Below are 111,873 nucleotides of genomic sequence, written 5' to 3'. Positions count from 1 at the left end.
ATGCCGACCTGCTTCATCAGCACGATGTCGCGGGCGAATTCGGCCATGGCCTGGTCGTCGCCCATGGCATTGCCGCCGAACTTCACGACGACAACCGCGCCAGAGTAGCGTTGAAGATAGGGCAGGGCCTCGGACAGGGTTCTGGCGGTGGCGGTCCAGTCGCGGTTCATGTTCTGCGTTCTCATCCTTGAAGGCCCCTTTTCGACGGGCGGACCCTAGGACGCATCGCCGGATCAGTCCAGACGGGTTCAGTCCAGATGCGTTTAGTCCAGCCCGGCGATGATCGCGCGCAGGGTCGCGATGCCCTGGCCCTTTTCGGACGAGGTGACGACGATCTGCGGGAAGGCGGCCGGGTGCTTCTGCAATTCCGTCTCGACCTGTTCCAGGACAGGCTTGATCGCGTTCGGGCCCAGCTTGTCGGCCTTGGTCAGCACGACCTGGAAGGGGACGGCGGACTTGTCCAGCAGGGTCATGATCTCGTGATCGACGGGCTTCACGCCGTGGCGCGAATCGATCAGGCAGAAGGCGCGGCGCAGCGTCGGACGCCCGGCGAGATAGTTCTTGAGCAGCGCCTGCCACTTGGCGACCACGGTGACGGGCGCCTTGGCAAAGCCATAGCCCGGAAGGTCGACCAGATAGCTGTGTTCGCCCAAGGTGAAGTAGTTGATTTCCTGCGTCCGCCCCGGCGTGTTCGAGGCGCGGGCCAGGCCCTTGCGGCCGGTCAGGGCGTTGATCAGGCTGGACTTGCCCGCATTGCTGCGGCCGGCGAAGCAGACCTCGGGTCGGTCGGCGGGGGGCAACCCGTCCATTGCGACCACGCCCTTGAGGAAGTCAACGGGACCGGCGAACAGCAGGCGCGCGGCCTCGGCCACATCCGCTTCGGGTTCCGGGGCGACGGGGAAGGCGACCTTCATGCCGTCACCTCATCGCCCAGACTGATGTCGCCGCCGGTCACGACCTCGGCAAAGACGCCGAAGTCGGTATGGCCGTAAAGGCGTTCGAGGCTGTCCAGCATGTCGATGTCGTTTTCCCCGGTGTCGGTATTGGCGCTTGTCGCCGCGCAGCGGCCGACATGCTGGGTGACGCGCAGTTCCACGCTGCCGATGCTGATGACCTGGCCGATCAGCGCGCGTTCGGCCCAAGGCTGCCAGCCGTCGATCCACAGATTGCCGCGCCAGCGGTGCAGGCCCAGGGCCTGGCCGGTGCGGGCTTCAAGATCGGCAAGGCTTGCCAGCGACAGGATCGAGATCCAGGGCCATTTCTGGTCGGTCCAGATCGCCGCGCCACGCACAAGGCGTGTGGGCGCCGAAGCATTGGCGGGCCAAAGCGGGCGCAGCCATTCGACAAGGCGGTCGCCGTCGTTGTCCGGGTCGATGACCAGATCGCCCTGGGTCGGTTGGCGCAGCACCAGACGGCCGTCGGACCAGCCGCCGCTGATGGCCTGGACCTGCGGCGACTGGACGCCGCGCACGAAGCAGGACTTGGGCAGCCACCGGTCGGGCTGCCCCGCCGTCTGGCTGGCCTGGGCGTTGCGCTCGCCCGCCTCGGTCAGGACCGCCCATTCGCGGTCACCGGGCAGGCGGCGGGCGGCGGTCAGGGTTATGCGGTCCAGCCCCTCTCCGCCGATCGACTTGATCGGATGGCGGCGGATATGGGCCAGACGCGCCGTCACTTGCTGTCCTTCTTGGGACGCGCGGGGATCGAGGACTTGATGTTGCCGAACAGGTCGGGCCGGTGGCCGTGCATCGACATGATCGTGTACTGCTGCGCGATCGTGATCAGGTTGTTGGTGATCCAGTAGAGCACCAGGCCCGAGGCGAAGCCGCCCAGCATGAACATGAAGATCCAGGGCATCCAGGCGAAGATCATCTTCTGCGCCGGATCGGCCGGGGTCGGGTTCAGGCGCTGTTGCAGCCACATGCTGATGCCCAGGACGATGGCCAGCGCCGGCAGCGACAGCGAATGCAGCAGCGTCCCTTGCGCGGGCGGCGCGAAGGGCAGCAGCCCGAACAGGTTCAGCAGCGACGAGGGATCGGGCGCGGCAAGGTCGTGGATCCAGCCGATCCAGGGCGCGTGGCGCAGTTCGATGGTGACGAAGATCACCTTGTAGAGCGCGAAGAAGATCGGGATCTGCAGCAGCACCGGAAGGCAGCCCGCAGCGGGGTTCACCTTCTCGCGCTTGTAAAGTTCCATCATCTCCTTCTGGAACTTCATGCGGTCGTCGCCCGTGCGCTCCTTCAGCGCCTCCATCTGGGGCTGCAGTTCCTTCATCTTCGCCATCGAGATGTAGGACTTGCGCGCCAGCGGGAAGACCAACGTCTTCAGGATGAAGGTCAGGGCGATGATCGACCAGCCCATGTTGCCGATCAGGCCGTGCAGCCAGTGCAGCAGGCGGAAGATCGGCTTGGTCAGGAAGTAGAACCAGCCCCAGTCGATGGAGTCGACAAAGCCCTGGATGCCGGGATTTTCCTGATAGGCATTGATGGTCTCCCAGACCTTCGCCCCCGCAAACAGATAGCTGTCGGCGCTGACCTGGGTGCCCGGCTCGACGGTCTGCATCGGATAGCGGGCTTCGGTCTGGTAGATGTCCGCGCCCTCGGCATATTTCACGACCGAGGTGAAGGCCTGGCCCGGCGCCGGGGCCAGCGTGGTCATCCAGTATTTGTCGGTGAAGCCGATCCAGCCGTTGTTCGTGACCTGCGTCACTTCGGCGCGGCCCTCGCGTTCGACCGGGTCCAGTTCGGCGATGTTGTCGTATTTCAGTTCCGTCAGCGTGCCGTCGGACATCCCCACCGCGCCTTCGTGCAGCACGAAGAAGTTCTGCGTGTCGGGGCGGCCGTGGCGGGCGATGATGCCATAGGGCGCGGCGGTGAAGGCGGCGTCGCCATTGTTCTGCAGCGCGTGGCTGACGGTGAACAGGTAGTTTTCATCCACCGAGAAGGTGCGGCGGAAGATCTGGCCCGCGCCGTTGTCCCAGGCCAGCGTGACCGGCTGGCCGGGGGCCAGGGTGTCACCCGACTCGACCGTCCAGACGGTCGAGGGTCCGGGAACAAGCGCCGGATCGACGCCCGGGCCGGGGGTCCAGCCATAGACCGCGTAATAGGGCTTGGACGCGCCGGTCTGGATGGCATCCGTGGCCGTCGCGGAGGACGGCGACAGCAGGCGGACATTGGGCGAGTCTTCGTCCAGCGTCTCACGGTATTTCGTCAGCAGAAGGTCGTCGATGCGGCCACCGGCCAAAGAGATCGAGCCCGACAGCGACGGCGTCTGGATCTCGACCCGTCCGGCCTGCGGGGCGGCAGGTGCCGCAGCGCCCAGGTCGGCGGGCAGGGTGCTGCTTTCCGGATTGGCCAGCGGCACGTCCTGGGCCTGGGTTTCCACCGCGACCGGCTGTTCCGTGGGCACGGGCGGTTCGGGCGCAAAGACCGTGTACCAAACCAGGATCACCAGGAACGACAGGACCGTCGCCAGGATCAGATTGCGGTTGTTGTCTTCCATCGCTTACCAGCCTTCTCGCGTCCGTCGCGCCGCTTCAACAGAAGGGGCGCTTAAAGGTCAAGCGGATTTGGCCCAAGGGACCAGCCACCGCAGCGTTCGTCACGCCTCTCGCAGGCGCGGGATGTCGTCGGGCGATGCCGCCGCGCCGCCTGGAAACAGCGCGGCAAAGTCGAACAGCTTCGGGTCAAGAAGATGCGACGGGCGCACGTTCATCAGCGCCCGGAACATCACCTGGCGGCGGCCCGGCGTGCGGGTTTCCCATTCGTCCAGCAGGCGTTTCACCTGCACGCGCTGCAGCCCTTCCTGGCTGCCGCAGAGGTCGCAGGGAATGATCGGATAGTTCATCGCGCGCGAAAACCGTTCGCAATCGGCCTCGGCCACATAGGCCAGGGGGCGCAGCACGGTCAGGTCGCCGTCCTCGTTCAACAGCTTGGGCGGCATGGTGGCCAGCCTGCCGCCGTGGAACAGGTTCATGAAGAAGGTTTCCAGGATGTCGTCGCGGTGATGGCCCAGCACGACGGCGGAACAGCCCTCCTCTCGCGCGATGCGATACAGGTTGCCGCGGCGCAGGCGCGAGCACAGCGAACACATCGTGCCGCCGGGCGCGATCTTGTCGGTGACGATGGAATAGGTGTCCTGGTATTCGATCCGATGCGCAACGCCCCGTTCGGTCAGGAACCGGGGCAGAACGGTCGCCGGGAAGTTCGGCTGGCCCTGGTCCAGGTTGCAGGCCAGCAGGTCCACCGGCAGCAGCCCGCGCCATTTCAACTCGTGCAGCACGGCCAGCAGGGTATAGCTGTCCTTTCCGCCCGAGAGACACACCAGCCAGCGGTCGCCGGGCCGGATCATGCCGTAATCCTCGATCGCGGCGCGGGTTTCGCGCACCAGCCGCTTGCGCAGCTTGCGGAACTCGGTCGAGGAGGGGGCGCCCGCGAACAGCGGATGAATCTCGGTCAGGTCGTCAGTGTCGTCCAGCATCGGATCGCCTTTCGTGATCGGGATCGGCCCCCGGCACCGGATCATAGCCCGCGCCGCCCCAGGGATGGCAGCGTCCGATCCGCCGCGCCGCCAGCCAGCCGCCGCGCAGGCCGCCGTGCCGCGACAGCGCATCAAGCGCATAGGCCGAACAGGTCGGCTGGAAGCGGCAGGCATGGCCAACCCAGGGCGAGGCCACCAGCCGATAGGCCCGGACGGGCAGGGCCAGCAGATGGGCCAGCGGGCTCATCCGTGGATCTTGCGCAGGGCAGCGCCCAGGTCACGGCACAGGTCGGCGAAGCCGCGGCTTGTTGTCGCATCGGGACGGCCCACCAGCACATAGTCCCAGCCGGGCCGCGCGCCTTGGGGCAGATGCAGCCGCGCCACCTCGCGCAGCCGGCGTTTGGCGCGGTTGCGCATTACCGCGTTGCCGATCTTCTTGGAACAGGTGAAGCCCACGCGGAACGGCAGGCCGTCGCCCCGGTCGCGCGCCTGCAGCAGAAAGCCGGGCGTTCCCTGCCGCAGCGCGCGGGACGCCGCAAGGAAATCCGCCCGCTTGGCAATGACCGGGGGCATGGACATGCGAAATGCCGCCATGCCGTCATCCACGGGTCGCGCTTCGGCAACGGGATGGGGCAGGGGCGGCATGTGCTGGAACCCTTGGTCTGGCGGGGCAAGCCCGCCGCAAAGGATCAGGCCGACAGGCGCTTGCGGCCCTTGGCGCGGCGCGCGTTCAGGACGCGACGGCCGCCGCTGGTGGCCATGCGCGCGCGAAAGCCGTGACGGCGCGCACGAACGAGGTTCGAGGGTTGATAAGTGCGCTTCATGGTCGTTCTCCGGGATCTTGTCTTGCGGATGGCGGGCGGCAGGGGCAAGGAAGCAATGCTTCACCCCACACGCGAACGCGCCGGTTGTTCGAAGCCCGCTGGATAGAGGAAGGCCGCTGGTCCGTCAACCACAAAGGCGGACAATCGCGCATCCTGTTTTGTTCCAGTGGCGGAACCGCTAGGATATCACATTCGTTTGATGTGCAAAGCGGGGCCGGTCGGGCTGAAACACGCGCATCTGCTGCGCTGATGATCAAGATTACATGAAACTGAACACGATCTCTGGCCGATTCGCCGCATTGACGATCATCTTCGTCATGCTGGCCGAACTGCTGATCCTGCTTCCTGCCTTGGCCAGCTTCCGGCTTGATTACCTCGAGTCGCGGCTGGAGCGCGCGCAGATCGCCAGCCTTGCGCTGCTGGCGACCGACGAATCGCTGGCCGACGATCTGGAAAGCGAGCTTCTGCAGAACGCCGGCGTGTTCAACGTGGTCCTGCGCCGCGACGATATCCGCCAGCTTGTGCTGCAATCCCCGCTGCCCGGCCCGGTTGTGATGACCTATGACCTGCGCGAGGAAGGCGTCCTCCAGACCATCGACGATGCCTTGGGCGCGCTGATCAACCGCGAGAACGAGGTGATCCGGGTCATCGGCGCCCCGGTGAACCAGGCGGGCCAACTGATCGAGATCACGATGGAGACGGCGCCCCTGCGCGCGGGAATGCTGGAATACGGCTTCCGGCTGCTGCTGCTTTCGGCGGCCTTCTCGATCCTGACGGCGATCCTTCTGAACCTGGCGGTGCAAAGGTTGATGCTGGTTCCGATCCGCCGGGTGATCAGCCACATGGTATCCTATGCCGAGGCGCCCGAGGATCCGCGCCACATCATCACCCCCGACGCCCGCCTTGCCGAGTTGCGCGATGCTGAAACCGCGCTGGAGGCGATGCAGAAGACCGTTACCTCGTCCCTGAAGCAGAAGGAACGGATGGCGCAACTGGGACAGGCGGTCGCCAAGATCAGCCACGACCTGCGCAACATCCTGACCACGGCGCAGATCTTCGCGGACCGGCTGGAAGACAGCGGCGACCCCAAGGTCAAGCGCGCCGCGCCCAAGCTGGTGAACTCGATCAGCCGCGCCGTGAACCTGTGCGAGACGACGCTGGCCTTCGGCAAGGCCGAGGAACCCGCCCCCACGCTGTCCCGCTTCAATCTTGCGCAACTGACGGCCGAGGTCGTCGAGGCGGAGACCCTGGCAAGCCACGGCGGGCTCAGGGTCGAGTTCCTGTGCGACATTCCCCCCAGCCTGACGATTCGCGCCGACCGCGACCAGCTTTACCGCGTGCTGGCCAACCTTGCCCGAAATGCCCGCCAGGCGATCGAAGGCACCGGCCAGCCCGGCACGGTCGAGATCGGCGCCGGCGAAACCGACGGCGACTGGTGGATCCGCGTGGGCGATACCGGCCCCGGCCTGCCGGAAAAGGCGCGCGAATACCTGTTCAAGCCCTTCGCCGGCAGCGCGCGCAAGGGCGGCACCGGCCTTGGCCTGACCATCGCCGCCGACCTGGTGCGCGGGCATGGCGGCCGGCTGGAACTGGTTCGCAGCGATGCCGAGGGCAGCGAGTTCATGATCCATATCCCGCGCGACATGGCGATCCTGCCCACCCGCCAGATGGCAGCCGGTTGATAAAATTCGGGCCCGGGCGTTTTTTCCCTTTCGCCCCCTTGCATCCCCCCGAACACCCGTCTACATGACCGCCCTACGACGGACCCGTAGCTCAGCTGGATAGAGCACCAGACTACGAATCTGGGGGTCGGGCGTTCGAATCGCTCCGGGTCCGCCACTTTCCCATCCAGGGATTTTCCACACCGTCCGGCAGGCTTGCCGAGGCGGTGTTTTGCTATCTCGGGCACCAGCTTTTCCTGGCGGTCGCGGGATCAGGGCCGCGTCCTCTTGGGCTGCTCCGCCGGCCCGGCGCGCCTTCTTCCCCTTTTGTTATCCCCAGCATTTTTGGTCTGACCCGGCCACCGGCGTTGACGGCGGCGTTCCGAAGGAACTAGAACAAAACAGAAACATTATTGTTGATGTCATGTATGTCCGTTCATGTCCTGCGGCCTCTGGCGCCTATACGGCAGGTGCCGGACCTGCGCGCCGCCACCCTGGCCGAGATCAGTTGCGCCTCGTCCCTGGACGGGGCGGGCACGGGGTTTCTGATGGCGGCCCTGCCCGAAGGGCCGGTGCTTTGGGCCCAGGACAGGCTGACGCGGCGCGAGGCGGGGGTGCCCTTCCTGCCAGGGCTTGGGCGCTGGCTGCTGCGCGCCGACCTGTCGCGCCCCGCCGACGTGCTGACGGCGATGGAGGATGCGCTGGCCTGTCCCGCCATCTCGGCCGTGGTGGGCGAAATCTGGGGCGACCCGGCGGCACTGGATTTTACCGCGACGCGCCGCCTTGCCATGCGGGCCGAGGCCGCGGGCAGGCCGTGCTGGCTGCTGCGCAGGGCAGGTTCGGCCAATGCCTCGGCGGCGCGGATGCGGTGGCGGGTGACTGCCTTTCCGTCGGATGCAGGCCAGGACGATCCCGCGGCGCCGGGCGATCCGCTTTGGCGGGTCGAGTTGTTCCGGTCGCGCCTGTCGCCCCCTGGCGAATGGCTGGTGCGCCATGAATGCGGGGAAGACGGGACGGCGCATCGCCTTTGTTTTTCTGCCCTCGCTGCCGATCGAGCGGTGGCGGAACCGGCGGCGGCGGATGGAGGGGACAGTTCCGGATGACGTTCCGGTGGTGCTGTCCGCCGAAGGCCATCATGGCCCGGTGGTGCATGACCTGAACGAGGCTGCCCGGTCGGCGGGCGTGCGCCGTGGCGCGCGGGTGGTAGACATGCGCGCCCTGTGCCCCGCGCTTCAGGCGGTCCCGGCCAGTCCGCGCGGCGATGCGGCGGCCCTGACGCGGCTGATGTTCTGGGCACGCCGCTGGGGGCCCCATTCTGCTACGGATGGTGCGGACGGGCTGGTCGTCGACACCACGGGCACCGCGCATCTGTTCGGCGGAGAAGCCGCACTGCTGTCCGACATCGAGGCGCGTTTCGCCGGGGCAGGGGTAACGGCGCGGGTGGCGCTTGCCCCCACATGGGGTGCGGCCTGGGGCTTGGCACGCTTTGGTCCGGCGCGTGCCGTCAGCCATGATCCGGCCGATCTTTACCCGCTGCCCATCGCGGCCCTTCGGCTGTCGGAGGAAACGCTGCTGCTGCTGCGCCGCCTGGGGCTGCGGCGGGTCGGGGATCTGGCAGCGATCCCGCGACTGCCGCTGATGCGCCGCTTTGGCCGGGCGCCCGCTTGGGACAATCCGCTGACCCGGCTGGACCAGGCGATGGGCCGCCTGGCCGAACCAATCGGCGCCCCCGAGCCGCCTCCGGATTTCGTGGCGCAGGCACGGTTGGCCGAGCCGGTGATGGATCCTACCAACTGGCTGCCGGGTCTTGTGCAGGATCTGGTCGCGCAGATGGCCCGCCAGGACCGGGGCTGCCGGCGGCTTTGCTTGTCGGTCTTTCGCGTCGATGGCCGCAGGCGCGACGTCCGCGTCGCCACCGCCGCCCCCAGCCGCGAGGCCGACCATCTGCTGCGGTTGTTCCAGGGGCGGCTGGACGGGCTGGATCCAGGCTTTGGCTTCGACCTGATCCGCCTGGCGGCCGAGGCGACCGAGCCTCTGGCCACCGCCCAGGTCGGGCTGGACGGCAATGCCGACACTGCGCTGCACCTGTCGCGGCTGATCGACCGGCTGGTGTCGCGCTTTGGCGCCGACGCGGTTTCCCGCCCGCTGCCCTTCGAAAGCCACCTTCCCGAACGGTCGCAGACGCGGGCCGATGCCTTGCGCGACGATCCGCCCCCCGCGCCGCGTCCCGACCGGCCCCTCCGCCTGTTCGACCCGCCCGAGGAGGTGCGCGTTCTTTACGCCGTTCCGGAAGGCCCGCCCGCATTGTTCGTCTGGCGGCGCCAGCGGATCGCGGTGACCCGCCATGCCGGTCCCGAGCGCATTGCCCCCGAATGGTGGCGGGACAGTCCCGGCACACGGCTACGCGACTATTTCCGGATCGAGGACGCCACCGGCCGCCGTCTGTGGCTGTATCGGGAAGGCCTGGCGGGCGACGGCCGGGGCGGGATGCCCCGCTGGTTCGTGCACGGGGTCTTTGCCTGATGCCGCAGAACGACCACCAGGCGCCCCGCCGCAGGCTGAAGGGCGACTTTGCCCCCAACCCGCGCGCGCCTTTCGTGGAACTGGGGGTGACTTCGGCCTTTTCCTTCCTGCGGGGCGCGTCGGACGCGACCGAACTTGTGCAGACGGCGCATGCTCTGGGTTATGACGCCATCGGCATCGCCGACCTGAACAGCCTGGCGGGCGTCGTGCGCCTTCATGCCGAGGCGCGACGCGCGGCCCTGCGCCCGATCATCGGCGCGCGGATCGTGCTGACCTGCGGGACGGGCTTTCTGGCCTATCCGCGCGACCGCGCGGCCTATGGCCGGCTGTCCACGCTGATCTCCAAGGGGCGGATGCGGGATCTGGACGGGGCCTGGCAGGCCAAGGGCATCTGCGACCTGACGCTGGACGATCTGGCCGATCACGCACAGGGGCTGGCCCTGATCTGGTTGCCCGGCAGGGATCTGTCGGTGCTGCCCGGTCTGGCCGCGCGACTGCCGGGACTGGGCCATGTGGCGGCAGCCTATCTTTATCGCGGGAACGACGTGGCGCGGATCAACCGGCTGGACCGGGCGGCGAAGGATTGCGGGCTGTCGATCCTGGCCACGAACGACGTGCACTACCACGCCCCCGACCGCCGCCCGTTGCAGGACGTGATGACCTGCATCCGCCACGGCATCACCATCGACCGGGCGGGCTTCCTGCTGCATGCCAATGCCGAGCGTCACCTGAAATCCCCGGCCGAGATGGTCCGCCTGTTCGCCCGCTGGCCCCATGCCATCCGCGCCGCGCGCGACCTGGCGGACCGGCTGACCTTTTCCCTGCGGGAACTGGCCTATGAATATCCGCGGGAAACCGCGCCCGCCGGTCGCGATCCGCAGGACTATCTGGCGGAACTGACCTGGGCGGGTGCCGCCGCGCGCTATCCGGATGGTGTGCCGGACAAGGTCCAGGCGGCGCTGCGACGCGAACTGGCGCTGATCGCCAAGAAGAACATCGCCCCCTATTTCCTGACCATCCACGAGGTCGTCGACTTCGCCCGATCGCAAGGCATCCTCTGCCAGGGGCGGGGCTCGGCCGCGAATTCGGCGGTCTGCTTTGTCCTGGGCATCACGCCCGTCGATCCCGCGCATTTCGACCTGCTGTTCGAACGTTTCATCAGCGAGGACCGCGACGAGCCTCCTGATATCGACGTCGATTTTGAACATGAACGCCGCGAGGAGGTGATCCAGCACATCTACGAAAAATACGGCCGCGACCGCGCCGCGCTGTGCGCCACCGTGATCCATTACCGCCCGCGATCCGCCATCCGGGAAGTCGGCCGCGCCATGGGCCTGTCCGAAGATATCACCGGCGCCCTGGCCGCGACCGTCTGGGGCGCCTGGGGCACCAGCATGGGCGAGGCCGAGGCGGGCGAGGCGGGCGTGGACATGACGGACCTGCGCCTGCGCCGCACCTTGACGCTGGCCCAGCAGATGATCGGAATGCCCCGCCACCTGTCCCAGCATGTCGGCGGCTTCATCCTGACCGAAGGCCTGCTGACCGAGACCGTGCCCATCGGCAACGGCGCCATGCCGGACCGCAGCTTCATCGAATGGGACAAGGACGACATCGACGAACTGGGCATCCTCAAGATGGATGTGCTGGCGCTGGGGATGCTGACCTGCATCCGGAAGTGCTTCGACCTGGTCGCCGCGCATCACGGGCGGCGGCTGACGCTGGCGGATCTGAACCCCGACGCGCCGGACGCCGCCCCCGTCTTCGACATGCTGTGCCGGGGCGACAGCATCGGCGTCTTCCAGGTCGAAAGCCGGGCGCAGATGAACATGCTTCCGCGCCTCAAGCCGCGCCGCTTCTATGACCTGGTGATCGAGGTGGCGATCGTCCGCCCCGGTCCCATCCAGGGCGACATGGTCCACCCTTATCTGCGCCGCCGCAACGGGCAGGAGCCAACCGAATATCCGCGCCCAGGCCCCGCCCATCCCCAGACCGAGCTTGAGGAGATCCTGGGCCGCACCCTGGGCGTGCCGATCTTCCAGGAACAGGCCATGAAGATCGCCATGGTCGCGGCCGAGTTCGATTCGAAGAAGGCCAACGAATTGCGCAAGGCGATGGCCACCTTCCGGTCGCGCGGCACCATCGAGGCGCTGCAATCCGACATGGTCGAGGGCATGACCCGGCGCGGCTATGATCCCGCCTTCGCCCGCCGCTGCTTCGACCAGATCAAGGGCTTCGGCGAATACGGCTTTCCCGAAAGCCATGCGGCGGCCTTCGCGCATCTGGTCTATGTCTCGGCCTGGCTGAAGCACTATTACCCGGCGGCCTTTGCGGCGGCGCTGCTGAACAGCCAGCCGATGGGCTTCTATGCCCCCGCGCAGATCGTCCGCGACGCCCGCGAACACGGGGTCGAGCTGCGGGCGGTGGATGTCAACTTCTCGGACTGGGACAATACGCTGGAGCCTGCGGGCAACGGTCCCGCCCTGCGGCTGGGCCTGCGCCAGGTCGAGGGGATGGGGCAGGCGGCCGCGGCACGGCTGATCGCCGTCCGCGACGCGCCCTTCACCGGGCTGGCGGACCTGCAGGGCCGGGCCCGGCTGGATGCCGGGGCGATCCGGCGGCTGGCTGCTGCGGATGCGTTCCGCTCGGCCGGGCTGGACCGACGCGGTGCGCTGTGGGACGCCAAGGCCCTGCGCGATGCGCCCGACCTGCCCTTGTTCCGCCAGGCCGAGGACGAGGGGCAGGAACCCGCCATAGCCTTGCCCCCGATGCCCGTCTGCGAACAGGTCGCCGCCGATTACCAGACGCTGCGCCTGTCGCTGAAGGCGCATCCGCTGCGCTTCATGCGCCGGTCAATGACCGCGCAGGGCTATGTCCCGGCGGCGGCGCTTGCCCGCACAAGGCAGGGACAGCAGGTCCGGCTGGCAGGGCTGGTGCTGATCCGGCAGCGTCCCGGCAGCGCGAGGGGCGTCTGCTTCATCACGCTGGAAGACGAGACGGGAACCGCGAACCTGGTGATATGGCCGAAGGTGTTCGACGCCTTCCGCAAGGTGATCATGACGGCGCGGGTCATCGACGTGCACGGGCACATCCAGCGGGGCGAAGGCGTCATCCATGTCGTTGCCGCCACCCTGACCGACCGCAGCGATGTCCTGTGGCGCCTGATGGGCGAAAGGGTGATCCCGCCCATGTCCCGCGCGGACGAGGTGAATCGCCCGATCCCCGCCAGCCGCCAGTCCCACCCCCGCGACGCCGAGGTGATCCCGAAGTCGCGCGATTTCCACTGACCGGCCGCTGCGTGCCCGACGTTGCTTCAGCCGCGCCCTTTCCTGCGGCGGCGGCCAAGGCCCGCCATCACCAACGCCCCGCTGCCCAGCAGCAAGGCTGCAGGGGGGACGGGCACCGGCGCGGGCGAATTGACCTGGGCCGTCGAAATGCCATAGCCGTCATATCCCGCCCCGACCTTGGTCGAGAACAGGAACACCGCCTCGTTCACCGCCTTACCGAAATCGACCGACAGCCAATACAGATTGCCGTTGTTCTTGCGCGTGGCAATGTTCCAGATCGGCGTCCAGGTTCCGTTGTCCATATAGGACATCGTGAAGAAACTGTTTGGCTGGTCATGGGCATCCGTCAGGGCAAAGCTGAGCGATGTGAAAGCCTGCGGCGCCCTTACTGTCCATTTCAGTTCATTGATGTCCTGGCTGTCGATCCAATAATGTCCCAAGGGATCAAAGCGGCCAAAGGCATGGGCGGCCTTGGGATTTGCCTTGGCGACGACCGCGCAACCGTCCCCCACGACGGACCCGCCCCCGCCGCAATTTCCGATGCGTTCGAAATCAGCCACCGCAAGATCGATCGCCGTTCCCGAGGGCTGATTGGAGTCAAGAACCGTCACCGTTGCCGCGGCCGCAGGAAAAGCGACAAAGGAACCCGCGGCAAGAATTGCAGGCGCAAAAACAGAGGCCATGGAATACATGGGGCAAATCCTTCCACCAGGAAAACACATTCAGCAATCTGCTGAATAAAATTTAATCTTCCCGTGGGTTTGCGTCGACTTGTCTAATTTGACAGGTTTATGCCCAATTTAGCCATTTACTTGAAAACAAAATGTATTCTACTACAGGTTGACGTACGCGATATTATTCAATCGACTATTTATCCTCCTAACTAAATGGTAAGATTTGCAAAAATGGGCTCATCAAAATGTTCCCGCCATTGCAGGTGAAAATGGCAGAAGGGCCAATCCTGCTGCCCCTTTGCCATTTCAACCGGATTCAAAATACTCCGATAACATACAGAATCACGATGACGACGACGGGAACACCCAACCACCAGGCGACTAATCCTTTCATCCGAACCTCCTGAAATTGTGTTGTTGAAAAACCAACGTCATCTTTTTCGGATGGTTCCTCGCACCCCCTCCTGCCCGACCACAGCATCTTGACGAGGGACGTACGGTCTTGGCATGGCTTGGACCTTCATGATCTATCGCGCCGCTGCCGCCATTCTTGAACAAGGGCTTCGTCTCCGCGCCAGCGTCGGGCGGCCGGAAACGCTGCGCGAACGGCTGACGCTGATGGACGTGCCGCGCGCCGATATCTGGATCCACGGGGCCTCGGTGGGCGAGCTGACATCGGCGCGCCCGGTGATCGAGGCTCTGGCGCAGTCGCATCGCGTGCTGGTGACGGCAAACAGCCTGACCGGGCGGGACATGGCGGCAGGCTGGGGAACGGCGGCGCGCCTGGCCCCCATGGACATGCCTGGGGTGCTGAGGCGGTTTCTGGCGCAAGCGCAACCCAGATTGCAGGTCACCGTCGAATCCGAGTTCTGGCCGCTGCGGTCGCAGGCTCTGGCCGGTCGCGGCATTCCCCAGGCCATGATCGGCGCGCGTTTGTCGCAGCGGTCGGCTGCCCGCTGGGCGCGGCTGCCGGGGATCATCGCGCCGATGCTCGGCCGGCTTGCGGGCCTTTCGGCGCAAGACCCGGACAGCGAGGCGCGGCTGCTGGCGCTTGGCCTGCCGCCTGCTGCCATCCTGCCCCGGCTTGACCTGAAGCTGCTGACCCCCGCCCGCATCCGGCCGCCCCGGCCCGACCCCCATCGCGACCGCACGCTGCTTGCGGCCTCGACCCACGAGGGAGAGGAGGCGCTGATCCTCGACGCCTGGACGGCGGCGCGTCGGCACCATCCCGACCTGCGGCTGATCCTGGCCATCCGCCATCCGCAGCGTGGGGACCAGGTGTCCGCCCTTCTGGCACAGCGCGGGATCGCACATCAACGGCGCTCGGCCGGCGACAGCGGTGGCGACGTGCTGCTGGCCGATACCCTGGGCGAGATGGACCGCTGGTATGCCTCGGCCGGCCTCTGCTTTGTCGGCGGCTCTTTGACGGACAGGGGCGGCCATACGCCCTGGGAACCTGCGGCCCATGCCTGCGCGATCCTGCATGGTCCGCATCTGTCGAACTTCCGCGACGCCTATGGGGCACTGGACGGCGCGGGGGCTGCCCAGCCCGTCGATGCAGGCAGCCTTGTCCAGCAGGTTATCGCGCTTGCAGGCCATCCCGACCGGGCGCGGCAGATGGGCTGGGCGGCGCGCGCCGTGCTGGACGATCGCGCGGGCGATCCGGCAGCCCTGATCGCGCATCTGCGGGAACTTGCAGGCAAGCCCCGCTGACCCGATATAGGCAGGGAAGGAAACAGGATTGAACTGATGATCCGCTATGCTTTGCGCTGCGAGAAAGGCCATGACTTCGACGGCTGGTTCCGTTCCTCGGACGCGTTCGAGACGACGCGGGCGGCTGGTCACGTCGCCTGCACGCAATGCGGATCCTCGCAGGTCGAGAAATCCCTGATGGCCCCGGCCGTTCCTGCCGCGAAAAAGGCGGAACCCGCCATGAACCCTGTCGAGGCCGCCCTGCACGCCCTGCGCCAGCAGGTCGAGGCGAACAGCGACTATGTCGGCCTGAAATTCGCGGACGAGGCCCGCGCCATGCACGAGGGCCGCGTCCCCGGTCGCGCGATCCACGGCGAGGCCAAGCCCGAGGAGGCCCGCAAGCTGATCGAGGATGGCGTCCCGGTGGCGCCCTTGCCCTTTATCCCGCGCCAGAAGACGAACTGACGCCGGCTGCGGGGCGCGCTTTTTCACATCAGCAAGCGCGGCCATCCCCTTTCCGCCCTTGCGGTTTCGCCCCCCCGCCCATAAAAGCCGCGGCCAGCAGAAACCCCTGGCTGGAGGCCCGCGATGCCGCTTCTGGTGATGAAATTCGGCGGCACTTCCGTTGCGGACCTGGACCGCATCAAGAACGCCGCCGCGAAGGTGCAGCGCGAGGTCGAGCGCGGCTATGACGTGATCGTCATCGTCAGCGCCATGTCGGGCAAGACAAACGAACTGGTGGGCTGGGTCGAACAGACCTCGCCCTTGTTCGACGCGCGCGAATATGACGCGGTCGTCAGCTCGGGCGAGAACGTGACGGCCGGCCTGATGGCGCTGACCCTGCAGGAAATGGGCGTGCCCGCGCGGTCCTGGCAGGGCTGGCAGGTGCCGATCAACACCACCGCCGCCCATTCGGCTGCGCGCTTCGTGGACATTCCGCGCGCCAATATCGACCAGAAATTCGCCGAAGGCTTCAAGGTCGCCGTGGTCGCAGGCTTCCAGGGGCTTGGGCCCGACGGGCGCATCACCACGCTGGGCCGGGGCGGGTCGGACACGACCGCCGTGGCATTTGCGGCAGCCTTCGCGGCCGAACGCTGCGACATCTATACCGATGTGGACGGCGTCTACACGACCGACCCGCGCATCACGTCCAAGGCCCGCAAGCTGGACAAGATCGCCTTCGAGGAGATGCTGGAACTGGCATCCCTGGGCGCCAAGGTCCTGCAGACCCGGTCCGTCGAATTGGCCATGCGCTACAAGGTGCGGCTGCGCGTGCTATCCTCGTTCGAGGACACGGACGAGAATTCGGGCACCCTGATCTGCGATGAGGAAGAAATCATGGAATCGAAAGTCGTCAACGGCGTCGCCTCCTCGCGGGACGAGGCCAAGATCACCCTGGTCACGGTCGAGGACCGGCCCGGCATTTCCGCCGCCATCTTCGCGCCCCTGGCCGAAGCCGGCGTGAACGTGGACATGATCGTCCAGAACATCTCGGAAAAGGACTACGAGGATCATCCGGGTTCGGTGACCGACATGACCTTTTCGGTCCCCATCAACCAGGTCGAGCGGGCCAAGCGCGCGATGGAGGAGGCCAAGGCCTCGGGCCATATCGCCTATGACGAACTGGTCGTGGACACCGAGGTCGCGAAGGTCTCGGTCGTGGGCATCGGGATGCGCAGCCATACGGGCGTCGCCGCCAAGATGTTCAAGGCGCTTGCCGATGAAAACGTCAACATCAAGGTGATCTCAACCAGCGAGATCAAGATTTCGGTGCTGATCGACCGCAAATATATGGAACTGGCCGTGCAGGCGCTGCATGATGCCTTTGGCCTTGAAGCGGCCTGATACCCGGTTGACAGCGTGCCTGACGGCATCTGCGGGCAAGAAGCAAGGCAGGGCAAGAAGGCAATGCAAGACCGCAAGGACAGCGATTCACGCAAGCTGTTGCAACGGTTGAAGGACATCCTGGCTGCCCCCGGCGGCGGCCAGGACCGGCTTGACCAGATCACCCATCACATCGCCGATTCGATGGGAACGCAGGTCTGCTCGATCTACCTGTTCCGCGATCCCAACACGCTGGAACTGTGCGCGACCGAAGGGCTGCGGCCAGAATCCGTCCACCGCACCCGGTTGCGGCTGGGCGAAGGCTTGGTTGGCCGCGTGGCCCGCACGGGCCGGCATGTGAACACGGCCGACGCACCGTCGGAACCCGGCTTCCGCTTCATGCCGGAAACGGGCGAGGAAGTGTTCCCCAGCTTCCTGGGCGTTCCGATCCAGCGGGTGGGCGAACGCCTGGGCGTGCTGGTCGTCCAGTGCCGCGAAGCGCGGCTGTTTTCCGAAGACGAGATCTATGGCCTGGAAGTCGTGGCCATGGTCCTGGCCGAGATGACGGAATTGGGCGCCTTCCAGGGCAGCCAGTCGGATTCGATGCCGCCCAAGCACCGCTTCCCGCTGATGATCCGCGGATCCACCGGCCAGGAAGGCGCCGCCGAAGGCCGGGTCTGGCTGCACGAGGCGCGCGTCGTCGTAACGAACCCCGTGGGCGACGATCCCGACCGCGAAAGCGCGCGGCTGCACGAAGGCGTGGCGATGCTGCGCAGCACCGTGGACAAGATGGTCGCCGCCGCCGACATGGGCGGCGAGGGCGAACACGCCGCCGTTCTGGAAACCTATCGCATGTTCGCCCATTCGCGCAGCTGGCTGAAGCGGATGGAGGAGGATATCCAGCTTGGCCTGTCCGCCGAGGCCGCGGTGGAAAAGGAACAGTCCGCTGCCCGCGCCCGGCTGGAAATGGCTGCCGATCCCTATCTGCGCGAACGGCTGCACGATCTGGACGACCTGTCGAACCGGCTTTTGCGCATCCTGACGGGGCAGGGGGCCGATACCGGGGCCGAAATGCCCGACAACCCGATCCTGGTCGCCCGCAACATCGGCCCGGCGGAACTGCTGGAATACGGCCGCCGCCTGAAGGGCGTCGTGCTGGAGGACGGGTCCGTGGGCAGCCATGCGGCCATCGTGGCGCGCGCCCTGGCGATCCCGCTGGTGATCCACGCGCCCCGCATCACGACCGAGGCGCTGAACGGCGACACGATCCTGGTCGACGGCGACCAGGGCATCGTTCACCTGCGCCCCGAGGAAAGCGTCCACAAGGCCTTCCTGGACAAGATCGCCATGCAGGCCGAGGCGCAGAACCGCTATGCCAGCCTGCGCGGGTTGCCCGCGACCGGCACCTGCGGGACGACGGTCCAGCTTTACATGAATGCCGGCCTGATGGCCGACCTGCCGTCGCTGGCGGGATCAGGGGCCGAGGGCGTGGGCCTGTTCCGCACCGAGTTGCAGTTCCTGATCCGCAACCACGTCCCCCGCAGGGGCGAACTGGCCGAGCTTTACCGCCGCGTCATGGACAATGCCCAGGGCAAGCCGGTGATGTTCCGCACGCTGGACATCGGATCCGACAAGGTCCTGCCCTACATGAAGCCGCAGGACGAACCGAACCCGGCGATGGGCTGGCGTGCGATCCGAGTGGGCCTGGACAAGCGCGGCGTCTTGCGGATGCAGTTGCAGGCGCTGATCCGCGCATCCGTGGGCCGGCCGCTGCACGTCATGTTCCCCTTCATCGCCGACATCGGCGAATACGAGGCCGCCTACAAGATCCTGATGCAGGAACTGTCGCGCGAACAGCGTCTGGGCCATCCGATGCCCACCGACATCCGCGTGGGCGCGATGCTGGAAACGCCGTCGCTGGCCTTCGCGCCCCGCAAGTTCTTCGAGATGTGCGACTTCATCTCGATCGGGGGCAACGACCTCAAGCAGTTCTTCTTTGCCGCCGACCGGGAAAATGAACGGGTGCGGCGGCGCTATGACACGCTCAGTTCGTCCTTCCTGCTGATGCTGCGCCAGATCATCGCGCGCTGCGAGGAAGCGCGCGTGCCCTTGTCCTTCTGCGGAGAGGATGCGGGACGCCCGGTCGAGGCGCTGACCTTTGCGGCCCTTGGCATCGGACGCCTGTCGATGCGCCCGGCCTCGATCGGGCCGGTCAAGCACCTGATCCGGCGGGTCTCGATCACCGAATTGCGCAAGATCATCGACGAAGGGCTGGATTCGGGAAGACCGAACCTGCGCCGCCCCATCACCGAATGGCTGGCGCAACAATAGGCGGAAAGCCGCGAGACGGGGCAGCGGCGGGCCCGGCTTACCAGTCCCGGCTGGCCGCCCCCCTTTCGGCTTGCGCCTTGCTGCGGCAATGCAGCACCCTTATAATGACACGGTTTTTGGCAACCATCACCTGATATGAAACGCCGTCATTTTCTCAACGCAGCGACCGCCTTGGCCGCAGGAGGGTCGTTCATGGCCATGCCTGCGCAGGCGCAGACAGCAACGGACGAGGCGGCATCAGCCGGCGAGGGGGAAAACACCCCGCCGCCCGCGCCGCCCACCACCTTCGGTTTCGAGGAAGTGGCATCCCTGGCGTCGGAACGCGCCACGCGGGTTTATGAACAGCCGGTTGCCGAGCAGGTGGGCAGCTTTGCCAACCTGACCTATGACCAGTATCGCGCCATCCGCTTTCGCCGCGACCGCGATCCCTTCGCGGGCAACCCGCGCTTTGGCATGGACCTTCTGCCGCCCGGCGCGATCTTCTATGAGCCGGTGAATATCAGCATCGTGCGCGACGGCGTTCCGCACCGGCTGGAATTCGACCCGTCGCTTCTGGAATTCGACCCGTCGCAATTCCCCGATGGGGCGGACCTGCAGAACAAGGGGCAGATGGGATGGTCGGGCTTTCGCCTGCGCACGATCCTGAACCGGCCCGGCGTGATGGACGAGTTCCTGGTCTTCCAGGGCGCGACCTATTTCCGCGCCGTGGCGCGCGGCACGATCTATGGCCTGTCGGCGCGCGGGCTTGCGATCAAGACCGGCAGCCCGGACGGTGAGGAATTCCCGCTGTTCACCGACTTCTGGATCCAGGAGCCGTCCGAGACATCCGAATGGGTGCGCATCTATGCGCTTCTGGACAGCAAGTCGGTGGCCGGGGCCTATCAGTTCGACGTCAATCCCGGTGCTTCGACGATCGTGCGCACGCGCGTGGCGCTGTTCCCGCGGGTCGAGTTGCAGAATACCGGGCTTGCGCCCCTGACCTCGATGTTCTGGTTCGGCCCGGCCAGCCGGCGCGAGGTGGACGATTACCGCCCCGCCGTCCATGACAGCGACGGGCTGGAAATGCATACGGGTGCGGGCCAGGCCCTGTGGCGCACGCTGGGCGCGCACAAGACCCTGCAGATCGCGTCCTTCGTAGACAACAACCCGCGCGGCTTCGGCCTTGTGCAGCGCAGCCGCGATTTCGACCATTACCAGGATCCCGAGGCGCTGTATCACCTGCGCCCCTCGGCCTGGATCGAGCCCGAGCAGAACTGGGGCGAGGGCGAGGTCCGCCTGGTCGAGATACCGGTCGAGAACGAGTTCAACGACAACATCGTCAGCTGCTGGGTTCCGAAGGAACCCTTGGCCCGCGACAAGCGCCACGAGTTCCGGTATCGGCTGATCTTCGCGGCGCTGCCGGCCAATGACCTTCCCCTGGCCAAGGTGCGCCAGGTTCGCAGCGGCCGCTCGATCAATTCGCAGGCTGCGCGCAGCGTGATCGTGGATTTCGACCTGTCGCTGTTTACCGACACGCTGCCGGAATCGCAGGTCACCACCTCGGCCGGGACGATTGTCCATGCCTATCTGAAGCCGCTGCCCGACCAGGGCGTGCTGCGCCTGGCCTTCGAGTTCGAGCCGGGCAATGCTGCGCTGGCCGACCTGCAGGCGGTGCTGACCACGCCCGACGGCGTGGCGCAGAGCGAAACATGGCTGGCTCGCTGGACCGCATGAGCGTCGAGCGCGTTTTCCCGGTCCCGGACCGGATGCCCGCAACCCCGCCCGAATCGCCACTGGCCATGCCGGTGCAGGATTTCGGCGCGCGCCCGCGCCTGGCCTTCCCGCGCGTCCACAACGGCTGGCGCGTCTGGATGGCGCGCCTTGTCAGCTTTGGCGGCACCGCGGCCATCGCCGTGATCGGCTTCATGCAGATGCTGCGGACCTTCGGCGACAATCCGACGCCGATGCAATGGGCGCTGCTGGCGCTGTTCGCCCCCACCTTCGCCTGGGTTGGGTTTTCCTTCTGCAACGTTCTGGCGGGGCTTTTCGCGTCCCGCCTGACGACGCCGCAGGGGCCGAACGACGCCCGCGTCGCCGTCGTCATGCCCATCTATCACGAGGATGCGCAGAAAAGCATCGGCCTGCTGACCGCCCTTGCCCGGGAACTGGAACGCGAAGGCATGGCCGACCGGGCCGAAATATTCGTGCTGTCCGACAGCCGCGACCCGGTTATCGCCGTGAACGAGACGATGGTGATCGATGCGGCGCGCAGGATGTCGCCCCTGCCGATCTGGTATCGCCGCCGCATCACCAACGAGGATCGCAAGACGGGCAACATCGGCGACTTCGTTCGCCGGTGGGGCGGGCGCTATGACCAGATGGTGGTGCTGGATGCCGACAGCATCATGACCGGCGCCACGATCCGCGAGTTGTCCGCGCGGATGAACGCCGATCCCCGTCTGGCGCTGATCCAGACCATGCCGATCCTGGTGGGCGGCGAGACGATCTTTGCCCGCCTGACCCAGTTCGCGGGCCGCGTCTATGGGCCGATGATCGCGCGCGGCGTCTCGGCCTGGTCGGGCGACACGGGCAATTTCTGGGGCCACAACGCCATCATCCGCATGACGGCCTTTGCATCTGCCTGTGGGCTGCCGCGCCTGCCCGGCAGGCCGCCCTTTGGCGGGACCATCCTGTCGCATGACTTCGTCGAGGCGGCGGCTTTGTGCCGCGCGGGCTGGAAGGTGCGTCTGGACCACGACCTGCGCGGCAGCTTCGAAGGCTGCCCGCCGACGCTTCTGGACATGGCCGTGCGCGAACGCCGCTGGGCGCAGGGCAACCTGCAGCATTCCCGCCTGTTCGGGATGCGCGGCGCGCGGGCCGTGACGCTTGCGCATTTCACCATCGGCATCCTGGGCTTCCTGATGAGCCCACTGTGGCTGGCCCTGATCCTGGTGGGTCTGGTCCTGTCGGCCACGGTGCTGCTGTCCACGCCCGAATATTTCCCGAACGCCTATCAGTTGTTCCCCGACTGGCCGGTCTTCGATGCCCGCCGGATGCTATGGCTGTTCGTGGTGTCGATGGCTCTTCTGCTGTTGCCCAAGCTGATCGCCACCTTCCGCGCCTGGCTGCGGCCCCTGGCGCGCAATTCGGGCGGCCCGGTGCGGATCTTCGCCAGTTCCCTGTTCGAGATCCTGCTGTCGGCCCTGATCGCCCCGGTCCAGATGCTGATCCAGACTCGCCAGATCTATGAAATCCTGCGCGGTCGCGACAGCGGCTGGAACGCCCAGGTCCGTGCCGGGTCGATGCCCGACTGGAACGTGGTGATCGCGCGGCATTGGGTTCATGTGGGGCTTGGGATCGGCACCCTGATCGTGCTGGCGCAGTTTTCGCCCGCGCAGTTGATCTGGCTGTCGCCGATCCTGGCCGGGCTGATCCTGTCGCCTGTGACCTCGCGCTATTCGGCAAGCCCCGTCTTTGGCCGTTGGGCGCGGATGCGCGGGCTGCTGGTCACGCCCGAGGAACGCGACCCGCCGGCGGTGCTGTCAGATGCCAGTGCGGTCGTCCGCGCGATGCCCCGCCCCCTGAAGGGCGCGGCGGGCCTGCTGGCCTTTGGCGGGAACCAGGCGCAGATCGACCGCCATGTCGCGCTCTTGCCCGAAAACCCGGTCCTGCCGGAAGACAAGCGCCTGGCCCGCATCACCGCCGGCGCCAAGATCGCCCATGCCGGGACCAAGACGCAGGCCCTGGACTACCTGACCCGCGACGAAACCGACGCCTTGGTGTCGGATCCCGCCCTGTTGCGCCAGTGGAGCGTCCTTCCCCTATGAAGCGGCTGATCGCCCTGGATATGCTGCGCGGCTACGCGCTTGTCTGCATCATGCTGGACCATATGCCGATCTCGGCCATGCGGTGGTTCACGCTGGCCAACTTCTCGATCTTCGATGCGGCGGAACTGTTCGTGCTGCTGTCGGGCTTCCTGGTCGGCATGGTCTGGCTTTCGGTCGAGACCAAACAGGGCCGGCGTGCCGCGCAATGGCGCTTTGGCCGCCGCGCCTTCGAGGTCTGGCGCGCCCTCGTCTTCGGCGGGATGCTGATGGCGCTTGTCTCGGCCGGGCTGCTGGCCCTGGAAATGGACCACACGGCGATCTGGCACCAATATGCGATCTGGGTGCTGGAAAACCCGATCGGCTTCTTCGGGGTGCTGGCCAGCATGTGGCTGCAGCCGAACCTGCTGGACGTGCTGGCGGTCTACGTGATCCTGCTGGCATCGGTCCCGTTCCTGGTGCCGCTGATGCTGCGCTATCCGGTCGGCTTTGCCGCCGGGTCGTTCGTGCTGTGGTGCTTTGCGCCGGTGCTGAACGCCTTTGTCCCGAACCACCGCCTTGGCGGGCTGCTGTTTAACCCCTTCGGCTGGCAGATGCTGTTCTTTTCCGGCATCGCCATGGGCCTGTTCCGCAAGCAGGTCATGCCGGTCCTGATGCAATACCGCAGGCTGCTGACGGTCCTGTCCACGGGCATGTTCCTGTTCGGCACCGCCATCATCATCGGCGCCAAGATCGGCGAGCCCGCGCTTGCCTTCCGCGACGCACTGCGCCTGATCTATGGCGGCGAGATCGGCAAATGGGACCTGGACGGCACCCGCTACATGGCGATCATGGGCGCAAGCTGGCTGGTCGCCGTTCCCCTGGCGGGGATCATGGAGCGCATGGCTGCAAGCCGCCTGGGCGTGGCGCTGCAGCAGATCGGACGGGGCGGGCTGTTTTCCTTTCTCGCCTGCGTGCTTCTGTCGGTGCTGGGCGACGCCTTCCAGATGAACCCGCTGGACCAGGGCATCCTGCGCCGCATGGCGGTCGATGTCTGGGCAATGGTTGCGCTGTGGTGGGTCTCGGCTTTGTGGCTGACCTATGGCGCGCCATGGCAGATGTCCGTCAGGTTCCGGCGCGAAACCAAGGCCTGACGGGCCGGTATCCTTTGGATGGGGGAAACCCTTGGAGGCGGGTACCGGAATCGAACCGGTCTTCACGGATTTGCAATCCGCTGCGTAACCTCTCCGCCAACCCGCCGCCGAAAGGTAGGCATGGAATAGAGGAAGGCCGCGCGGCTTGCAAGACGGGAACGTGCAGCGTTGCGGGACCCCCGGAATCGTGGCAATAAGCCCTAAAGCAGCTCGCAGAGGTTCCCGGAGATGAGCGATTTCGCCATGCGTCGCACCATGATGGTGGACACGCAGGTTCGCCCCAATGATGTCACAAAGTTCCCCGTGATCGAGGCCATGCTGGCGGTCCCGATGGAGGATTTCGTTCCCGCATCCCGCCGCGCGGTGGCCTATACGGGCGAGAACCTGGATCTCGGCGGCGGTCGGGTGCTGCTGGAACCGCGGACCCTGGGCAAGATGATCGACATGCTGGATCTGCAGCCGGACGACCTGGTTCTGGATCTGGGCTGCGGCTATGGATATTCGGCCGCCGTCCTGGCCCGCCTGGTCCAGACCGTCGTCGCGATCGAGGAAAACGCCGAAATGGCCGCCGAATCCGAACGGCGCCTGTCCGAGGCGGGCGTCTTCAACGTCGCGGTGCTGAACGCGCCGCTGGCGCAGGGCGCGCCGCGGCAGGCCCCCTATGACGCAATCCTGATCAATGGCGGCGTCGAGGAGGTTCCGCCCGCGATCCTCGCCCAGTTGAAGGAAGGCGGCCGCATCGCCGCGCTGTTCCTGGAAGGCGCGCTTGGCGTCGTGCGCATCGGTCACTGCTTCGGCGGGCGGGTCGTCTGGCGCTATGGCTTCAACGCAGGCGCGCCCCTGCTGCCCGGCTTCCAACGCGCGCGGAGTTTCTCGCTGTGAGGGGGCTGCGCATCCTTGGCGGATTTGCCCTTGGCGCGGTCATGGCCTTGGGCGGGCAATCGGCGATGGCCGAGTCGCTGGCCGATACGATGGTCGCGGCTTATCGCCACTCGGCGTTGATCGAACAGAACCGCGCCGTCCTGCGCGCCGCGGACGAGGATGTGGCCATCGCGATCTCGGCGCTGCGCCCGGTGGTCCAGTGGACCGCAAGCCATACCGTGCAGCGGGCCGAGGGTCTGACGGGCTATACCACCTCGCGTTCGACCAGCCTGCAGATCGGCGCCGAGATGACCCTTTACGACTGGGGCCGGTCGCAACTGGCCATTGACGCGGTGAAAGAGCAGGTGCTTGCCGCCCGCCAGGGCCTTGTCGCGGTCGAACAGGACATCCTGCTGGCGGCCACAGTTGCCTTTTTTGACATCAGGCAGGCGAGCGAGCGGGTTGCCCTGCAACAGAACTCGGTCGAGGTTCTGACCCGCGAACGCCAGGCCGCGCAAGACCGCTTTGACGTGGGTGAAATCACCGTCACCGACGTGGCTTTGGCCGATGCGCAGCTTGCGCAGACCCAGGCAGGGCTGGCTTCGGCGCAGGGTGATCTGGAAATCGCGCGCGAAAGCTATCTGGCCGCGACAGGTCGGCTGCCTGGCCGTCTGGACGCGCCCCCGCCGCTGCCGCGACTTCCCGCCTCGGTCGACGAGGCGCGGGCGATCGGGCAGCGCAACCACCCCCTGATCGCGCAGGCGCAGCGCCGGGCAGCGGCCGCCGAACTGGGCGTCGCCGCCGCCGCGGCAGAGCGCAATCCCCGGCTGACGGGCAATATCGGGGCGGGCATCACGCGCAGTCCCCAGGCCACGCTGGGTGGTGCCGACGATACCCGCGACAGCGCCTCGGTCGGCCTCACCATGAGCCAGACGATCTATTCCGGCGGGCGGTTGCCTGCCCAGCACCGCCAGGCAATGGCCCAGCGGGATCAGGCGCGGTCGGTGCTGCTGAACGTGTCCCGACAGATCAGCCAGCAGGTCGGCGAATCATGGGCCAACATTGCCGTGGCGCGCGCGCAGATCAGCGCCATCGATGAACAGATCGCCGCAGCCCAGCAGGCCTATAACGGCGTGCGTGAGGAAGCGGCGCTTGGCGCGCGTACCACGCTGGACGTGCTGGACGCGGAACAATCGCTTCTGGAAGCCCGCGCCGACAAGATCACGGCGGAAGCGCAGCTCCAGTTAGCACATTATCAACTTCTCGCTGCTATGGGTCGTCTTACGGTAGAACACCTGAACCTGGGGATTCCGACCTATGACCCTTCGCAGTACTACAACGCCGTGCGCGACGCGCCCTACACCAGCAAGCAGGGCGAAAGCCTTGACCGCGTCTTGCGCGCGATCGGGCGCGACTGATGCCCTGAACGGCGGGGGTCACCATGGCTGATCCCCGCTTCTCGCAGAACGCCGCCCGCCTTTCCGAGGACATCGGCGATGTCCTGACCGCGATCCGCCGCATGATCGCGGACGACGATGCGCTCAGTTCCGCCCGTGACAGCATCCGCGCCGACCGCACCGGCCTGGTCCAGGACGACGCGGGCGAGTTTCTGGCCCGCCGTTACGGCGGCAACGCGGCGCTTGCCCGGCAGATGGTGGAAACGGCCGTGCGTCCCGCGCCGGCCCCGGCGGTTGAGGAGGTGGTCGAGACGCCACCGGTCCCGCAGTTCATCCTCCGCGCCAGGCCCGAGGTCGTTCCCCCTGCGGACGCGGCCCCGCTGCGCCTTGGCGCCGAACGCCGGGTCGAGCAACCCGAGACCCCCAAGCCGTCTGGCTGGCGTTCCTGGCTGCGCCCCGAGCTTCGCGAAGCGGCCCCGCAGGTCGAAGCCGCGCCCGCCCCGGCGGCCGACAGCTTCTCGGCCCTTGTTGACGACAGCGCCGAGGACGAGGACGATTTCGCCGAAGCCTTCGACTGGAAGGCCCGGATGCGGCCCGAGATCGAGGAACCGAAGCCCGTGGCTCTGGCCGCGGGCAAGCTCTCCGAACAGCGGGCGTCAGGCTGGGTGATGTCGCCCGATCACGGTGCCGTCGACACGGTCGCCCATCTGGCCGCCGAGGCTGCGGCCTTCGACGCCGAGCAGCGCGCGGTGGCCGACGCCGACGACGAGGACCGCGCGATCCGCGAGCTTCTGCGAGAGATGGTGCAGGAAGAACTGAACGGCGAACTGGGCCAGCGCTTCTCGGCCAACCTGCGGGCCGTGATCCGGCGAGAGATCGCCGCGGCCATCGACGCCCATCTGGACCGCTTCTGAACGCAGCCGGGCAGCGCCTTGCGGTGCTGCCCGATCCGGATGTCAGGCTTTCGCGGCCTGCAGCGTTTTCGCCCACCACGTCAGTTCTTCCAGCATCGCGTTCAACGAGCCTTCCAGGTTTCCTTCGATCTCGCTCATTGGCGCGTTCGCACCCAAGGGCGAGACCTTGAAGAAGTCTCCGGCGCCGATATGGACGGCATTGCGCAAGGGCACCATCTGAAGCTCGATCCCGATCAGGCGCAGATGCTCCAGGGCGCGGGCGCCGCCCATGCTGCCATAGGCCAGGGCCCCGAACGGCTTGCGGTTCCATTCCTTGTAGGCCTGGTCCAGCGCGTTCTTCAGCGCCCCGGTGATCGACCGGTTATATTCCGCCACCACAAAGACGAAGCCGTCGAAGCCTGCCAGCTTTTCCTGCCAGGCTATGGCGCGCGGATCGCTGGACGGCATCCACAGGTTCGAGGCCGCCTCGTTGAAGAAGGGCAGGTCCTGGTCGCGCAGGTCGATCAGCGCGAAGTCCAGGTCCGGATGGTCCTTGACCTTGTCCAACAGCCACTGCGCGGGCTTGTCTGCAAAGCGCGTGTCTCGGGTTGAACTGATGATGATGCCGATCCGCGGCTTGGTCATGTGCGTCGTCCTTTCCTTATGATGGCGGCGCCAGAATAACCTTGTTTCGCGGACCTGGTTCATCCTTTCGGCATGCGGCGATGCACAGCACGGCCTGCATTCGCGCACATGTGCCCTTGCCTGACGGGCGCAGCGGTGTTCTATCAATCCTTATGAAAAAGTCCGACAACCCCGCCGACCCGTTCAAGAAGGCCTTGTCCGAGGCCACCCGCGCCCTGGCCGACGACCGGGAACTGAACGTCACATTCAGCGCCGATCCCTCGGGCGTGGCGGGCGACACGATGCGCCTGCCGCAGGTCAGCCGCCGCATGGGCCGCGACGAGGTGCTTCAGGCCCGGGGAACCGCAGATGCCCTGGCGATGCGGATGCGCCATCACGATGCCTCGACCCATGCCCGCTTTGCCCCCGCCGGCCCCATGGCCCGAGAGCTTTACGAGGCGATGGAAACCGCGCGCTGCGAGGCGCTTGGCGCGCGTGACATGCCGGGCGCATTGTCCAATATCGATGCCCGCATCGGCGCCGATGCCGAAAAGAAGGGCTATGCCCAGATCAAGGCGCCTGCCGACGCGCCGCTGGCGGTGGCTGCCGGCTATATCCTGCGCCAGGCCGCGACGGGCCGGCAGCTTCCCGGCGGCGCCCAGCATGTGGCGGATCTGTGGCGCCCTTTCGTGGAACAGCAGGCGGGCGGTTCCCTGGCGCATGTGAACGAGGTGCTTGCCGACCAGGCGGCATTCGCGCGCCTGTCGCGGCAGGTCATCAGCGACTTGGGCTATGCCGACCAGCTGGGCGACGATCCCGACCAGCCGGACGAGGACGACGCTGACGAGAATGCCGAGCAGGACGAGGAAGCGGGCGACAACCAGTCCCGCGACCAGGACGACAGCGAGGATGCCGAGGCGTCTCCCGAGCGGTCGCAGGAACAGCAGCAGGACGAGCGCCAGGCCCAGGTCAGCATGGACGACCAGTCCGACGAGCAGCTGACCGACGAAGCCGAGATGCCCGAGTCGGAAACCCCGCCCGACCTGCCGCCCCCGGTCAGCGAGGCGAGCGCCGACTACAAGGTCTTCGCCCAGACCTGGGACGAGGAGATCCGCGCCGAGGACCTGGCGGACCCGGCCGAACTGGAACGGCTGCGGGCCTATCTGGACAAGCAGCTGGAACCCCTGCGCGGCGCGGTGTCGCGGCTGGCCAACAAGCTGCAGCGCCGTTTGCAGGCCCAGCAGAACCGCAGCTGGGAATTCGACAAGGAGGAAGGCGTTCTGGACGCCGGTCGGCTTGCGCGCGTGGTGGCGAATCCCACCACTCCGCTGTCCTTCAAGGTCGAAAAGGATACCGAGTTCCGCGACACCGTGGTGACCCTGCTGATCGACAATTCGGGTTCGATGCGGGGCCGGCCCATCAGCATCGCGGCGATTTGCGCCGACGTGCTGGCCCGCACGCTGGAACGCTGCAGCGTCAAGGTCGAGATCCTGGGCTTTACCACCCGTGCCTGGAAAGGCGGCCAGTCCCGCGAGGCCTGGCTGCAGGCGGGCCGTCCTGCGCAGCCGGGTCGGCTGAACGACCTGCGCCACATCATCTACAAGTCGGCCGACGCGCCCTGGCGGCGGGTGCGGCCGAACCTGGGGCTGATGATGAAGGAAGGCCTGCTGAAGGAAAACATCGACGGCGAGGCCCTGGAATGGGCCCACAAGCGGCTGGTCCGCCGGACCGAGGCGCGCAAGATCCTGATGGTGATTTCCGACGGGGCGCCGGTCGACGATTCGACCTTGTCCGTCAATCCGGCGAACTATCTGGAGAAGCACCTGCGCGACGTGATCGCCATGGTGGAAAAGAAGCGCATGGTCGAGTTGCTGGCAATCGGCATCGGCCATGACGTCACGCGCTATTACGAACGCGCGGTCACGATCACCGACGCGGATCAGCTTGCAGGCGCAATAACCGAGCAATTGGCGGCCCTGTTCGACAGCGATCCGCGCAAGCGTGCGCGGGTTCTGGGCATGGCCTCGATCCGCCGGGCCTGATCCTTGCGGCATTGGCGGACAGGGGGTCATCGGACCCGCTGCGGACGCCTGGGGCGCCCTAGCCCCGAGGATGTTCTAGCACAGAAGATGGGGCAAGGTGGCGCGCAGCCTTGCCATGCCGCCGGGCTTCCAGCCGAGCGCCAGCAGCCGGTCGCATGACTGGATGCGCAGGGGCGCGGAATCGGCGCGCGCCGGCAGGGGATGGGTGCAGCCTGTCAAGGCCTGGACCTCGGCCAGAAGGTCATGGCGGTCGAGGATGATGTCGCTGCAATTCACCTGGCCGGGCGGCGCGGGCTGATCCAGAAGCAGCATGATCGCCGCGGCCAGATCGTCGCCGTGAACCTCGGTGGCTATCCGGGGCGGGACCGGGCGACCCGCCAGATAGTCGCTGAACAGGTCGCGCCACTTGCCGGGCAGGCCATAGACGCCCGTTGCGCGAATCGATGTGCCCCTGACAGGCAGTTGGGCAAGATAGGCCTCGGCATCCGCCTTTACCTGGCCATAAAGGTTGGCGGGGCGGGGCGGCAGGTCATCGGCCAGCTTGGCTCCTGCCGGATAACCGTCATGAACCGCGCGCGAGGACAGGAAGACGATGCGGCCTGTCCCGTCTCGGACGGCTGCGTCGAACAGGCGGCGGGTCCCGTCGCGGTTCAGGCGGAGGAAGCCGCCAGGGTCGTCGCCCTCGCCGCCGCGGTAACGGCCGGGGGCATGGGCGAAGGCACAATGGATCAGCGCGTCATGCCCCGACAGGTCGGGCGCGTGGCCCAGGTGAAAGCCGCTGCTGCGGTCGAGGCAGGTAACCTGGTGCCCCCCCGCCTGTGCCGCCCGCAGCACGAAGCCGCCGACGATCCCGGAGGCGCCGGTCAGGGCGATGCGCATCAGGCGGCGGGTCGGACCTGGGCTGCCAGGTCGGGCACCGGATGGCCTTCGGCAATGGCGCGCCACAGGTCGATCAGCGGGCGCAGCAGATGCGACTTGTCATGGTCCTGCCAGGGCTTTTCATACTGGAAATGCAGGATGCGGATGTCTTCCCAGCTCCACAGCTCGGGCATGTTCATCCACACGTATTGCAGCATGTTGTGATGGATCGAGAGGCCCTGCCAGTCGGGAAAATAATCCTGCAGGAAGGTCTGGTCGGTGCGCCGCCAGAAGACCCCTGGCCGGTCAAGATGCGCCATCATTGCGTTGAACGTGCGGAGGTTGGGCCGCGCCGTGAACACCCCCGAGTTCATGCGGTGAAAGCCGTCCAGCCCGTCATAGACATTGGGGGCGGCGCAGAACTCGGGCAGGTCGAACAGTTTCTCCACGCTGCGCAGCACCACGGCATCGGCGTCGATGAAGACGCAGCGCTCGTAATCGAGTTGCCACAGCCGCAGCTTGACGAAATTGTCCAGCGGCGTGTGGAAGTCGGGCTTGCCGCCTTGGGTGAAGGCCGCGCGGGCGTGCAATGCGTCGCGGGCATGGGCCCGGTCGAACCCGTCAGAGGTGGGCAGAAGATCCGCCCCGATCAGCCGGGCGCCATGCGCGCGCAGCCGCATCAGATGCGCCGGGCCAAGGCCGCGATGCATCACCACCAGATCGGCCTGCGTGCCCGTCAGCTTCAGCGACCGAAGCAGCGCCTCGGCCCCCGGCAGGTAATCGGGGTTCGTCACAAGGGTGACATAGGCGCGGTCGGACCGGGCCGCCGTTTCCGCGCGCAGACCCTGGGGCAGGGCGGTTTCGCTGTCGCCCGGTGCGGTGCGGTACAGCGGGGAAATCCGGTTTGTGTCCATCTGCGGTCCTGGAAAGTCCAATTTGGTCTGGCAACGGCTTTTGGCGCGACGTTATGGCACTTTTGTAAACCGTTGATGACAGAACGCGGTGGGGTTTGCCAAGTTTCATCTTCCCGCTAACCTGTTGGCAACAACCAAGGGAATGACCATGAGCTTGCCTGCCGAGACCGCCCAACGCCTGCGGGCCGTCCTGGGTCCGCGCTTGTCGGAAACCGCAGCCGACCGCGACCACCATGCCCAATCCGAGGCATTCCACCGCTCGCCTCCGCCCGATGCCGTGGCCTGGCCCGAGACTGCCGAAGAGGTATCAAGGATCCTGGGCATCTGCAACGAGGCCGGGGTTCCCGTGATCGCCTGGGGAACCGGCACCTCTCTCGAAGGGCACGCGCTGCCGCTTTCGGGCGGGCTGAGCCTGGATCTGTTGCGGATGGACCGGGTTGTCGAGGTTCGCGCCGAAGACATGCAGGCCAGCGTCCAGCCCGGCGTCACGCGCGAGGCGTTGAACACCGAACTGCGCGCGACGGGGCTGTTCTTCCCGGTCGATCCGGGCGCAAATGCCAGCCTTGGCGGCATGGCGGCCACCCGGGCCAGCGGCACCACGGCGGTGCGATACGGCACCATGCGCGAGAATGTCATCGCGCTGCAGGTCGTGCTGGCGGACGGGCGCATCATCCGCACCGGCACGCGTGCGGCGAAGTCCAGCGCCGGTTACGACCTGACCGGGCTGTTCGTCGGATCCGAAGGCACGCTGGGCGTCATCACCGAACTGACCCTGCGGCTGCAGGGCCAACCCGAGGAGGTGGCCGCGGCCGTCTGCGCCTTCGACAGCCTGGATCATGCGGTGGAATGCGTCAGCGCGACGATCCAGTCCGGCATCCCCATGGCGCGGATCGAGTTCGTCGATGCGGCAAGCGCCCGGGCCTTCAACCTGCATTCGGGCAGCAGCCTGCCGGAAAAGCCGCATCTGATGATCGAGTTCCACGGCAGCCCCGCCGCCGTGCGCGAGGATGCGGCACGCTTTGGCGAGATTGCCGCCGAGTTCGGCGCCGAAGGGTTCGACTGGGCTACCACGGCCGAGGATCGTGCGCGTTTGTGGCGGATGCGGCACGGTGCCTATCATGCCTGCCTTGCCCTGCGGCCCGGCGCCTCGGGGCTGATCACCGATGTTTGCGTGCCGATGTCGCATCTGCCCGCGGCCGTCCATGCCGCAGCCGAGGATATCGCGGCCGAAGGGCTGATCGGACCGATCCTGGGCCATGTGGGCGACGGCAACTTCCATTCGCTGCTTCTGGTGGATCCTGCCAATCCCGACGAGGTGGGCGCGGCCAAGCGGATCGCCACGCGCATGGCCGAACGCGCGCTTGCCGTGGGCGGCACGATCAGCGGCGAACATGGCATCGGCACGGGCAAGCGCGGATTGATGGGCGCCCAGCATGGCGAGGGCTGGGCCTTGATGGGGCAGATCAAGGCGGCGCTTGACCCCCGCAACATCCTGAACCCCGGAAAGCTGGTGCCCGACAGGAACTAGGCCTGCCTCCGGCAGTTGGCTTGCCAAGCTATCGGAGAAGATCACATGTCCCACAACGACAACAACCCGCAGCGTTCGGCCCGCCGCCATGTGCCGGCCCTGACGGCGATCGCCATCGTGCTGATCGCCGCCTTTGTGGCATTCATCGTGTTCAGGCCCGGCACGGACGAACAGAATGCCGGCATCTCGACCACGCCGCCACCCGAAGGCACCCCCCTGACCAATGCCGAGGGCACCGACGGAACGGCCCCGCCCCTGGTGTCGCCCGAAGGAACACCGCAACTGGAAGAAGGCGAAGCGCGCGGAACGGAAGCAGCCCCGGTCGCTGTGGGCGAACCTGCGGACCAATAGGCCGCTTCTGACGCACTCGTGACCGTCACGGCCCGGTGACTTTCCCTCACGACCTTGCGATAAGCCTGACCGAACAAGATCCGATCAGGACGTCACGGGGGCAGGATGAGGGTTCTATCGAAGCTGTTGATTGGGTTGATGCTGGTGCTGGCGGTTGCGTGCTCGCGAACGCCGGAACGGGGCGGATACCGGCCCGCGCCAGGGCCGGGCGCCAATCCTCAACTGGGCGATTCGGCGCCGCATGACTGGGGTGGCCGCCATCCCTACGGCCATGCCGTCCATGGCATCGACGTGTCGCGCTGGCAGGGCGATATCGACTGGAACCGGGTCCGCAACGCGGGCATCAGCTTTGCCTTCATCAAGGCCACCGAGGGGGGAGATCATTACGATCCGAACTTCCACCGCTACTGGAGAGAGGCTGCCGATGCCCGCATCCCGCGCGGCGCCTATCACTATTACTACTTCTGCCGCAGCGGGGCGGAGCAGGCGGCATGGTTCATCCGCCAGGTCCCGCGCGAGATCGGCTCGCTTCCGCCGGTCATCGACCTTGAATGGACCAATTCGCGGACCTGTCCCTATCGGCCCTCGCCGCAGGAAATCAAGCAGCAGGCCTCGATCTTCATGGAGATCGTGGGCCGCCACTACGGTCAGCGTCCGATCATCTATACCACGGTCGATTTCTACCGCGACAATCGGCTGGGCGACATGCGGGCCGAGTTCTGGCTGCGATCCGTCGCCAATCATCCCAGCGTTCCCTATCCCGGCCAGCGTTGGGCTTTCTGGCAATATACCGGAACCGGCATCGTGCCGGGCATCCGGGGCAATACCGACCTCAACGCCTTTGCGGGCAGCCGCGCGGATTGGGTGCGATGGTTGCAGACGCGCCTGACGCGGTAAGGCCGCGCACGCGGCTGTGGGTCGAGTTCGCGGCACTCTATGTCGGGGCGCCGCTGGCCATCGCGCTGTTCATGCCGCCCCATCTGCTGTTCCGCGCGCTTGCGGTGTTCAGCCTGGCCGGGATGGGCCTTTTGTGGCTGACCGGAGGCTTCAGCTGGCGGTCGCTGGTGCGCGGCTGGCGCCGACTGCCCTGGGCCGAGATCGCGGGCATCGCGCTGATCACGCTGGCTGCGGGCGCGCTGATCCTGTGGCAGACCCGGCCTGGCGCGCTGTTCGCGATGGCCCGCGCCCGGCCCGAGTTCCTGGGGGTGATCTGGCTGTTCTATCCTTTCCTGTCGGCCTTGCCGCAGGAACTGATCTTCCGCCCGCTGTTCTTCCATCGCTACGCCGCCATCCTGCCCCGGGGGCGGGCGGCCATCGCGCTGAACGCCGCGGTCTTTTCATTCGCTCACCTGATGTACTGGTCCTGGATCGTGGCGATCCTGACCTTCCTGGGGGGCTGGTTCTTCGCCCGTGCCTATCTGCGCCACGGCTTCCCCTCGGCCTGGGTGCTGCACGCGGTGGCGGGCAACATCCTGTTCGCGGTCGGCATGGGCGTCTATTTCTACAGCGGCAACGTGGTGCGGCCGTTCTGACAGGTTGACTTCCCGCCCCTGCCGCGCTTGATGCACGGCGGATTATTCGGGGAACGACCATGCACGCCTATCGCAGCCATACCTGCGGCGATCTGACCGCCGCCCATGCAGGGGAAACCGTCCGCCTGTCGGGCTGGGTCCATCGGGTCCGCGACCACGGGGGCGTGCTGTTCGTCGATCTGCGCGACCATTACGGCATGACGCAGGTGCTGGCCGACAGCGACAGCCCCGCCTTCGCCGCGATGGACAAGCTGCGCGCCGAAACCGTGATCCGCATCGACGGCCGCGTGAAGCTGCGCGACGCGTCCCTGGTCAACCCCAAGCTGCCCACCGGCGAGATCGAGGTCTACGCCACCGACCTGGAAGTCCTGGGCCCGTCGGACGAACTGCCGCTGCCGGTCTTCGGCGACCAGGAATACCCCGAGGAAACGCGCCTCGCCTATCGCTTCCTGGATCTGCGCCGGGAAAGCCTGCACAACAACATCATGCTGCGGTCCAAGGTGATCCGGTCCATCCGCAACCGCATGTGGGACCAGGGCTTCACGGAATTCCAGACGCCCATCATCACCGCGTCGTCGCCCGAAGGCGCGCGCGACTTCCTGGTGCCCTCGCGTCTGCATCCGGGCAAGTTCTATGCCCTGCCGCAGGCCCCCCAGCAGTTCAAGCAGCTGATCATGGTCGCGGGCTTCGACAAGTATTTCCAGATCGCCCCCTGCTTCCGCGACGAGGATCCGCGCGCCGACCGCAGCCCGACCGACTTCTACCAGCTTGACCTGGAAATGTCCTTCGTGAACCAGGAGGATGTTTTCGCCGCGATCCAGCCCGTGATCCAGGGCCTGTTCGAAGAATTCGGGGGCGGCCGCCCCGTCGATGCCAACTGGCCGCGCATCCCCTATGCCGAAGCCCTGCTGAAATACGGCAGCGACAAGCCCGACCTGCGCAACCCGATCGAGATGCAGGTGGTGTCCGACCACTTCCGCGGTTCCGGCTTCGGCATCTTCGCCAAGCTGCTGGAACAGGAAGGCACCGAGATCCGCGCCATCCCCGCGCCCACCGGCGGGTCGCGCAAGTTCGCCGACCGCATGAACGCCTTCGCGCAGCGCGAGGGTCTGCCGGGCATGGGCTATATCTTCTGGCGCAAGGCCGAGGATGGCTCGACCGAGGCCGCGGGTCCGATCGCCAAGGCGCTTGGCGCCGAGCCGACCGAGGCGATCCGCCAGCAGCTTGGCCTGGGCGAGGGCGATGCCGTCTTCTTCCTGGGCGGCAAGCCCGAGCAGTTCGAGGCCGTCGCGGGCCGCGCCCGCAACGAGATCGGGCGAGAGCTTGGCCTGACACAGGAAAACCAGTTCAAGTTCGCCTGGATCGTCGATTTCCCGATGTACGAGAAGACCGACGACGGCAAGATCGACTTCAGCCACAACCCGTTCTCGATGCCGCAGGGCGGGCTGGACGCGCTGAACGGTGATCCCTTGCAGGTCAAGGGCTATCAGTACGACCTCGCCTGCAACGGCTATGAACTGATTTCCGGCGCGATCCGCAACCACAAGCCCGAGATCATGTTCAAGGCCTTCGAACTGGCCGGCTATCCGGCAGCCGAGGTCGAAAAGCGCTTCGGCGGCATGGTCAAGGCCTTCCGCTATGGCGCGCCGCCGCACGGGGGCTGTGCTGCCGGCATCGACCGGATCGTGATGCTGCTGGCGGACGAGCAGAACATCCGGCAGGTCATCATGTTCCCGATGAACCAGCGGGCCGAGGATCTGATGATGGGCGCGCCCAGCGAACCCACCAACGAACAGTTGCGCGACCTGCGCCTGCGCGTCCTGCCGAAAGAGTGATCTGACATTCGCCTTCTGCGTGCATAACCTTGCGCCGGGGGAAGGCCCCCGCGTTGCAAGGGGGCGCGAATGCTGTCCTATCCCCAACTGGCCGCAATCCGGCTTGGCTATGGCCTGTCGCCCCTGGCCGACCCGCCCGCCGATCCGCAGGCCCTGGTCCGATCTGTCGGTTCGGCCGGACCGGACGCGCGCAGCTTCTCGATGGCGCGGGATTATCGGCCCCACCGGATCCGCAACCATGATCTGAACCAGCGGAAGGGGGGACCGGATCGGCCTGCGCTGAAGCGGCTGCGCGAAACGGTCCGGGACCTGGGAATGCGCGCGCCGCAGGTCAGGATCGCCCGCGCTGTGGATGACCGGGGCGGCTTCGGCGAACGCCTGGTGCAGTTCTGGGCCGACCACTTCACCGTCGTCACGGGCAACCTGTTCGACGCCGTGGCCTCGGCCGCCTTCGTGGACGAGGCGATCCGCCCGCACCTGGCCGGCCGCTTCGCCGACCTGATGCTGGCCGCCGAGACGCATTCCCGGATGATCACCTATCTGGACCAGGTGCAGTCGGTTGGGCCGAACTCTTCCGCAGGCAAGCGCGGGCGCGGCGTGAACGAGAACCTGGCCCGCGAGATGATTGAATTGCACAGCCTGGGCGCGGATTCAGGTTATGCGCAGGCCGATGTGCGCCAACTGGCGCTGCTGCTGACGGGGCTGACCTTCCGCCCGGTCCGCGACACCGGCAGCTTCTTCAACAAGGCTTGGGCCGAACCGGGCAGCTTCCGGGTCCTGGGCAAGGCCTATGAGCGCGGCGATGATGACGGCGCGATCCGGCAGGCGATCGAGGATCTGGCCGCGCATGATGCGACCGCGCGGCACATCGCCCGCAAGCTGGCGGTGCATTTCGTCGCCGATGATCCGCCTGCAGAATTGGTGGACAGGCTGGCTGGCGCCTTCCGCGACAGCGGGGGCGACCTGCCGACCCTTTATCTGGTCCTGGCCGAGGCCCCGGAACTGCGCGGCTGCTTCCGCCAGAAGGTGCGCCAGCCGCTGGACTATATCGTGGCAGCTCTGCGGGCCTGTGGACTGACGGGCGCGGATGTGCTGGCGCTGGATCAGCGCCAGTTCACGAACCTTGTCCTGGGCGGGATGGCGCTGATGGGGCAGCGGTGGGGGCGGCCGCGCGGACCGGACGGCTGGCCCGAGGATGCCTCGGCCTGGGCCACGGCCCAGGGATTGGCGGGACGGATCGACTGGACGATGCGCCTGCTGCCGAAGCTGCTGCCTGAGCCGCCGGACCCGCGCGCGGTGCTGGAGACGGCGCTTGGCGACAGCGCCTCGGAGGTGCTGCGCCGGGCGGTGCCGCGGGCGGAAAGCCCGGCCGAGGGGCTGGCGCTGATTTTGGCCTCGCCCGATTTCAACCGGAGATGACGCGATGCTGTCACGCCGCCTGTTCCTGAAATCCTCGGCCCTGATTGGCTGTTCGGCCGCGGCCCATCCGCTGCTGTCGCCCATGGCCTTTGCCGCCCTTCCAGGCGAGAACCGGCTGGTCGTCATCATCCTGCGGGGCGCGATGGACGGGCTGGACGTGTTCCAGCCCTATGGCGATTCGAACCTGCGCGGGTTGCGCCGGACCCTGTCCCTGGGCCCCGATGGCGGGGCGGCGGATCTGGACGGGTTCTTCGCGCTGCACCCGGCGCTTGCCCCGCTTATGCCGCTGTGGCGGTCGGGCGAACTGGCCTTCGCGCCTGCGGTGTCCACCCCTTATCGCGACCAGCGGAGCCATTTCGACGGGCAGGATCTGCTGGAGGCCGGGACCGGCACCGATGTCGAGGCGATGCGCCTGCGCGACGGTTGGCTGAACCGGCTGCTGCAGGCCATGCCGGGGGTGCAGTCGGAAACGGCCTATTCGGTGGGGCTGGACGACATGCGCATCCTGGACGGGGCGGCACCGGCGAAAAGCTGGGCGCCGCAGACGCGGTTCCGCCTGTCGGCGCAAGGCCAGCGGCTGCTGGCCGATGTCTGGCACGACGACCCGCTGTTCCGCCCGGCTGGGGACCAGGCCATCGACATCATCAACGGCAACCTGGCCCGGATCGAGACCGAGGCAGGCCCCACCCGCGACGCCGAGGCCCTGGCCCGCTTCACCGCCGACCGCCTGAACGCCGAGACGCGGATCGCCAGCTTCTCGATCTCGGGCTGGGACAGCCATGCGCGGCAGGGTCCGGTGATCGAACGTGCGTTGCAACGGCTTGGGGCGGCAATCCTGACGCTGCGCGCCGACCTGGGGACGAACTGGCGCCGCACCACGGTCCTGGCGATGACCGAGTTCGGGCGGACGGCGCGGGAAAACGGCACAGGCGGGACGGACCACGGGACGGGCGGGGCAATGCTTGTGGCGGGCGGCAACATCCGCGGCGGGCGCGCGATCGGGGGCTGGCCGGGACTGGCCGAAGGCGACCTTTACGCCGGGCGCGACCTGATGCCGCTGCGCGACATCCGCGCCCATGCCGCCTGGGTCATGCGCGACCTGTTCGACATCCCACGCGACGTGCTGGAGCGCAGCGTTTTTCCAGGCCTCGACATGGGCGACAGCCCGCGCATCCTGGGTTGATCGCTACATGCTGGCGACGCGGGCCAGGCGTTCCTGCACCAGGCCGCTGATCCGCGCCAGGTCGCTGGCCAGCGAGTGCCCGGCGTCATGGTCGCGGGCAAGGGCAGTGGCTGCGGCTTCCAGGACGGGGTCATGGGCCGACCGCGCGATACCCGCCAGGAAATGCGCGATGTAATCAACCGCTGCGGTGTCTTGGGCGGTGGCCAGGATCTCGGCCACATGGGCTAGGTCGTCGCGCAGGCCCGAAGGGTCGGGCTGGATCACCTCATCCGGCAGGATGCGCAGTCCGTGGCCCCGCGCCTCGGCCGGAAGGGCCGCCAGAATGGTCTGCTGGAAGACGGCCAGGCTCTCGATCGGCTTGGGCAGGAAGCCGTCGGCCCCCGCGGCCATGGCGCTGTCGGCCAGGTCCGGATCGCCCGAGATGCCCAGCAGGACGGGGACCCGAGGCTCGGTCGCGGCAATCTGGCGGATCAGGTCGGCCCCGTCGCCGTCGGGCAGGCCCAGATCGACGATCACCACGGCCGGGCGATAGGTCCGCAGATGCCGCTCGGCCGAACGCAGGCAATCCGCCCGGCGGATCCGCGCGCCCGAGCGAAGGCACAACAGCCGCACCGCTTCGCTGGCAAAGCGCGAATCCTCGACCACCAGCACGGTCAGGCCGGTCAGCGGCCGGTTCGGCGTCGAAACCCGCCACATGGGCAAAGTGTCGATCATGTCGGACACGATGTCTTTCTGCATGTCTTCATCCCCTACCGATGTCGCGTTTCCAGTTAGCCGCCGATTCGCTAAGAAGCCGTTAATGCCGCCGGGTTTTCCTTTCGCCGGTCCCGCAAAACGCCTAGAACCCCGCAAAACCGGAGGAAAAGATGATCGGACGCCTCAACCACGTTGCCATCGCTGTTCCCGACCTTGGCGCGGCCGCGGCCCAGTATGCCGGCACGCTTGGCGCCAAGGTCGGCGCCCCGCAGGACGAACCCGACCACGGCGTCACGGTGGTCTTCATCGAACTGCCCAACACAAAGGTCGAACTGCTTCATCCCTTGGGGGAAGACAGCCCGATCAAGGGCTTCCTGGACAAGAACCCGTCGGGCGGCATCCATCACATGTGCTTCGAGGTGGAGGACATCCTGGCCGCCCGCGACCGCCTGAAGGCCGAAGGCGCCCGCGTCCTGGGCAGCGGGGAACCCAAGATCGGCGCCCATGGCAAGCCGGTGCTGTTCCTGCATCCCAAGGATTTCAACGGCTGCCTGATCGAACTGGAGCAAGTCTGATGAACCTGACCGGAGGAATCGTCCTTTACGCCGTCCTGTGGTTCCTGACGCTGTTCATCGTGGTCCTGATCGGCCAACGCAGCCAGCAGGACGCGGGGGAAATCGTGCCCGGCACCCATGCAGGCGCGCCCGCCGACCTGCGCTTGAAGCCCAAGCTGATCTGGACCTCGGTCATTGCCGCGATCATCTGGGCGGCGATCGCCTATGTGATCTTCGGCGGGCTGATCACCCGCGCCGATATCGCGAATCTTGACCGGATGTTCCGCTGATCAGGTGGAACAGGTGCGTAAAGGCCGCCGCGGCCAGCAGCGGCACCGCAATGTTGACCAGCGGGATCACCAGGGCCACCGCCACCAGCACGCCTGCCATCGTCACGCGGGCTGAATTGGCTTGGCGCAGCGCGGTGGCCTGCGGTTCGTCCATGTGACGGCGCGCGGCCATCTGGAAGAACTCGCGCCCCAGCAGCCAGCCATTCGCGCCGAACAACAGCACCGGCGCCAGCGGCCCCAGAAAGGGCGTGGCCAGCAGCGACACGATCGCAACGGCCAGGACGGCCAGCACCACCGCCACCGATTCCAGCAGCCCGTCCCAGAAGTCGATCGACCCGCCGCGACGTGCCGGATAATGCATCTCCTCGACCACTTCGGCGACGCGTTCGGCGAACAGGCCCGCAAAGCCCGCCGCGACTGGGGCCATCAGGAAGAAGCCCATCACCGGGAACAGCGCCAGCGATCCCCAGGACAGGGCGGCGCCGACATCCAGCGTGCCGATCCAGGGCAAGGCGAAATCGCCCGGCACGAAGCGGCGGATCGCCCAGAACAGGCCCGACTGCAGCGCGACGAACAGCAGGATGGTCAGGCCGATGCCCATCAGCGCCAGGCGGAAGATCCGCGGGCGCAGCAGGTCCAGCCAGCCCAGGGCAAGGGCGCGGAAGACCATCATTCCAGCCAGCTTGTCTTTGCGCCGACATTGGGACGCGGCCGTTCGGGCGGAGCTTCACCCCGGCTGCCCAGGTGGACCAGGCCCACCAGCCGCTCGTTGTCGGACAGGCCCAGATGAGTGCGGCCAAAGGTCTCGTCCAGCACCGCCGGGCCGGTCAGCCAGGCCGCCCCCCAGCCAGAGGCAAGCGCCGCGTTCACGAGACCCAGGCAAACCGCGCCCGCCGACAGGAACTGTTCCCACCCGGGCACCTTGTCGCTGGCCACAGGGCACGAGACGACCGCGACAACCGCGGGCGAGGCGAAGGCCGTGGCCGCCTTGTCCGCCACCGCCCCATCCTGCCCCGACCCCAGCACATGGTCGCGCAGCACCGGCCCCAGCCGGTCAAGCGCCGGGCGTTCCAGGACGACGAATCGCCACGGCTCCAGCTTGCCATGATCGGGGACACGCGCAGCCAGCGTCAGCAGGCGCAGGATCTCGGCCCGGTCGGGGGCCGGTTCGCGCAGCATCTTGGGCGGATGGGACCGGCGTGTTGCCAGGAACTCCAGGGCGGCATCGTTGCGATAGGTCATGGCTGTCTCCTTTCCGGCGTTGTTCCTGAAAACGGCAAGGGCCACAACCTAGTCGCGGTCGATCCGGTAGTTGCCCTCGGGCAGGTTCAGGGCCAGCCGCAGCTCGGTCAGCTGGTGCATGGACAGGGTGACGCGCACCACCTCGTCGTCGGGGCCGACCTGTTCCAGCACCACGCGGTCGTCAAAGGACAGGATCACCACATCCTCGTTCAAGGGGCCAGTGTCGGGATCGGCCTCGTCGATCAGGGTGATGACGGTGGCGTCGAAATCATGCTCGATGGTAAACATCGCGGCCCTCCTTGCTTCCGGCCGACATTCGCGTGATGTGGGCCTGCAAACAAGTGGCAGGGTTTGCGCGGGATTCTGCAAGCCGCTAAGATCATGCCGAGCAAAGCGTAACGATCGCGCCGCCAAAAGGTGCGGCAACGGCATGAGGCGGGCGATGAAGCAGGTCACGGCGATCTTGGGTGCAGGTCTTCTGGGGGTGGCGGCCTGCGCCCCGCTGCCGCAGGACCAGATCCCCCCGTCCACCGGACCCTATGGATCGACGATTCCCGCGCCGGCGCCGGTCCTGACCAATGACGGCAGCCCGCAATCGGCGGCCCGCATGTTCGTGTCGGTGATGCGCCGGATGGAGCCTGCGGTCGAACGAGAATGCCTGCAACGGCGCACCCAGCCCATCAATTGCGATTTCCAGTTCGTGGTGGACGACCGGCCGGGCCAGGAAGCCAATGCCTTCCAGACCATCGACGCGACGGGCCGTCCCATCATCGGCTTCACCCTGTCGCTGATCGCAGAAACCCGCAACGGCGACGAGATCGCCTTTGTGGTGGGCCACGAGGCCAGCCATCACGTGCTGAACCACCTTGACCGCAAGGCAGGGGCGGCCGCGGCGGGGGCGGTGATCCTGGGCAGCATCGCCTCGGTCTATGGCAACAACCAGGAAGCGATCGAGACAGCGCAGCGAATCGGCGCGTCCGTTGGTTCGCGCTATTATTCCCGCGACTGGGAACTTCAGGCCGACTATCTGGGCGCCATCATGACCCTGAACGCGGGTTTCGATCCCATCAACGGATCGCGCTTCTTCGAACGTATTCCTGATCCCGGCGATCACATCCTGGGCACGCACCCGCCTCGCGCGGCACGACTGGCGCAGGTTCGTCAGGCCGTTGCCGATGTTCAAAGCGGGCGAATACGATAAGTTTGGCTACAACCGCAGGGACTATTGCAGATTTGCCACAGTTCAACTCGGCGGTATTAATAACTTGCAGTCTACGCAAATTATGAAAGCAAAAAACGGCTGAAGGCCGAGGCAATTTCAACCACTTACGGCGAAAATGCTGCATAGCTAAAACCTTTGGCAGACAGTTGCCAAAATCTCTTAAAAAAATACTAGCAAATCGGCGGAATTCTGCTTTCGTGATCATTACCATGCACATAAAGTGCAATTGTGTTTGATCAGGTTGACGTGATGCCACCGGCATCCGTTTGGAGTGTCGGAATGATCGGCGTTGTTGTGTGGAGTAATGCAGAGCGCGAGAAGGCGGTGATCTGGTGCGAGGATCATGCGTCCCTTGCTTATCTGCAAGGGCGGGAAAACCTTGCCCATGCTGCCTGCTGGCCCCAGCCTGGTGATCTGGTCGAACTGGAAAGCGAAGTCAGCGGCGCCCTTCGCAACGCCCGCCGCGTGACGATGCTGTCCGAGCAGGAGTTCTCGCATCTTCCCGCCATGCTTCGGGCAAGCTCGGCCCCCCCGGAACCGCATCTAAAGGTCGTTTCCCCCGACCCGAGGGAGCAGCAGCCGGCCGGACCCGCGCTCCGAGTCGCGGCCGCCCGCTGATCCCGGCTCAGGCCCCGCGCGACAGGGCGGCGATGCCGGTGCGCGCCAGATCCGAAAGACCAAGCGGCCGCATCAGGTCGGCGAATGCATCCAGCTTGCTCGGCGTCCCGACGAGTTCGAAGACAAAGCTTTCCAGCGTAGAATCGACCACATTGGCGCGGAAGATTTCCGCGATTCGCAACGCCTCGACCCGCTTGTCGCCCTGGCCGCGCACCTTGAACAGCCCCAGTTCACGTTCCACCGCCGGGCCTTCGACCGTCAGGTCATGAACCTCGTGCACCGGCACGATCCGCCCAAGCTGCGCCTTGACCTGCGCGATCACCGCCGGCGTGCCGCGCGTGACAATCGTGATCCGCGAGCGGTGGCCGGTATGGTCCACCTCGGCCACGGTCAGGCTGTCGATGTTGTAGCCGCGCCCGGAAAACAGCCCGATGACGCGGGCAAGCACGCCCGGCTCGTTCTCGACCAGAACGGCCAGGGTATGGCTTTCCTCGACTTGGGAATTGGGGTCACGCAGGTCATAGGCCGAATGGCTGGACGCGCCTTTCTGGATGTTCAAAGCGTTCATGGCTCTGCCTTCATCTTCTGTGCAGAAATATCCGGGGGATGTGGGGGCACCGCCCCCACGCATGGGTCAGACCAGAACCGCGCCTTCCGATTCGATGACGCCAAAGGTCGCGGCCTCGCCCAGCAGCATCTCGTTGTGCGGCTTGCCGGACGGGATCATCGGGAAGCAGTTCTCATGCTTTTCGACAAGCACATCCAGAATGAATGGCCCGTCATAATCCAGCATCTGCTGGATCGCATCGTCCAGATCCTTCGGATCTTTCACAAGCGCGCCCTTGCAGCCGAAGGCCTCGGCCAGCTTGACGAAATCGGGCAGGCTGTCCGACCAGCTTTGGCTGTAGCGTTCGCCATGCAGCAACTGCTGCCACTGGCGGACCATGCCAAGGCGTTCGTTGTTCAGGATGAACTGCTTCACCGGCAAGCGGAACTGAACGGCGGTGCCCATTTCCTGCATGTTCATCAGCCAGCTTGCATCGCCCGCGACGTTGATGACCAGGGCATCCGGATGGGCCATCTGCACGCCGATGCTGGCAGGCAGGCCATAGCCCATCGTCCCCAACCCGCCCGAGGTCATCCAGCGGTTCGGCCCGTCGAAATGCAGGTATTGCGCGGCCCACATCTGGTGCTGTCCGACCTCGGTCGTGATGTACCGATCCCGTCCCTTGGTCAGCGCCTCCAGCCGTTCAAGCGCGTATTGCGGCTTGATCAACGTGTCGCTGTTTCGATAGCCAAGGCAGTTCTTGGCCTTCCAGCCCTCGATCTGCTGCCACCAGTCGCGCAGGCCCGCGCTGTTGACCTTGCGGCCGCGCGATTTCCAGACCTTCAGCAGGTCTTCAAGGACATGGCCCACATCGCCGACGATGGGAATATCCACCCGGACCACCTTGTTGATGCTGGAAGGGTCGATGTCGATATGCGCCTTGACGGAATGCGGGCTGAAATCGGCAATGCGCCCGGTGATCCGGTCGTCGAATCGCGCACCGATGTTTATCATCAGGTCGCAGCCATGCATCGCCAGGTTGGCCTCGTACAGCCCGTGCATCCCCAGCATCCCCAGCCAGTTCTTGCCCGACGCCGGATAGGCGCCAAGCCCCATCAGCGTCGAGGTGACCGGGAAGCCCGTGGCATCGGCCAGTTCGCGCAGCAACTGGCTGGCGCCAGGACCGGAATTGATGACGCCGCCGCCGGTGTAAAGGATCGGGCGCTCGGCCCCCTCCATCAGTTCGACCAGGCGGGTGATGGCCTGGATGTCGCCCTTGCGGACCGGCTGATAGCGTCCGGGCTCGACCTGCTTTGGCCCGACATAGGTGCCGCTGGCGAATTGGACATCCTTCGGGATGTCCACCAGCACCGGCCCCGGACGACCCGAGGTCGCGACCTGGAAGGCCTTGTGGATGGTCTCGGCCAATTTGTCGGTGTCCTTCACCAGCCAGTTGTGCTTGGTGCAGGGCCGCGTGATGCCGACGGTATCGGCTTCCTGGAAGCCGTCGGTGCCGATCATGAAGGTCGGAACCTGGCCCGACAGCACGACCAGCGGGATCGAATCCAGCAGCGCGTCGGTCAGGCCGGTGACCGCGTTCGTGGCGCCGGGCCCAGAGGTGACCAGAACCACCCCCGGCTTTCCCGTCGACCGGGCATAGCCTTCGGCCATGTGGACCGCGCCCTGTTCGTGGCGCACCAGGACATGGGTGATGTCGTTCTGCTGGAACAGCTCGTCATAAATGGGTAGCACCGCCCCGCCCGGATAGCCGAATACCGTGTCGACACCCTGATCGCGCAAGGCTTCGACAACCATTCTCGCACCCGTCATCATTCGGGACATCATTCTTCTCCATCAGAACAAGGCAGGCGGCACAGGGAATCCCGTTGCGCGCGTCGGGGCAAACTATGGACGCGGTCCCCCATGGTCAATGGGGTGGCACGGATAAAATGACGCAGGCCGAGCGGAATTTGTAATTTTCTTTCGCCGTTCAGCGATCGAACTGGGGCAGGGCAATCCGCGCCACCTGTTCCACGATCGGGTCGACCGATAGGGGATGGGCCTCGTTCGAATGATCTTCCGGGTCGCCGATGTTCTGCCAGACCCCGCCTTTGTAGATCTCAAGCGCCGAGAAGCGCGCCTTGTAGTCCATCTTGCGGCTGCCCGGCACCCAATAGCCCAGATAGATGTAGGGCAGCTTCGCGGCCCGCGCGATCTCGATATGGTCCAGGATCAGATATGTGCCCAGGCTCGCCGGTTGCAGGATGGGGTGATAGAAGCTGTAGACAAGGCTCAACCCGTCATCCAGCACGTCGGTCAGGCAGACGGCCGCCAGGAAGTCATCGCCGGGTGCCAGCCGTTCCGGATGGTCGCCGTTGCAGCGGTATTCGATCACGCGGGTCTTGACCGGCGTTTCCTCGATCATCGCGGCAAATTCGAAGATGTCCATGTCGGCCATGCCGCCATCGGCGTGGCGGCTGTCCAGATAGCGCCGGAACAGGTCGAACTGCTCCTCGGTCGCCCAGGCACTTGTCGCCAGGCGGCGCAGGCCCGAATTGCGCCGGATCAGCCGCCGCTGCGTGCGCGAGGGCTTGAAGTCCGCCACCCGGATCCGCGCCGACATGCAGGCCACGCAGCTCTCGCAACTGGGCCGGTAGAGGACGTTCTGCGACCGGCGGAAGCCTTGGCGGGACAAAGCGTTGTTCAGTTCGGCCGCGTTGTCGCCATGCAGCGCCGTGAACAGCTTGCGTTCGGCCCGGCCATGCAGATAGGGGCAGGGCTGCGGTGCCGTCACATAGAATTGCGGCGCATGGGGCAGGGTATGGCGCATCAGCGCAGGCCCTTACGGCGAATTGTCGTTGCGGAACTGATCATGCGCCAAAAAGGATCCGTGTGCCCACCTGTCGATTTTGCGAAAGCCTAACAACGATTGCTTCACCCGCCAAGTCGCGAAAGGGTTAAACCTTGAACCGATCTGGGTGCCGGGCGTTGACGGCACAAGGGCTTAGGCTAGTCTGCCGCGCATGGATTTCGCCGCCCGCATCACCCGCCAGCCCATCGCCGTTGACCCCGACCGCGCCCAGCACGTGCTGGCGCAGTTGCCGCCGCTTGATCCCCGCCTGTCCGCGCTGATCGCCGGGGTGGCGGGGTGCAGCCCCTATCTGGCAGGGCTGCTGCAGAAGGAAGCGGCCTGGCTGCCGGGGGCGCTTGATCACGACGACGTGGTCACGCGCGAAACCGCAGGACTTGAGGACCTCTCCGCCGACGATCTGGCGGTGGCGCTGCGCCGCGCCAAGCGGCGGGTCGCGCTGCAGACCGCGCTTGCAGATCTGGGCGGGGTCTGGACGCTGGAACAGGTGACGGGCGCGCTGTCCGACCTAGCCGATCGCGCCGTCGATCTGGCCCTGCGTGCGCAGGTGGCACAGGAACGCCGTCGTGGCAAGCTGCCGCCCAGCAACGCGGACGCGGGCGGGATCTTCGCCCTGGCAATGGGCAAGGGCGGCGCCCGAGAGCTGAACTACAGCTCCGACATCGACCTGATCGTGCTGTTCGACGAGACCGCCTACGCCGATGCCCACCAGCAGGACGCCCGCGCCGCGCTGATCCGGGCCACGCGCAAGATGGCGACGATGCTGTCCGAGGTGACCGAGCACGGCTATGTCTTCCGCACCGACCTGCGCTTGCGCCCCGATGCTGCGGTGACGCCCGTCTGCCTTTCGGCCGCCGCCGCGCTTGCCTATTACGAGGCCGAGGGCCGCACCTGGGAACGCGCAGCCTTCATCAAGGCCCGTGCTGCGGCAGGCGACATCGCGGCGGGTGAACGGTTCCTGCGCGAGTTGCGGCCCTTCGTCTGGCGCAAGCACCTGGATTTCGCCGCGATCCAGGACGCCCACGACATGCGCCTGCGGATCCGCGACCACAAGGGGCTGGGCGGACGGTTGGAGATCCCGGGCCACAACATGAAGCTGGGCCGCGGCGGCATCCGAGAGATCGAGTTCTTCACCCAGACCCGCCAGTTGATCGCGGGCGGGCGCGACCCGGACCTGCGATGCCGCGACACGGTGGGCGGGCTGGCGGCCCTGGCGGACAAGGGCTGGATCCCGGCGGATGTGGCGCGCGACCTGACCGATCATTACCGCCAGCACCGGGACATCGAACATCGCATCCAGATGGTGAATGACGCCCAGACCCATTCCGTGCCCAAGGACGGGGCCGGACTGGCCCTGATCGCTGCCTTGATGGGAGAGGCGGATGCCGATGCCTGGTCGATCCGGCTGCGCGCGCGGCTGGATCATGTGCACGACCTGACCGAAACCTTCTTTGCGCCGGGCGAGGCTGTGCAGCGTCCGTCGATCTCGGCCGAAGCGCAGGCGATCATCGACCGATGGCAAACCTATTCCGCGCTGCGGTCCGCCCGCGCGCAGCAAATCTTCCGGCGAGTCGAACCGGAGCTCTTGTGCCGCATGGCCAGGACCGGCCACCCCGACGAGGCGCTGTCCCGATTCGATGCCTTCTTGTCGGCGCTGCCCGCCGGGGTGCAGATCTTTTCCCTGTTCGAGGCCAATCCGCAGTTGATCGACCTGCTGGTCGATATCTGCGGCAGCGCGCCGGGGCTCGCGGCCTATCTGACGCGCCATTCGGCGGTGCTGGATGCGGTTCTGGGGGGCAGTTTCTTTTCACCCTGGCCCGGTGCCCAAGGATTGCGTGCTGATCTGGACCGCGTGCTGCAGGCGGCACTGAACGGTTCCGGCGGCGGATACGAGGCCGCCTTGGACAGTGCCCGCCGCTGGGCGCATGAATGGCATTTTCGCGTGGGCGTCCATCACCTGCGCGGCCTGATCGACGCGGACGAGGCGGCGGGCCAGTATGCCGATATTGCCGATGCCTGCATCGCCGCGCTGTTTCCCGTCACCACGGCCGATTTCGCCCGCAAGCATGGCGCGCCGCCGGGCCGGGGGGCCGTGGTGCTGGGCATGGGGTCGCTGGGCGCGCGCACGCTGAATGCCGGGTCGGACCTGGACCTGATCGTGATCTATGATGCAGAGGGGGCCGAGGCCTCGGACGGGCCGCGCCCCTTGGCGGCGCGGCCCTATTATGCGCGGCTGACGCAGGCCATGATCACCGCCGCCTCGGCCCCCACGGCCGAAGGGCGGCTTTACGAGGTGGATATGCGGCTGCGCCCCTCGGGGCGGCAGGGGCCGGTCGCGACCGCCATCCAGAGCTTCGAAAGCTACCAGATGACCGAGGCCTGGACTTGGGAACATCTGGCCCTGACCCGCGCCCGCGTGGTGGCGCTTGCCGGAGAAGGGGCCGAGGCTTTGGCCCGCGATGTCGAGGCGCTGCGGCTGTCCGTCCTGCGCGGGCGGGGCACCGATGCGCGCGTGATGCCCGACCTGGCAGACATGCGCGAAAGGATCTTTGCGGCGCGCCCGCTGGACGGGGTATGGGAGGCCAAGGTCGGCCCTGGCCGGTTGCAGGACATCGACCTGCTGGCGCAATCCCTGGCGCTGCGGACGGGGGACCCGGCACGGGGGACGCTGGCGCAGTTGCGGGCGGGCCGGCGGGCGGGACTGATCACGGCCGTGGATGCCGACAAGCTGGGGTCGATCTGGCGGTTCCTGTGGCGTCTGCACGCCTCGGGTCGATTGCTGACGGGCAAGCCGCTGGACATGGACGACATAGGTTTGGGCGGGCAGGAATTCCTTTTGCGGGAAAGCGGTGCGGCATCGGTCACGGAACTGGCCGACCGCCTGCGCCATTCCTGCACCGAAGCGGCCGCCCTGATCGACGCGGCCCTTCCGGTGGCTTCGGGCGCGCCGGCGGCCTAGGCGCTCTTGCGGATCGGCGGGGCGGCGATCGCGTCCAGGGTGGCTGCGATCGCCGGTTCCTTCGGCAGGGCGGCATCCCGGCGTTCGCCGATCTGGCCCAGCAACGGCACCGGCACCGTGCCATCCGCCACCACGACCGCAGCGTCGGCGGCGTCATAGATGCCATGCGCGGTCTTGTCCCAATAGAAGGGCTTCACGACCACTTCGTAGATCGCCTTCCATCCTGCCAGGCAGCCCAGCGGGAAATACAGGTGCAGGCTGGGCACCCAGGCCGTCAGGTGCCGGTGCTTGTCGCCGCGCACGGCCCATATGCCCACGCCGATGGACAGCAGTTCCGAGACGATGAAGGTGCCGAACAGCGCGGGGATCGCATAGCCGCCCCAGACGCCCGCCAGGGGTTCGCGCAGGGGGTGGGGCAGGCCCAGGCTCAGCAGCCAGAAGCTCCACAGGATGGGGGCCAGCAGGTATTGCGACAGGCTGCCCAGGAACTGGATCTGGAAGCCCAGGAACCGCCAGGGGCCAAGCTCGCGCCACAGCGCGCGCGGGTCGCGCATGTGGACGCCCCAGGTCATCGCATAGCCCTTGAGCCAGCGGGACCGCTGCTTGATCCAGGGCAGGGCGCGGCAGTTCGCCTCCTCGTCCGTGGTGGTGTCGATGATCTCGGTCCGCCAGCCGCGCCGCGCCAAGCGCACGCCCAGGTCCGCGTCCTCGGTCACGTTCCAGGCGTCCCAGGCGCCAACCTGTTCCAGCACGTCCCGGCGGAAGAACAGCGTCGTGCCGCCCAGGGGAACGACCAGTCCAAGCCGCGCGACGCCGGGCAGGATCACCCGGAACCAAGACGCGTATTCAACGGTGAAGCAGCGGGCCAGCCAGTTGGTGCGCGGGTTGTAGTAATCAAGCGCGCCCTGCAGGCAGGCCACGTCGGCGGGCGCAAAGTGGAAACCGCGCGCTACCTTGTGCAACTGGTCGGAATCGGGCCGGTCCTCGGCATCCCAGACGCCGATGATCGCGCCGCGGCAGAAGTTCAGCGCATAGTTCAGCGCGCGCGGCTTGGTCTGGACAGGGCCATTCGGCACCTCGACCACACGGATCCAGCCGGGCAGGCGCGCGCCCTGGATGGCGTTGCGGGTCACCTGGTCGCTGGCCTCGATCACCAGAAGGATGTCGGTCAGTTCGCGCGGATAATCCAGCCGCGACAGGCGGCCCACCAGCTTGCCCGCGACATCGCTTTCGCGAAACAGCGGCACCATGACCGAGATCACGGGCAGCGGGCCGGTCATCTCGGCTCGCGCAGCCTTGCCGGAGGTAAGCCCTTCGGCCTGAACGCGTTCCTCGGCCCTGATGCGCCGGGTAGCCAGCAGCGCCATCAGCTTCAGCCCGCTTTGCGCGACCAGCGACACCGTGGCCCAGGCGGTCAGCAGCGACAGCACCGCGACCGGGATCAGCCACAGCCCCAGGACCAGCAGCGCGATCGCCCCAAGCGCGATGCGGCCGGTCCGAGCCTCATTCCTCGAACGGCATGATTCGGCGGCGGGAACGCGCATCTCGGCCTTGCGGATCATGGCGATGCGGCGCGAGGCGAGGATTGCGCCCTGGATCTGGTCTTCCGAGCACAGCAGCATCCGTACCTGGCCGAAGCTTTCCGGCAGCCCTGGAATCAGCGCCTCGAACGCTTCGGGTCGAGCGGTGGCGATCCAGGTCACGCCGCCGATGCGCCGCCAGGGAAGCACGGCGTTTGCAAGGCAGAACTCGGCGCCAAGGATGTCGATCAGGCGGGGATCGCCAGGCCTGCGGATGGGATCCAGGGCGGTGGTGCGCCATTGGCGGCACAGCGCGCGCAACAGCGCCTCGGGCGTGACCCAGCCTTGCGACAGGAGGATCTGGCCCAGGCGGCTGTCCTGCCGCCCGCGCATGACGCTGGCCTTCAGCAGGTTGCCGGGATCGACCGCCCCGTCTTCCAGAAGGATCTGGCCCAGGGGTTGCTGGTGGCGCGGCGCCAGGGTCGGCTGCACGGCCGCAGCGGGAAAGGGGCGTGCAACAGTTTGCGGACTGGCCATGGACGATTCCCTTGTGGATCGCCCATGACTGGCACGAAACCGGTTAAGAAGCGGTTAAGCCCCCCGGCGGTCGCGCATCGCCTCGGCAAAGCGCTTGAACAGATACAGGCTGTCCTGCGGCCCTGGCGCGGCCTCGGGGTGGTACTGCACCGAAAAGACCGGCCTGTCGGCCACGCGGATGCCGCAATTGCTGCCGTCGAACAGGCTGACATGGGTTTCCACGACACCTGCGGGCAGGGTCTGGCTGTCCACCGCGAAGCCGTGGTTCATCGAGGTGATCTCGACCTTGCCGGTCTGCACGTCTCGGACCGGGTGGTTCGCGCCGTGATGGCCATGGCTCATCTTCACCGTCTTCGCCCCAAGGGCAAGCGCCAGCATCTGGTGGCCCAGGCAGATGCCGAAGATCGGCATGTCGCGGTCCAGCAGGTTCTGGATCATGGGTACGGCATATTCGCCGGTCGCCGCCGGGTCGCCGGGGCCGTTCGACAGGAACACGCCTTCGGGTTCATGGGCCAGGACTTCCTCGGCCGTGGCGGTGGCGGGCAGGACCGTCACATCCGCGCCGAAGGCCACCAGCGACCGCAGGATGTTGCGCTTGGCGCCGTAATCCAGGGCGACGACCTTGAAGGGCTTGTCTTGCGCAGCCTCGCCGAAGCCCTTGCTCCATTCCCATGCGCCCTGGGTCCAGCGATAGCTTTGCCGGCAGCTGACATCCTTTGCCAGATCAAGGCCCACGAGGCCTGTCCAGTTGCGGGCCTTGGCGACCATCGCCGCGATGTCGAAGTTGCCGTCGGGATCATGGGCAAGCACCACATGAGGGGCGCCCTGCTGGCGGATCGCGCGGGTCAGGCGGCGGGTATCCACGCCGCCGATGCCGATGCGCCCGCGCCGGGCCATCCAGCCGGGCAGGTCGCCTGCGGCGCGCCAGTTGGACGGGTCGGTCGGATCCCAGCGGACGACGATGCCGCTTGCGACGGGATCGGGTGCCTCGTCATCCTCGGGGGTGATGCCGGTATTGCCGATATGGGGAAAGGTGAAGGTGACGATCTGACTGGCGTACGAGGGATCCGTCATGATCTCCTGATAGCCGGTCATGGCGGTGTTGAAGACCAGCTCGGCCACCACTTCCCCCGGGGCGCCGAAGCCCTGGCCATAGAAGACGGTTCCGTCGGCAAGCGCAAGGCAGGCGGTCGGTTTGTTGGCCATAGCAAGCACCCTTTGTCTGAAATCTGCCGGTCAATATGGGGATGGCGGCCCAAGGTCAAGGACATCGGCCACCCTTGATCTGGCCGGGTCGCTGGCCTACATCGCAGGCTTTCGCGACCCGGAGACGCTGACAATGGACCTGCGAGCCACGCTGCAAGCTGCCACCAAGGACGCCATGAAGGCCAAGGACAGCGCACGCCTGTCCACGCTGCGCCTGATCGGCGCCGCCATCAAGGACCGCGAGATCGCGGCCCGCACGGGCGACGGCGACGGCACGCTGGGCGACCAGGACCTGATCGCGATCCTGTCGAAGATGGTCAAGCAGCGCCAGGAATCGGCCAAGGCCTACGAGGAAGGCGGCCGGTTGGAGCTGGCCCAGAAGGAAGAGGCCGAGATCGGCGTCATCCAGGAGTTCCTGCCCCGTCAGCTTGACGAGGCCGAAACCGCCGTTGCAATTGACGCGGCCATCGCCTCGCTGGGTGCGGCCAGCATCCGCGACATGGGGCGCGTTATGGCGGAACTGCGCGATCGTCATGCCGGGCAGATGGATTTCGGCGCGGTGGGACCGATGGTCAAGGCGCGGCTGCTGAACTGACCTGCCGTCCGGCGCGTTTGGGCGGGCAGGAGGTAACAGCCATGCCCGCCAAATCCAAAGCCCAGCAGAAAGCCGCAGGCGCGGCCCTGTCCGCCAAGCGCGGCGACACCAAGGTCAAGGACCTTCAAGGGGCGTCCAGGGACATGCATGACAGCATGTCCGAAAGCCAGCTGAAGGATCTTGCCGAAACCAAGCGCAAGGGCAAGCCCGAGCATAAAGGCGATTGACACCCGCGCCTAGCGCAGGTTGGCCAGTCGCCTCAGCAGGTCGTCATGCAGGTGGCGGCGTTCCTGCGGGGTCAGGAAGGCACCCAGTTCGATTTCGCGCTTGCCGTCGGTCAGGGTCAGGTAGGATTCGACCGGGCCACGCCGCAGGATCGGGCGCAGCCAATAGCTGTTGGTGGTCCATTCCCGCAAGCCGCCGCCGGGATCGCGGCGGATCACCTGCGCGGTGCGGCGGTTAAGCAGCAGTTCCTCGGCCGTCTGGCCCCGGCGAAAGCTGTGCTGGATCGCATACCAGACGCCGCCGATCACCAGCAGGACGAAGGGCAGAAGTCCCCAGAGGACGGCGGTGCCCAGCGTCGCCACGACCGGCAGCGCCATGAACCCCGCCGTCAGGCCGATGAACCAGACGAATCCCTTCGGCGGCAGCGACTGGTAGGGCCAGAGCCGCAGTTGATATGAAACGGCCCCGGTATCATCCGGGGCCGTGTCTTTCCATTCATAGGGCATCAGTGCGCGTGGCTGCGGTCCCAGTCCTCGCGCTTGGGAAGCTGCTCGAACGTGTGTTCGGGCGGGGGCGAGGGCAGGGTCCATTCCAGCGTGTCCGCGAACTCGTTCCAGTAGTTGTTCTCGGTCACGCGCTTGCCGGCGAACAGCGTGTAGAAGACCACGCCGATGAAGAACAGGAAGGACGCAAAGGACAGATAGGCGCCCAACGAACTGATGTAGTTCCAGTAGGCGTATTCCACCGGATAGTCGATGTAGCGGCGCGGCATCCCCTGGCGGCCCAGGAAGTGCTGCGGGAAGAAGGTCAGGTTGGCGCCGATGAACATCGTCCAGAAATGCAGCTTGCCCGCCCATTCCGGATATTGCCGGCCCGACATCTTGCCGATCCAGAAATAGATCCCCGCGAACAGCGCGAAGACGGCGCCCAGCGACATCACATAGTGGAAGTGCGCCACGACGTAGTAGGTATCGTGGTAAACGCGGTCCAGGGGGGCCTGCGACAGCACGACGCCGGTCACGCCGCCCACGGTGAACAGGAACAGGAAGCCGAAGGCCCAGAGCATGGGCGTCTTGAACTCGATCGAGCCGCCCCACATCGTCGCGATCCACGAGAAGACCTTGATGCCCGTGGGCACGGCGATCGTCATGGTGGCCAGCATGAAATAGGACTGCTGGGTCAGCGACATGCCGACCGTGTACATGTGGTGCGCCCAGACGACGAAGCCCAGCACCCCGATCGCGGCCATGGCCAGGACCATCGGAAGATAGCCGAAGATCGGCTTCTTAGCGAAGGTGGCGATGACGTGGCTGATGATGCCGAAGCCCGGCAGGATGATGATGTAGACTTCCGGATGGCCGAAGAACCACAGGATGTGCTGGTACAGCACCGGGTCGCCGCCGCCGGCCGGGTTGAAGAAGTTGGTGCCGAAGTTGCGGTCCATCAGCAGCATGGTGATGGCGCCGGCCAGGACGGGCAGGGCCAGCAGGATCAGCCAGGCGGTGATGAAGACCGACCAGGCGAACAGCGGCACCTTGAACAGGGTCATGCCGGGGGCGCGCATGTTCAGGAAGGTGGTGATGATGTTGATCGACCCCAGGATCGACGAGGCGCCCGACACGTGGACCGCGAAGATCGCTAGGTCCATGGAATAGCCGGCCTCGGTCGTGGACAGGGGCGGATACATGACCCAGCCCACGCCCGAGCCAAGCTGGTCGGACCCGCCCGGTGCCAGCAGCGAGGCGATGCCCAGGCAGACGCCGGCCACATACATCCAGTAGGACAGGTTGTTCAGGCGCGGGAAGCTCATGTCCGGCGCGCCGATCTGCAGCGGCATGAAATAGTTGCCAAAGCCGCCGAACAGCGCCGGGATCACCACGAAGAACATCATCAGGACGCCGTGATAGGTGATCATCACGTTCCACAGATGGCCGTTCGGGGTGCATTCGGCGGTCGAATCGGCAATGAAGCGCGCGCCTTCCAGGCACATGAACTGCACGCCGGGGTTTTGCAGCTCCATCCGCATGTAGACCGTGAAGCTGACCGCGATCAGCCCCACGATCCCTGCGGTGAACAGGTAAAGAATACCGATGTCCTTGTGATTGGTGGACATGAACCAGCGGGTGAAGAACCCGCGTTGGTCGTGATGGTCGTCGTGGCCATGAACGGCTGCGTCTGCCATACCCGAACTCCCTCAGATATAGTGATCCGGTCCGGCAGACCGGCATTTCCTTTGGGTTGTTCTAGACCAGCCATGACGACCCGGCAATGCCCTAAGGTCGCCGGAAGGGCAGCTTTTGGTTGCAGAGCCTGCCTCCGGACCTAGCGAAAGACAAGAACCGGGATCTTGGAATGCGTCAGGATCCGGGTGGCCTGGCTGCCCATCACCACCGCAGCCATCCCCCGGCGCCCGTGCGAGGCCATGGCGATCAGGTCGCAGCCTTCGCCAAGCGCGGTGTCGATGATTGCCTGATAAGGATTGTCGTGCCACTTGTGATGCGTCTCGGCCCGGACGCCCGCCGCCGCTGCCTTGGCTTGCGCGGCTTTAAGAACCTTGCGGGCATAGGCCGCCGCATCGGCATCATAGCTGGCCCGGCTGCTTTCCACCTGCATCGCGTCGGTGCTGAGGATATGGAAGGGTTCTGTCACGGTGACGATGGTCACAACGGCGCCCAGGCTGGCGGCCAGGGCCAGCCCCTTGTCAACGGCTTGGCTGGCCAGGTCGGACCCGTCGGTCGGGATCAGGATATGCTTGAACATGGATGCTCCTCCTGCGGCGGCCTGGCACCATGGTGGCGCGGGCCTGGTTGCGCGAGGGAGGCTGGCACAAGGAAAGAAGGGAGGGATTGATCTGAATCAAGCGGGCCGACCCCAGGGGATCGGCCCGGCCAGGAACAGGCGCGGCTGCGTTACTGTGTCGCAGGCGATGCGCTGGCCAGATAGGCCGCGATATCGGCCTGGTTCTTGTTCAACTTGAAGGTCATCTTCGTGCGGGCCGAGGTATCGCCGGTCTTTTCCTGCACGAACTTGTTCGGATCGGTGATGTAGGCGGCCAGATCCTCCTGGGTCCAGACCTCGCCCGCGTCCTTCAGCGCGATCAGCGCCTCGGAATACTTGTAGCCTTCCTGGGCCGCTGCGGGACGCCCCACGATGCCATAAAGGTTCGGCCCGGTTGCACCGCCCTTCACGATGTCCTCACCCTCGGGCGACTGGATCATGTGGCAGGCCTTGCACTTGCGGAATTCCTTTTCGCCAACCGTGGCGTCGCCGGCATCCTGTGCCAGGGCTGGCATGGCTAGGGTTGCACCCATCAGGGCGCCGATGATCGCAAATCTCATTCTATCCTCGCTATTCCAAAGATCTTGGAAGTCCCAACCAACCTTCTTAAGCGGGAAAGGTTCGTTTGCCAGCCGTCAGAAGGTCGCATTCGACGAAAAATACCTATCCGAAGATCGGATCGAAGTTCCGCCGCAGCGCCAGATCCAGATCCGCCATGCCGACGGGCAGGCCCAGATCGACCAGGCTGGTGATGCCGTGGCCGCTGATGCCGCAGGGCACGATGCCGCCGTAATGGGACAGGTCGGGCTCGACATTGATCGCCATGCCGTGAAAGCTGACCCAGCGGCGCAACTTGACGCCGATGGCCGCGATCTTGTCGTCGCGCGTGCTGCCGTCGGGCAGGGGGGGCTTGTCGGGGCGCGGCACCCAGACGCCCACGCGCCCGTCGCGGATGACGCCGGCGACGCCGAAATCGCCAAGCGCGGCGATCACCCATGCCTCCAGCCGGCCCACGAAGGCGCGCACGTCCCGGCCGCGCCGGTTCAGGTCCAGCATCACGTAGACGATGCGCTGCCCCGGCCCATGATAGGTGTACTGCCCGCCCCGGCCCGTCGCATGGACCGGGAACCGCGCGTCCAGCAGGTCGCCGTCCCGCGCGCTGGTGCCTGCCGTATACAGGGGGGGATGCTCGACCAGCCAGACCAGTTCCCCCGCGCGGCCGTCGTGGATGGCCGCGACCCGCGCCTCCATGAAGGCCACCGCGTCGTCATAGCCGGTCAGTCCGCTTGCTGTAATCCAGTCCACCATGGTCCCGGGTCTGACCTGCCGCGCCTGCGCCGTCAAGCGGGTGCGAGAATCCCTCTTTTCAATCCTCCGCGGCTCGGTTATCACCCGCCGCACTGCCCGGATGCGGTCGTGGCGGAATTGGTAGACGCGCAGCGTTGAGGTCGCTGTTCCTTAACCGGAGTGGAAGTTCGAGTCTTCTCGACCGCACCATCTTTCCTTTACATCCCATCCTAGTAACCCGGGCTGCGGCCCGATGCGGATGAGGATGATGATGAAGATTGCCGTTGTTGGTCTGGGCTATGTCGGGTTGTCCAACGCCGTGTTGCTGGCGCAGAACTCGACCGTCGTGGCCCTTGATGTCAACGAGGCCCGCGTGGCCGCCGTTAACGCCCGCCAAAGCCCCATCGAGGACGCCGACATTTCCCGCTTCCTGGCCGAGCGTGAGCTGGACCTGACGGCCACCACCGACGCGGCGCAGGCGCTTGCGGGCGCCGATTTCGTCATCGTCGCGACCCCCACCAACTACGACCCCAAGACCAACGGCTTCGACACCAGCACGGTCGAGGCGGTCATCGCCCTTGCCCGCCGCCATGCGCCCACCACGCCGATCGTGGTGAAATCCACCATCCCGGTCGGCTTCACCAGCCGGATGAGGGCCGAAACCGGCTTTGACGGCATCATCTTCTCGCCCGAGTTCCTGCGCGAAGGGCTGGCGCTGCACGACAACCTCCATCCCAGCCGGATCGTGGTGGGCGACACGAACGACACCGCGCAGCGCTTTGCCGCGCTGCTGGCGCAGGGCGCGCTTGACCAGAACGTGCCCGTCCTGTTCACCAATTCGACCGAGGCCGAGGCGATCAAGCTGTTCGCCAACACCTTCCTGGCCATGCGTGTCGCCTATTTCAACGAACTGGACAGCTATGCCCTGATCCACGGCCTTGATTCCCACGCCATCATCCAGGGCGTCGGGCTGGATCCGCGGGTCGGCGACTACTACAACAATCCGTCCTTCGGTTACGGCGGCTATTGCCTGCCCAAGGACACCAAGCAGCTTCTGGCGAACTATTCCGCCGTGCCGCAGAACCTGATCGCGGCCATCGTCGATTCGAACCGCACCCGCAAGGATTTCATCGCCGAGCAGATCGTGGCCCGCAATCCGCGGACCGTCGGCATCTATCGGCTGGTGATGAAGGAAGGCTCGGACAATTTCCGGGACAGCGCGATCCAGGGGATCATGAAGCGGATCAAGGCCAAGGGCATCGGCTGCATCGTCTACGAGCCCGTGCTGCAGGACGACCATTTCTTCCATTCCCCCGTCGAACGCGACCTCGGGGCCTTCAAGGCCAAGTCCGACCTCATCATCGCCAACCGCCGCCATGACGATCTGGCCGATGTTGCGGACAAGCTGTTCACCCGGGATCTGCTGCAACGCGACATATGACCCCGGCCGCCAGGATATCCGCCGCAATCGAGGTTCTGGACCAGGTCCTGGCAGGCCAGCCCGCCGAGCAGGCCTTGCTTCGCTGGTCGCGTTCCAGCCGCTTCGCCGGTTCGGGCGACCGTGCGGCGGTCCGCGACCTTGTGTTCGAGGCGCTGCGCTGCCGCGACAGCCACGCGGCCCTGGGCGGCGGGCTGACGGGGCGCGGGCTGATGATCGGCGGCCTGCGCGCGGCGGGGCAGGATCCGTCGCAGGTCTTTACCGGCGAAGGCCATGCCCCGGCGACGTTGCGCCCCGAGGAAGAGCCCGCCAGCGCGGATGACATTCTCGACATTCCGGGCTGGATCCGCCCGCTGTGGGATGCGTCGCTAGGGCCTGCCGCGGAAGCCTTGGCCCGGCAGATGCGCCATCGCGCGCCGGTCTGGCTCCGGGTCAACCCGGTCAAGGGCGATGCCGCGGCTGCCATTCAGGCACTTGCGGGCGACGGGATTGAAGCGGAATCCGACGTGCGCCTGCCCACCGCCCTGCGCGTCACCGCAAACGAACGGCGGCTGTCGCAAAGCCGGGCCTATGCCGAGGGGCTCGTCGAGCTTCAGGATCTGTCGCCTCAACTGGCCTGCGCGGCCTTGCCCGTCTCGCCGGGCGACAGGGTGCTGGATTTCTGCGCGGGCGGCGGGGGCAAGATCCTGGCCGTCGCGGGTCGCGCGCCCGGGCTGGCACTGTCTGCCCATGATGCCGACATGTCCCGGATGCGCGATCTGCCGCAGCGGGCCCAGCGGGCAGGTGCGCGCGTGGATTTGGTCGGCAAGCCCAAGGGCCGCTTCGACCTGGTCATCGCCGATGTTCCCTGTTCGGGATCGGGCACCTGGCGCCGCACGCCTGATTCGAAATGGCGCCTCCGCCCCGAAGCCTTGGAGGACATTGTCGCCCTGCAGGCCCGGATCCTGCGCGAGGTCGCGCCCTTGGTGAAGCCCGGCGGCCATCTGGCCTATATGACCTGCTCGATCCTCGACTCCGAAAACGGCAGGCAGGTGGACCGCTTCCTGGCCGAAAACTCTGCATTCCACCAGGTGTCGCACCATCGGTGGACGCCGCTGGACGCCAGCGATGGGTTCTTCCTGTCGCTGATGGCCCGCGAATGAAGCGCATGAGCGCGCTTAACGCTCTGTTAAGCGGTGTGACGCTATCAAACATCCTGAAGGCTTGGAAAAGGGCTAAAGGGATGACCTTGGGGGAAACGCAGTCGGCGGTTTCGCGTAACGCGGCAGTGGCCCTGCCGCTTCTGATGCTGCCGGTGGTGATCGCCGCCGTTGCGGCCCTGGCCCTTCCGCAAAGCAGATACGGCATCCTGGCATTGGTCATCGGCACAATCGCGGTCGCCTGGTACATCCTGGGGGGCGTGATCTCGCTGGGCTACGTGCTGGACCGGCTGGCTGCGCGGCGTGCCCTGGCCTCGATCCGGCACGAGGTCGCCGCGGCACCGGAACCGATCTGGATCTGCGATTCGGACGGGCTGGTCGTGATGCAGAACGAGATGTCGCGCAGCGGCTTTGGCGATATCGCCGGCCAGAACATCCTGCGGCTGTTGTCCCAACTGCGCGCCGATGCGCAGGACGACCTGGGCGGGCTGGTCCGGCGCGCGGGCTATGTCGGCTGCGCGGATCTGGCCCTTGCCTCGGGAGATACGCTGACCCTCAGCCGGGCCGAGGATGCGCCCCTGCAGATCTGGTCCTATCACCGCCGCGGCACCCAGCCCGCTTCCGCCCCGCTGGCTGCCGAGGAAATTGAGACCGCCGACGACTTCGAGGCGATTCCCGTGGCCCTTCTTCGGATCGCGCCCAACGGCCATATCCGCCGCGCCAATGCCGCCGCGCGACGGCTTCTGGGGCCCAGCCTGCCGCAGGGACCGGACACGGTCCATATCGGCAGCCTGCTGGACGGCCCCGGCCGGCCCGCGGGCGAATGGATCGCCGAGGCCCATGCCGCGCGCCGCAACGACGGCCGATCCGAGGTGCTGCGCCTCCGCTCGCCTGACGATGCCGCCAAGGAGCAGCATTTCCAGGTCACGCTGGCAATGGATCCGGTCGAACAGCCGGGCCTGATCGCGGTCCTGAACGACGCAAGCGCGCTGAAGACGCTGGAAGCGCAGTTCGTCCAAAGCCAGAAGATGCAGGCCATCGGCCAGCTTGCGGGCGGCGTGGCGCATGACTTCAACAACCTGCTGACCGCGATCCGCGGCCATTGCGACCTGTTGATGCTGCGCCATGACAAGGGCGACCCGGATTATGCCGACCTCGACCAGATCGGCCAGAACGCCAACCGTGCTGCCGCACTGGTGGGCCAGTTGCTGGCCTTTTCGCGCCGCCAGCAGTTGAAGCTGGAAACGCTGGACCCCCGCGACGTGCTGGCGGACCTGACCCATCTGCTGAACCGCCTTGTCGGGGAAAAGATCGCCCTGGCCATCAGCCACGATTCTGCCTTGCGTGCGATCCGGGCCGACAAGCGGCAGTTGGAGCAGGTCATCATGAACCTTGTCGTGAACGCCCGCGACGCCATGCCCCTGGGCGGCAACATCGAGATCCGCACCGACATGGTTGCCATCGACGGCGATCTTGCGCGCGACAGGGTGTCCCTGCCCAAGGGCGACTATCTGCGCATCCGCGTCACCGATGAAGGCTGCGGTATCGACCCGGCGCTGCGCGACAAGATCTTCGAGCCCTTCTTCACCACCAAGCGCGTGGGCGAGGGGACGGGCCTCGGCCTGTCCACGGCCTATGGCATCGTCAAGCAGACCGGCGGCTATATCTTCTGCGACAGCGAGGTCGGCAAGGGCACCTGCTTCTCGCTCTATTTCCCGGCGCAAAGCGGAATCCAGCCGGTGATGCGGCCCGCGCCGGTGGCGGCAGCCGTCCCGCAACCGGTGCAGCGCGCCAGCGTGCTGCTGGTCGAGGACGAGGCCCCGGTCCGCGCCTTTGCCGCCCGCGCCTTGCGCCTGAAGGGCTACGAGGTCCATGAGGCCGCCAGTGCGGAAGAGGCGCTGAGGCTGCTGGACGGCAATCTGGCCGTGGACATCTTCGTGACCGATGTGGTCATGCCGGGCATGGACGGACCCAGTTGGGTCCGCGCCGCCCTCGAGGACCGCCCCGGCACGCGCGTCGTCTTCATGTCCGGCTATACCGAGGACATCTTCGCCGAAGGCCACGACCCTGTCCCGAACGCCGCCTTTCTGGCAAAACCCTTTACGCTCAACGAGTTGGTGCAGATCGTCGGGCGGCAGATGCAGGATCATCCGCGGCGTCTCGACTCCTAGGAACAGGCCCCGGCCCGGAGGTGCGATTCTTGGTTAAAAAAGGTCGAACGAGAAGCGAATCTGCTTGAAAATGAGCCGTTGGATACGCATCTAGGGTCAGGAACAAGAAGTGAACATGAACCCCCTCAAGGCCGGCAGATTGCCGTGCCGACCGGGCTGTGAAATAACGGTAAGGACCATATGGCACAGGCGAGCATCTTCGACATGAACGACAAGCGCAGCGCGGACAAGCAGAAGGCGCTCGACAGCGCCCTGGCCCAGATCGAACGCCAGTTCGGCAAGGGTTCGATCATGAAGCTGGGCAAGGACAACCCCGTGGCCGAGATCGAGGCGACCTCGACCGGTTCGCTGGGGCTGGACATCGCGCTTGGCATCGGCGGACTGCCCAAGGGCCGCATCATCGAGATCTTCGGGCCGGAAAGCTCGGGCAAGACCACGCTGACGCTGCATGTCGTGGCCGAGGAACAGAAAAAGGGCGGCGTCTGCGCATTCGTCGATGCCGAGCACGCGCTTGACCCGCAATATGCGCGCAAGCTGGGCGTGAACCTGGACGAACTGCTGATCTCGCAGCCGGACACGGGCGAGCAGGCGCTGGAAATCGTGGACACGCTGGTGCGGTCGGGCGCCGTCAGCCTGGTCGTGGTCGACTCGGTCGCGGCGCTGACGCCCAAGTCCGAGATCGAAGGCGACATGGGCGACATGCAGATGGGCAGCCAGGCCCGCCTGATGAGCCAGGCGATGCGCAAGCTGACGGCCAGCATCGGCCGGTCGAACTGCATGGGTTCTATGCCTCGGTCCGCTTGGACATCCGCCGCACCGGCGCCGTCAAGGACCGCGACGAGGTGATCGGCAACACCACCCGCGTGAAGGTCGTCAAGAACAAGGTCGCGCCGCCCTTCCGCCAGGTCGAGTTCGACATCATGTATGGCGAGGGCATCAGCAAGGTCGGTGAGTTGATCGACCTGGGCGTCAAGGCCGGCGTGGTGGAGAAATCGGGCGCCTGGTATTCCTATGGCGACGAACGCATCGGCCAGGGCCGCGAGAACGCCAAGCAGTTCCTGCGCGACAACCCCGAACGGGCCACCGCGATCGAGGACAAGATCCGCGCAAGCCACGGCCTGGAATTCGCGGCCGAAGGTGGCGAGGACGACAGCCTGAGCGAGGAGTGATCGGTCAGGCCGGAAATTGCAAAGGCGCGGCATGGCCGCGCCTTTTGCCATTACGGGGGTGCGGCCTAGAAGATCAGGGCCAGGATCCCGATCACGACCAGCAGGCCGATGATGAAGATGACGCCGATCGTACCGCCGATGAACTTGAGCATGTGAACCTCTTGCTTGTCCAAGGTAACGGGTGCGTGGCACCAGTTGTTCCGGCCAGCCGTCGCTGGACAGGAACCCGCGCGCCGGATAGACCATGCCAGCCCGGTGACGGCCGGTGTGCGACCCAGCGATGAAGGCCTGCCATGCCCAGTCTGAACGACATCCGATCCACTTTCCTGAACTTCTTCGAGCGTAATGGCCACAAGGTCGTCGACAGCTCGCCCCTGGTGCCGCGCAACGACCCGACGCTGATGTTCACCAACTCGGGCATGGTGCAGTTCAAGAACCTGTTCACCGGGGCCGAGACGCGCGACTACAAGCGCGCGACCACGGCGCAGAAATGCGTGCGCGCGGGCGGCAAGCACAACGACCTGGACAACGTGGGCTATACCGCGCGCCACCACACCTTCTTCGAGATGCTGGGCAATTTCAGCTTCGGCGACTATTTCAAGGAACAGGCCATTCCCTTTGCCTGGGAACTGCTGACGAAGGACTTCGGCATTCCCAAGGACAAGCTGCTGGTCACCGTCTATCACACCGACGACGAGGCCGCGAACATCTGGAAGAAGGTCGCGGGCCTGACGGATGAGCGGATCATCCGCATCCCCACCGACGACAACTTCTGGCGCATGGGCCCGACCGGCCCCTGCGGCCCCTGCACCGAGATCTTCTTCGACCACGGCGACCACATCTGGGGCGGCCCTCCGGGTTCGGCCGATGAGGACGGCGACCGTTTCATCGAGATCTGGAACCTCGTCTTCATGCAGAACGAGCAGTTCGAGGACGGCTCGATGCGTGCACTGGACATGCAGTCGATCGATACCGGCATGGGGCTGGAACGGATCGGCGCGCTGCTGCAGGGCAAGCACGACAACTATGACACCGACCTGATGCGTTCGCTGATCGAGGCTTCGGCTCATGCCACCAGCAACGACCCCGACGGGCCGGGCAAGGTCCATCACCGGGTGATCGCGGACCATCTGCGGTCCACCAGCTTCCTGATCGCGGACGGGGTGATGCCCAGCAATGAAGGGCGCGGCTATGTGTTGCGCCGGATCATGCGCCGCGCGATGCGGCACGTGCATATGCTGGGCGCGCAGGATCCGGTCATGCACAAGCTGGTGCCGGCCCTGGTCCGGCAGATGGGCGCGGCCTATCCGGAACTGACCCGCGCCCAGGCGATGATCGAGGAAACGCTGCGGTCCGAGGAAACCCGCTTCCGCCAGACGCTGGACCGCGGGCTGCGGCTGCTGGACGATGAGCTGGCCAAGCTGCCTGAAGGCGCGAACCTGCCCGGAGAGGCGGCGTTCAAGCTGTATGACACCTATGGCTTCCCCCTGGACCTGACGCAGGACGCGCTGCGCGAACAGGGCCGGTCGGTCGATACGGCGGGCTTCGACACGGCAATGGCCGAGCAGAAGGCCAAGGCTCGTGCCGCCTGGTCGGGTTCGGGCGACGCCAAGGATGCGGCCATCTGGCTTGAACTGGCGGAAAAGCACGGCTCGACCGAATTCCTGGGCTATGACACCGAGGAAGCCGAGGGGCAGATATTGGCCGTCGTGGCCGATGGCGCGGACCTGGGCGAGGCGACCGAGGGGCAGACCGTGTCCATCGTCGTGAACCAGTCGCCCTTCTATGCCGAAAGCGGCGGCCAGGTCGGTGATACCGGCCTGATCAAGACCGAAACCGGCGCGGCCCGCGTGACCGACACGAAGAAGGTCGCGGGGGTCTTCCTGCACATGGCTGAAGTGACCTTGGGCACCATCAGCCGGGGCCAGGGCGCCACCCTGTCGGTCGATCACGACCGTCGCAGCGCGATCCGCGCCAACCATTCGGCCACCCACCTGCTGCACGAGGCGCTGCGCCGCGCGCTTGGCGATCATGTCGCGCAGCGGGGCAGCCTGAACGCGCCCGACCGCCTGCGCTTCGACTTCAGCCACAACAGTGCCGTTTCCCCCGAGGAACTGGCCCGGATCGAGGCCGAGGTGAACGACTTCATCCGCCAGAACAGCCCTGTGGAAACGCGGATCATGACGCCCGACGACGCGCGGGGCCTGGGTGCGCAGGCGCTGTTCGGCGAGAAATACGGGGACGAGGTCCGCGTGGTGTCGATGGGCCAGCTTGCCGACAGCGGCAAGGGCGCGGACGGTCAGACCTATTCGCTGGAGCTGTGCGGCGGCACGCATGTCGTCCGGACAGGCGATATCGGCGCCTTCGCCCTGCTGGGCGACAGCGCCAGCAGCGCGGGCGTCCGCCGGATCGAGGCGCTGACCGGGCAGGCTGCCTTGTCGCATCTGCGCGATGCCGACCGGCAGCTGTCCGAGATCGCGGGCATCCTCAAGGCGCAGGCCGGCGACGTGGTCAACCGCGTCAAGTCGCTGGCCGACGAACGCAAGGCCTTGGCGAACGAGGTCGCGCAACTCAAGCGCCAGCTTGCCATGGGCGGCGGCGGCGCGGGTCAGGCGGCCAAGGATATCGGCGGCGTCAAGTTCATCGGCCGCCGGGTCGAGGGCGTGGGCGGCAAGGAACTGGGCGCCCTGGTCGACGAAATGAAGTTGCAACTGGGCAGCGGCGCGGTTCTGGTCCTGGCCGAGGCCGAGGGCAAGGCCACGGTCGCGGCGGGTGTGACGCCGGATCTGGTGGACCGGATCAGCGCCGTGACGCTGGTGCAGACGGCGACGGCCGCGCTTGGCGGGAAGGGCGGCGGCGGGCGGCCCGACCGCGCCCAGGGCGGCGCGCCCAGCCTGGCGGCTGCCGACGACGCCATCGCCCAGGTTGAAAAACTGCTGGAGGAAACGGCATGACTGCCCTTTGGATTGCCCATGTCACCGTCTCGGACCCTGAGGCTTACGCGAAATACGCGCAGGCGGCGGGTCCGGCCATCGCCGCGCATGGCGGTGTTTTCCTGGCCCGCGGTGGGCGTTTCCAGCAGATGGAAGGAAACGAGCGTCCGCGCAACGTGGTCGCCCGCTTTCCCAGCTTCGATGCGGCCATTGCCTGCTACAACAGCAGCGAATACCAGGCGGCGCTGGCCCACGCGAAGGGCGCATCGGAACGCGATCTTGTGATCGTCGAGGAAACGCCGCCGCCCGCGAAATAGGCTAGGCATATCATCCTTTCGTGGTATTTCTGTGACAAGAACAGAAACGCGAAGGGGCAGGGTCATGTGCCGTTGGGCCGCCTATGTGGGCCAACCGATTTTCCTCGAGGATATCGTCAGCCGCCCCGATCACTCGCTGATCCGGCAAAGCCAAGGGGCGCGGCGCTGCCTGACGCCGGTCAATGCCGACGGCTTCGGTCTGGCCTGGTATGGCGAACGTCCCGAGCCTGGGCTTTACCGCGACGTGATGCCCGCCTGGTCGGATCCGAACCTGCACAGCCTTGTGGCCCAAGTGCGGTCGGGGCTGTTCATGGCCCATGTCCGCGCATCGACCGGAACCGCGACCAGCCGCAACAACTGCCATCCCTTCGTGTCGGGCCGGTGGAGCTTCATGCACAACGGCCAGTTTGGCGGCTATGACGCCTTCCGCCGCGATGCCGACGTGATGATCCCCGACGACCTTTATCCGCACCGAAAGGGCGCCACCGACAGCGAGGCGCTGTTCCTGATCGCCTTGGGCGAAGGCCTGGACCATGATCCCAAGGGAGCAATGGAACGGGCTATTGCGAGGCTGGCCGATCTGGCGATGCGGCGGGGCTGCGCGCCCTTTGTCCGCGCGGCCTGCGCATTCTCGGACGGGCAGCGGCTTTATGCGGTCCGCTATGCCAGCGACGATCAGGCGCCCAGCCTTTATCACCGCTGGTCACAGACCCGGAACGGACGTGCCGTTGTGTCCGAACCACTGGAAACCGAGGAAAGCGACTGGATCGAGGTTCCGCCGGGCAGTTTCTGTGTCTTCGACCAGGGAAGCGTCTCGGTGCAGCCATTTATCCCGCAGTTGCAGGCGCAGGCTGCCTGATCAGCCTTGCGACGGGGCGTTGCGGGGGGCAGGGGGCGTGGCGTCGTTCCGGTCGGGCGCGGCAACAGCGGCATGATCCACCAGTCCGGGTGAAGCGGCCTGGGGCAGGTCCGGCACCGGCTCGGGCGCGCGCATGGGCGATGCGGCGGCCGGATATTCCGGCTGCGGCTGGCGTGCCATCGCCCCGGCTGCAACAGGTGCCATCGCCCGGCGGAAGACCAGGAGGTTGTGGTAAACGGTGCTGCGCCCGGTCAGGCCGCTGCGTTCTTCGGATGGCAGCACGTCGGCGCGGACATATTCCCAGCCATCCTTCGCCATCCGGTTCAGTTCCGCCGTCAGGGCCACGGCATAGCGGTCGCCGGGGGTCTTGGCATCCTTGGCCTTTTCGCCACGGGACGGCGCAGGAATGACGCTGTATTCGAACTGGCTCAAGGGATGCTCCTTCCCGGGCAGGACTTCTGCGTGACTGATGGTAACTTGGCGCCCCGGCGGTTGTTCCGCCAGGACCGAGGGGTCACATCCCCAGCTTCTGCGCCACCAGGTCGTTGACCGCCGCGGGATTGGCCTTGCCGCCGGTTGCCTTCAGCACCTGGCCCACGAACCAGCCCGCCAGCTTGGGATTGGCGCGCGCCTTTTCCACCTGGGCAGGGTTCGCGGCGATGATCTCGTCCACGGCCTTTTCAATGGCGCCCAGGTCGGTGACCTGGCGCATCCCGCGGGCCTCGACGATCTGGGCCGGGTCGCCGCCTTCGGTCCACAGGATCTCGAACAGATCCTTGGCGATCTTGCCCGAGATGTCGCCCCTGGCGATCAGGTCGATCACGCCGCCAAGCTGGTCGGCCGACACGGGCGAGGTGTCGATGGTCAGCCCTTCCTTGTTCAGGCGGCCGAACAATTCGTTGATGACCCAGTTCGCGGCCTGCTTGCCGTCGCGGCCCTTGGCGACCGCCTCGAAGAAGTCGGCATTCTCGACCTCGGCGGTCAGCACGCCCGCGTCATATTCCGACAAGCCCAGTTCCTTGACGAACCGCGCCTTCTTCTCGTCCGGCAGTTCGGGCATGGCGGCGGCGATGTCGTCCACCCAGGCCTGCTCGATGTCCAGGGGCAGCAGGTCGGGATCGGGGAAATAGCGATAGTCGTGCGCTTCCTCCTTGGACCGCATCGACCGGGTTTCGCCCTTGTCGGGGTCGTAAAGGCGGGTTTCCTGCACGACCGTTCCGCCATCCTCGATGATGGCGATCTGGCGGCGGGCCTCGTATTCGATCGCCTGCTGGATGAAGCGCAGCGAGTTCATGTTCTTGATCTCGCAGCGCGTGCCCAGGTGGCTGAAGTCCTGCGTTTCCTGATAGCGTTCATAAGCGCCGGGCGGGCAGACGCTGACATTCACGTCGGCGCGCAGGTTTCCGTTCTGCATGTTGCCGTCGCAGGTGCCCAAGTAACGCATGATCTGGCGCAGCTTGGCGACATAGGCGGCCGCTTCCTCGGGGCCCCGGATGTCGGGGCGGCTGACGATCTCCATCAGGGCCACGCCCGTGCGGTTGAGGTCCACGAAGGACATGTTGGGGTCCATGTCGTGGATCGACTTTCCCGCGTCCTGTTCCAGGTGGATGCGCTCGATGCGCACGCGGCGGGCGACGCCGGGGGCCATGTCCACGATCACCTCACCCTCGCCTACGACAGGGTGGTAAAGCTGGCTGATCTGATAGCCCTGCGGCAGGTCCGGGTAGAAATAGTTCTTGCGATCGAAGGCGCTGCGCAGGTTGATCGCGGCCTTCAGCCCCAGCCCGGTCCGCACCGCCTGGCCCACGCAGAATTCGTTGATGACCGGCAGCATCCCCGGCATTGCGGCGTCGACGAAGGCCACGTGGCTGTTGGGTTCGGCGCCAAAGCCGGTCGAGGCGCCCGAGAACAGCTTGGCGTTGGACGCGACCTGCGCATGAACCTCGAGCCCGATGACAAGTTCCCAATCCCCCTTCGCCCCGGCGATGGTCTTTGGCTGCGGCGCAGTGAAGGAAAGGTGGTCAAGCATCGGGAACCTCGGATGGGTCAAACGAGTTTTTCTGGTGCAGGCCTTTTAGGTCAGCGCGGTGGTGATGTCACGGGGGCCGCAGGGGCAAATCGTTTGGCGTTACACACGCGGCGAATCAGATGGCTGCCAGAAAATCGCGCGCAGATTGTTAATCCGGCGGCGTCAAAGGATGCCGTCGGCGGATTTCCGAGCATGGCGATTCCGGCCTTTGGCGTGTTGCCGCCGACGTTTTTCGCGCCGTCTTGCGGGAATTTCCGGCCGGGATATGGGAGTTGTTGTCGAAACAATCCCACGAGGACCGGATGCGCTCTGCGCTTGTGCCCCTTGCAGCCCTGGCTTTCCTGGCGGCGTGCCAATCCACGATGACCCCCCAATCCGAAAGCAAGGCTGCGGCGGATGCGCAGCAGATGCAGCTGGCCAACCAGCCCCCGATGCGGTGGGGCCAGGCCGCGGGGTCCGAACAGTGGACCAAGGCAACGCTTTCCGCCCTGGACCGGGAAGGGGTCACGATCCTGTCGCGCGTGCCGGGTGACATCGACGCCTTCTGCCCCAATTACGAACAACTGAACTCGACCGGCCGCAAGGCCTTCTGGGCGGGCCTGCTGTCGGCGGTAGCCAAGCACGAAAGCACCTACAACCCGCAAGCCAGCGGCGGCGGCGGGAAATGGCTGGGCCTGATGCAGATCGCGCCGGCGACCTGGCGCAACTATGGCTGCAACGGCAACATCAAGAACGGCGGCGACAACATGTCCTGCGCGGTCAAGATCATGTCCCGCCAGGTGGCGCGCGACAATGCGGTCGCCCATGACGGCAACGGCTGGCGCGGCATCGCCCGGGACTGGGCGCCCCTGCGCAACGCGTCAAAGCGCGCCGATATCGCCGCCTGGACCAGCAGCCAGAGCTATTGCCAGCCCAAGGCCTGAAACAACGGACAGTGATAAAGTGAAGGGCGGGATCTTCCCGCCCTTTGTCTTTTTCAGCGCAGGGCTGCCAGGATCCGCGCCCAGGACCGCGCGCCCTTGGCGAAGCTGCGGATGTCGTATTTCTCGTTCGGGGAATGGATGCGGTCGTCGTCGCGGGCAAACCCGACCAGCATCGAATCCATGCCCAGGATCGTCTTGAAGTCACCTGCAATGGGGATCGAGCCGCCGCTGCCGATAAAGGCGGCTTCTTGCCCCCACTCCTCGCCCAGGGCCCTCCGCGCGGCCGCGAAGGCCGGGTCCGAGGTGTCCATCACGCTGGCCGGGCTGCCGCCGTGTTCGTGGAACTCGACGCTGCAATCGGCGGGCAGGAATCCGCGGACATGGTCGCGGAAGGCCGCGCGGATCTTGGCCGGATCCTGCCGGCCGGTCAGGCGGAAGCTTACCTTGGCGCGGGCCTCGGCCGGAAGGACGGTCTTGAAGCCCTCGCCGGTATAGCCGCCGGTGATGCCGTTGATTTCCGCCGTGGGCCGGTTCCAGGCCATCTCGACCGGCATCCGGCCCTTTTCGCCGATGGGATCCGACAGGCCCACCCGGCCCAGCATTGCACCCGCGTCGAAGCCAAGGGATTCCCAGTCCCGGCGCAACTCGGGCGTCAGGTCGTCCACGCCGTCATAGAAGCCGGGCAGCGTGACGCGCCCATCTGCGTCCTTCAGCGCCGCAAGCGCCTGGGACAGCACCATGATAGGGTTCGCGGCAAGCCCGCCGAAGAGGCCCGAATGCAGGTCGCGGTCGGCGCCGCGGATCACGACCTCTTCGCCCACCAGGCCGCGAAGCTGGGTGACGATGGCGGGGCGGGTGCCGCCGAACAGTTCCGTGTCGCAGATCATCGCCAGCGAGACGCGCAGTTCGTCCGCGTTCTCGTGCAGGAAGGGCCGCAAGGACGGCGATCCGGACTCTTCCTCTCCCTCCAGCAGCAGGATCAGGTCGCTGGGCAGTTCGCCATGGACCTCGCGCCAGGCGCGGAAGGCCTCGATGAAGGTCATCAGCTGGCCCTTGTCATCGGATGCGCCGCGGGCGCGGATCACCTTGCCGTCGGCAGTATCCTCGATCCGCGGCTCGAAGGGCGGGCTGTCCCACAAGGACAGGGGATCCACCGGCTGCACGTCGTAATGGCCATAGAACAGCAGCGGCCGGGCGCCGCCCGGCTGCGAGCGCGCGACAACCATCGGATGGCCCGCCGTGTCGCGGACCACGGCCTGGAAGCCCAGGCCCGCCAGTTCGTCGCGCAACCATTCCGCCGCCGCCCGGACATCGCCCGCATGGCCCGGATCGGTCGAGATCGAAGGGATGCGCAACAAGGCCATCAGCCGGTGCAGGGCCCCATCCAGGCCTTCGTCCAGCTTTTGCAGAACGGCGTCCAATGTGCTATTATTCGACATATTGCCCTTTGTTTTCCCGAGTCGTTTTCTAAGTATTGAGGATGGTCCTTTGGTCGACATGCGACAATTTTAACCTGTCATCCCTGTCATTTGACATGTATCAACGTCGGACCGCGCGCGATCTGACAATGATTGCCCCCAGCCAGCTATGCAAGGGAACGCCCGCAATGAATTATGATGCCGCCCTGGACCAGGCTATCGGCCGGCTGCATGAGGAAGGCCGTTACCGGACCTTCATCGACATCGAGCGGGTGAAGGGCCAGTTTCCGCAAGCCGTCTGGACGCGCCCCGATGGCGAAAAGCAGGACATCACTGTCTGGTGCGGCAACGACTACCTGGGCATGGGTCAGCATCCGGCTGTCCTTGACGCGATGCACGAGGCCCTGGATGCGGTGGGCGCAGGGTCCGGCGGAACGCGCAACATTTCCGGCACCACCGTCTATCACAAGCGGCTCGAGGCCGAGCTGGCCGACCTGCACGCGAAGGAGGCGGCCCTGGTCTTTTCCAGTGCCTACATTGCCAACGACGCGACGCTGTCCACGCTGCGCAAGCTGTTTCCCGGTCTGATCATCTATTCGGACGAACTGAACCACGCCTCGATGATCGAGGGGATCAAGCGGTTCGACGGCGCCAAGCGCATCTTCCGCCACAATGACGTGGCCCATCTGCGCCAGTTGCTGGCCGCCGACGATCCCATGGCCCCCAAGCTGATCGCCTTTGAATCGATCTATTCGATGGATGGCGACTTCGGCCCTATCGCCGCGATCTGCGACCTTGCGGACGAATTCAATGCCCTGACCTATCTGGACGAGGTTCATGCCGTCGGCATGTATGGCCCCCGTGGCGCGGGCGTGGCCGAACGCGACGGGCTGATGGACCGCATCGACATCTTCAACGGCACGCTGGGCAAGGCCTTCGGGGTCTTCGGCGGCTATATCGCAGCCTCGGCCAAGATGTGCGACGCGATCCGGTCCTATGCGCCGGGCTTCATCTTCACGACCTCGCTTCCGCCCGCGATCGCGGCGGGGGCCGCGGCCTCGATCGCCTTCCTGAAGGGCGCCGAGGGCCAGCACCTGCGCGACGCCCAGCAGCTTCATGCGCGGATCCTGAAGATGCGGCTGAAGTCGCTGGGGATGCCGATCATCGACCATGGCAGCCATATCGTGCCGGTCCATGTGGGCCACCCGGTCCATTGCAAGATGCTGTCCGACATGCTGCTTCGCGACTATGGCATCTATGTCCAGCCGATCAATTTCCCGACCGTCCCCCGCGGCACCGAACGGCTGCGCTTCACCCCGTCGCCGGTCCACGCGCCCCGCCAGATCGACCATCTGGTCAAGGCAATGGACAGGTTGTGGTCACATTGTGCGCTCAACCGTCAGGAAATGAGCGCCTGACACATTCCACGGGTGAACTGCTCTCGCCTGCGTGATAAGCTCGCGTTAAAGAACAAAAGATATCGTTCGATTCGGACGGTATCTGGCATCGGGCGATGAGGCAGACAGAAAATGAGCAGGCTGCGGGCTGAGAACCCGGCAGAGGAGATTTCGCAGGTGGAGGAAGTGCATCATTTCCTCGACGATGACACGCGCCTCGGCGATCTCATGCGGGGCGAGCGGGCGACCTTGGGCAAGTCGCTGCTGGACGTGCAGCGCGAATTGCGCATCCGTGCGTCCTATGTTGCAGCGATCGAGAATTGCGACATCACCGCCTTTGACACGCCCAGCTTCGTGTCGGGCTATGTGCGGTCCTATGCCCGTTACCTGGGCATGGATCCCGACTGGACGTTTCGCCGCTTCTGCCTGGAATCCGGTTTCCAGCCGACGCATGGCATGGCCCAGGCGGCTGCCGGGCCAAAGCCCGCGCGACGGCCGTCCGACCCGGTCGAGGCCCTGGCCAATCCCAAGGCCCTGTTCATTCCGCAGCAGGAAAGCTTCTGGTCCGATATCGAACCCCGCGCTATCGGCGCCCTGCTGGTCCTGATCGCGCTGATCTGCGGCCTGGGCTATGGTGGCTGGGCGGTCCTGCAAGAGGTTCAGCGCGTGACGCTGACGCCGGGCGAGAATGCGCCTGGCGTGGTCACCGCGCTTGATCCGGTCGCAGGCGCGAATGTGTCCGAGCCGCCCCTGGACATGACGGAGACGACGGACCTTGCCCAAGCCCTGCCGCAGCCCGAGGGGCTTGACCGCCTTTACCGCCCGCAGGTTCTGGAAGCCCCCGTCCTGACGGCACGCGACGGACCGATCGCCGCCATCGATCCCGGTCTGACCCCCGCCGCCGGACCCGAAGATACGGCCCTGGCCCAGGCTGTCCCCGAAGCCGCGACCGCGATCCAGCGTGCCCTGGCCGAGGCCGGAGCGGTCCCGTTCGGCCCGCCCATGCCCGAGCAGGTCACGGCCGCCGCCATCACCGTTGCCCCCGACGCGCCCGCCCTGGAACTGCTGGCGGCGCGTCCGGCCTGGGTGCGCGTCACCTCGGCCGATGGGACGGTGCTGCTGGAAAAGATCATGGATGCGGGCGAACGTTTCACGCTGCCTTCGCTCGAGGAACCGCCGCTGCTGCGCACCGGCAATTCGGGCGCGGTTTATTTCGCGGTCAGCGGCCAGACCTATGGTCCCGCCGCGCCCGGCCCGCAGGTGGTGAAGAACATCAAGCTGTCGCCCGAGGACGTGACCGGCAGCTTTGCCCTGGCCGACCTCAACGCCGATCCCGAACTGGCGCAGATGATCGCGGTGGCCCAGGCAACACCTGCCACTGACGTGCAGACGTCGACCGAATAGGGTATTTTGATGCCGCAAGGGCCGGCGGCTAGCCCGTCGCCGACGGGTTCCTGGGCCGGCGACTTGGGGGATGTTCCGACCGAAGCGAAAGGGGCGATCAGTCGCCCCAGGTCCGCTCCAGCAGGTTGATCCAGTTCTCGCTGGCAATCTTGCGGATCAGTGCCTCTCCATAGCCATGCGCCTGCATCGCGCCGATCAGCGCGGGAAGGGCGGCCGCGTCAGGCAGGTCGCGCGGCATCAGTGCCCCGTCGAAGTCCGAGCCGAGCGCCACGCCATCCTCGCCCAGGATCGCAAGCAGGTGATCGAGGTGGCGCAGCATCGTGCCAAGACCTTCCAGCGGCAGGCGGCGGCCGTCTTCGCGCAGGAAGCTGGACGCGAAGTTCAGGCCGACCAGGCCGCGGCTTTCGGCGATCATGCGCAACTGCCGGTCGGTGAGGTTGCGGCTGCTTTCGCTGACCCGGTGGACGCAGCTGTGGCTTGCAACCAGGGGCGCGTCAGACAGGCGCGCCACATCGTCGAACCCTGCCTCGTTCAGGTGGGACAGATCCAGCATGATCCGCAGGCTGTTGCATTCCCGGACCAGCGTCTTGCCCGCATCCGTCAGCCCCGCGCCGGTATCGGGCGAGGACGGAAAGGCGAAGGGAACGCCGTGGCCATAGGCCGTGGGCCGCGACCAGACCGGACCCAGCGACCGCAGCCCCGCCGCGTGCCAAAGGTGCAGGGCATCCATGTCGGCGATCGCCTCGGCCCCCTCCATGTGCATGATTGCGGCAATGCGGCCCGCGGCAATGGTTTCGCGGATGCCGCGGGCCGAGGTGACGATGTCCAGCGTGCCGGTGCGTTCCAAGGCCTTCAGCGCCGCGGCCTGGGCAAAGGCATGGGGCAGGGCCTCGGCAAAGGGGATCTGGTCCGGCAGGGGCATGGCGAAGGGCGGGTTTTCCATCAGCGCCACGGCGGCCGCGTCGTTCGGCCCGTGGGGCGCCGGGATCCAGATCGCGAAGAACCCGCCGACCAGTCCGCCTGCCCGGGCGCGCGGCAGGTCCAGATGGCCGGTGCCGTCGCCGTCCAGCCAGACCTTGGGGCCGGACGCCACCACGCGTTGCAGGAAGTCGTTGTGGCCGTCGAATACAGGGATCATCCGTCGCTCCTTGGTTTGTGCCGACCATGCACATCCCGGCGCGCGCGGCAATGGCCGCGCTTTGCGGTGCCCGCGATTCGGCCTTAGGCTGGACCCGCAAGCCAGAGGAGAGCCAGCCATGCCCGACATCCGCCGCGATTTCGACGGCCAGACCGTCATCACCACCTTCGAGGTGACGCCGGGCAGCGCCCATGATGTGCTGGAACTGCTGACCGATGCCTGGGACCAGGTGATCCGCCGCCAGCCCGGCTTCGTGTCGGGCGCCATCCACCTCAACGACGCGCAAACCCGGATCGCCACCTATTCCCAATGGCGCGACCGCAAGGATTATCAGGCCATGCTTCGCCAGGACGAGATGCGCCGTCGCAACCGCGCGATCCATGCCATGTGCAAAAGCTTCGAGCCGGTAATGTACGAGGTCCAGGCCGTCTTCGACGACTGATGCTGCAGGTGCAGAAAGGCCGTGCAATGGCGACGCCCGGTCGCTAACCTTCCGGTGCGTCAAGCGGGGCAGGAGTATGCGATGGCAGGCAGGATCATCACGGTGGCGCAGCAGAAGGGCGGGTCGGGCAAGACCACACTTGCCGTCAACCTGGCCGTCAGCCTGCATCAGCGGGGGCATTCCGTCGCTCTGATCGACACCGATCCTCAGGGCAGCCTGGGCCGCTGGTTCATTGAACGGATCCAGGCGCAGGGAGAGGACGAGGCGATGGATTTCTCAACCTCGTCCGCCTGGGGGGCCAGCTATGAATCGGAAAAGCTGAAGAAGCGGTTCGACTTCGTCATCATCGACACGCCGCCCAAGATCGACAGCGACCTGCGCCCGGCGCTGCGGGTGGCCGATCTGGTGCTGGTGCCGGTCGCCACCAGTCATGTCGATCTGTGGGCCACCGAAGGCGTCCTGGAACTGGCGCGGCGGGAAAAGGCGCCGGTGCTGGTGGTGATGAACCGGGTCCGGCCCAACACCCGCTTGTCGGCCGACGTGGCGCAGAAGGCGGCGGAACTGGGCGCCGATGTCGCGGCCACGCAGGTCGCGAACCGGGTGCTTTACGCGGAAACGCTGGGCCAGGGCGTCGGCGCGATCGAACGCGCGCGCAGCGGCCCCGCGCGAAATGAAATTGCCGCGCTCACTGATGAGGTTCTGGCCACCCTCGGCTAGACCGGCAGGATCGCGGGACCGTCCGGCGTCTCGACCCGGCGCACGCCGATGCCAAAGGCGCGACGCAGCAAAGTGTCTTGCAGGACTTCCGCGGCAGGCCCATCGGCCAGCACATGCCCGCCCGACAGCAGCACAAGCCGCGAACAGAACCGCGCCGCGAGCCCCAGGTCGTGGATCGAGGCCAGCACCGTCCGCCCCTCGACCGCAAGATCGCGGAACAGGCGCAGGCAGGCAAGCTGCTGGGCCGGATCCAGCCCGGCGATCGGTTCGTCCGCAATCAGCAGGGGCGTGTCCTGCGCTAGGGCCCGCGCGATCAGGGCGCGGTTCTGCTCGCCCCCCGACAGGCGCAGGGCGGTGCGTTTGCGGAACGGCTCCAGCCCCATCCGGGCGATGGCGGCGTCAATGGCGGCCCGGTCGGCGCCGCTGCGCCTGCCGCCGGGCCAGGGGATGCGGCCAAGGGCCACCAGATCCTCGACGCTGACGGGCCAGGCGATCTCTCGGGCCTGGGGCAGATAGGCTGCGTGGCGCGCACGATCCGCAGGCGTCATCTGCGCCAGCGAGGACCGGCCCGTGAAGGGGATCAGGCCAAGCATGGCCTCCATCAGCGACGACTTTCCTGCGCCGTTGGGACCGATCAGGCCCACGAACTCGCCCTTGCCGATGGACAGGGTGACGCCGTGCAGGACGGGTCGCTTGCGGCGGGTGACGGACAGGCCGGCAAGATCAATGACCATCAGACGCGCCCCCCGCTGCGGGTTCTCCAGATCAGGTGCAGGAACAGCGGCGCGCCCACGATTGCGGTCAACACGCCCAGCTTCAGGTCACGATCCGGCACGATCAGCCGCACGCCGATGTCGGCCGCCAGCAGCAGCGCCGCCCCCCCAAGCGCCGAGGCCGGCAGCAGGACCGAAGGCCGCGCGCCGATCCAGGGGCGCAGGACATGCGGCACGACAAGCCCGACAAAGCCGATCGCGCCCGCCACCGCCGTGGCCGGCCCGACGATCAGCGCGGTGCCCGCGACCAGACGCCACCGCAGCGACGGTCCGGCAAGGCCCAGGGCCTGGGCCGCGGCCTCGCCCAGGGTCAGCGCGTCAAGCGCCCGCTGCGTGGACAGGATCAGCCCGGCCCCAAGGATCATCGGAGGCAGGGCCAGCCAGACATGCAGCATCGACCGGTCCGCCAGCGAACCCATCAGCCAGAAGATGATCTCGTTCGCGGCATAGGGATTGGGCGACAGGTTCAGCACCAGGGCCGTTCCCGCGCCCGCCAGGGCCGATATGGCGACCCCTGCCAGGATCAGCGTCACCGATCCGCCGCGCGGCCCCGCCAGTACGACCAGCAGGCCCACGCCCGCCGCCGCGCCCAGCAGGGCCGCCAGTGGCAGCGCCAGGACCGCGACCAGGGACAGGCCGGTCTGGATCGCCAGCACCGCCCCAAAGGCCGCCATCCCTGAAATGCCCAGCAGACCGGGCTCGGCCAGCGGGTTCCTCAGATAGCCTTGCAGCGCCGCGCCGGTCAGGCCCAGGCCCGCGCCGACGGCCAGGCCCAGGATCGCGCGCGGCAGGCGGATTTCGCGCATCACGATGGGCACCGGGCCGTCGCCGCCGAAGACCAGGTCCAGCAGCGACTGCACAACCGGCAGTCCCGCCGGGCCCGTCAGAAGCGACGTCGCGAACAGCACTGCGACCAGCAGCGACAGGGCGATGAACAGCGCCTTCATTCCAGCGACCTGATGGCCCGGGTCACCAAGGGTGTGCCGCAGGTCCAGAAAAGATCCCTGACCCGCGTCTTCACGGGCGCTGCGGCGGCAAGGGCGGGATGGCTCAGGATCGCCTCGCTGCGCGACTGGCCAGGCCAGTTGGTCCCGGTGACAAGGCGGTCGGGCCGGGCCATGACCAGCAATTCCAGCGGCAGGCCGGCCGTCACCGCGATGCCGTAATCGGCAGCGATGTTGTCATATCCCGCTGCCTCGAGGATCGCGCCGGCAAGGGTCTTGGTGCCCGAGGTATAGCCGTTCGCCGAATAAAGCGCGGCCCGTCCCCGATCCGCGGGGCGGGTGGCTGCGGCAAGATCGGCGTCAAAGCGGGCCAGCAGGTCGCGCGCACCCTCCTCGCGGCCCAGAAGCCTGCCCATGCGGGTGATCTCGGTCCGGATGGCGTCGAAATCCTCGGCCGGGGGCGGGGTCTCGACCCGGATGCCCAGACGGCGCAGCATCGAGAGGGTGGCGGGCGGGGTATAGGTTCCCGCGATCACCAGGTCGGGGCGCATGAGATAGATTTCCTCGGCCCGCCCGCTGTTGGGGACATAGGCTGCGGCCTCATCCGCCATGGGAGACAGCCGCGGATCCTGCGCAAGGCTGCTGACCGAAAGCAGCTGCCCCGGCGCGGCCAGCATCATCGCCAACTGGTCGCTGCACAGGTTCATCGACACCACGCGCTGCGGCGCGGCGACGACAGGCAGGGCGGCGGCAATCGCCACCGCCGCCGCCAGCATGGTGCTAGAACGACGCACGCAGCCCCGCATAGACCGCCCGCCCCGAGGTGCCATAGCCCCGGACCCACTGGTAATCCTCGTCGAAGACGTTCTCGACCCGCAGATATGCGGTTGCGTTGTCGCGGACAGGGTGGCTGACGCTGAGATCGACGGTGGTGAAGTCGTCGAGGTCGTCGGCGCGCCCCGCGACGTGCTGCAGGTCGATCGCCGCGGTGGTGCCGGTGGCAAACGTGGTCTCGGCGCCTAGGTTCAGGACCCGTTCGGGGACCTGGGCCCATTCCGGGACATCAGTCTGATTGTCGATAAAGGTATAGCTGGCCGTTAGCGCATGGCCCGCGCCAAAGGCATAGCGACCGTCGATTTCGACCCCGCGGCGGCGGGCGGTGCCTTCCCGCTGGGCATAGCAACCAGGCTGGCCGAACGGTCCTGTCGCCGCTGCGCATGTTGCCAGATCTTCGTCATAGCCGATCACGTTCTGTGCTTTTATCCAGAAGGCCGTCGCGCGAAGATAACTGTTCTCACCCCAGCTTTTTTCGACCCCAATTTCAGCCGATCGGCTTTCTTCGCGTTCCAGCGTAGGATCGCCATAGATGCTGAACAGTTCGTATAGGGACGGCGCGCGAAAGCCGTTACCGATGGCAAGGCGGAACAGCAGATCGTCGTCGGCGCGATAAACCGCCGCGACCCGACCCGAGGTGAATCCGCCAAAGCGTGAGTGATTGTCATGGCGCAACGATGTCGTGATATCAAATCGGTCGTTGACCGCAGCCGTGCTTCCCACAAAGGCGCCGCTAATGCGGGCATTGCCGTTGCCTTCGGCTTCTTCTTTCTCTGTATCGGCCCCAAAGTCGGCACGGATGCCCGCGCCGATATCGGTCGCGCCTTGCCAAGTTAGCTTTGTGCGGGTGCTTGCATAAGATGTCAAAAAGCCATCATAGAAGCTGTCCCGCTCTAACCGATACTGCGTCACGGCCAGTTCATGATCAACCGGGCCGGTGCTGAATTGCGCAAAGCCCCGCAGGCCGAAGGATCTGTTTTCAGTGTAATCGTTGCCGGGAGTTCCATAGATGTCGCCGAAGTAGAAAGTGTCGGTCATAAAATCATAGAGGCCATCGTCGAAATCGGCCCTGCTGTCCTGCCAAAAACCATTCACCCCAAAAACGACGCCATTCTGCAATTCATGCGCAGCAAAAACTGACAGGCGCGTCGCTTCATAACCATCATCTTCAAAGTTTCCGTCATCTTCATCGCTGGCGGAAAAGCCATCTGTGCTGACATGGCTTACCTGAAAGGCAAGTTCCGTGCTGGTTCGGCGCAGAGTCGCTCCATAGCTGGCAGTCAGGGTATCAAAACTGCCAGCCTCGATTTCGAAGTGGTGGTGCAACCCGTCTTCGGTCGGACGCAGGGATTGCAGAGACAGGACACCTGCAAGGGCGCGCGATCCATACAGTGCCGATTGTGTCCCTCGCAGCAGTTCGACGCGACCGATCCCTGAGGTGATCTGGCCGCCGATGTCATAGTAGGATTTCGGCGCGGCCGCATCCGAAACCTCGATCCCGTCGATAATGACCGGCAGATATTCTGCGGGGACACCGCGCACCTGAAGCTTGCCATTGGTCCCCAACGGCCCCTCCTGCCGCAAGGTCACCCCCGGCAGGCGGGTCAGGCTGCGCGACAGGGGCTGGCTGGCCCGGTCTTGCAGGTCCTCCTCGGTCAGCACAGACACCGAACTGCCCGAGCGGCTGAGTTCGGTCGGTTCGCGGTTCGCGGTCAGGGTCAGGTCGTCGAGGACGAAGGGCCTTGGTGCCGCGTCCTGGGCCGCGGCGGGCAGGGCGGTTGTCAGGGCAAGGGCCGCGGTCAGCGACAAAAGAACGGGTCTTGGCGTCACGAATGACATCCTTCCAGAAACCCGGGGCGCGAATGGCCCGGGCGCGATGCGGTTCGTCCGATGGAAATGCACCCCCGGACAGCGACACCACCACGACGGAAGTTTCCGTTTCCGGCGCGCCCCTCGCACGCCGTCAGGGTGATCGCGTTCGGCAGGTCTCCTGACTTGCGGGTCACAGCTTGGCCGGGCCTTCCCATCCCGCGCACGCGGGACAGTGGCGTTCATCCGGCCTCGCTCTCCGCTGACAGTTGCGGGGGCAGTCGCGGAATCGCACCGCGTTCCCTTTTAACCGGGACGGACCCGGAACCGAGGCAGCGCCGCCTTAGCTCACAAGGCCGTCATCAGGCAAGGGCAATCAACCCAGCGAGGCCACCCATTCCGGGACCGTGCGACCGGCGGGGCCGGTGATGCGGCGGTGGAAGTCGCGGGCGTTGGCGCTGCCTTCAAGGTTCAGCTCCAGGCACTCCACCCCCTGGCGCCGGGCGTGCTGGGCAAAGCCCGCCGCAGGATAGACATTGCCCGAGGTGCCGATCGCCGCGAACAGGTCGGCGCTTTCCAGGGCGTCCCAGATGCGCTCCATGTGATAGGGCATTTCCCCGAACCAGACGATGTCGGGCCGGGTGGCGGGGCGGGCGCAGGCGGGGCAGGAGTCGTCGGGCGACATCACGGGCGGCGCGGGCCAGCGATGGCCGCAAGCCGCGCAGAGGGCGCCCGACAGCGAGCCATGCATGTGGATCACCTCGGGGCTGCCCGCGCGTTCGTGCAAATCGTCGACATTCTGCGTGACAAGCGTCAGGTCGTGGCGCCGGGCCAGATCGGCCAGCGCCAGATGCGCCGCGTTGGGCTGCGCCCCGGCTGCGTCCTTGCGGCGCATGTTGTAGAAGCGATGCACAAGCGCGGGATCGGCGGCGAAGCCTTCGGGCGTCGCCACGTCCTCGATCCGGTGGCTTTCCCATAGACCATCGACGGCGCGAAAGGTCGCAAGGCCGCTTTCGGCGGAAATGCCCGCGCCGGTCAGGACGGTGATGCGCAAGGGCTTACCGGCAATAGGCCTCGGCCTGGGATGCGAACCGCTTGTAGCGCGCCCAGAAGGCATTGTCGCGGTCGCTCTTCGACATGCGGACCTCTTGGGCCTCGTGCGGGTCGCGGAAGAAGGACGCCGCGCGCCGCTGGTCGGACCTGGACAGCGTCTGGTTCGCGACCTGCTGGATGCAGGTGCACAAGGGCGCGTTGCCGCGTGCGCGGTCGGACCGGACGCAGGCGCTGTCGATGGGACCGGCGACGGCCAGGGGCGCGGTCATCATGATGGCGGCGGCCGCAATGACGATGCGGTTTAGCATGAACTGTCTCCTCGGGTTGCCTTTGCTGGCGGCGGGTGCCGGTTGTCCCGGTCTGCGATCCCGTCCGGCATCGATGCTAGCAGGAAGTGCCCGCCCGCTCAATCGCGAGTGGTGCGGGCCAGGTTCGCCCGCCTGCTCAAGGCCTTGGGCGGTCAGGCTGGGGAAACTTCGTATCCGGCCGCGCGAATCGCGTTGGCGGCCCGGGTCTGGTCCAGTCCTTCGACCGTGACGGTCTTGGCGGCCAGATCGACCGTGGCATGGCCGCCGGCCTCGGCGATGGCGGCCTCGACGGCGGCCTTGCAATGGCCGCAGGTCATGTCGGGAACGGTGAACGTCATGGCTTTACCTTGGGATTTGACAAGTCACTGCCAGCATGGTCCTGCATGGGCGCGGCGGCAAGACAAGAGGATGCGATGATCGACGCGATCGGACTGGATGCCGACGACACCCTTTGGGAAAACGAGACCTTCTTCCGCGTGACCGAGGGCGAATTCGCGGCCCTGTTGGGCGATTACGCGGACGGCGCCGACATCGCCAGCCGGTTGCTGGATGTCGAGCGCGCGAACCTTGCCCGCTATGGCTTCGGCATCAAGGGCTTCATGCTGTCGATGGTCCAGACCGCGATCGAGTTGACCGACGGGCGGATCGACGGCCGCGCCATCGGCCGCATCCTGGAACTGGGGCAGGAGATGCTGGCCCATCCGGTCGATCTGCTTCCCGGCGTGGTGCAGGCGCTTGATGCCCTGGCCGACCGGCGTCTGATCCTGATCACCAAGGGCGACCTGATCGACCAGGAACGCAAGATCGCCGCATCCGGGCTGGCCGAACGCTTCGACGCGGTCGAGATCCTGGCCGACAAGTCGCCGGAAACCTATGCTCGCGTCCTGTTCCGCGCCGATGTCGCGCCCGAACGCTTCGCGATGGTCGGCAATTCGATGAAAAGCGACGTGCTGCCGGTGGTGGAACTGGGCGGGCATGGCGTCTTCATCCCGCATGCGATGACCTGGGCCATCGAACATGCCGATGCGCCGGATCATCCCCGCGCGCACCGGCTGGACAGCATCGCGGACCTGCCCGGCCTGATCGCCCGGCTGGAGGCGGATCATGCATAACCTCCGCGCGGCCCTGCTGATGGTTCTGGCCATGGCCGCCTTTGCCTGCGAGGACGCGCTGCTGAAGGGCCTGACGGGCCGCATCCCCACGGGCCAGCTTCTGGCCGTGATCGGATTTGCCGGCATGGCGGTCTTCGGCCTGTGGATCGCCTTCAGCCCCGAAGGCCTGCGCCTGCGCAACCTGCTGCGGCCACAGGTGGCGCTGCGCAACCTGTGCGAGGGCGTCTGCGCCATCACCTTTGTCACCGCGCTTGCCACGGGGGATCTGTCCATCGCCTCGGCCATCCTGCAGGCGCAGCCCCTGCTGATGACGCTTGGCGCGGCGCTGTTCCTGGGCGAGCAGGTGGGCTGGCGCCGCTGGATGTCCATCGCGGTGGGCTTTGCGGGCGTCCTGCTGATCGTCAAGCCCGGCACCGCCGCCTTCGAGTTCAGTTCGGTCCTGGCGATCATCGCCGTGGTCACGCTTGCGGTCCGCGACCTGGTGACGCGCCGCCTGCCGCCCGAGGTGGGTTCGGGCCTGCTGTCGGCCGGGGCCTTTGGGTCGATGGGTGTCGCGGGCCTGGTCCTGCTGGCCGTCGGCGCCCAACAGCCCATCGCGCCCTCGGCGGGGCAGGGGGCGCTGATGGCGGCGACCCTGTGCTTTGGCCTTCTGGGCTATATCACCATGGTGATCGCCACCCGCATCGCCGAGATCGCGGTGATCGCGCCCTTCCGCTATTCCCGGCTGCTGTTCGCCATGCTGCTGGCGGTCGCGGTCTTCGGCGAAAGGCCCGATGCGGCGACGCTTCTGGGGGCGGCGCTGATCGCGGGCGCGGGGATCTATTCCATGTGGCGAGAGGCGCGGCTGCGGCGGGCGCAACTGGCCGCGCTGTAAGCTGCAAAATCCCCTTCCCGCAGGGCCAAAGCCCTTGTATAGCCCGGCCATGACCGAGCTTTCCCTGATCCGCAATTTCTCCATCGTGGCCCATATCGACCACGGCAAATCCACCCTGGCCGACCGGCTGATCCAGCTGACGGGCACTGTCGCCGAACGCGACATGAAGGCCCAGCTTCTGGACAGCATGGATATCGAGCGGGAACGCGGCATCACCATCAAGGCCAACACTGTCCGGATCAGCTATCCGGCCAAGGACGGCCGCACCTATGTGCTGAACCTGATCGACACGCCGGGCCATGTGGACTTCGCCTACGAGGTCAGCCGGTCCATGCGCGCGGTCGAAGGCTCGCTGCTGGTCGTGGATGCCTCCCAGGGGGTCGAGGCGCAGACCCTGGCCAATGTCTATCAGGCCATCGACGCGGGCCACGAGATCGTGCCGGTCCTGAACAAGATCGACCTGCCCGCCGCCGAACCCGACCGCGTCAAGGACAACATCGAGGAGGTGATCGGCATCGACGCACAGGACGCGATCCCGATCAGCGCCAAGACCGGCCTCGGCATCCCCGACGTGCTGGAAGCCATCGTGACGCGCCTTCCCGCGCCCAAGGGCGACCGCGACGCGCCGCTGAAGGCCATGCTGGTGGATTCCTGGTATGACGCCTATCTGGGCGTTGTCGTGATGATCCGCGTCATGGACGGCGTGATCCGCAAGGGCGACCGCGTGAAGATGATGCAGACCGGGGCGGTCTACGGCATCGACAAGCTGGCCGTGCTGACCCCGCAGATGGTGGACATCGCCGAACTGGGCCCGGGCGAGATCGGGGTCTTTACCGCTTCCATCAAGCAGGTCCGCGACACCCGCGTGGGCGACACCATCACCCATGAAAAGAAGGGCGCCGAGGCCGCGCTGCCCGGCTTCAAGCCAGCCCAGCCGGTGGTCTTCTGCGGGCTGTTCCCCGTGGACGCCAACGACTTCGAGGCCCTGCGCGACGCGATCGAGAAGCTGGCCTTGAACGACGCCTCCTTCAGCTATGAGATGGAGACCTCGGCTGCCCTTGGCTTCGGCTTCCGCTGCGGCTTCCTGGGTCTGCTGCATCTCGAGGTGATCCGCGACCGGCTGGAACGCGAATACGACTTGGACCTGATCACCACCGCCCCTTCGGTGGTCTTCAAGCTGCACATGCGCGACGGAGAGGTGCGCGACCTGCACAACCCCGCCGACATGCCCGACCTGACCCATGTGGACCATATCGAGGAGCCGCGCATCAAGGCCACGATCATGGTCCCCGACGAATACCTGGGCGACGTGCTGAAGCTGTGCCAGGACCGCCGCGGCATCCAGCTGGACCTGACCTATGCCGGCAACCGCGCCATGGTCGTCTATGACCTGCCCCTGGCCGAGGTCGTCTTCGACTTCTACGACCGCCTGAAATCCGTGACCAAGGGCTATGCCAGCTTCGACTATCAGATCAGCGAATACCGCGAGGATTTCCTGGTCAAGATGTCGATCCTGGTCAATGACGAGCCCGTGGACGCCCTGTCCATCATGGTCCACCGCGACCGCGCCGAGGCCCGTGGCCGCGTGATGGTGGAAAAGCTCAAGGAACTGATCCCCCGGCACATGTTCAAGATCCCGATCCAGGCGGCCATCGGCGCCCGCGTGATCGCGCGCGAGACACTGTCGGCCATGCGCAAGGACGTGACCGCCAAATGCTATGGCGGCGACGCGACGCGGAAAAAGAAGCTGCTGGAGAAGCAGAAGGCCGGCAAGAAGAAGATGCGCCAGTTCGGGAAAGTGGAGATCCCGCAGACGGCGTTTATTCAGGCGTTGAAGATGGATGGGTAGTGACTGACCCCAGCACTAAGACCGCATATAGTCATTAGGATTTTGGGTTTATGACAGAAACATTGATTGCAAAGTTGGATGGCGGTCTTGCGAGAACTGGTATGGTTCCTGCATTTGCTGCACTTGAAAGTGCTGAAGCCTTTTCCCAAGCTGTAAGTGTTATCATTCACTACGCTAGAAGTGGAGAGGTTCGTCGTAAGCGTATCAAGGACCTTGAGTCGGATCTACTTCTAGTTGGGACTCGCGAAGGTTCTTTTGAATTTATCTTTCAATATGCTGATCAGGCAGAACACCTTGGCGTTTTTGCAGCTAATGCTGTCGCAGGTGGAGTAACTTGGGATCTAATTAAACGGGTTTTTCTCACGGCAACCGGCCAACTGAGGCGCGAGCGTGTTGAAGAACTGGATGACAAGGTTCCGTCGGGAGACTTTGGTGCCCTGGTTCAGGCAACAGAACCAGCTATTCGCAAGGCGCATAATGTCATCAATCATGGATCTGGAAACATAACAATTTTTGTTAACGGAGATGATAATTCGATCCAGTTGAGCGGCGAAACAAAAGCCTACATGAACGAGGAAGTTTTTAATAACGAAGTTAGGTCCCAGCGGTTTCTAGTCACAAGCTATGATGGACGAAATAGGACCGGACGAATGTTCGATTTGGAAGCTGAGCAAGCGTTTACACTTGATCTGCTGGCTGATGCGGATCGTGAGAGCTTGGAGACGATTGTTGCGGCTGCGGGGGCATTCGCTTTGCGTGAAAAAGGCAAGTTTGATGCAAAGATGGAGGTGGTAGCTCGTTTCACATCCATTGACACAATGGATGGTCGTGCAAAGAGACTTAAAGTCTTAGCAGTCCGACGAGATTATAGCGACCTTGGCCCTGACGATGATGATGATTTGCTGCTTGATGAGTAATTGACACAGCAAGCGTTGGGTGCGTGCTTGCACGCACCGCTTCCTCGCCGCCGTCGCCAATGGTGCGTGTGAACACGCACCCTACGGGTTGCACGATCATCCGGGCGGTCTGCTCGCCCACTCTATGACCCGTTCCTCCCACCTCACCGACACACGGTGCGTGCAAGCACGCACCCTACGCCACCTTTCCGGCGGCCTTGTCGCGGTGGAATGACGAATACGGCCAATCCTCGGGCCGTTTCACATATCCATGTTTCACCGGATTGAACCAGCAATACCGCAGATGCGCCGCATGATCCTCGTCATGGCGGATATGATGTTCCCAGAACCGGCGCTGCCAGATGCCGCGTTCCTGCCGGGCGACATGGCTGCCGCGTAACGGTCCTGCTGGCAAGCCCCGAGAGAAGCGCGCCTTGATCAGCCGCCACTGGGTCGAATAATTGCAATCCCATCGGGCAGGCGCCAGAGGCAATGCAGGTGATCCGGCAGCACAACCCATGCATCCATCCCGAACGGCCGTTCCGCCTGCGTCGCCCTGACCGCCTCGCGCAGGCGATCAACCTCATCGACCAGCAGCCGACTGTCCCGCTGCGCCAAGGCGACGGTGAAGAAGATCGGGACGCCGGGCAGGCGGGGGCGGAGATAGCGCAACATGCGCCAACATCGCGCGCCTCGGTTTCCGGTCGGTTAACGGCGACCGATAAAAACCGAGGCATTTCGGGCATCGCCCGCAGCCCCTGCCGTGCTAGCCTGCAATCCTGTCGCTTAACGAGGATGCCATGCCCAGCCTTTCGCCCGCCCTGTCCGCCGTCGCCGAAAACACCGCCGATCACGCGGCCATTCAGCTGTCGCTGGAAACGGTGCGCGAAACGCTGGGGATGGAGGTTGCCTACCTGTCCGAATTCATGGACAGCCGCGCCGTCTTCCGCGCCGTCAGCGCCCCAGGGCTCGAGGCGATGATCCAGCCCAGCCAGAGCATGGATCTGCGCGAAATCTATTGCAAGCACATCATCGACGGCAATCTGCCCCGCCTGATGCCCGATACCAGTCGCCACAAGATCGCGACCGACCTGCCGATCACCCAGATGATCCCCATCGGCAGCCACCTGTCCGTGCCGGTCCATCGACCCGACGGCAGCGTCTTCGGCATGTTCTGCTTTCTCAGCCGCCAGCCGCGCCCCGACCTGACCGAGGACGCGCTTCACCTTGTCGAAACGCATTCCAACCTCGTGGCCAGCCGCCTGGGAACGCTTGCCGGCTGAACGTCAGTCGAAATAGGGCACGATCACCCGACAATAGCTGCCTACTGCCATCGCGGCCGGGATCGATCCGTCCCTTTGCCCGCTGCCGAATTGCGACAGGCCCGCGCCCTTGGCCGCCTTGGCGGGATCCAGCGTGAAGATGATCCCTTCCCCCGCCCCCCGCGGTTTGGGCGAGGCACGCCAGATGCGGGTCTTGCCGGGCAGCCCAAGGGCCCGCTGCGCGAAATCGCCAGCCGCGCACCAGTAGTCCGTATCGGCACGCCGCACATCGTGGATGACCGAGATCTCGGATGGGCCGGTCTGCACCGCCGTCATGCCGTTCTGGGCGGTAAAGGCCTGTGCCGGCAAGGGCAGCAGCAGCGCCGCGAGAAACATCAGTCGCATCGCAATCTCCTGTCCACGCAAGGATGCCGGAAGGTTCAAGGGCGGCCCCGGAAGGCCGCCCCTGGATCACATAGCCTCGGCCGTTTCCTGCTGGATCACCTGGCCCGCGGTCGAAACATCGCGGCCGATCCCCTGTGCCGTCTGGCAGCCTGCCAGCGTCATCATGGCAAGAATGGCGCCAAGGCCGATCAAGGTCTTCTGCATCCTTCTACTCCTTTGCACGATCTGCGACCGAACGCGGTTTGGCGCAGCGGGTTCCGCAAGGTCAGAAGGCGACGCCGGACCACAGGCAGACATTGGCATAGGGGGTGAACTCTCCGGTGCGCACGACGGCGTGGGCCTGGCCGGTCAGGGCCTTGAACGCCTGGTGCGCGACCTGGCGGGTCTCGCCCAGGTCACGGCCACGCAGTGCAGCGTCCAGATCGCCCGAAGCCTCGTCGGCCCAGGCCGCGCGTTCGACGACCATCTCGGCCAGAACGGCATCCAGCACGTCGAAGAACCGCGGCACACCGCGCGTCACGGCCAGGTCGATGCAGCGCACGCCCGGCGGGACGGGCAGGCCCGCATCGCCGATGACCAGCAGGTCGCCGTGACCCATCGCGGCGATAAGTCCGGACAGTTCCGAATGCAGCAGCTTCGTGCGTTTCATCGATCAGGCCTCTGGCAGGGTTTCGTTCAGATAACGGATCATGTTGGCGCCCATGACCTTGGTGATCTGATCCTCGGACAGTCCCTCGTCCATCAAGGCCTGGGTCAGCGCCGCAAGATTGGCCGCGTCGAACGGTACGCCGACCGAACCGTCGTAATCCGATCCCAGCGAAACGTGATCCTCGCCCACCAGGTCGATGGCGGCAACAATGGCTTCGGCGACATGGGCAGGCGTCGCGCCACAGACCACGTCGGCCCAGAAGCCGATCCCGATCACGCCGCCCTTTGCCGCGATCTGGCGCACCAGGTCATCGTCCAGGTTCCGGGCGCTGCCGCAATGGCCATGGATGCCGGTATGGGACAGGATCGGCCGAGCCTCGGGGATCGCCAGCACGTCCTGCACCATCAAGGGCGAGGCATGGGCGAGGTCGATCACCATGCCGCGGTCGATCATGGCCTGAACAACCTGCCGACCGAAATCCGACAAGCCCGACCCAGAGCCGCCTTCGCCGTGCAGGCTTCCGCCCAGTTCATTGTCGAAGAAATGGGTCAGTCCGATCAGCCGGAAGCCGGCCTCATGCAGAACGTCAAGATTGGCGATGTCCCCTTCCAGCGGGTGTCCGCCTTCCGACCCCAGAAGGGCGCCCAGCACGGGCTTCCCGCCGGCCCGCTCATCCAGCACGGCTTGCAGATCGCCACGCGTGCGGATCAGCCGCAACCGGTCCGGCGCTTGCTCGGCGGCCCGGGCAAGGGCCTCGGCCTGCACCAAGGCCCGCTCGCGCAGCGAGAACCAGGACCGCACCGGGCGCAACTGGCCCATGAAGAGCGGCGTGATATTGTCCGCCGCCTCGGTGCTGTTCTGGTCATAGTTCTGGCCGCGCGGACTTTTCGTGACGGTGGTGAAGACCTGCACCGCCACATTGCCTTCAATCAGGCGCGGCACGTCGGTATGGCCGCGATCGGCACGGCGCAGGATGTCGCGGTCCCACAAAAGCGCGTCGGAATGCCAGTCGCCGATCACCAGCCGGTCATGCAGCGCCTGCGCCTCGTTCGACACCGGCCAGCCTTCGGCGGGCATCCGCAGCGGGTTCAGTGCCCGTTCGACATAGCCCGGCGCAAGAACAAAGAAGGCCGCCGCAGCCACGACCACCAGCACCGCCACAGCCACAAGGATCCGTTTCAGCATCGCCACCATCTTCTGTGCAAAAATATCCGCGGGGAAATCCGCGCAGCGGATGGGGGCGGCACCCCCTATGCCTCCAATGCCTCAAGCTCGTCGATAAAGCCCTCGATCATGGACAGCCCCTTGTCCCAGAACCGGGGGTCCGAGGCGTCCAGCCCGAAGGGGGCCAGCAGCTCCTTGTGGTGCTTCGATCCGCCGGCGGACAGCAGGTCGAAATACTTCCCCTGGAAATCGGGCAGCCCAGCCTCGTAGGTGGCGTAAAGCGCGTTCACCAGCCCGTCGCCGAAGGCATAGGCATAGACGTAGAAGGGCGAATGCACGAAATGGGGCACATAGGTCCAGAAGGTCTCGTATCCGGGCATGAACTCGAAGACCGGCCCCAGGCTTTCGTGCTGCACCGACATCCACAGCGCATTGATGTCGTCGGGGGTCAGTTCCCCTTCGGCGCGCGCCGCGTGCAGCTTGCATTCGAAGTCATAGAAGGCGATCTGACGGACGACCGTGTTGATCATATCCTCGACCTTGCCGGCCAGCAGGGCCTTTTTCTCGGCCGGGTCGGTGGTCTTGGCCAAAAGGGCGCGGAAGGTCAGCATCTCGCCAAAGACCGACGCGGTTTCCGCCAGCGTCAGGGGGGTGGATGACAACAGTTCGCCCTGGCCTGCCGCCAGACGCTGGTGGACGCCGTGGCCCAGTTCATGGGCCAGCGTCATCACGTCGCGCGGCTTGCCCAGATAGTTCAGCAGGACGTAGGGATGGACCGTCGTCACGGTCGGATGGGCGAAGGCGCCCGGCGCCTTGCCGGGGGTGACGGCGGCGTCGATCCAGCCCTTGTCGAAGAAGGGCTCGGCCAGTTCCGCCAGCCGGGGCGAAAAGCCCCCATAGGCATCCAGCACGGTCTGGCGCGCCTCGTCCCAGCCGATGGTGCGGGCAGGGGCGGTCGGCAGCGGCGCGTTGCGGTCCCAGACCTGCAGCTTGTCCAGGCCCAGCCATTTTGCCTTAAGGGCATAGTAACGATGCGACAGGCGCGGATAGGCGGCAGTGACGGCATTGCGCAGCGCCTCGACCACCTCGGGTTCCACATGGTTCGACAGGTGACGGCCATGCTGGGGCGTGGGCATCTTGCGCCACTTGTCCTCGATGGCCTTCTCCTTGGCCAGGGTGTTGTGGACCCGCGCGAACAAGGTGACGTTCTTGCCAAAGACCTCGGCCAAGGCATGGGCGGCGGCCTCGCGGCGCGACCTGTCATGGTCGGTCAGCAGGTTCAGCGTGGCTTCCAGGCCCATCACCTCGCCATCGACCTTGAACTCGAGCGCGGCGGTGGTTTCGTCGAACAGCCGGTTCCAGGCAGCGGCGCCGACCACGGACGCGTCGTGCAGGAACTGCTCCAGCTCGTCGGAAAGCTGGTGGGGCCGCATTGCCCGCATCCGGTCGAACATCGGCTTGTAGCGCGCGGGACCGTCGGCTGCCGCAAAGACCGCTTCATAGGTCGTGTCGGGGATGCGGTTGAATTCCAGGCTGAAGAAGACCAGCGGCGTGGTGATGTCGGTGATGCGGCCCTGCAGGTCGCCCATCATCTTGGCCCGCGCCGGATCGGTCGTGTTCTGGTAATAGCGCAGCCCGGCATATGACATGATCCGCCCGGCGGTGATGTCGATGCGCTGATAGGTTTCGATGCAGGCCAGCATCTCGGCCGGGGTCAGGTCGGCCAGCTTGCCCTGATAGCGGGCGGCGAAAGCCGTGACTTCGGATTCCAGCAGGGCGATGTCGGCAGTCAGTTCGGCGGAATCGGGCGCGGGATAAAGGTCGGTCAGATCCCACGTTGGAAGGTTTCCAAACTCGCTGCCCGAGACCGGCTCGCGCGCATCGTAAATCGGTTGTCCTGCCATGCGGATTCCTTTCATGCTTGTCACAGATGTAACCCAGCCTGACCGTTCCGCAAGGCTGACCGCGCCTAAAGGGCGGCGAAAGCCGGGGCGTGGCGGATGGCGGTGCCGCGGGGCAGATCCCCGATCATCTGCAACCCTGGCCCGGCATAGGGGGAAACCAGATCGGCAGGCAGAAAACCCAGCGGTCCGTAATAGGCCGGATCGCCCAGCACCACGACCGAGGCTTCATCGGCCCAGGACACGGCCTCGCGGACCAGGGCCGTGCCGATGCCAAGCCGCTGCGCCTTTGGCGCGACCGCGACGGGGGCAAGCGCATGGGCGGGGCGATCCGCCGACAGGGGCGACAGGGCGGCATGGCCAAGGATGGTGCCACCGGCATCGGCCACCAGCGACAGCGACAGGTCGCCATCTGCGCGCAACCGGCGTACCAGTTGCGCCTCGGCCTCGCCGTCAAAGGCTTCGCGCAGCAGGGCGTCGATGGCGTCCAGATCCTGCCGGGTTTCGCGCCGGATGACCGGGATCACCTCGAGGCGGTGAAGATCGCGGGTGATGCCCGTACTGTCGCGGCCCCAGTCGCTGGCCCTTGTCCTTGCACCATGCGCGGCAAAGGCATCGGCGTCGAGAAACAGTTCGGACAGGTTCCAGACCAGCGGATCTTCGTCCTGCCACATCTCGAAGCGCAGGCAGCCCGGTTCCTCGCGGCTTTGCCGGATGTGATCGGGCAGCAGCGACAGGGCCGTCATCATCTGCCCTGCATCAGCACAGATCAGCCGCCCCGTCACCCCCAGCATCGGCGCCATCATCGGCACGGGCGTGCCCTTGGACTCGTGATGGTGGCGGGGGTGGTGGTGGTGGCCGCAGGCGCAGGTCATGATGGTCCTTTCGATGCCTCAGATGGTCATTCCCATTCGATCGTGCCCGGCGGCTTCGAGGTGATGTCATAGGTGCAGCGGTTGATGCCCTTGACCTCGTTGATGATGCGGGTCGCGGTCTCGCCCAGGAACTCGTGCGTGAAGGGATAGTAATCCGCCGTCATCCCGTCCACGGATGTGACAGCCCGCAGCGCGCAGGCAAAGTCATAGGTGCGCCCGTCGCCCATGACGCCCACGGTGCGGACCGGAAGGATGGCGACAAAGGCCTGCCAGATCTCGTCATACAGGCCGTGCCTGCGGATCTGGTCGATGAAGACGGCATCCGCCCTGCGCAGGATGTCCAGCTTTTCGCGGGTGATCTCTCCGGGGCAGCGGATGGCGAGGCCGGGGCCGGGAAAGGGATGGCGGCCGATGAACTTGTCGGGCAGGCCCAGTTCGCGGCCCAGGGCGCGGACCTCGTCCTTGAAAAGCTCGCGCAGGGGCTCGACCAGCTTCAGTCCCATCTTCTCGGGCAGGCCGCCGACATTGTGGTGCGACTTGATCGTGACGGACGGGCCGCCGCTGAAGCTGACGCTTTCGATCACGTCTGGATAAAGCGTCCCTTGGGCCAGGAACTCGGCCCCCTCGATGGCGGATGCGTAGCGCTGGAACACGTCGATGAACAGCCGCCCGATGGTCTTGCGCTTGACCTCGGGGTCGCTGACGCCTTCCAGGGCGCCCAGGAACAGTTCGGATTCGTCGGCGTGGATCAGCGGGATGTTGTAGTTGTCGCGGAACATCGTCACGACTTCCTCGGCCTCGTTGAGCCGCAGAAGACCGTGGTCCACGAAGACGCAGGTCAACTGGTCGCCGATCGCCTCGTGGATCAGCACTGCGGCGACCGAGGAATCGACTCCGCCGGACAGGCCGCAGATGACCTTCTTGTCGCCGACCTGTTCGCGGATCTTGCGGATCGCCTCGTCGCGATAACCGGCCATGGTCCAGTCGCCGGTAAAGCCGGCCAGCCGGACGAAGTTCTCCAGCATGGTGCGGCCGCGCGGGGTGTGGTGGACCTCGGGGTGGAACTGCACGCCATAGAAGCGGCGCGATTCGTCAGCGATCATCGCGAAGGGCGCATTGGGCGAGACGCCGATCACCTCGAAGCCCGGCGCAAGCGCGGTCACGCGGTCGCCATGGCTCATCCAGACCTCCTCGCGACCCGCATCGAACAGGCCCGCGAAGATGCCGTCGCCCTTGTGGCCCGGGGCCGGGGCGATGAAGGCGCGCCCGTATTCGGCGTGGTGCCCTCCTTCGACCGCGCCGCCCAGCTGCTCCATCATCACCTGCTGGCCATAGCAGATTCCGAAGATCGGCACGCCCAAGTCAAAGACCGCCTGCGGGGCGCGGGGGCTGCCCGTGCGCGTCACGCTGTCCGGTCCGCCGGACAGGATCACGGCCTGCGGATTCAAGCCGCGCAGGATGTCGTCCGTCAGCAGGTTGTATGGGTGGATTTCGCAGAAGACGTTCAGCTCGCGCAGGCGGCGCGCGATCAGCTGCGTCACCTGGCTGCCGAAGTCGATGATAAGAAGGCGCTGATGCTGGGTCATGGATGCGCTTTAAGCGCGCCCATGCCGCCGCGCAAGGGACTTGGCGGCAGGAACTGCCCGGCGCGCGCCGGCGTTGGCCCGGGCAATAGCCGGGGTTTTCATGTCCACCTTCCGCATCCTTTCCACCGCAGCCGCATTGGCGGCACTTGCCGCCTGTCAGCAGGGGGCGGAACTGGAAATGCCCTGGGGCCGGACCGCCGCCCCCGCAGAACAATCCCTGGCCGCGCAATGCGCCTCCGATCCCACGATCAGCGCCCAGCTTGACAGCGCCGTCAACGCGGCGCGGCAGGCCGAGGGCAAGACCCTGCTGGACAGCGCCCCCCTGCTGGCGCAGGCCGCGCAAAGCCATGCCTGCGACATGGCGCAAAGGGGGCGGCTGGATGTCGAGGGATCGAACGGGTCCAGCGTCGTGGACCGGGCGCGGGCGGTCGGCTATCCGGCCTGCGGCGTGGTTCAACTGGTCAGCCGCGGCGGCGGCCCGGCCCAGGCAGTCAGCGGCTGGCTGGGGACCGAGGCGCAGCGGACGGAACTTCTGGGCCAGACCAGCCGCCAGGTTGGCAGCGGGTCTGCCCAGGGCGCGGGCGGGATGACCTATTACAGCGTCGTTCTGGGCGACAACTGCGCATGAAAAAGGGGCCTTGCGGCCCCTTTCCTTATTTTTCGGGAACCAGGCCCCGTGGCGCGAAGCGCAGCACCATAAGCAGCACCAGCCCCATCGCGATAAAGCGCATATGCGGCGCGCTGCCCAGAAGATGCGCCTTGATGTCGCCGTCGGGCAGGGGGCCGACAAGGACGCCGATCAGGTTCGGGCCCCAGACTTCGGCCTTGATCCACAGGAACCAGATCAGCACCGCGCCCAGCACCGAGCCCCAGTTGTTGCCGGACCCGCCCACGATCACCATCACCCAGATCAGGAAGGTATAGCGCAGCGGGTTGAAGCTGGTCGGCGCCAGCAGCCCGTCCAGCGTGATCATCATCGCGCCCGCGACGCCGATCACAGCAGAACCCAGAACGAAGACCTGCAGGTGGCGGGCGGTGACGTCCTTGCCCATCGCCTCGGCCGCGGTTTCGTTGTCGCGGATGGCGCGCATCATCCGCCCCCAGGGCGATTTCAGCGCCAGTTCGGCCAGAAGGATGATGACCAGCAGCACCACCAGGAACAGCGACATGTAGCACAGCTTGACCCAGATGCCCGAGGCCTCGGCCACGCCGAAACCCCAGCCGGCGGCGAAGTCGGCAAAGGCCGGGTTCTGCTGCAGTTCGGTCTCGTAGGGGACGGGCCGGGGGATGGCCGCGATGTTCTTGACGCCGCGGGCCAGCCAGTCCTCGTTGCGCATGACCGCCACGATGATCTCGCCGATGCCGAGGGTGGCGATCGCCAGATAGTCCGAGCGAAGCCCAAGCGCGACCTTGCCCACCGCCCACGCGGCGGCTGCAGCGAATGCGCCGCCGACCAGCCAGGACAGCAGGATCGGCAGGCCCAAGCCGCCGATATTGCCGGTGCGGGCCGGGTCGTTTGCCTCGATCGCGGTGACGGCGGGGTCGAACAGCCAGCGATAGGCGACAAGGCCCACCAGCAGGACAAGTGCGACGGTCCAGACCTTGCGGGTGCGGCCATAGACGATGCGCGCAAGCGCCAGCGTCCCCAGGCCCACGAGCAGCGAAAGGATCAGGCGCGGCCCGCCCGCGGCCCATGCGCCCTCGACCGGGGGCAGGGACACCAGGACCGGGGCCAGGCCGCCGATGGCCAGAAAGCCCACGACGCCCGTGTTGAACAGGCCCGCATAACCCCATTGCATGTTCACGCCCAGGGCCGTGATGGCCGAGATCAGGCCCATGTTCAGGATCGCCAGCGAGGTGTTCCACGAGCCCGAGAACATGCCGTTCCTGACCGTGCCCTCCAGCACGAACAGCGCGGCGAGGATCGCGAACAGGACGGGTGCGCGCCAGGGGCTGGATGCGGCGGCTTGACGGTTGGATGACATGACGGACCTCCCTTACACCGACTTGCCGCGGAACAGCCCGGTCGGGCGGAACAGCAGGACCACGATCAGGATGACGAAGCTGACGGCGAACTTGTATTCCGTCCCCAAGAGTTGCAGCAGCCCCCCCGGCTGCCAGTCGGGGAACAGGTATCCCGCGACCTTGACCCAAGGATAGGTCACCGCGACCTCGGAAAAGGCGACAAGAAAGCCGCCCGCGATGGCGCCGACCGGGTTGCCCAGGCCCCCCACGATGGCCGCCGCGAAGATCGGCAGCAGGATCTGGAAATAGTTGAAGGGCCGGAAGGACTTGTCCAGGCCATAGAGGACGCCGGCGATGGTCATCAGCCCGGCGGCGATGATCCAGGTCAGGCGCACCACGCGTTCGGGGTCGATGCCCGACAGCAGCGCCAGATCCTCGTTATCGGAATAGGCGCGCATGGCCTTGCCAGACTTGGTGCGGTTCAGGAACCAGAACAGCGCGGCGCAGACGATCACGGTGACGACCACCGTCAGCGCCTGGGTGGACCGCAGGGCCAGCCCCTCGACCAGGCCGCTCCATTCCCGGAAGTCGCGCACGGCGATGATGAAGCGCGCGCCGTCGTCGAAGCGCTGCTCATCGACGCCGATCAGCAGGCGCGTCAGCCCGTTCATCACGAACATCACGCCGACCGAGGCCATGACGAAGATGATCGGCGCAGCCTTCTGCGCGCGGTAGAACCGATAGACCGCCCGGTCGGTGCCCAGGACCAGCAGCGCCGTCGCGGCAATGCCAAAGGGCAGCGCCAGCAGCGCGGTCGGCAGCGGCCCCAGCGAAATGCCAAGCGATTGCAGGCCCCAGGTCACCAGGATGGTGATCGCGGTGCCGAAGGCCATCGTGTCGCCATGGGCGAAGTTCGAAAACCGCAGGATCGCATAGATCAGCGTCACCCCAAGCGCGCCAAGCGCAAGCTGCGCGCCATAGGCGGCGGCGGGGATGAAGACGAAGTTCAGAAAGGCCACGAGGGCATTGAGGATATCCAAGGCTCAGCCCCCCAGGAAGGTGCGACGCACCTCGTCGTTCTGCATCAGTTCGTGACCGGTGCCGGTATGGGCATTTGCGCCCTGCACCAGCACATAGGCCTTGTCGGCGATCATCATCGCCTGCTTGGCATTCTGTTCGACCATCAGCACCGGCAGCCCGCCGCGTGCGATGGCGATGATGCGGTCGAACAATTCGTCCATGACGATGGGGCTGACGCCCGCGGTGGGTTCGTCCAGCATCAGGACGGAGGGCTGGGTCATCAGGGCCCGGCCCACCGCCACCTGCTGGCGCTGCCCGCCCGAGAGCTCGCCCGCGGCCTGGCGGCGCTTGGCGGCGACGGCGGGGAACAGGTCATAGACCTGCTCCATCGTGCGGCGGATGTCGTCCTTGCGGATGAAGGCCCCCATCTCCAGGTTCTCCTCGACCGTCATGGACGGGAAGATGTTGTTGACCTGCGGCACGAAGCCCATGCCCGCCTTGACGCGGTCCTGGGGGTTCAGCGCGGTGATGTCGCGCCCGTCCAGGCGGACGCTGCCCTTACGCAGGTTCAGCATCCCGAAGATCGCCTTCATGGCGGTGGACTTGCCCGCGCCATTCGGACCGACGATCACGGCGATCTGGCCGCGTTCGACCGCGATGGTGCAATCGTGCAGGATGTCGGCGCCCTTGCCGTATCCGCCGGTCATGTTCTCGCCGATCAGGAAGGGATCGCCCGCATGACCCTGTCGGACGGGGCCGGATCGGCGGGTGCCGTCGATGGTGCCACGCCCGTTGGGGTTCACGACGGACAGGTCGCGATTGCCGCGCTTGCCGAAGACTGCGTCCTGATCGCTCATGCGCCCACCATGTCCTTGTTCTTGAGGCCGGTGCCCAGATAGGCCTCGATCACGGCCTCGTTCTGCATGATGTCGGAGGCGCTTCCCTTGGCCAGGACCTTTCCCTCGGCCATGACGATGACCGGGTCGCACAGCTTGCCGATGAAATCCATGTCGTGTTCGATCACGCAGAAGGTATAGCCGCGTTCCTTGTTCAGCCGGATGATCGCATCCGCGATGGTCATCAGCAGGGTGCGGTTCACGCCCGCGCCGACTTCGTCCAGGAACACGACCTTGGCATCGACCATCATGGTCCGGCCAAGCTCCAGAAGCTTCTTCTGGCCGCCGGACAGGTTGCCGGCCTTTTCATGGGTCAGGTGCCGGATGGTCAGGAAGTCCAGGACCTCGTCGGCCTTCCTGCGCAGGGCGGTTTCCTCGCGCTCGATCCGGCCGCGCTGGAACCAGGTCTTCCAGATCGTCTCGCCCGACTGGGCGCCCGGCACCATCATCAGGTTCTCGCGCACGGTCATGGACGAAAACTCGTGCGCCAGCTGGAAGGTGCGCAGCAGCCCCTTGTGGAACAGCGCGTGCGGCGGCAGGCCGGTGATGTCCTCGCCATCCATGAAGACGCGACCCGATGTCGGCGGCAGCACGCCCGCGATTACGTTGAACAGCGTGGACTTGCCCGCGCCGTTCGGTCCGATCAGCCCGGTGATCGACCCTGTCTCGATCGTCAGGCTGGCACCATCGACGGCGCGGAAGCCCCCGAAATGCCGGTGAAGGTCCTCGACCCTGATCATTCGTTTAACCCCGTCTTCACGCCATTGGTGAAGTGTGACCGCATTCAGCGGCTTTTGTCATGAAAAATGGCCCGGCAACCGCGTGGCTGCCGGGCCGGAGCATTCCTTACACGTCAGCGATAGCCGACGACAGTCATTTCTCCGTTGTCGAAGCTGACCTCGCGGTAGACGCCGGCGCTTTCGCCCGCGCCCACCATCTCGATCGAGGAGGCGCCGACATAGTCGATGTCACCGCCGCCGTTCAGGATCTCCAGCCCCTTGGCCAGTTCGCCCGGCAGGATCTTCTCGCCCGGCTCGTTGGCGACATCCATGACGTTGTTCTTCCAGACATTGGGATCGCTGGACTTGGCGGCGGCCATGGACAGCATCATCAGCGCGGCGGCATCATAGGCCTCGGCCGAATAGGCGCTCGTGCCGTCGAAGCCTGCTTCCTCGGCCATGGCCAGGAACTTCTCGCGGCCCTCGCCCTCGGCTGCGGGGTTCTGGCCGAAGCTGCCGTCGATTTCCGAACCGAAGTTGTCCACCAGGGCTTGGCCGACCATGCCGTCGGGGAAGACGAAGGTGTCAAAGGCGCCGGTGTCCAGTGCCGCGCGGACCACGCCCGAGCCGCCCTGGTCCACATAACCCACGACCACCAGGGCGTCGCCGCCCGCCGCCGCAAGGGCCGCAACCTCGGCCGAATAGTCTGCCTTGCCGTCGTCATGGGCGGCGTTCACCGTCACGGTGCCACCCTTTTCCTGGAAGGACGAGGCGAAGGCATCCGCCAGGCCCTTGCCATAGTCGTTGTTGGTATAGGTGATCGCGGCGTTCTGGATGCCCTTTTCCATCATGATCTCGGCCATCACTTCGCCCTGGCGGGCATCGGAAGGCGAGGTGCGGAAGAACAGCCCGTTATCCTCGATCGTGGACAGCGCGGGCGAGGTCGCGGAAGGCGAGATCATCACCACGCCGTTCGGCACGGCCACGTTCTGCAGCGAGGCGATCGCCTCGCCCGAGCACATGCCGCCGACGATGCCCTTGACCCCTTCGGCAGTGATCAGGCGTTCGACCGTCGCCGTCGCGGCGGCGGCGTCGATGCAGGTCGAATCGCCCTGAACCGCAGTCACGGTCGAACCGTCCAGCAGCAGGCCGGAATCGGTGACCTCTTTCATGGCCAGTTCAGCGCCCGAGGCCATGCCCGGCGCCATGGATTCCAGCGGCCCGGTAAAGCCCAGCGAGATCCCCAGCTTGACGTCCTCGGCAGAGGCGGCACCGGCCAGCAGGGCACCTGCAGCAGTGGCCAGAAGAAGTTTTTTCATTGATTGTCTCCCAGTTGGAACAATGTCCTGCGCCGCACGTTAGAAGCGCCCTGTTCAAAAGAAAAGCAGGATAATATCAACAATCCTTGCCTTTTCAGGCTGGTGACGCATGGTCAACGCCAGCCGAGGCGGTCCTGCGGGCGCCTGAACAGCAGGCCGGGCAGGGCAGTCAGCAGCCATCCCAGCACCAGCCCGATCCCCGCCGCCCAAAGGCCCGCAACCGTCACGGGGATCGCGGGCCGGAAGTCGCCCCAGGTCGCGGCCAGGGTTTCCGCGTCGCGCAGCCGGTGAGGCAGCAGCATCCGTTCCAGCGGCCCGGCGATCCGCAGCATCTGCAGGTCCGCGCTCGCCCGGTCCAGGCGGACGAAGACCTCGCGCATGTTGGACTGGTGTGCGTCGCGAAAGGCGCTGCCCGACAGATCCGCCAGGGCTTGGTCGCGGGTCAGCCCGGCGGCCCGGGCGCTGGCGTCGAACTGGGCGGCAACGCGGGACAGCGCATCGACCTGCCCGCCAAGCCGCTGGACATACTGGTCCGAAAAGGCCGGGAACTGCGACAAGGCGATGGCAAGGCAGACCGCCACCGCCAGCCGCAGAAGTCCGATCACCTGTCCTGAACCTTCAGGCCCAGAACCGGCGCATAGACCTGTTCCAGCCGGGCGATGGCCTCCTTGGGTGACATCTCCTCGGTCGCGCCCGTGCGGCGGTTGGTCAGTTCGACCTTGTTTGCGGCCAGCCCGCGCGGGCCGACGGTGATCCGCCAGGGCAGGCCGATCAAATCCATGGTGGCGAACTTGGCCCCCGCCCGGTCGTCGCGGTCGTCGTAAAGCGGATCGAGGCCACGCGCCTGCAGTTCCGCATAGATCGCGTCGCAGGCGCTGTCGGTGGAATTGTCGCCCTGCTTCAGGTTGACGATGCCGACGTGGAAGGGGGTCACGCCTTCGGGCCAGACGATGCCGCGATCGTCGTGGTTGGCCTCGATGATCGCGCCCAGCAGGCGGGACACGCCGATGCCGTGGCTGCCCATGTGGACGGGAACGCGCTGCCCGTCCGGGCCGACGACCGTGGCGCCCATCGGTTCGGAATATTTGGTGCCGAAGTAGAAGATCTGGCCCACCTCGATCCCGCGCGCGGTGCGGCGGCGTTCCTCGGGGACTTCGGCGAAGACGGCTTCGTCATGGGTCTCGTCGGTGCGGGCGTAGCGGCTGGTGAACTCCTCCAGCACGGCCTGGCACTGTTCGACGCTGTCATAGTTGATCTGCCGGTCGCCGAAGGTCAGGTCGGTGATCTGGCTGTCATAGAAGACCTCGGATTCGCCCGTCTCGGCCAGCACTAGGAATTCATGGGTGTAATCACCGCCGATCGGGCCGCCGTCCGCGCGCATCGGGATGGCCTGCAGGCCCATGCGTTCATAGGTCCGCAGATAGCTGACCAGGTGGCGGTTATAGGCGTGCAGCGCGTCTTCCTTGGTCAGGTCGAAGTTGTAGCCGTCCTTCATCAGGAACTCGCGGCCCCGCATCACGCCGAAGCGGGGGCGGATCTCGTCGCGGAACTTCCACTGGACGTGATACAGCGTCAGCGGCAGGTCCTTGTAGCTGTTCACATGGCTGCGGAAGATGTCGGTGATCATCTCCTCGTTCGTGGGACCATACAGCAGGTCGCGCTTGTGGCGGTCCTGGATGCGCAGCATCTCCTCGCCATAGTCGTCGTAGCGGCCGCTTTCGCGCCACAGGTCGGCCGATTGCAGCGTGGGCATCAGCAGGGGGATGTGGCCCGCGCGCTGTTGTTCCTCGTGGACGATCTGCTCGACGCGGCGAAGCACCTTGAAGCCCAGCGGCAGCCAGGAATAGATCCCCGCGGTTTGCTGCTTGATCATTCCGGCGCGCAGCATCAGCCGGTGGCTGACGATCTGCGCCTCTTTCGGGTCTTCCTTCAGCACCGGCAGGAAATAGCGCGACAAACGCATGGGCGGGATCCTTTGAGCGTATACGGCGCAAACCGTTAGCGGATCGGTCCTGCCTTGCCAAGAACCGCCCGCTTGCAACTGGCGCCTGTCGCGTTCACATTCCGGGCCAACACTCGCATCAGGAACCGGCCATGCGCATACCGATACACAAGCAGCTGATGTGGTGGGGGGTGGCTGCGGTGACGCTGCTGCTGGCGATGTGGCTGCTGGGCCAGGCGATCCTGCCCTTCATCCTGGGCGCGGGCGTGGCCTATCTGCTGGACCCGGTGGCCGATCGGCTGGAACGGTCGGGCCTGTCGCGGGTCATGTCGGTCGTAGTCATCACCGTGATCGCCGTGCTGGCCTTTGCCGGGGTGGTCCTGCTGGTGGTGCCGATCATGCTGCGCCAGGCAACCTCGCTGATCGAGACCGCGCCCGAGATGATCGAGCAGGGCCGGCTGTTCCTGTCCGCCCGCTTCCCCGAGCTTTTGCCCGCGAATGGCGATATCGGCACTGCCCTGACCGACCTGGGCGCGGCCATGGGCGAACAGATGGGAACCGTCGCGTCGAGCCTGCTGTCTTCGGTGGGCGGCATCATCAGCGCCATCGCGATCCTGGTGATCGTGCCGGTCGTGGCCTTCTACCTGCTGCTGGACTGGGATCACCTGGTTGACCGCATCGACACGCTGCTGCCGCGCGAACACGCCCCCACCCTGCGCCGCCTGTCGCGGGAAATCGATGAGGCGCTGTCGGGCTTTGTGCGCGGGCAGGGACTGGTGATCCTGATCCTGGGCACCTGGTATTCCATCGGCCTGATGATCGTGGGCCTGCCATTCGGCTTCTTCATCGGCATCATGGCCGCGATGCTGTCCTTCATCCCCTATGTCGGCGTGCTGATCGGCGGGGCAACGGCCATCGGCGTCGCCCTGTTCAGCTTCTGGGGCGACCCGCTGTGGATCGGGCTTGTGATCGCGATCTTCGCCATCGGCCAGATCGTCGAGGGCAATTATCTGCAACCCAAGATCGTGGGGCACCATGTCGGGCTGCATCCGGTCTGGCTGCTGCTGGCCTTGTCGGTCTTCGGCGCGCTGTTCGGCTTTGTCGGCATGGTCATGGCCGTGCCGCTGGCCGCGGCCCTTGGGGTGATCGGGCGGTTCCTGACGCAGCGGTATCAGGAAAGCGCGCTGTTCACGGGCCAGGCGCTTCCCCCCGATCCCGGCCAGCCGATGCTGGTCGAGATCGTGCCGGAAGGCACCGTCGCCAGTTCCATTCGCGAGGCGCGCATCCGCGCCGACCAGAACCGCGCCCAGGGCCAGATCGAGATCATGCGCGAGGAAATGTCGCGCCGGCATCCCGAACCAGAAGCGTGACCGCCGCCCGATGACCGTCACGTCCCGCCAGCTGACCCTGGATCTGACCACGCCGCCCGCCCATTCGCGCGCCGACTTCCTGCCAGCATCCGCCAACCGCGCCGCGCTTGCGGCCCTGGATGCCCCGCAGGACTGGCCGCAGGGGCGGATGCTGCTGATCGGGCCGGAAGGCGCGGGCAAGTCGCATCTGGCGGCCTTCTGGGCCGCCGAGAACGGCGCGCGGCGCATGAAGGCCTCGGCGCTGCGGCCGGACGCGGCGGATGGGCTTGCGACGGAAGGCGGGGCCCTTGTGATCGAGGATGCCGACCGGGCGGGCCGCGCGGCAGGGGCGGAACAGGCGCTGTTCCACCTGTGGAACCTGTGTGCGCCGCGCGACTGCCTGCTGCTGCTGACCGCCCGCACGCCGCCGCGCGACTGGGGGCTGGTGCTGCCGGACCTGCGGTCGCGCATGGACGCGATGCCCCAGGTCCGGCTGATGCCGCCCGATGAATCGCTGCTGGCCGCCGTGCTGGTCAAGCTGTTCGCCGACCGCCAGCAGGCGGTGCCTGCCGACCTGATCGACTGGCTTGTCCTGCACATGCCGCGCGACCTGGGGCTGGCCCGCCAGCTTGTGGCCGCCGTCGATCAGGCCGCCATGGCCGACAAGCGCCCGATCACCCGCCGCCTTGCCGCCGAACTGCTGGCCCGGCTTTCCGAACCCGACTCCCACCTGTTCCCTGAAAGTCAGGACCATGACGCAAGCTGATTTCCTTCGGACACCCTTTCCCGAACCCCAGGATCTGCCCGAGGGGGTTCCCCAGGACGGCTCGCGCTTCTTCAACCGGGAAATCAGCTGGCTGTCCTTCAACTGGCGCGTCCTGGACGAGGCGCGCAATCCCCGCGTGCCCCTGCTGGAACGGCTGCGCTTCGTGTCGATCAGCGCCACCAACCTGGACGAGTTTTACACCGTCCGCGTCGCGGGCCTGCGCGAACTGGTGCGCGAGGGGAACGCCACGCCTTCGGACGACGGGCTGACGCCTGCGGAACAATTAGCGATGATCAACGCCGACGCCCGCCGCCTGATGGGCGCGCAGCAGGGCGTCTGGAACCGCATCCGTCGCGAGATGGAGGAAGCGGGCATCGTCATCCTGTCCCGGTCCCGCCTGACCCGCGCCGAGGAGGAGTTCCTGCACGACCATTTCGAGCGCAAGGTTTTCCCGGTCCTCTCGCCCTTGGCCATCGACCCGGCGCATCCCTTTCCCTTCATTCCCAATGCCGGCTTTTCGCTGGCGCTGGAACTGGCGCGCGAAACCGACGGGCGGCAGATGCAGGCGCTTTTGCCCATCCCCGCGCAGTTGACGCGTTTCGTGCCCCTGCCGGGCGGCGAACGCTTCCTGCGGCTGGAAGATCTGTTGCTGATGCACCTGTCCTCGCTGTTCCCCGGCTATCGCGACACGGGCCATTGCGCCTTCCGCGTGTTGCGCGACAGCGACCTTGAGGTCGAGGAAGAAGCCGAGGATCTGGTCCGCGAATTCGAAACCGCGCTGAAGCGGCGCCGCCGCGGCAGCGTCATCCGGCTGAAGATCACGCGCGGCGCGCCCGACCGCCTGCGCCGCCTGATCATGGAGGAGCTTGAGGTCGGCCCCGACGAGGTGATCGAGGTCGAGGGGCTGCTGGGCGTGGCGGACCTGTCCGAACTGGTGCTGGACAGCCGGCGCGACCTTCTGTGGCCCGCCTTCACGCCGCGCGTTCCCGAACGGGTGCAGGACCATGACGGGGACATGTTCTCGGCCATCAAGCAGAAGGACATGCTGCTGCACCATCCCTATGAAACCTTCGACATGGTGGTGCGCTTCCTTGCCCAGGCCGCGCGCGATCCGAACGTGCTGGCGATCAAGCAGACGCTGTATCGCACCAGCCGCGACAGCCCCATCGTCGACGCCCTCTGCGAGGCTGCGGAATCCGGCAAGTCGGTCACGGCGCTTGTCGAACTCAAGGCCCGCTTCGACGAGGCCGCGAACATCCGCCAGTCACGCCGGCTTGAACGGGCAGGCGCCCATGTCGTCTATGGCTTCGTGAACTACAAGACCCATGCCAAGATCAGCACGGTCGTTCGGCGCGAAGGGGACAACCTGGTCACCTATACCCATTACGGAACCGGCAACTATCACCCGATCACCGCGCGCATCTATACCGACCTGTCGCTGTTCACCTGTGACCCGGCGCTTGGCCGGGACGCGACCAAGGTCTTCAACTACCTGTCCGGTTACGTGCAGCCAGCCGGGCTGGAAAACATTTCCATCTCGCCCATCGATCTCAAGGACCGGCTGATCTCCCTGATCGCGCGCGAGGCCGAACTGTCGCGGCAGGGGCGGCCTGCGGCAATCTGGGCCAAGATGAACTCGCTGATCGAAAAGGACGTGATCGACGCGCTTTACGCGGCCAGTGCCGCGGGGGTGAAGATCAGCCTTGTGGTGCGCGGCATATGCGGCATCCGGCCGGGCATCCGGGGCCTGTCGGAAAACATCCGCGTCAAGTCCATCGTCGGGCGATACCTGGAACATTCGCGCATCGTCTGCTTCGGCAACGGCTTCGGCCTGCCCTCGAAGCGGGCGCGGGTCTTCATCAGCTCGGCAGACTGGATGGACCGCAACCTGAACCGGCGGGTGGAAACCTTGGTCGAATGCGTGAACGACACCGTCAAGGCGCAGATCGTCAGCCAGATCATGGCCGCCAACATGGCGGACGAGGCGCAAAGCTGGCTGTTGCAACCCGATGGCCGCTTCGTGCGCTATCTTCCCGAGGGGCGCGACGACCTGTTCAACTGTCACCGCTTCTTCATGGATCATCCGTCACTGTCCGGCCGGGGCACGGCGGGCGCCGGGGACGTTCCGGCACTGACCCATTCGAATGATTGACCCGGCCGCCCGGTCGGGTCATTAACGGCCGCAATGCGAGCCCAGCAGGAGAGGCGGGGATGAACGGCGTGCGCACGACGACCGGCAAGAAGGTCGAGCCTTTCGGCAAGATGTTCGCAACCCTTCCCAAGCGCGCCCTGTCGCGTGTGGGCGTGGTGGACGTGGGATCGAACTCGATCCGCATGGTCGTCTTCGATGGCGCGGCGCGGTCGCCCGCCTATTTCTACAACGAAAAGGTCATGGCGGGCCTTGGCGCCAAGATGGCGCAGACCGGCCGCCTGAACCCCGAGGGGGTCGAGCGCGGCTTTGCCGCCCTGCAGCGGTTTGCAGCACTTGCCAAGGGCATGGACATCGACCCGCTGACCTGCGTGGCCACCGCCGCCGTGCGCGAGGCCGCCGACGGACCCGAGTTCCAAGCCCGCGTCGAACGCGAGACCGGCATCAGGATGTTCGTGATCGACGGCGAGGAAGAGGCGCGGCTGTCCGCCCAGGGGGTGCTGCTGGGCTGGCCGGATGCGAAAGGGCTGGTCTGCGACATCGGCGGCAACTCGATGGAACTGGCCGAGGTCGCGGACGGCAAGGTCGGCAACCGCGTCTCGTCACAGCTTGGTCCCTTCCGGTTGCAACAGGTTCCCGGCGGCAAGGATGGCCTGCGCAAGCATATCATGAAGGTGATGGCAGGGCTGGCCGAGGTGATGGGCACCCATCACGAGCGCATCTATCTGGTCGGCGGATCCTGGCGCGCGATCGCCCGGCTGGACATGGAGCGCGTGTCCTATCCCATGACCGTGCTGCACGAATACCGGCTGACCCCTTCCGCCGTCGCCGACACCGTTGCCTGGATCGGCGCCCATGACCTGGCCGACCTACGCGCGCGGACCGGCATCTCGAACTCGCGCATGGAACTGGTGCCGCTGGCGGCCCAGGTGCTGTCGCAACTTGCCGAAACGTTCCAGCCGAAGGAACTGGCCGTCAGCAGCTATGGCATCCGCGAAGGGCTGCTTTACGAGCAGATGCCCGACAGCCTGCGCAAGCGCGACCCGCTGATCGAGGCCGCCCGCTTCACCGAACGCCAGATGGCGCGGATGCCGGGATCGGGCAAGAAGCTGTATCACTTCCTGCTGCCGCTGTTCGAGGACCTGCCGCCGGAACGCGACCGCCTTGTCCGCGCTGCCTGCCTTTTGCATGACACAAGCTGGCGCGCCCATCCCGACTATCGCGCCGAGGCCTGCTTCGACAACGTGACCCGTGCCAACATGGCGGCGCTGTCCCATCCGGAACGGGTTTTCCTGGGCCTCGCGCTGCTGCACCGCTACAAGAACAGCCGGGCAAATTCGCCCATGGCGCCCTTGTTCAAGCTGCTGGACGACGCCCAGATCAAGGAGGCCGAGGTGCTGGGCAAGGCCATGCGCTTTGGTGCGATGCTGGCGCTTGATGATCCTGCGGATGCGGGCAAGCTGGTCATGAAGGACCGGCAGTTGCGCCTGCAACTGACCGCGACCGGGCGAAAGCTGATGGGAGAGGTGGCCGAATCCCGCTTCCGGTCGCTGTGCAGCGCCCTGGAGGTCGAGCCGGTCTTCGTCTGAGAAGCGCGCCCGGGCCCGGGGCCGGACGCGTTGGTTGTTCGGCCTAAATGGCCTCTGACGTGCGCACCATCCATTCGCGATGGTGCTGTTCGTCCGCCAGGGCCTTCTGGAAGAAGGCGCGCGACTTCTCGATGGCGTCGGGATGGGCCGAGGCGCGCTCATAGGCGGTCACGGTGTCGTTTTCGTTGGTGGCCATCGCCTTCAGGATGGCCCCGTCGCCGAACAGATCCGCCAGGGCGATCTTGCCGGTGGTCAGCATCTGCTTCATGTCGCCTTCCTGCGGTGCCTCGGCCCCGGTCTCGGCGGCCATTTCCTGAAGAACCTCGAGATGCTGCAGGTGATCCCTCCGGAACGCCTCGACCTGCTGGGACAGGGTGGCGTCCGACAGGCGCTCGATGGTGGATTCATAGGCCGCGATCGCATCATGTTCCAGCAGGATCAGGTTGCGGACCAGGTCGCGGATATTGTCTTCAGTGCCGACGGTGGTAGCCATGCTTGCCTCGCTTCGGTTGCTGTCTGCGTTGGGTGTCTGCGTTGGTTGTCTGCGGGCTGAACCTTTGGCCGCCGCCGTTGGTTCCGACAGGACGGGCCGCTCGGGCTGCTTGAACGACAGGATCACGCCTATGGAAACCTTTTCGCTATCCGATCATCTTGGCCCGCTGACGCCGGCTTTCGAATGGATGGTGGTCGTCATCGAGTTGTTCGCGATCCTCATCCTGATCGCGGGGCTGGTTCAAGCCGTCCGCGCCTTCGCCTCGGGCGAGGCCAGGGCATGCGAGGGCCATGAACGCGGCCACCGCCTGAACCTCGGCCGACTGACGCTGGGCCGCCACATCCTGTCGGGGCTAGAGGTTCTGATCGTGGCCGACCTGATCCGCACCATGCTGCACCTGAACGCCGAAAACATCCTGCTGCTTGGCGGGCTTGTGACGATCCGGTCGCTGATCTCGTTCTTCCTGGAAAGGGAATTGACCCATCTGGAAAAGGACGAGTCTTCCTGAAAGACGGGGTCCACAGTCAGAATGGCCGGGCCTGGCATTTCTGCTGGATCCAGCCTTTCCGTTGAGCTGCCCTTCTGGCCAAAGGCCTTTGGTGCCGTTGTGCCGCTGCCGCCCGTGCCGGCTCATGGCGCCTGCGGCTACAACTGGCCCTCGACTTCAAGGGGCGGCTCTTCCACGACAACCGCCCCCTCGACATAAACGCCCTCCGCAAACGATCCCGGTTCCATGCCGCTGCCGTCGCCATAGCCGGCATCGGCACCGATGTCTGCGCCGCCGGGGCGGCGCGGCTCGACGGTCTGCGCGACCCAGCCATCTGCGCAAAAGGTGCTGCTGCCGCTGGTGCTGCAGGCGCGCGCAGGGCCGGCAAGACCCAAGGCCGTCAGGATCAGCAGTGCGAGAAAACGGTTCATGGAACATCCCTGCAGGGTTCATGACCATCCGATACAGCGGATTCCTGAACAGGGGGTTAGCGGGCAAAAGAAAAGGGCGCCTTCTGGCGCCCTTTTCCCGTGTTTTTCCTGATGCAGGCGTTTGCTTACATCATGCCGCCCATGCCGCCCATG

The 111,873-nt window shown here is 66.1% G+C and carries 107 protein-coding genes, 3 tRNA genes, 1 pseudogene and 1 riboswitch (1 of these 112 only partly in view); of the genes and pseudogenes, 54 read left to right on the top strand and 57 right to left on the bottom strand.

Going from position 1 to position 111,873, the window contains the following annotated elements:
• The 8 genes from argB to rpmH form a co-directional block, all read right to left on the bottom strand.
• A protein-coding gene (argB, locus tag IE224_RS13580) for an acetylglutamate kinase (RefSeq protein WP_167623481.1) crosses the window boundary here: on the bottom strand, positions 1-170 show its 5' portion. Its footprint begins 730 nt before the window's first position; 170 of the gene's 900 nt are visible here — the first part of the coding sequence; it begins with the start codon at positions 168-170; its stop codon lies off the left edge, out of view.
• 93 nt (positions 171-263) lie between these two features.
• Positions 264-914 (bottom strand): ribosome biogenesis GTP-binding protein YihA/YsxC, encoded by a 651-nt coding sequence (yihA, locus tag IE224_RS13575; RefSeq protein WP_191311095.1) that lies wholly within the window; start codon positions 912-914, stop codon positions 264-266.
• Positions 911-1,672, bottom strand: a complete 762-nt coding sequence (locus IE224_RS13570) for an MOSC domain-containing protein (protein WP_191311093.1) — start codon at positions 1,670-1,672, stop codon at positions 911-913. The genes yihA and IE224_RS13570 overlap by 4 nt, the downstream gene beginning before the upstream one ends.
• Positions 1,669-3,498 carry a membrane protein insertase YidC gene (gene yidC / locus IE224_RS13565; RefSeq protein WP_191311091.1) on the bottom strand — a complete coding sequence of 610 codons (1,830 nt, stop codon included), beginning with the start codon at positions 3,496-3,498 and terminating at the stop codon, positions 1,669-1,671. Before yidC ends, IE224_RS13570 begins: the two co-directional genes overlap by 4 nt.
• A gap of 99 nt (positions 3,499-3,597) precedes the next feature.
• The gene (gene ttcA, locus IE224_RS13560) at positions 3,598-4,476 is read right to left on the bottom strand and encodes a tRNA 2-thiocytidine(32) synthetase TtcA (protein ID WP_191311089.1); all 879 of its coding nucleotides are present in this window, start codon (positions 4,474-4,476) and stop codon (positions 3,598-3,600) included.
• Positions 4,460-4,723 (bottom strand): membrane protein insertion efficiency factor YidD, encoded by a 264-nt coding sequence (yidD, locus tag IE224_RS13555; RefSeq protein ID WP_191311087.1) that lies wholly within the window; start codon positions 4,721-4,723, stop codon positions 4,460-4,462. Before yidD ends, ttcA begins: the two co-directional genes overlap by 17 nt.
• On the bottom strand, positions 4,720-5,121 hold the full coding sequence (rnpA, locus tag IE224_RS13550; RefSeq protein ID WP_370528915.1) for a ribonuclease P protein component: 402 nt from the start codon (positions 5,119-5,121) through the stop codon (positions 4,720-4,722). The genes yidD and rnpA overlap by 4 nt, the downstream gene beginning before the upstream one ends.
• Before the next feature lie 44 nt (positions 5,122-5,165).
• Positions 5,166-5,300 (bottom strand): 50S ribosomal protein L34, encoded by a 135-nt coding sequence (gene rpmH, locus IE224_RS13545; protein WP_103172990.1) that lies wholly within the window; start codon positions 5,298-5,300, stop codon positions 5,166-5,168.
• 263 nt (positions 5,301-5,563) lie between these two features.
• Here rpmH and IE224_RS13540 point away from each other — a divergent pair, with 263 nt between their 5' ends.
• The 5 genes from IE224_RS13540 (at position 5,564) to IE224_RS13520 (ending at position 12,768) form a co-directional block, all read left to right on the top strand.
• Positions 5,564-6,982 carry a sensor histidine kinase gene (locus IE224_RS13540; RefSeq protein ID WP_167622698.1) on the top strand — a complete coding sequence of 473 codons (1,419 nt, stop codon included), beginning with the start codon at positions 5,564-5,566 and terminating at the stop codon, positions 6,980-6,982.
• 80 nt (positions 6,983-7,062) lie between these two features.
• Positions 7,063-7,139, top strand: a tRNA-Arg gene (locus IE224_RS13535).
• A 250-nt stretch (positions 7,140-7,389) separates the two neighbouring features.
• Positions 7,390-8,064, top strand: coding sequence for an ImuA family protein (locus IE224_RS13530; RefSeq protein WP_229849384.1), 675 nt, complete (start codon positions 7,390-7,392; stop codon positions 8,062-8,064).
• The gene (locus tag IE224_RS13525) at positions 8,042-9,484 is read left to right on the top strand and encodes a Y-family DNA polymerase (protein ID WP_191311084.1); all 1,443 of its coding nucleotides are present in this window, start codon (positions 8,042-8,044) and stop codon (positions 9,482-9,484) included. The genes IE224_RS13530 and IE224_RS13525 overlap by 23 nt, the downstream gene beginning before the upstream one ends.
• The gene (locus IE224_RS13520; protein ID WP_191311083.1) at positions 9,484-12,768 is read left to right on the top strand and encodes an error-prone DNA polymerase; all 3,285 of its coding nucleotides are present in this window, start codon (positions 9,484-9,486) and stop codon (positions 12,766-12,768) included. The genes IE224_RS13525 and IE224_RS13520 overlap by 1 nt, the downstream gene beginning before the upstream one ends.
• Before the next feature lie 26 nt (positions 12,769-12,794).
• On the opposite strand, the gene IE224_RS13515 is transcribed toward IE224_RS13520, so the two are convergent.
• The gene (locus IE224_RS13515) at positions 12,795-13,460 is read right to left on the bottom strand and encodes a hypothetical protein (protein WP_191311082.1); all 666 of its coding nucleotides are present in this window, start codon (positions 13,458-13,460) and stop codon (positions 12,795-12,797) included.
• 489 nt (positions 13,461-13,949) lie between these two features.
• On the opposite strand from IE224_RS13515, the gene IE224_RS13510 reads away from it, so the two are divergent.
• From IE224_RS13510 to opgC, 7 genes are all read left to right on the top strand, one after another.
• A complete protein-coding gene (locus tag IE224_RS13510; RefSeq protein WP_229849383.1) occupies positions 13,950-15,155 on the top strand; it encodes a 3-deoxy-D-manno-octulosonic acid transferase in 1,206 nt (401 codons plus the stop codon).
• 36 nt (positions 15,156-15,191) lie between these two features.
• On the top strand, positions 15,192-15,599 hold the full coding sequence (locus IE224_RS13505) for a DUF1178 family protein (protein WP_167622693.1): 408 nt from the start codon (positions 15,192-15,194) through the stop codon (positions 15,597-15,599).
• 123 nt (positions 15,600-15,722) lie between these two features.
• A complete protein-coding gene (locus IE224_RS13500) occupies positions 15,723-16,979 on the top strand; it encodes an aspartate kinase (protein ID WP_167622692.1) in 1,257 nt (418 codons plus the stop codon).
• Positions 16,980-17,042: 63 nt separating this feature from the next.
• Positions 17,043-19,289: a phosphoenolpyruvate--protein phosphotransferase gene (gene ptsP / locus IE224_RS13495; protein ID WP_167622691.1), complete on the top strand. Its 2,247-nt coding sequence runs from the start codon at positions 17,043-17,045 to the stop codon at positions 19,287-19,289.
• A 192-nt stretch (positions 19,290-19,481) separates the two neighbouring features.
• The gene (locus IE224_RS13490) at positions 19,482-21,002 is read left to right on the top strand and encodes an OpgD/OpgG family glucan biosynthesis protein (protein WP_167622690.1); all 1,521 of its coding nucleotides are present in this window, start codon (positions 19,482-19,484) and stop codon (positions 21,000-21,002) included.
• Positions 20,978-23,095, top strand: coding sequence for a glucans biosynthesis glucosyltransferase MdoH (gene mdoH / locus IE224_RS13485; protein WP_191311081.1), 2,118 nt, complete (start codon positions 20,978-20,980; stop codon positions 23,093-23,095). The genes IE224_RS13490 and mdoH overlap by 25 nt, the downstream gene beginning before the upstream one ends.
• On the top strand, positions 23,092-24,225 hold the full coding sequence (gene opgC / locus IE224_RS13480) for an OpgC domain-containing protein (protein WP_191311080.1): 1,134 nt from the start codon (positions 23,092-23,094) through the stop codon (positions 24,223-24,225). The genes mdoH and opgC overlap by 4 nt, the downstream gene beginning before the upstream one ends.
• 32 nt (positions 24,226-24,257) lie before the next feature.
• On the opposite strand, the gene IE224_RS13475 is transcribed toward opgC, so the two are convergent.
• A tRNA-Cys gene (locus IE224_RS13475) sits at positions 24,258-24,331 on the bottom strand.
• Between the two features lie 122 nt (positions 24,332-24,453).
• Between IE224_RS13475 and IE224_RS13470 the strand changes: the two genes are divergently transcribed.
• Genes IE224_RS13470 through IE224_RS13460 form a run of 3 tightly spaced genes read left to right on the top strand, consistent with a single transcriptional unit; the run spans position 24,454 to position 27,397 of the window.
• Positions 24,454-25,107 (top strand): protein-L-isoaspartate O-methyltransferase family protein, encoded by a 654-nt coding sequence (locus IE224_RS13470; RefSeq protein WP_167622687.1) that lies wholly within the window; start codon positions 24,454-24,456, stop codon positions 25,105-25,107.
• Positions 25,104-26,504 carry a TolC family outer membrane protein gene (locus tag IE224_RS13465; protein ID WP_229849382.1) on the top strand — a complete coding sequence of 467 codons (1,401 nt, stop codon included), beginning with the start codon at positions 25,104-25,106 and terminating at the stop codon, positions 26,502-26,504. Before IE224_RS13470 ends, IE224_RS13465 begins: the two co-directional genes overlap by 4 nt.
• A 23-nt stretch (positions 26,505-26,527) precedes the next feature.
• Entirely contained in the window at positions 26,528-27,397 is an 870-nt protein-coding gene (locus IE224_RS13460; protein WP_191311079.1) for a hypothetical protein, read from the top strand.
• 42 nt (positions 27,398-27,439) lie between these two features.
• On the opposite strand, the gene IE224_RS13455 is transcribed toward IE224_RS13460, so the two are convergent.
• Positions 27,440-28,021 (bottom strand): NADPH-dependent FMN reductase, encoded by a 582-nt coding sequence (locus IE224_RS13455; RefSeq protein WP_191311078.1) that lies wholly within the window; start codon positions 28,019-28,021, stop codon positions 27,440-27,442.
• A 152-nt stretch (positions 28,022-28,173) separates the two neighbouring features.
• Between IE224_RS13455 and cobT the strand changes: the two genes are divergently transcribed.
• Complete coding sequence (gene cobT, locus IE224_RS13450; protein WP_191311077.1) at positions 28,174-30,042, top strand: cobaltochelatase subunit CobT; 1,869 nt, start codon at positions 28,174-28,176, stop codon at positions 30,040-30,042.
• Positions 30,043-30,117: 75 nt separating this feature from the next.
• On the opposite strand, the gene IE224_RS13445 is transcribed toward cobT, so the two are convergent.
• Together IE224_RS13445 and IE224_RS13440 are read right to left on the bottom strand one after the other, a co-directional pair.
• Positions 30,118-30,921 (bottom strand): NAD-dependent epimerase/dehydratase family protein, encoded by an 804-nt coding sequence (locus tag IE224_RS13445; protein ID WP_191311076.1) that lies wholly within the window; start codon positions 30,919-30,921, stop codon positions 30,118-30,120.
• Positions 30,921-31,814, bottom strand: coding sequence for a glycosyltransferase (locus IE224_RS13440; protein ID WP_229849381.1), 894 nt, complete (start codon positions 31,812-31,814; stop codon positions 30,921-30,923). The genes IE224_RS13445 and IE224_RS13440 overlap by 1 nt, the downstream gene beginning before the upstream one ends.
• 148 nt (positions 31,815-31,962) lie before the next feature.
• On the opposite strand from IE224_RS13440, the gene IE224_RS13435 reads away from it, so the two are divergent.
• From IE224_RS13435 to IE224_RS13405, 7 genes are all read left to right on the top strand, one after another.
• Positions 31,963-33,342 (top strand): FAD-binding oxidoreductase, encoded by a 1,380-nt coding sequence (locus IE224_RS13435; protein WP_191311075.1) that lies wholly within the window; start codon positions 31,963-31,965, stop codon positions 33,340-33,342.
• A gap of 45 nt (positions 33,343-33,387) precedes the next feature.
• Complete coding sequence (locus tag IE224_RS13430) at positions 33,388-33,693, top strand: hypothetical protein (RefSeq protein ID WP_167622681.1); 306 nt, start codon at positions 33,388-33,390, stop codon at positions 33,691-33,693.
• A gap of 105 nt (positions 33,694-33,798) precedes the next feature.
• Positions 33,799-34,590, top strand: a complete 792-nt coding sequence (locus IE224_RS13425; protein WP_167622680.1) for a glycoside hydrolase family 25 protein — start codon at positions 33,799-33,801, stop codon at positions 34,588-34,590.
• On the top strand, positions 34,563-35,225 hold the full coding sequence (locus IE224_RS13420; RefSeq protein ID WP_191311074.1) for a CPBP family glutamic-type intramembrane protease: 663 nt from the start codon (positions 34,563-34,565) through the stop codon (positions 35,223-35,225). Before IE224_RS13425 ends, IE224_RS13420 begins: the two co-directional genes overlap by 28 nt.
• Before the next feature lie 59 nt (positions 35,226-35,284).
• Positions 35,285-37,060: an aspartate--tRNA ligase gene (gene aspS, locus IE224_RS13415; protein ID WP_191311073.1), complete on the top strand. Its 1,776-nt coding sequence runs from the start codon at positions 35,285-35,287 to the stop codon at positions 37,058-37,060.
• A gap of 69 nt (positions 37,061-37,129) precedes the next feature.
• Positions 37,130-38,479 carry a DUF1800 domain-containing protein gene (locus tag IE224_RS13410; RefSeq protein ID WP_191311072.1) on the top strand — a complete coding sequence of 450 codons (1,350 nt, stop codon included), beginning with the start codon at positions 37,130-37,132 and terminating at the stop codon, positions 38,477-38,479.
• A 4-nt stretch (positions 38,480-38,483) separates the two neighbouring features.
• Positions 38,484-39,662: a DUF1501 domain-containing protein gene (locus tag IE224_RS13405; protein ID WP_191311069.1), complete on the top strand. Its 1,179-nt coding sequence runs from the start codon at positions 38,484-38,486 to the stop codon at positions 39,660-39,662.
• A 3-nt stretch (positions 39,663-39,665) separates the two neighbouring features.
• Here IE224_RS13405 and IE224_RS13400 read toward each other — a convergent pair whose 3' ends face one another.
• Complete coding sequence (locus IE224_RS13400; RefSeq protein ID WP_370528914.1) at positions 39,666-40,400, bottom strand: response regulator; 735 nt, start codon at positions 40,398-40,400, stop codon at positions 39,666-39,668.
• 128 nt (positions 40,401-40,528) lie between these two features.
• Here IE224_RS13400 and mce point away from each other — a divergent pair, with 128 nt between their 5' ends.
• Together mce and IE224_RS13390 are read left to right on the top strand one after the other, a co-directional pair.
• The gene (gene mce, locus IE224_RS13395) at positions 40,529-40,933 is read left to right on the top strand and encodes a methylmalonyl-CoA epimerase (RefSeq protein ID WP_167622675.1); all 405 of its coding nucleotides are present in this window, start codon (positions 40,529-40,531) and stop codon (positions 40,931-40,933) included.
• Positions 40,933-41,202, top strand: a complete 270-nt coding sequence (locus IE224_RS13390; protein WP_167622674.1) for a DUF1467 family protein — start codon at positions 40,933-40,935, stop codon at positions 41,200-41,202. Before mce ends, IE224_RS13390 begins: the two co-directional genes overlap by 1 nt.
• Here IE224_RS13390 and IE224_RS13385 read toward each other — a convergent pair.
• The 3 genes from IE224_RS13385 to IE224_RS13375 are packed head-to-tail and all read right to left on the bottom strand — an operon-like array spanning position 41,159 to position 42,732.
• Positions 41,159-41,875, bottom strand: coding sequence for an EI24 domain-containing protein (locus IE224_RS13385; protein ID WP_229849380.1), 717 nt, complete (start codon positions 41,873-41,875; stop codon positions 41,159-41,161). The two genes, IE224_RS13390 and IE224_RS13385, sit on opposite strands and share 44 nt — an antisense overlap.
• A complete protein-coding gene (locus IE224_RS13380) occupies positions 41,872-42,444 on the bottom strand; it encodes a nitroreductase family protein (RefSeq protein ID WP_191311067.1) in 573 nt (190 codons plus the stop codon). The genes IE224_RS13385 and IE224_RS13380 overlap by 4 nt, the downstream gene beginning before the upstream one ends.
• A 48-nt stretch (positions 42,445-42,492) precedes the next feature.
• Positions 42,493-42,732, bottom strand: coding sequence for a DUF8831 family protein (locus IE224_RS13375; RefSeq protein WP_167622672.1), 240 nt, complete (start codon positions 42,730-42,732; stop codon positions 42,493-42,495).
• A 154-nt stretch (positions 42,733-42,886) separates the two neighbouring features.
• On the opposite strand from IE224_RS13375, the gene IE224_RS13370 reads away from it, so the two are divergent.
• Positions 42,887-43,645, top strand: a complete 759-nt coding sequence (locus IE224_RS13370) for a M48 family metallopeptidase (protein ID WP_229849379.1) — start codon at positions 42,887-42,889, stop codon at positions 43,643-43,645.
• 300 nt (positions 43,646-43,945) lie between these two features.
• Positions 43,946-44,284 (top strand): hypothetical protein, encoded by a 339-nt coding sequence (locus IE224_RS13365; RefSeq protein ID WP_167622670.1) that lies wholly within the window; start codon positions 43,946-43,948, stop codon positions 44,282-44,284.
• Positions 44,285-44,291: 7 nt separating this feature from the next.
• Here IE224_RS13365 and ilvN read toward each other — a convergent pair whose 3' ends face one another.
• The 3 genes from ilvN to IE224_RS13350 all read right to left on the bottom strand — a co-directional run bounded on the left by ilvN (position 44,292) and on the right by IE224_RS13350 (position 47,661).
• A complete protein-coding gene (gene ilvN, locus IE224_RS13360; protein WP_167622669.1) occupies positions 44,292-44,852 on the bottom strand; it encodes an acetolactate synthase small subunit in 561 nt (186 codons plus the stop codon).
• A 66-nt stretch (positions 44,853-44,918) separates the two neighbouring features.
• Positions 44,919-46,673, bottom strand: a complete 1,755-nt coding sequence (locus IE224_RS13355) for an acetolactate synthase 3 large subunit (RefSeq protein WP_191311122.1) — start codon at positions 46,671-46,673, stop codon at positions 44,919-44,921.
• Between the two features lie 148 nt (positions 46,674-46,821).
• The gene (locus IE224_RS13350) at positions 46,822-47,661 is read right to left on the bottom strand and encodes an arginyltransferase (RefSeq protein ID WP_167622668.1); all 840 of its coding nucleotides are present in this window, start codon (positions 47,659-47,661) and stop codon (positions 46,822-46,824) included.
• A gap of 193 nt (positions 47,662-47,854) precedes the next feature.
• Here IE224_RS13350 and IE224_RS13345 point away from each other — a divergent pair, with 193 nt between their 5' ends.
• Complete coding sequence (locus IE224_RS13345; protein WP_191311065.1) at positions 47,855-50,659, top strand: [protein-PII] uridylyltransferase family protein; 2,805 nt, start codon at positions 47,855-47,857, stop codon at positions 50,657-50,659.
• Here IE224_RS13345 and IE224_RS13340 read toward each other — a convergent pair.
• Positions 50,656-52,716 carry a glycosyltransferase gene (locus IE224_RS13340; protein WP_191311062.1) on the bottom strand — a complete coding sequence of 687 codons (2,061 nt, stop codon included), beginning with the start codon at positions 52,714-52,716 and terminating at the stop codon, positions 50,656-50,658. The two genes, IE224_RS13345 and IE224_RS13340, sit on opposite strands and share 4 nt — an antisense overlap.
• A gap of 54 nt (positions 52,717-52,770) precedes the next feature.
• Complete coding sequence (gene carA, locus IE224_RS13335) at positions 52,771-53,922, bottom strand: glutamine-hydrolyzing carbamoyl-phosphate synthase small subunit (protein WP_191311060.1); 1,152 nt, start codon at positions 53,920-53,922, stop codon at positions 52,771-52,773.
• A gap of 133 nt (positions 53,923-54,055) precedes the next feature.
• Here carA and IE224_RS13330 point away from each other — a divergent pair, with 133 nt between their 5' ends.
• Complete coding sequence (locus tag IE224_RS13330; protein ID WP_191311058.1) at positions 54,056-54,517, top strand: GatB/YqeY domain-containing protein; 462 nt, start codon at positions 54,056-54,058, stop codon at positions 54,515-54,517.
• Between the two features lie 41 nt (positions 54,518-54,558).
• Positions 54,559-54,744, top strand: coding sequence for a DUF3008 family protein (locus IE224_RS13325; protein WP_167622662.1), 186 nt, complete (start codon positions 54,559-54,561; stop codon positions 54,742-54,744).
• 9 nt (positions 54,745-54,753) lie between these two features.
• Here the strand turns inward: IE224_RS13325 and IE224_RS13320 are convergent, their stop codons facing one another.
• From IE224_RS13320 to lipB, 5 genes are all read right to left on the bottom strand, one after another.
• Positions 54,754-55,248 carry a DUF2244 domain-containing protein gene (locus tag IE224_RS13320; protein WP_191311056.1) on the bottom strand — a complete coding sequence of 165 codons (495 nt, stop codon included), beginning with the start codon at positions 55,246-55,248 and terminating at the stop codon, positions 54,754-54,756.
• On the bottom strand, positions 55,248-56,924 hold the full coding sequence (gene ctaD, locus IE224_RS13315; protein WP_167622660.1) for a cytochrome c oxidase subunit I: 1,677 nt from the start codon (positions 56,922-56,924) through the stop codon (positions 55,248-55,250). The genes IE224_RS13320 and ctaD overlap by 1 nt, the downstream gene beginning before the upstream one ends.
• Positions 56,925-57,064: 140 nt before the next feature.
• Positions 57,065-57,502 carry a universal stress protein gene (locus IE224_RS13310; protein ID WP_191311054.1) on the bottom strand — a complete coding sequence of 146 codons (438 nt, stop codon included), beginning with the start codon at positions 57,500-57,502 and terminating at the stop codon, positions 57,065-57,067.
• A 149-nt stretch (positions 57,503-57,651) separates the two neighbouring features.
• The gene (locus IE224_RS13305; RefSeq protein WP_191311052.1) at positions 57,652-58,080 is read right to left on the bottom strand and encodes a c-type cytochrome; all 429 of its coding nucleotides are present in this window, start codon (positions 58,078-58,080) and stop codon (positions 57,652-57,654) included.
• Between the two features lie 103 nt (positions 58,081-58,183).
• A complete protein-coding gene (gene lipB / locus IE224_RS13300) occupies positions 58,184-58,864 on the bottom strand; it encodes a lipoyl(octanoyl) transferase LipB (RefSeq protein WP_268246550.1) in 681 nt (226 codons plus the stop codon).
• Between the two features lie 66 nt (positions 58,865-58,930).
• On the opposite strand from lipB, the gene IE224_RS13295 reads away from it, so the two are divergent.
• The 5 genes and pseudogenes from IE224_RS13295 (at position 58,931) to IE224_RS13275 (ending at position 64,724) form a co-directional block, all read left to right on the top strand.
• Positions 58,931-59,017 (top strand) — tRNA-Leu (locus IE224_RS13295).
• 61 nt (positions 59,018-59,078) lie between these two features.
• Positions 59,079-60,248 carry a nucleotide sugar dehydrogenase gene (locus IE224_RS13290; protein WP_191311120.1) on the top strand — a complete coding sequence of 390 codons (1,170 nt, stop codon included), beginning with the start codon at positions 59,079-59,081 and terminating at the stop codon, positions 60,246-60,248.
• A complete protein-coding gene (locus tag IE224_RS13285) occupies positions 60,245-61,387 on the top strand; it encodes an RsmB/NOP family class I SAM-dependent RNA methyltransferase (protein ID WP_191311048.1) in 1,143 nt (380 codons plus the stop codon). The genes IE224_RS13290 and IE224_RS13285 overlap by 4 nt, the downstream gene beginning before the upstream one ends.
• A gap of 80 nt (positions 61,388-61,467) precedes the next feature.
• Entirely contained in the window at positions 61,468-63,555 is a 2,088-nt protein-coding gene (locus tag IE224_RS13280) for a hybrid sensor histidine kinase/response regulator (RefSeq protein WP_191311046.1), read from the top strand.
• Positions 63,556-63,735: 180 nt separating this feature from the next.
• Positions 63,736-64,724 (top strand): annotated as a pseudogene (locus IE224_RS13275) (recombinase RecA).
• A gap of 65 nt (positions 64,725-64,789) precedes the next feature.
• Here IE224_RS13275 and IE224_RS21515 read toward each other — a convergent pair.
• Positions 64,790-64,897, bottom strand: a complete 108-nt coding sequence (locus IE224_RS21515; protein WP_444544091.1) for a small membrane protein YohP — start codon at positions 64,895-64,897, stop codon at positions 64,790-64,792.
• Between the two features lie 120 nt (positions 64,898-65,017).
• On the opposite strand from IE224_RS21515, the gene alaS reads away from it, so the two are divergent.
• The 3 genes from alaS to IE224_RS13260 all read left to right on the top strand — a co-directional run bounded on the left by alaS (position 65,018) and on the right by IE224_RS13260 (position 68,833).
• Entirely contained in the window at positions 65,018-67,678 is a 2,661-nt protein-coding gene (alaS, locus tag IE224_RS13270; RefSeq protein WP_191311044.1) for an alanine--tRNA ligase, read from the top strand.
• Positions 67,675-67,974, top strand: coding sequence for a DUF1330 domain-containing protein (locus IE224_RS13265; RefSeq protein WP_167622652.1), 300 nt, complete (start codon positions 67,675-67,677; stop codon positions 67,972-67,974). The genes alaS and IE224_RS13265 overlap by 4 nt, the downstream gene beginning before the upstream one ends.
• A gap of 64 nt (positions 67,975-68,038) precedes the next feature.
• On the top strand, positions 68,039-68,833 hold the full coding sequence (locus tag IE224_RS13260) for a class II glutamine amidotransferase (RefSeq protein ID WP_191311042.1): 795 nt from the start codon (positions 68,039-68,041) through the stop codon (positions 68,831-68,833).
• Here IE224_RS13260 and IE224_RS13255 read toward each other — a convergent pair whose 3' ends face one another.
• Both IE224_RS13255 and gatB read right to left on the bottom strand, forming a co-directional pair.
• Entirely contained in the window at positions 68,834-69,265 is a 432-nt protein-coding gene (locus IE224_RS13255) for a DUF4177 domain-containing protein (protein WP_191311040.1), read from the bottom strand.
• 82 nt (positions 69,266-69,347) lie between these two features.
• Positions 69,348-70,862 (bottom strand): Asp-tRNA(Asn)/Glu-tRNA(Gln) amidotransferase subunit GatB, encoded by a 1,515-nt coding sequence (gene gatB, locus IE224_RS13250; RefSeq protein ID WP_191311038.1) that lies wholly within the window; start codon positions 70,860-70,862, stop codon positions 69,348-69,350.
• A 302-nt stretch (positions 70,863-71,164) separates the two neighbouring features.
• On the opposite strand from gatB, the gene IE224_RS13245 reads away from it, so the two are divergent.
• The gene (locus IE224_RS13245) at positions 71,165-71,785 is read left to right on the top strand and encodes a transglycosylase SLT domain-containing protein (protein ID WP_191311036.1); all 621 of its coding nucleotides are present in this window, start codon (positions 71,165-71,167) and stop codon (positions 71,783-71,785) included.
• A gap of 53 nt (positions 71,786-71,838) precedes the next feature.
• Here IE224_RS13245 and IE224_RS13240 read toward each other — a convergent pair whose 3' ends face one another.
• Complete coding sequence (locus IE224_RS13240) at positions 71,839-73,224, bottom strand: M20/M25/M40 family metallo-hydrolase (protein ID WP_191311034.1); 1,386 nt, start codon at positions 73,222-73,224, stop codon at positions 71,839-71,841.
• 167 nt (positions 73,225-73,391) lie between these two features.
• On the opposite strand from IE224_RS13240, the gene hemA reads away from it, so the two are divergent.
• Together hemA and IE224_RS13230 are read left to right on the top strand one after the other, a co-directional pair.
• A complete protein-coding gene (gene hemA / locus IE224_RS13235; protein WP_191311032.1) occupies positions 73,392-74,621 on the top strand; it encodes a 5-aminolevulinate synthase in 1,230 nt (409 codons plus the stop codon).
• A gap of 111 nt (positions 74,622-74,732) precedes the next feature.
• Positions 74,733-76,004, top strand: coding sequence for a helix-turn-helix domain-containing protein (locus tag IE224_RS13230; RefSeq protein ID WP_191311030.1), 1,272 nt, complete (start codon positions 74,733-74,735; stop codon positions 76,002-76,004).
• Between the two features lie 97 nt (positions 76,005-76,101).
• Here IE224_RS13230 and IE224_RS13225 read toward each other — a convergent pair whose 3' ends face one another.
• Positions 76,102-77,142 carry a dipeptidase gene (locus IE224_RS13225; protein WP_191311028.1) on the bottom strand — a complete coding sequence of 347 codons (1,041 nt, stop codon included), beginning with the start codon at positions 77,140-77,142 and terminating at the stop codon, positions 76,102-76,104.
• 118 nt (positions 77,143-77,260) lie between these two features.
• Between IE224_RS13225 and IE224_RS13220 the strand changes: the two genes are divergently transcribed.
• Positions 77,261-77,584, top strand: a complete 324-nt coding sequence (locus IE224_RS13220; RefSeq protein WP_167622644.1) for an antibiotic biosynthesis monooxygenase family protein — start codon at positions 77,261-77,263, stop codon at positions 77,582-77,584.
• Positions 77,585-77,665: 81 nt separating this feature from the next.
• Entirely contained in the window at positions 77,666-78,301 is a 636-nt protein-coding gene (gene parA, locus IE224_RS13215; protein ID WP_167622643.1) for a ParA family partition ATPase, read from the top strand.
• Here parA and IE224_RS13210 read toward each other — a convergent pair.
• The 7 genes from IE224_RS13210 to IE224_RS13180 all read right to left on the bottom strand — a co-directional run bounded on the left by IE224_RS13210 (position 78,298) and on the right by IE224_RS13180 (position 84,360).
• Complete coding sequence (locus tag IE224_RS13210) at positions 78,298-79,038, bottom strand: ABC transporter ATP-binding protein (protein ID WP_373305563.1); 741 nt, start codon at positions 79,036-79,038, stop codon at positions 78,298-78,300. The genes parA and IE224_RS13210 overlap by 4 nt on opposite strands.
• Positions 79,035-80,021 carry a FecCD family ABC transporter permease gene (locus tag IE224_RS13205; protein WP_191311024.1) on the bottom strand — a complete coding sequence of 329 codons (987 nt, stop codon included), beginning with the start codon at positions 80,019-80,021 and terminating at the stop codon, positions 79,035-79,037. The genes IE224_RS13210 and IE224_RS13205 overlap by 4 nt, the downstream gene beginning before the upstream one ends.
• Positions 80,018-80,812 carry an ABC transporter substrate-binding protein gene (locus tag IE224_RS13200; protein ID WP_229849378.1) on the bottom strand — a complete coding sequence of 265 codons (795 nt, stop codon included), beginning with the start codon at positions 80,810-80,812 and terminating at the stop codon, positions 80,018-80,020. Before IE224_RS13200 ends, IE224_RS13205 begins: the two co-directional genes overlap by 4 nt.
• Positions 80,799-82,691 carry a TonB-dependent receptor plug domain-containing protein gene (locus IE224_RS13195; RefSeq protein ID WP_229849377.1) on the bottom strand — a complete coding sequence of 631 codons (1,893 nt, stop codon included), beginning with the start codon at positions 82,689-82,691 and terminating at the stop codon, positions 80,799-80,801. Before IE224_RS13195 ends, IE224_RS13200 begins: the two co-directional genes overlap by 14 nt.
• 124 nt (positions 82,692-82,815) lie before the next feature.
• Positions 82,816-83,008, bottom strand: a riboswitch (cobalamin riboswitch).
• 29 nt (positions 83,009-83,037) lie between these two features.
• Positions 83,038-83,715: an NAD-dependent deacylase gene (locus tag IE224_RS13190; protein ID WP_229849376.1), complete on the bottom strand. Its 678-nt coding sequence runs from the start codon at positions 83,713-83,715 to the stop codon at positions 83,038-83,040.
• Between the two features lie 4 nt (positions 83,716-83,719).
• A complete protein-coding gene (locus IE224_RS13185; RefSeq protein ID WP_167622637.1) occupies positions 83,720-84,022 on the bottom strand; it encodes a hypothetical protein in 303 nt (100 codons plus the stop codon).
• 152 nt (positions 84,023-84,174) lie between these two features.
• Complete coding sequence (locus IE224_RS13180; protein ID WP_191311016.1) at positions 84,175-84,360, bottom strand: heavy-metal-associated domain-containing protein; 186 nt, start codon at positions 84,358-84,360, stop codon at positions 84,175-84,177.
• A gap of 75 nt (positions 84,361-84,435) precedes the next feature.
• On the opposite strand from IE224_RS13180, the gene IE224_RS13175 reads away from it, so the two are divergent.
• The 4 genes from IE224_RS13175 to IE224_RS13160 are packed head-to-tail and all read left to right on the top strand — an operon-like array spanning position 84,436 to position 88,774.
• Entirely contained in the window at positions 84,436-85,134 is a 699-nt protein-coding gene (locus IE224_RS13175; protein ID WP_167622635.1) for an HAD family hydrolase, read from the top strand.
• Complete coding sequence (locus IE224_RS13170; RefSeq protein ID WP_191311014.1) at positions 85,127-86,008, top strand: DMT family transporter; 882 nt, start codon at positions 85,127-85,129, stop codon at positions 86,006-86,008. The genes IE224_RS13175 and IE224_RS13170 overlap by 8 nt, the downstream gene beginning before the upstream one ends.
• Before the next feature lie 49 nt (positions 86,009-86,057).
• Positions 86,058-87,857, top strand: a complete 1,800-nt coding sequence (lepA, locus tag IE224_RS13165; RefSeq protein ID WP_191311012.1) for a translation elongation factor 4 — start codon at positions 86,058-86,060, stop codon at positions 87,855-87,857.
• 50 nt (positions 87,858-87,907) lie between these two features.
• Positions 87,908-88,774 (top strand): DUF7946 domain-containing protein, encoded by an 867-nt coding sequence (locus tag IE224_RS13160; protein ID WP_191311010.1) that lies wholly within the window; start codon positions 87,908-87,910, stop codon positions 88,772-88,774.
• A 175-nt stretch (positions 88,775-88,949) separates the two neighbouring features.
• On the opposite strand, the gene IE224_RS21510 is transcribed toward IE224_RS13160, so the two are convergent.
• Positions 88,950-89,273: an REP-associated tyrosine transposase gene (locus IE224_RS21510; protein ID WP_417629228.1), complete on the bottom strand. Its 324-nt coding sequence runs from the start codon at positions 89,271-89,273 to the stop codon at positions 88,950-88,952.
• Entirely contained in the window at positions 89,192-89,428 is a 237-nt protein-coding gene (locus tag IE224_RS21070; RefSeq protein WP_229849375.1) for a transposase, read from the bottom strand. The genes IE224_RS21510 and IE224_RS21070 overlap by 82 nt, the downstream gene beginning before the upstream one ends.
• 125 nt (positions 89,429-89,553) lie before the next feature.
• Between IE224_RS21070 and IE224_RS13150 the strand changes: the two genes are divergently transcribed.
• A complete protein-coding gene (locus IE224_RS13150) occupies positions 89,554-90,036 on the top strand; it encodes a GAF domain-containing protein (RefSeq protein WP_191311008.1) in 483 nt (160 codons plus the stop codon).
• 3 nt (positions 90,037-90,039) lie between these two features.
• On the opposite strand, the gene IE224_RS13145 is transcribed toward IE224_RS13150, so the two are convergent.
• The 7 genes from IE224_RS13145 to guaA all read right to left on the bottom strand — a co-directional run bounded on the left by IE224_RS13145 (position 90,040) and on the right by guaA (position 96,595).
• Positions 90,040-90,420 carry a hypothetical protein gene (locus tag IE224_RS13145; protein WP_167622630.1) on the bottom strand — a complete coding sequence of 127 codons (381 nt, stop codon included), beginning with the start codon at positions 90,418-90,420 and terminating at the stop codon, positions 90,040-90,042.
• A 66-nt stretch (positions 90,421-90,486) separates the two neighbouring features.
• Positions 90,487-90,624 (bottom strand): entericidin EcnAB, encoded by a 138-nt coding sequence (locus tag IE224_RS13140; protein WP_167622629.1) that lies wholly within the window; start codon positions 90,622-90,624, stop codon positions 90,487-90,489.
• 61 nt (positions 90,625-90,685) lie between these two features.
• Positions 90,686-91,069, bottom strand: coding sequence for a D-ribose pyranase (gene rbsD, locus IE224_RS13135; protein WP_191311006.1), 384 nt, complete (start codon positions 91,067-91,069; stop codon positions 90,686-90,688).
• A 3-nt stretch (positions 91,070-91,072) separates the two neighbouring features.
• A complete protein-coding gene (locus tag IE224_RS13130; protein WP_191311003.1) occupies positions 91,073-92,263 on the bottom strand; it encodes a dipeptidase in 1,191 nt (396 codons plus the stop codon).
• A gap of 56 nt (positions 92,264-92,319) precedes the next feature.
• A complete protein-coding gene (locus IE224_RS13125) occupies positions 92,320-94,137 on the bottom strand; it encodes a M3 family oligoendopeptidase (RefSeq protein ID WP_191311001.1) in 1,818 nt (605 codons plus the stop codon).
• 65 nt (positions 94,138-94,202) lie between these two features.
• The gene (locus IE224_RS13120) at positions 94,203-95,009 is read right to left on the bottom strand and encodes a GNAT family N-acetyltransferase (RefSeq protein WP_191310999.1); all 807 of its coding nucleotides are present in this window, start codon (positions 95,007-95,009) and stop codon (positions 94,203-94,205) included.
• A gap of 26 nt (positions 95,010-95,035) precedes the next feature.
• Positions 95,036-96,595 (bottom strand): glutamine-hydrolyzing GMP synthase, encoded by a 1,560-nt coding sequence (gene guaA / locus IE224_RS13115; protein ID WP_191310997.1) that lies wholly within the window; start codon positions 96,593-96,595, stop codon positions 95,036-95,038.
• Positions 96,596-96,695: 100 nt separating this feature from the next.
• On the opposite strand from guaA, the gene IE224_RS13110 reads away from it, so the two are divergent.
• Entirely contained in the window at positions 96,696-97,223 is a 528-nt protein-coding gene (locus tag IE224_RS13110) for a CAP domain-containing protein (RefSeq protein ID WP_191310995.1), read from the top strand.
• Between the two features lie 25 nt (positions 97,224-97,248).
• Here IE224_RS13110 and IE224_RS13105 read toward each other — a convergent pair whose 3' ends face one another.
• The 7 genes from IE224_RS13105 to proS all read right to left on the bottom strand — a co-directional run bounded on the left by IE224_RS13105 (position 97,249) and on the right by proS (position 104,477).
• Entirely contained in the window at positions 97,249-98,580 is a 1,332-nt protein-coding gene (locus IE224_RS13105) for a branched-chain amino acid ABC transporter permease (RefSeq protein WP_191310993.1), read from the bottom strand.
• Positions 98,581-98,592: 12 nt separating this feature from the next.
• Positions 98,593-99,600 (bottom strand): branched-chain amino acid ABC transporter permease, encoded by a 1,008-nt coding sequence (locus IE224_RS13100; protein WP_191310991.1) that lies wholly within the window; start codon positions 99,598-99,600, stop codon positions 98,593-98,595.
• 3 nt (positions 99,601-99,603) lie between these two features.
• Complete coding sequence (locus IE224_RS13095) at positions 99,604-100,437, bottom strand: ABC transporter ATP-binding protein (RefSeq protein ID WP_167622620.1); 834 nt, start codon at positions 100,435-100,437, stop codon at positions 99,604-99,606.
• Positions 100,434-101,216, bottom strand: a complete 783-nt coding sequence (locus IE224_RS13090; protein ID WP_167622619.1) for an ABC transporter ATP-binding protein — start codon at positions 101,214-101,216, stop codon at positions 100,434-100,436. The genes IE224_RS13095 and IE224_RS13090 overlap by 4 nt, the downstream gene beginning before the upstream one ends.
• A 113-nt stretch (positions 101,217-101,329) precedes the next feature.
• The gene (locus IE224_RS13085) at positions 101,330-102,514 is read right to left on the bottom strand and encodes an ABC transporter substrate-binding protein (RefSeq protein WP_167622618.1); all 1,185 of its coding nucleotides are present in this window, start codon (positions 102,512-102,514) and stop codon (positions 101,330-101,332) included.
• A 113-nt stretch (positions 102,515-102,627) separates the two neighbouring features.
• Positions 102,628-103,119: a DUF2937 family protein gene (locus IE224_RS13080; protein ID WP_191310989.1), complete on the bottom strand. Its 492-nt coding sequence runs from the start codon at positions 103,117-103,119 to the stop codon at positions 102,628-102,630.
• The gene (gene proS / locus IE224_RS13075) at positions 103,116-104,477 is read right to left on the bottom strand and encodes a proline--tRNA ligase (protein ID WP_191310987.1); all 1,362 of its coding nucleotides are present in this window, start codon (positions 104,475-104,477) and stop codon (positions 103,116-103,118) included. The genes IE224_RS13080 and proS overlap by 4 nt, the downstream gene beginning before the upstream one ends.
• Before the next feature lie 131 nt (positions 104,478-104,608).
• Between proS and IE224_RS13070 the strand changes: the two genes are divergently transcribed.
• From IE224_RS13070 to IE224_RS13055, 4 genes are read left to right on the top strand one after another with little or no spacing between them, the layout of a single operon-like run.
• Entirely contained in the window at positions 104,609-105,826 is a 1,218-nt protein-coding gene (locus tag IE224_RS13070; RefSeq protein ID WP_167622615.1) for an AI-2E family transporter, read from the top strand.
• Positions 105,827-105,836: 10 nt separating this feature from the next.
• Positions 105,837-106,571, top strand: a complete 735-nt coding sequence (locus IE224_RS13065; protein WP_167622614.1) for a P-loop NTPase family protein — start codon at positions 105,837-105,839, stop codon at positions 106,569-106,571.
• Positions 106,558-108,723 carry an RNA degradosome polyphosphate kinase gene (locus IE224_RS13060; RefSeq protein WP_167622613.1) on the top strand — a complete coding sequence of 722 codons (2,166 nt, stop codon included), beginning with the start codon at positions 106,558-106,560 and terminating at the stop codon, positions 108,721-108,723. Before IE224_RS13065 ends, IE224_RS13060 begins: the two co-directional genes overlap by 14 nt.
• Before the next feature lie 59 nt (positions 108,724-108,782).
• Positions 108,783-110,309: a Ppx/GppA family phosphatase gene (locus IE224_RS13055; protein WP_167622612.1), complete on the top strand. Its 1,527-nt coding sequence runs from the start codon at positions 108,783-108,785 to the stop codon at positions 110,307-110,309.
• A gap of 43 nt (positions 110,310-110,352) precedes the next feature.
• On the opposite strand, the gene IE224_RS13050 is transcribed toward IE224_RS13055, so the two are convergent.
• On the bottom strand, positions 110,353-110,802 hold the full coding sequence (locus tag IE224_RS13050; protein WP_191310985.1) for a DUF892 family protein: 450 nt from the start codon (positions 110,800-110,802) through the stop codon (positions 110,353-110,355).
• Positions 110,803-110,932: 130 nt separating this feature from the next.
• On the opposite strand from IE224_RS13050, the gene IE224_RS13045 reads away from it, so the two are divergent.
• Positions 110,933-111,310 carry a DUF1622 domain-containing protein gene (locus tag IE224_RS13045; protein ID WP_191310983.1) on the top strand — a complete coding sequence of 126 codons (378 nt, stop codon included), beginning with the start codon at positions 110,933-110,935 and terminating at the stop codon, positions 111,308-111,310.
• Between the two features lie 137 nt (positions 111,311-111,447).
• Here the strand turns inward: IE224_RS13045 and IE224_RS13040 are convergent, their stop codons facing one another.
• Positions 111,448-111,720 carry a hypothetical protein gene (locus IE224_RS13040; RefSeq protein ID WP_167622609.1) on the bottom strand — a complete coding sequence of 91 codons (273 nt, stop codon included), beginning with the start codon at positions 111,718-111,720 and terminating at the stop codon, positions 111,448-111,450.
• Between the last annotated feature and the right edge of the window lie 153 nt (positions 111,721-111,873).

Source organism: Paracoccus aerius (genome assembly GCF_014656455.1).
Taxonomy (GTDB): Bacteria; Pseudomonadota; Alphaproteobacteria; order Rhodobacterales; family Rhodobacteraceae; genus Paracoccus; species Paracoccus aerius.
The sequence above is the reverse complement of the archived record's forward strand: the minus strand, read 5'-3'. Positions and strand labels throughout refer to the sequence as shown.

What these genes read in the sequence shown, in the direction of transcription:
- IE224_RS13355 (WP_191311122.1), bottom strand. Translation starts at nt 46,673, where the DNA reads ATGTCCCGAATGATGACGGGTGCGAGAATGGTTGTCGAAGCCTTGCGC.
- opgC (WP_191311080.1), top strand. Translation starts at nt 23,092, where the DNA reads ATGAAGCGGCTGATCGCCCTGGATATGCTGCGCGGCTACGCGCTTGTC.
- proS (WP_191310987.1), bottom strand. Translation starts at nt 104,477, where the DNA reads ATGCGTTTGTCGCGCTATTTCCTGCCGGTGCTGAAGGAAGACCCGAAA.
- hemA (WP_191311032.1), top strand. Translation starts at nt 73,392, where the DNA reads ATGAATTATGATGCCGCCCTGGACCAGGCTATCGGCCGGCTGCATGAG.
- IE224_RS13365 (WP_167622670.1), top strand. Translation starts at nt 43,946, where the DNA reads ATGATCGGCGTTGTTGTGTGGAGTAATGCAGAGCGCGAGAAGGCGGTG.
- IE224_RS13330 (WP_191311058.1), top strand. Translation starts at nt 54,056, where the DNA reads ATGGACCTGCGAGCCACGCTGCAAGCTGCCACCAAGGACGCCATGAAG.
- gatB (WP_191311038.1), bottom strand. Translation starts at nt 70,862, where the DNA reads ATGCTTGACCACCTTTCCTTCACTGCGCCGCAGCCAAAGACCATCGCC.
- ptsP (WP_167622691.1), top strand. Translation starts at nt 17,043, where the DNA reads ATGCAAGACCGCAAGGACAGCGATTCACGCAAGCTGTTGCAACGGTTG.
- IE224_RS13205 (WP_191311024.1), bottom strand. Translation starts at nt 80,021, where the DNA reads ATGAAGGCGCTGTTCATCGCCCTGTCGCTGCTGGTCGCAGTGCTGTTC.
- IE224_RS13285 (WP_191311048.1), top strand. Translation starts at nt 60,245, where the DNA reads ATGACCCCGGCCGCCAGGATATCCGCCGCAATCGAGGTTCTGGACCAG.
- IE224_RS13085 (WP_167622618.1), bottom strand. Translation starts at nt 102,514, where the DNA reads ATGAAAAAACTTCTTCTGGCCACTGCTGCAGGTGCCCTGCTGGCCGGT.
- rnpA (WP_370528915.1), bottom strand. Translation starts at nt 5,121, where the DNA reads ATGCCGCCCCTGCCCCATCCCGTTGCCGAAGCGCGACCCGTGGATGAC.
- IE224_RS21510 (WP_417629228.1), bottom strand. Translation starts at nt 89,273, where the DNA reads ATGGGTTGTGCTGCCGGATCACCTGCATTGCCTCTGGCGCCTGCCCGA.
- IE224_RS13430 (WP_167622681.1), top strand. Translation starts at nt 33,388, where the DNA reads ATGTCCCACAACGACAACAACCCGCAGCGTTCGGCCCGCCGCCATGTG.
- parA (WP_167622643.1), top strand. Translation starts at nt 77,666, where the DNA reads ATGGCAGGCAGGATCATCACGGTGGCGCAGCAGAAGGGCGGGTCGGGC.
- IE224_RS13520 (WP_191311083.1), top strand. Translation starts at nt 9,484, where the DNA reads ATGCCGCAGAACGACCACCAGGCGCCCCGCCGCAGGCTGAAGGGCGAC.
- IE224_RS13240 (WP_191311034.1), bottom strand. Translation starts at nt 73,224, where the DNA reads ATGTCGAATAATAGCACATTGGACGCCGTTCTGCAAAAGCTGGACGAA.
- rpmH (WP_103172990.1), bottom strand. Translation starts at nt 5,300, where the DNA reads ATGAAGCGCACTTATCAACCCTCGAACCTCGTTCGTGCGCGCCGTCAC.
- IE224_RS13410 (WP_191311072.1), top strand. Translation starts at nt 37,130, where the DNA reads ATGCTGTCCTATCCCCAACTGGCCGCAATCCGGCTTGGCTATGGCCTG.
- rbsD (WP_191311006.1), bottom strand. Translation starts at nt 91,069, where the DNA reads ATGAAACGCACGAAGCTGCTGCATTCGGAACTGTCCGGACTTATCGCC.
- IE224_RS13095 (WP_167622620.1), bottom strand. Translation starts at nt 100,437, where the DNA reads ATGAGCGATCAGGACGCAGTCTTCGGCAAGCGCGGCAATCGCGACCTG.
- mce (WP_167622675.1), top strand. Translation starts at nt 40,529, where the DNA reads ATGATCGGACGCCTCAACCACGTTGCCATCGCTGTTCCCGACCTTGGC.
- IE224_RS13065 (WP_167622614.1), top strand. Translation starts at nt 105,837, where the DNA reads ATGACCGTCACGTCCCGCCAGCTGACCCTGGATCTGACCACGCCGCCC.
- IE224_RS13040 (WP_167622609.1), bottom strand. Translation starts at nt 111,720, where the DNA reads ATGAACCGTTTTCTCGCACTGCTGATCCTGACGGCCTTGGGTCTTGCC.
- IE224_RS21070 (WP_229849375.1), bottom strand. Translation starts at nt 89,428, where the DNA reads ATGTTGCGCTATCTCCGCCCCCGCCTGCCCGGCGTCCCGATCTTCTTC.
- IE224_RS13185 (WP_167622637.1), bottom strand. Translation starts at nt 84,022, where the DNA reads ATGCTAAACCGCATCGTCATTGCGGCCGCCGCCATCATGATGACCGCG.
- IE224_RS13110 (WP_191310995.1), top strand. Translation starts at nt 96,696, where the DNA reads ATGTCCACCTTCCGCATCCTTTCCACCGCAGCCGCATTGGCGGCACTT.
- IE224_RS13380 (WP_191311067.1), bottom strand. Translation starts at nt 42,444, where the DNA reads ATGACCTATCGCAACGATGCCGCCCTGGAGTTCCTGGCAACACGCCGG.
- IE224_RS13370 (WP_229849379.1), top strand. Translation starts at nt 42,887, where the DNA reads ATGAAGCAGGTCACGGCGATCTTGGGTGCAGGTCTTCTGGGGGTGGCG.
- guaA (WP_191310997.1), bottom strand. Translation starts at nt 96,595, where the DNA reads ATGACCCAGCATCAGCGCCTTCTTATCATCGACTTCGGCAGCCAGGTG.
- IE224_RS13160 (WP_191311010.1), top strand. Translation starts at nt 87,908, where the DNA reads ATGACAGAAACATTGATTGCAAAGTTGGATGGCGGTCTTGCGAGAACT.
- IE224_RS13265 (WP_167622652.1), top strand. Translation starts at nt 67,675, where the DNA reads ATGACTGCCCTTTGGATTGCCCATGTCACCGTCTCGGACCCTGAGGCT.
- ctaD (WP_167622660.1), bottom strand. Translation starts at nt 56,924, where the DNA reads ATGGCAGACGCAGCCGTTCATGGCCACGACGACCATCACGACCAACGC.
- IE224_RS13340 (WP_191311062.1), bottom strand. Translation starts at nt 52,716, where the DNA reads ATGGCCAGTCCGCAAACTGTTGCACGCCCCTTTCCCGCTGCGGCCGTG.
- IE224_RS13260 (WP_191311042.1), top strand. Translation starts at nt 68,039, where the DNA reads ATGTGCCGTTGGGCCGCCTATGTGGGCCAACCGATTTTCCTCGAGGAT.
- IE224_RS13440 (WP_229849381.1), bottom strand. Translation starts at nt 31,814, where the DNA reads ATGGACACAAACCGGATTTCCCCGCTGTACCGCACCGCACCGGGCGAC.
- IE224_RS13150 (WP_191311008.1), top strand. Translation starts at nt 89,554, where the DNA reads ATGCCCAGCCTTTCGCCCGCCCTGTCCGCCGTCGCCGAAAACACCGCC.
- IE224_RS13125 (WP_191311001.1), bottom strand. Translation starts at nt 94,137, where the DNA reads ATGGCAGGACAACCGATTTACGATGCGCGCGAGCCGGTCTCGGGCAGC.
- ilvN (WP_167622669.1), bottom strand. Translation starts at nt 44,852, where the DNA reads ATGAACGCTTTGAACATCCAGAAAGGCGCGTCCAGCCATTCGGCCTAT.
- IE224_RS13120 (WP_191310999.1), bottom strand. Translation starts at nt 95,009, where the DNA reads ATGACCTGCGCCTGCGGCCACCACCACCACCCCCGCCACCATCACGAG.
- IE224_RS13435 (WP_191311075.1), top strand. Translation starts at nt 31,963, where the DNA reads ATGAGCTTGCCTGCCGAGACCGCCCAACGCCTGCGGGCCGTCCTGGGT.
- yihA (WP_191311095.1), bottom strand. Translation starts at nt 914, where the DNA reads ATGAAGGTCGCCTTCCCCGTCGCCCCGGAACCCGAAGCGGATGTGGCC.
- cobT (WP_191311077.1), top strand. Translation starts at nt 28,174, where the DNA reads ATGAAAAAGTCCGACAACCCCGCCGACCCGTTCAAGAAGGCCTTGTCC.
- IE224_RS13320 (WP_191311056.1), bottom strand. Translation starts at nt 55,248, where the DNA reads ATGCCCTATGAATGGAAAGACACGGCCCCGGATGATACCGGGGCCGTT.
- IE224_RS13525 (WP_191311084.1), top strand. Translation starts at nt 8,042, where the DNA reads ATGGAGGGGACAGTTCCGGATGACGTTCCGGTGGTGCTGTCCGCCGAA.
- IE224_RS13045 (WP_191310983.1), top strand. Translation starts at nt 110,933, where the DNA reads ATGGAAACCTTTTCGCTATCCGATCATCTTGGCCCGCTGACGCCGGCT.
- IE224_RS13180 (WP_191311016.1), bottom strand. Translation starts at nt 84,360, where the DNA reads ATGACGTTCACCGTTCCCGACATGACCTGCGGCCATTGCAAGGCCGCC.
- IE224_RS13420 (WP_191311074.1), top strand. Translation starts at nt 34,563, where the DNA reads ATGGTTGCAGACGCGCCTGACGCGGTAAGGCCGCGCACGCGGCTGTGG.
- IE224_RS13350 (WP_167622668.1), bottom strand. Translation starts at nt 47,661, where the DNA reads ATGCGCCATACCCTGCCCCATGCGCCGCAATTCTATGTGACGGCACCG.
- carA (WP_191311060.1), bottom strand. Translation starts at nt 53,922, where the DNA reads ATGGCCAACAAACCGACCGCCTGCCTTGCGCTTGCCGACGGAACCGTC.
- IE224_RS13400 (WP_370528914.1), bottom strand. Translation starts at nt 40,400, where the DNA reads ATGCAGAAAGACATCGTGTCCGACATGATCGACACTTTGCCCATGTGG.
- aspS (WP_191311073.1), top strand. Translation starts at nt 35,285, where the DNA reads ATGCACGCCTATCGCAGCCATACCTGCGGCGATCTGACCGCCGCCCAT.
- IE224_RS13090 (WP_167622619.1), bottom strand. Translation starts at nt 101,216, where the DNA reads ATGATCAGGGTCGAGGACCTTCACCGGCATTTCGGGGGCTTCCGCGCC.
- yidC (WP_191311091.1), bottom strand. Translation starts at nt 3,498, where the DNA reads ATGGAAGACAACAACCGCAATCTGATCCTGGCGACGGTCCTGTCGTTC.
- IE224_RS13130 (WP_191311003.1), bottom strand. Translation starts at nt 92,263, where the DNA reads ATGGTGGCGATGCTGAAACGGATCCTTGTGGCTGTGGCGGTGCTGGTG.
- IE224_RS13170 (WP_191311014.1), top strand. Translation starts at nt 85,127, where the DNA reads ATGCATAACCTCCGCGCGGCCCTGCTGATGGTTCTGGCCATGGCCGCC.
- mdoH (WP_191311081.1), top strand. Translation starts at nt 20,978, where the DNA reads ATGGCTGGCTCGCTGGACCGCATGAGCGTCGAGCGCGTTTTCCCGGTC.
- IE224_RS13390 (WP_167622674.1), top strand. Translation starts at nt 40,933, where the DNA reads ATGAACCTGACCGGAGGAATCGTCCTTTACGCCGTCCTGTGGTTCCTG.
- IE224_RS13385 (WP_229849380.1), bottom strand. Translation starts at nt 41,875, where the DNA reads ATGATGGTCTTCCGCGCCCTTGCCCTGGGCTGGCTGGACCTGCTGCGC.
- IE224_RS13405 (WP_191311069.1), top strand. Translation starts at nt 38,484, where the DNA reads ATGCTGTCACGCCGCCTGTTCCTGAAATCCTCGGCCCTGATTGGCTGT.
- IE224_RS13345 (WP_191311065.1), top strand. Translation starts at nt 47,855, where the DNA reads ATGGATTTCGCCGCCCGCATCACCCGCCAGCCCATCGCCGTTGACCCC.
- lepA (WP_191311012.1), top strand. Translation starts at nt 86,058, where the DNA reads ATGACCGAGCTTTCCCTGATCCGCAATTTCTCCATCGTGGCCCATATC.
- ttcA (WP_191311089.1), bottom strand. Translation starts at nt 4,476, where the DNA reads ATGCTGGACGACACTGACGACCTGACCGAGATTCATCCGCTGTTCGCG.
- IE224_RS13425 (WP_167622680.1), top strand. Translation starts at nt 33,799, where the DNA reads ATGAGGGTTCTATCGAAGCTGTTGATTGGGTTGATGCTGGTGCTGGCG.
- IE224_RS13230 (WP_191311030.1), top strand. Translation starts at nt 74,733, where the DNA reads ATGAGCAGGCTGCGGGCTGAGAACCCGGCAGAGGAGATTTCGCAGGTG.
- IE224_RS13310 (WP_191311054.1), bottom strand. Translation starts at nt 57,502, where the DNA reads ATGTTCAAGCATATCCTGATCCCGACCGACGGGTCCGACCTGGCCAGC.
- IE224_RS13375 (WP_167622672.1), bottom strand. Translation starts at nt 42,732, where the DNA reads ATGTTTACCATCGAGCATGATTTCGACGCCACCGTCATCACCCTGATC.
- IE224_RS13530 (WP_229849384.1), top strand. Translation starts at nt 7,390, where the DNA reads ATGTCCGTTCATGTCCTGCGGCCTCTGGCGCCTATACGGCAGGTGCCG.
- IE224_RS13060 (WP_167622613.1), top strand. Translation starts at nt 106,558, where the DNA reads ATGACGCAAGCTGATTTCCTTCGGACACCCTTTCCCGAACCCCAGGAT.
- IE224_RS13140 (WP_167622629.1), bottom strand. Translation starts at nt 90,624, where the DNA reads ATGCAGAAGACCTTGATCGGCCTTGGCGCCATTCTTGCCATGATGACG.
- alaS (WP_191311044.1), top strand. Translation starts at nt 65,018, where the DNA reads ATGCCCAGTCTGAACGACATCCGATCCACTTTCCTGAACTTCTTCGAG.
- IE224_RS13325 (WP_167622662.1), top strand. Translation starts at nt 54,559, where the DNA reads ATGCCCGCCAAATCCAAAGCCCAGCAGAAAGCCGCAGGCGCGGCCCTG.
- IE224_RS13105 (WP_191310993.1), bottom strand. Translation starts at nt 98,580, where the DNA reads ATGTCATCCAACCGTCAAGCCGCCGCATCCAGCCCCTGGCGCGCACCC.
- IE224_RS13145 (WP_167622630.1), bottom strand. Translation starts at nt 90,420, where the DNA reads ATGCGACTGATGTTTCTCGCGGCGCTGCTGCTGCCCTTGCCGGCACAG.
- IE224_RS13515 (WP_191311082.1), bottom strand. Translation starts at nt 13,460, where the DNA reads ATGTATTCCATGGCCTCTGTTTTTGCGCCTGCAATTCTTGCCGCGGGT.
- IE224_RS13245 (WP_191311036.1), top strand. Translation starts at nt 71,165, where the DNA reads ATGCGCTCTGCGCTTGTGCCCCTTGCAGCCCTGGCTTTCCTGGCGGCG.
- IE224_RS13500 (WP_167622692.1), top strand. Translation starts at nt 15,723, where the DNA reads ATGCCGCTTCTGGTGATGAAATTCGGCGGCACTTCCGTTGCGGACCTG.
- IE224_RS13175 (WP_167622635.1), top strand. Translation starts at nt 84,436, where the DNA reads ATGATCGACGCGATCGGACTGGATGCCGACGACACCCTTTGGGAAAAC.
- IE224_RS13490 (WP_167622690.1), top strand. Translation starts at nt 19,482, where the DNA reads ATGGCCATGCCTGCGCAGGCGCAGACAGCAACGGACGAGGCGGCATCA.
- IE224_RS13225 (WP_191311028.1), bottom strand. Translation starts at nt 77,142, where the DNA reads ATGATCCCTGTATTCGACGGCCACAACGACTTCCTGCAACGCGTGGTG.
- IE224_RS13540 (WP_167622698.1), top strand. Translation starts at nt 5,564, where the DNA reads ATGAAACTGAACACGATCTCTGGCCGATTCGCCGCATTGACGATCATC.
- IE224_RS13050 (WP_191310985.1), bottom strand. Translation starts at nt 110,802, where the DNA reads ATGGCTACCACCGTCGGCACTGAAGACAATATCCGCGACCTGGTCCGC.
- IE224_RS13280 (WP_191311046.1), top strand. Translation starts at nt 61,468, where the DNA reads ATGACCTTGGGGGAAACGCAGTCGGCGGTTTCGCGTAACGCGGCAGTG.
- IE224_RS13055 (WP_167622612.1), top strand. Translation starts at nt 108,783, where the DNA reads ATGAACGGCGTGCGCACGACGACCGGCAAGAAGGTCGAGCCTTTCGGC.
- IE224_RS13510 (WP_229849383.1), top strand. Translation starts at nt 13,950, where the DNA reads ATGGCTTGGACCTTCATGATCTATCGCGCCGCTGCCGCCATTCTTGAA.
- yidD (WP_191311087.1), bottom strand. Translation starts at nt 4,723, where the DNA reads ATGAGCCCGCTGGCCCATCTGCTGGCCCTGCCCGTCCGGGCCTATCGG.
- IE224_RS13445 (WP_191311076.1), bottom strand. Translation starts at nt 30,921, where the DNA reads ATGCGCATCGCCCTGACCGGCGCCTCCGGGATCGTCGGCGGCTTCGTG.
- IE224_RS13505 (WP_167622693.1), top strand. Translation starts at nt 15,192, where the DNA reads ATGATCCGCTATGCTTTGCGCTGCGAGAAAGGCCATGACTTCGACGGC.
- IE224_RS13220 (WP_167622644.1), top strand. Translation starts at nt 77,261, where the DNA reads ATGCCCGACATCCGCCGCGATTTCGACGGCCAGACCGTCATCACCACC.
- IE224_RS13305 (WP_191311052.1), bottom strand. Translation starts at nt 58,080, where the DNA reads ATGAGATTTGCGATCATCGGCGCCCTGATGGGTGCAACCCTAGCCATG.
- IE224_RS13460 (WP_191311079.1), top strand. Translation starts at nt 26,528, where the DNA reads ATGGCTGATCCCCGCTTCTCGCAGAACGCCGCCCGCCTTTCCGAGGAC.
- IE224_RS13470 (WP_167622687.1), top strand. Translation starts at nt 24,454, where the DNA reads ATGAGCGATTTCGCCATGCGTCGCACCATGATGGTGGACACGCAGGTT.
- IE224_RS13455 (WP_191311078.1), bottom strand. Translation starts at nt 28,021, where the DNA reads ATGACCAAGCCGCGGATCGGCATCATCATCAGTTCAACCCGAGACACG.
- IE224_RS13290 (WP_191311120.1), top strand. Translation starts at nt 59,079, where the DNA reads ATGAAGATTGCCGTTGTTGGTCTGGGCTATGTCGGGTTGTCCAACGCC.
- IE224_RS13070 (WP_167622615.1), top strand. Translation starts at nt 104,609, where the DNA reads ATGCGCATACCGATACACAAGCAGCTGATGTGGTGGGGGGTGGCTGCG.
- IE224_RS13195 (WP_229849377.1), bottom strand. Translation starts at nt 82,691, where the DNA reads ATGTCATTCGTGACGCCAAGACCCGTTCTTTTGTCGCTGACCGCGGCC.